A 115054-nucleotide genomic window follows, 5' to 3' on the forward strand; every position below is an offset into this window, starting at 1 on the left:
CAGCTAAGGTCCCCAAATATAGCTAAGTGGGAAACGAAGTGGGAAGGCTAAAACAGTCAGGAGGTTGGCTTAGAAGCAGCCACCTTTAAAGAAAGCGTAATAGCTCACTGATCGAGTCGTCCTGCGCGGAAGATGTAACGGGGCTAAGCTATATACCGAAGCTGCGGATGCGTGCTTTGCACGCATGGTAGGAGAGCGTTCTGTAAGCCTGCGAAGGTGTCTCGGAAGGGATGCTGGAGGTATCAGAAGTGCGAATGCTGACATGAGTAGCGATAAAGGGGGTGAAAGGCCCCCTCGCCGTAAGCCCAAGGTTTCCTACGCAACGTTCATCGGCGTAGGGTGAGTCGGCCCCTAAGGCGAGGCAGAAATGCGTAGCTGATGGGAAGCAGGTCAATATTCCTGCACCATTGTTAGATGCGATGGGGGGACGGATCGCGGAAGGTTGTCCGGGTGTTGGAAGTCCCGGTCGCTGCATTGGAGAAGGCGCTTAGGCAAATCCGGGCGCAGGATTCAAGGGTGTGGCGCGAGCTCCTTAGGGAGCGAAGCAATTGGAAGTGGTTCCAAGAAAAGCCTCTAAGCTTCAGTCTAACGATGACCGTACCGCAAACCGACACAGGTGGGCGAGATGAGTATTCTAAGGCGCTTGAGAGAACTCGGGAGAAGGAACTCGGCAAATTGGTACCGTAACTTCGGGATAAGGTACGCCCTTGTAGCTTGATGCCCCTGCGGGCAAAGGGTGAAGGGGTTGCAATAAACTGGTGGCTGCGACTGTTTAATAAAAACACAGCACTCTGCAAACACGAAAGTGGACGTATAGGGTGTGACGCCTGCCCGGTGCCGGAAGATTAAATGATGGGGTGCAAGCTCTTGATTGAAGTCCCGGTAAACGGCGGCCGTAACTATAACGGTCCTAAGGTAGCGAAATTCCTTGTCGGGTAAGTTCCGACCTGCACGAATGGCGTAACGATGGCCACACTGTCTCCTCCCGAGACTCAGCGAAGTTGAAGTGTTTGTGATGATGCAATCTACCCGCGGCTAGACGGAAAGACCCCATGAACCTTTACTGTAGCTTTGCATTGGACTTTGAACCGATCTGTGTAGGATAGGTGGGAGGCTATGAAACCGGAACGCTAGTTTCGGTGGAGCCGTCCTTGAAATACCACCCTGGTTTGTTTGAGGTTCTAACCTTGGCCCGTGATCCGGGTCGGGGACAGTGCATGGTAGGCAGTTTGACTGGGGCGGTCTCCTCCCAAAGCGTAACGGAGGAGTACGAAGGTACGCTAGGTACGGTCGGAAATCGTGCTGATAGTGCAATGGCATAAGCGTGCTTAACTGCGAGACCGACAAGTCGAGCAGGTGCGAAAGCAGGTCATAGTGATCCGGTGGTTCTGTATGGAAGGGCCATCGCTCAACGGATAAAAGGTACTCTGGGGATAACAGGCTGATACCGCCCAAGAGTTCATATCGACGGCGGTGTTTGGCACCTCGATGTCGGCTCATCTCATCCTGGGGCTGTAGCCGGTCCCAAGGGTATGGCTGTTCGCCATTTAAAGAGGTACGTGAGCTGGGTTTAAAACGTCGTGAGACAGTTTGGTCCCTATCTGCCGTGGGCGTTGGATATTTGAAGGGGGCTGCTCCTAGTACGAGAGGACCGGAGTGGACGAACCTCTGGTGTACCGGTTGTCACGCCAGTGGCATCGCCGGGTAGCTATGTTCGGAAGAGATAACCGCTGAAAGCATCTAAGCGGGAAACTCGCCTTAAGATGAGATATCCCTGGGGACTAGATCCCCTTGAAGGGTCGTTCGAGACCAGGACGTTGATAGGTCAGGTGTGTAAGCGCAGTAATGCGTTCAGCTAACTGATACTAATTGCCCGTAAGGCTTGATCCTATAACAAGTCTGTTTCGCGCTGGATAGCGCGTCGGACGGGTTGGATTCTCGTGTGTGCGATACACACAACTCAAAAAATTACTGCTTCTTCCAAGATTGGTTGTGCTGCGAAGCCAGCGCAACAACCCTCTTTGCCTGATGACCATAGCGAGTCGGTCCCACCCCTTCCCATCCCGAACAGGACCGTGAAACGACTCTACGCCGATGATAGTGCGGATTCCCGTGTGAAAGTAGGTAATCGTCAGGCTCCCTAAGCCGAGAACCCCCGCCCGAAAGGCGGGGGTTTTTGCATTGGAGCGGCGGAAACGCAGGTGAGCGATCCGAGCGCCCAATGTCTCCAAGCCGCTTCGCAGAGTGCTGACCTATGGTCGATCCTGCCAACCCATGCCCATGCCCATGCCCATCCCGGAACGAAACGACGCGATTTGATACGATCGAAGTGTCGTCGTCGGCACGTCCGTGCCGGCATTCGCGTTCGAAGCTGGGCTTGATGGAGAGGGCGGGGCAATGAATATCGGTGACGCGTCACGGGAATCCGGCGTCAGTGCAAAAATGATCCGGTACTACGAACAAGTCGGCCTGCTGGCGCCGAGCAAGCGTAGCGACGCCGGATACCGGATCTACGGTCCGGACGAAGTCCATATCCTGCGCTTCATTCGTCAGGCGCGACGGCTCGGCTTCCTTGTCGAGGATATCCGCAAGCTGCTGATGCTCTGGCAAGACCGCTCCCGAGCGAGCGCCGAAGTGAAGTCGATCGCCCTCGAGCACGTGGCCGAACTCGACAAGCGAATCGCGGAATTGAGCGCCATGCGCAACACGCTGGCCGACCTGGCCGCGCACTGCCATGGTGACGGACGCCCGGAATGCCCGATTTTGGCGCGTTTGGCGGATCCGGTCGGTGAGCCAGATTAGTGCATGCCCTCGAGGCCAAACTGGGCGTCAAGTCAATCTCTATAAAAATCAATGAGTTGGATGTGATGCTTCAAAATCCATTCCGAATAGGAATGGTTTCCATGCAAGTATTTCACTAGCATCTTGGTGCAGCATCGCTATAATTCGGGATAACCCTATACGGGAAATCCCTGAATCTCGATTCGCCAGGGGTCCCCCCTTCCTTGGAGAACGTCATGATCGCCTACATCGTTGAAAAGCTGAGCAACTGGTTCGAATCCGCAGAGCGTGAGCGCCGTGAGGCTTACCTCGCCACGTCGTCGGACATCGTCCAGCTCGAGAGCCGTATCCGCTCGCTCGAAACCAACGGCTACTCGCTGTAATCGGAGTCCCCGTCAGGTGCCGTGTGGCACCGAGCGAAAAGCAAGCCCCGTATTGACGGGGCTTTGTTTTTTTGTGCGTCGGATCTGGTGAAATCGGTGCTGCAGCGCTATGGTATGGACCTGCTTTTGAACCGGAAGAATACGACCATGCGCTTGCGTCTCGATGTGCGTTCCGTTCCCCGTACGCGCCTCGCTCTGGGCGTTGCGGTGCTCGTCCACTGCGTCGCGGCGGGTGCCGCGACCGCATCCAGGCCGCTGATTCTCGACACGCAACACGGCATTCAGGACGGCAAGGGAGGCCTGGTGTTGCAAACCGCGCCGCTGTCGTCCGAGCCGATCGTCGAACCGGCGGGCATGCGAACGCCGGCCGGGCAGACGCCGAATGCGTCGGTTCCGCTGTTCGTCGCGCCGTATATCAATGTCCCCGGCTGGGGAACGTCACCGGCCAATCAGCCACGCCCCACGCCGCGACCGCAGCCCTAACTGCGGCCGGCCCGCTCAGTTGCCGCGTTGCTCGATCTGGCACCGCGCGCCGCTATCCTGCCCGAGTCGTTCCACGAGGTAGGGCAGCGCTTCGTTCATGCTCTGCGCGAGGGTGTAGGGCGGGTTCAGGATGAACATTCCGCTGCCATAGAGGCCCAGTCCGTCCTCAGGCGGGTTCGATACCGTCAACGTCAGGTGCAGCCAGTTGTTCGGCTGCAGACGCTTCAGTTGTTCCGGAAAGCGCTGCGACTCCACTCGCGCGACCTGCGGATACCAGATCGCGTAGCAACCCGTCGCGAAGCGCTTCAGGCATTCCGTGACGCACGTGATGGTCCGCGCATAGTCCTTCTTGTCCTCGTAGGACGGATCGATCAGCACGAGCGCGCGGCGCGGCGCCGGCGGCAGCAATGCCTTGATACCCTCGAAGCCGTCGCCGGCGAAGATCATCGCGCGTCGCCCCGCATCGCGAAAGTTGTGACGCAGCACGTCGATTTCCGTCGTGTGCATTTCGAACAGACGCATCCGGTCCTGCTCGCGCATGGATCGCCAGGCAAGATACGGGGAGCCCGGATAGAACTGCAGCTCGCCGTCGTCGTTCAGCGCGCGCACTTCGTCGATGTAATCGCCCAGCGCTTCAGGCAGGTTCTTGTCGTTCCACAGCGGGCCGATGCCGGTATCGAATTCAGCGGTCTTGGCGGCGTAGCCATCGCGCAGCGAGTACACGCCGGCGCCGGCGTGCGTATCGATGTACCAGTACGACTTGTCCTTCTTGTTCAGGTAGCGCAGCAGCTGGACGACGACGGCGTGCTTGAGCACGTCCGCGTGATTGCCTGCGTGAAAACCGTGACGATAACTGAGCATGGCTGGCTGCCTGGAACGAAAAGATGAAACGATGAAAACGGACGATCGCGCGCGGCTGATGCGCCGGGCGCCGATGGGCCGCGTATTGTACGCGAGTGGCCGTGAGTCGCCTTATTCGTATGCGTCGCCGACTACCTCCTCGATGCGTTGCTTGACCTCCGGCGTCAGCTTTGCGACGACGTCGAGCGCGCGCATGTTGTCGCCGATCTGTTCGAGCCGCGATGCGCCCGTAATCACCGAGCTTACGCGCGGATTAGCGAGCACCCATGCGATGGCGAGCTGGCCGGTGCTGCAGCCGAGTTCGGCCGCGATCTCGCCGAGCCGCTCGACGACTTCGTTGCTGGCCGGATCCGTCAGCCGGTCGCGGAGCCAGTCGTAGCCTTGCAGTTGCGCGCGGCTGTCGGGTGGCACGCCGTTGCGGTACTTGCCGGTGAGCAACCCCGATGCCAGCGGGCTCCAGGTCGTGAGACCCATGCCGTAGTCGTCGTAGAGTCGCGCATATTCCTGTTCGACCCGGGTACGGTGGAACAGGTTGTACTGCGGCTGCTCGACGACCGGCTTGTGCAGATGATGCCGTTCGGCAATTTCGTATGCGGCGCGAATCTCGTCGGCGCTCCATTCGGACGTGCCCCAGTACAGTGCCTTGCCGCGCACGATCATGTCGCTCATCGCCCAGACGGTTTCCTCGATCGGCGTGTTCGGATCCGGGCGATGGCAATAGGCGAGGTCGACGTAGTCGAGCTGCAGCCGATGCAGCGAGCCGTCGATGGCGTTCAGCAGATATTTCCGGTTGAGCGTGTGGTACTGGTTCGGCGCTTCCGCGAGTCCCCAGAAGAACTTCGTCGATACCAGATAGCTGATACGCGGCCAGCCGAGCGACTTCAGGGCCTGCCCCATGATTTCCTCCGACTTTCCGCCCGCGTAGACCTCCGCGTTGTCGAAGAAATTGACGCCGGCATCGCGGGCCGCCGCGAGGCACTCGCGGGCGACCCGCTGGTCGACCTGATTGCCGTACGTGACCCACGAACCGAGCGAAAGTGCGCTGACCTGCAGGCCGGAGCGGCCTAGTCGTCGATAGTGCATGTGAATCTCCCGCGATCCGAAACCGACCTTAAGCTTAGACGTTTTGCGCGCGAACGGCGGGGCCGATCGTGCACAATAGCGGCTGGCCCGCGTGCATGACCGCGCGACGAAAGCGGACGCACGGGCGCGCTTTTTGGATCCGATAACGGAAGGAGACGGACATGGCAGCAGATCTGAGCGGCAAGACCGCAGTCGTCACGGGCGCCGCAAGCGGCATCGGCAAGGAAATCGCGCTCGAACTCGCGAAAGCGGGCGCGGCCGTCGCGATCGCCGACCTGAACCAGGACGGCGCGAACGCGGTTGCCGACGAGATCAACAAGGCAGGCGGCAAGGCAATCGGCGTCGCGATGGACGTGACCAACGAGGACGCGGTCAACAGCGGCATCGACAAGGTGGCCGAAGCGTTCGGCTCGATCGACATCCTCGTGTCGAACGCCGGCATCCAGATCGTCAACCCGATCGAGAACTACTCGTTCTCCGACTGGAAGAAGATGCAGGCGATCCACGTCGACGGCGCGTTCCTGACGACCAAGGCCTCGCTCAAGCACATGTACAAGGACGATCGCGGCGGCGTCGTGATCTACATGGGTTCGGTGCACTCGCACGAAGCGTCGCCGCTGAAGTCGGCGTACGTGACGGCCAAGCACGGCCTGCTTGGCCTGGCACGCGTGCTGGCGAAGGAAGGCGCGAAGCACAACGTGCGCTCGCACGTGGTGTGTCCGGGCTTCGTGCGTACGCCGCTGGTCGACAAGCAGATTCCGGAGCAGGCGAAGGAGTTGGGGATCAGCGAAGAGGACGTGATCAAGAAGGTGATGCTCGGCAACACGGTCGACGGCGTGTTCACGACGGTGCAGGACGTTGCACAGACGGTGCTGTTCCTGTCGGCATTCCCGAGCGCTGCGCTCACCGGCCAGTCGTTCGTCGTCAGCCACGGCTGGTTCATGCAGTAACGCATGCCGACAAGCCGGCCGGCGTAAAAAAACGCGCTCCGGGGAGCGCGTTTTTTATTTCGACAGGGCGGCCCGGTGACGGCGGCCGCCTTTCGATACCGATTTACTTCAGGACAGCTGCGACGGCGTTGGCGACGGCGTCGAGGTTGCGCGTGTTCAGCGCTGCGACGCAGATGCGGCCGGTGCCGACTGCGTAGATGCCAAACTCTTCGCGCAGGCGATCGACTTGCGCCGAGGTCAGGCCCGAATACGAGAACATCCCGCGCTGCGCGTTGATGAAGCTGAAGTCGCGATCGACGCCGCTTGCCTTCAGGCGCTCGACGAGGCCGTTGCGCATCGAGCGGATACGGTCGCGCATTTCGCCGAGTTCCTGCACCCACGAAGCGTGCAGTTCCGGCGATGCCAGCACGGCTGCGACGACTGCGCCACCGTGGGTCGGCGGGTTCGAGTAGTTCGTGCGAATCACGCGCTTCAGTTGCGACAGCACGCGCGTCGCCTCTTCCTTGCTCGACGTGATGATCGACAGCGCGCCGACGCGTTCGCCGTACAGCGAGAACGACTTCGAGAACGACGACGACACGAATGCATTCAGGTCGGCCGCGGCAAACAGACGCACGGCAGCGGCGTCAGCCTCGACGTTCTCGCCGAAGCCCTGATAGGCAATGTCGAGGAACGGCACGAGGTTGCGTGCCTTCACGACGTCGACGACTTGCTGCCATTGCGCTTCGGTCAGGTCCACGCCGGTCGGGTTGTGGCAGCACGCGTGCAGCACGACGATCGTGCCGGCTGCGTAGCCGTTCAGTGCCGACAGCATGCCTTCGAAGTTCACGCCGTTGGTCGCGGCGTCGTAATACGGGTAGGCGACGACTTCGAAGCCGGCCGCTTCGAACAGCGCGCGGTGGTTTTCCCAGCTCGGATCGCTGATCGCGACCTTCGCGTTCGGGTTCACGGTGCGCAGGAAATCGGCGCCGATCTTCAGCGCGCCCGTGCCGCCCAGTGCCTGCGCCGTGACCACGCGGCCTGCGGCGATCAGCGGCGAATCGTTGCCGAGCAGCAGCTTCTGCACGGCTGCATCGTAGGCGGCGATCCCGTCGATCGGCAGGTAGCCGCGCGGCAGACCGGCGTCGACACGTGCCTTCTCCGCTTCGCGCACGGCGCGCAGCAGCGGGATCTTGCCTTCTTCGTTCGTGTACACGCCGACGCCGAGGTTGACCTTGGTCGGACGCGCGTCGGCGTTGAAAGCTTCGTTCAGGCCCAGGATCGGGTCGCGGGGAGCAAGCTGGACAGCGGAGAAGAGCGACATGATGATTCGGCAGTAGTGAAAAGAGGGTCAGGCTTTCAGCCGGCGGGGCGGGCGCAGCGGACCGCGCGCCAACGGCACGGCGCCGGAAAGCGCAGCAGCCTGATATTGTAGCGAATTCACGATGCGCGGGGCGGTGATTGCGCGGCAAATCGCGATTCCGGACGACGGCCGTGCGTCAGTAGCCGTCAGCGGTCCGTCCAGCCGCGAAGCGCTAGAATAGTTTTTTTGCCCTCGCTCCGGCCGCACTCCATGTCCGAACATCACGCCGAAGTCGGCGACGCGCTCGACGAATCGAAATTCGTGACCTTCGAAGGGTCGCCATTCCAGCTGTATCAACCGTATCCGCCCGCAGGCGACCAGCCGACCGCGATCGAAACGCTCGTCGAAGGCGTCGGCGACGGCCTTGCATTCCAGACGTTGCTCGGCGTGACCGGCTCGGGCAAGACCTTCACGATGGCCAACACGATCGCGCGGCTCGGCCGCCCGGCGATCGTGTTCGCGCCGAACAAGACGCTCGCGGCGCAGCTCTACGCGGAATTCCGCGAGTTCTTCCCGCGCAACGCGGTCGAATATTTCGTCTCGTACTACGACTATTACCAGCCGGAAGCGTACGTGCCGCAGCGCGACCTGTTCATCGAGAAGGACTCGTCGATCAACGAGCACATCGAGCAGATGCGGCTGTCGGCGACGAAGAGCCTGATGGAGCGTCGCGACGTGGTGATCGTTGCGACGGTGTCCGCGATCTACGGTATCGGCAACCCGTCCGAGTACCACCAGATGATCCTGACGCTGCGCACGGGCGACAAGCTCGGCCAGCGCGACGTGATCGCGCGGCTGATCGCGATGCAGTACTCGCGCAACGAACAGGACTTCCAGCGCGGCACGTTCCGCGTGCGCGGCGACACGATCGACATCTTCCCGGCCGAACACGCGGAGATGGCCGTGCGCGTCGAGCTGTTCGACGACGAGGTCGAGACGCTGCAACTGTTCGACCCGCTGACCGGGCGCGTGCGGCAGAAGATTCCGCGCTTCACCGTCTATCCGTCGTCGCACTACGTAACGCCGCGCGACACCGTGATGCGCGCGGTCGAGACGATCAAGGACGAATTGCGCGAGCGCCTCGAGTTCTTCCACCGCGACGGCAAGCTCGTCGAGGCGCAGCGCCTCGAACAGCGCACGCGCTTCGACCTCGAGATGCTGCAGGAACTCGGCTTCTGCAAGGGCATCGAGAACTATTCGCGGCATTTCTCGGGCGCGGCGCCCGGCGATCCGCCGCCGACCCTCGTCGACTACCTGCCGCCCGACGCGTTGATGCTGCTCGACGAATCGCACGTGCTGATCGGCCAGTTGAACGGGATGTACAACGGCGACCGCGCGCGCAAGGAGAACCTCGTCAACTACGGCTTCCGGCTGCCGTCCGCACTGGACAACCGGCCGCTCAAGTTCCCGGAGTTCGAGCGCAAGATGCGCCAGGTGGTGTTCGTGTCGGCGACGCCGGCCGACTACGAACAGCGCGTGACGGGGCAGATCGCCGAGCAGGTGGTGCGGCCGACCGGGCTCGTCGATCCGGAAATCGAAGTGCGGCCGGCGAGCTCGCAGGTCGACGACGTGCTGACCGAGATCAACGCGCGCGTGAACGCCGGCGAGCGTGTGCTGATCACGACGCTGACGAAGCGGATGGCCGAGCAGCTCACCGAGTTCCTGGCCGACCACGGCGTCAAGGTGCGCTACCTGCACAGCGACATCGACACGGTGGAGCGGGTCGAGATCATCCGCGACCTGCGGCTCGGCACGTTCGACGTGCTGGTCGGGATCAACCTGCTGCGCGAAGGCCTCGACATTCCCGAAGTGTCGCTCGTCGCGATCCTCGACGCGGACAAGGAAGGCTTCCTGCGCGCCGAGCGCTCGCTGATCCAGACGATCGGCCGGGCGGCCCGCAACGTGAACGGCAAGGCGATTCTGTATGCCGACAACATGACCGAGTCGATGAAGCGCGCGATCGGCGAAACCGAGCGGCGTCGTGCGAAGCAGATCGCGCACAACGAGAAGATGGGGATCACGCCGCGCGGCGTGGTGAAGCGCATCAAGGACATCATCGACGGCGTCTACAACGCCGACGACGCGCGGGCGGAGCTGAAGGAAGCGCAGCAGCGCGCGAAATTCGAGGACATGTCGGAAAAGCAGATCGCGAAGGAAATCAAGCGCCTCGAAAAGCAGATGGCCGATTACGCGAAGAACCTGGAGTTCGAGAAGGCTGCGGCCACCCGCGACCAGCTTGCGCTGCTGCGCGAACGCGTATTTGGCGCGAACGTGGGCGACCACGTCAGCGGCGGCCGGTAAATCTTTCCAAACATCACCGAAGCCTTCCGGTAACGCTGTTGTAAGCCTTATGAGATCAGGGGTTTACGCGGGGCCCCGTTTGTTCCGGAAGCCGTTCAGTGCTAAACTCCACAAGTATTGAGAATAGTTCGCATTAACGTTCTTCGTTGCGTTAGTGTTTTCAGTGCGGCGTCCGGGAGGGCGGCGTGCAGGTCGTCAGACAAATAACAAGGAGTGTCCATGTTGGGTTCTTCGTTCATCCGCACGTCGGTTGCGGTAGCGGCGGCGCTTGCCGCGATGTCGGCCTCGGCGGCCGAATATCCGATCGGCAAGCAGCAGATCCAGGGCGGCATGGAAATCGGCGCGGTGTACCTGCAGCCGATCACGATGGATCCGGAAGGGATGATGCGCAAGGCGTCGGATTCCGACGTCCACCTCGAGGCCGATATCCACGCGGTCAAGAACAACCCGACGGGTTTCGCGGAAGGCGACTGGATGCCGTACCTGCAGGTCACGTACAAGCTGACGAAGCAGGGCGACACGAAGTGGAAGGCCGAAGGCGACCTGATGGCGATGGTGGCGAGCGACGGCCCGCACTATGGCGACAACGTGAAGCTGGCCGGCCCCGGCAAGTACCACCTGACGATGACCGTCAAGCCGCCGATGCAATCGGGCCACATGGCGTTTGGCCGCCACGTCGACAAGGAAACGGGCGTGGGCCCGTGGTTCAAGCCCATCACCCTCGAATACGACTTCCCGTTCGCCGGCATCGGCAAGAAGGGCGGGTACTGATCGGTGGCATCACGGACGGCGCGCCCAGGCGCGCCGTCGGCGTAGAGAACCCAGAATGAAATTTCCCCAGAAAATCGCCGCCGCAGCCGCCGTGCTGTGGCTCGCCGGCGCGGCGCATGCCGCCGATCTGCCGACGTTCAAGCTCGAGATGACGGACGGCAAGCTGAACCCCGCCCGCATCGAAGTGCCGGCAGGCCAGCGCTTCAAGATCGAGATCAAGAATACCGGCAAGGGTGCCGCCGAATTCGAGAGCGTGCAGTTGCGCAAGGAGAAGGTGCTTGCGCCGGGCGCCGATTCGTTCGTGGTCGTCGCCCCGCTGTCGCCGGGCGAATACAAGTTTTTCGACGATTTTCACCAGCAGGCACAGGGCGTGATCGTCGCGAAGTAACGCGTTTTATCTGCGTGCGGACGCACGAGTGCCTTGCCCCGCACGTCAGGAGGATTCAATGGGTCAGATCTTGTTCATCGTCTGGCGGGAGAGCGTCGAAGCGCTGCTCGTCGTCGGCATCCTCTATGCATGGCTGAAGAACGGCGACGACGATGCGCGTCGCGGCCTGCCTTATCTGTGGACCGGTGTCGCGCTCGGCTTGCTGATGGCCGTCGGCCTCGGCGCCGCGCTCGTCGGCTTTACCGAAGTACTGTCCGGCGATGCGCAGGACTATTTCCAGACCGCGATGGTGCTGATCGCGTGCGTGCTGATCGTGCAGATGGTGCTGTGGATGCGCCGGCACGGCCGCACGCTCAAGCGCGACATGGAGCACTCGCTGCAGCAGAGCACGCGCGATTCGAACTGGTGGGGCGTCGGGGTGCTGGTCGCACTCGCGATCGCCCGCGAAGGCAGCGAGACGGTGATCTTCCTGTACGGCCTCGGGTTCGGCCAGTCGGGGCACGTGGACGGCAGCCAGATGCTTGCGGTCGTGATCGGCCTGGGCCTCGCGTTCCTCACGTTCTATTTGCTGCAGCTCGGCGGCAAGTACTTCTCTTGGCGGCATTTCTTCCGCGTGACCGAAATCATGCTGTTGTTCCTGGGCGCGGGCCTGTTCCAGACGGGCGTTGACAAGCTGATCGACAAGGAAATCCTGCCGCTCGGCATTTCGCAGGTGTGGGATACGTCCGGGATCCTCGATGATTCGAGCACGTTCGGCTCGCTCGTCGCCACGCTGACGGGCTACCGCGCACATCCGGCGCTGACCAACCTGATCGCGTATGCGGTGTACTGGGCGGTCGTGTGGCTGCTGATGAAGCGCGCGAGCCGCCGTCCGGCCGTTACCGCGGGCCGCACGGCATGAGCGTTGTCGCCGCAGCCAAGCCGGGCTGGCTCGCGCAGGCCGGCCAGTGGATGCAGCGCCACGGCGCGGTGATCCGCGGCATCCAGTGGGTCGTCGTCGGCGTCTATGCGTTCCTGATCATCGTGCCGGCGGTGTTGCCGCTGCCGGATGATTCCGCGCACCTGTGGAGCAATCTCACGCTGATTGCGCAGTTCGTGTTCTGGGGCATCTGGTGGCCGTTCGTGCTGCTGTCGATGGTGATGCTCGGCCGCGTCTGGTGTGGCGTGCTGTGTCCGGAGGGCGCGCTGACCGAATATGCGAGCAAGTTCGGCCGCGGCCGCGCGATTCCGCGCTGGATGCGGTGGGGCGGCTGGCCGTTCGTCGCGTTCGGGCTCACGACGATCTACGGGCAGATGGTCAGCGTGTACCAGTATCCGCTCGCGGTACTGTTCGTGCTCGGCGGCTCGACCGTCGGCGCGATCGTGATCGGCTTGCTGTATGGCCGCGAGAAGCGCGTATGGTGCAAGTACCTGTGCCCGGTCAACGGCGTGTTCGGGCTGCTGTCGCGGCTCGCGCCGATGCGCTACAAGGTCGACGAGGACGCGTGGCGCCGCTCGTACAAGAACGGCGAACACGGCCATCGCGTGATTCCGATCAACTGCGCGCCGCTCGTGCCGTTGCGCAGCATGAAGGGCGCGGCGTCGTGTCATATGTGCGGCCGCTGCAGCGGGCATCGCGATGCGATCTCGCTGTCGTTGCGCTCGCCGTCCGACGAAGTTGTGAACCTTGGCGCGCAGCAGGCGAATCCGTGGGACACGGCACTGATCCTGTACGGCCTGCTCGGCGTCGCGATCGGCGCGTTCCACTGGACCGTCAGCCCGTGGTTCGTGCAGATCAAGCAGTGGCTCGCGGGCTGGCTGATCGATCGCGACATCACGTGGCCGCTCGAGACCAATGCGCCGTGGTTCCTGCTCACGCATTACCCGGATCGCAACGACGTGTTTTCGTGGCTCGACGGCGGCCTGATCGTCAGCTACATCGTCGGGACGGGGCTCGTGTACGGCACGGCGCTGCTCGTGCTGCTGGCCGGCGCGACGCTGATGCTCGGCCGCTTCGATCGCGTGCGTCTCCATCATCTCGCACAGGCGTTGATCCCGATCGCCGGCGCGGGCGTGTTCCTCGGACTGTCGGCGACGACGCTGTCGCTGCTGCGGGCCGAACACGTGCCGCTCGGCTGGGCGACGGACGTGCGCATCGCGATTCTGATCGGCGCCAATATATGGAGCGCCTGGCTCGCATGGAAAGTGACGGGGCGCTATGCGGCGTGGCCGCGCCGACTGGCTGCATTCGCATGTTTCGCGGCCGGCCTCGCCGTCATCGACAGTGCGTGGTGGCTGATGTTCTGGGGTTTCTGATGCAGCATTGACGGCCTTGCGGCCGTCGCGCGCCGCAGCCGGTGGAGGCGGTTCTGCCACCGGCTCCCGAGTGCTCAACAAACAGCAGGGCGGATGGGCCGCTTGTTTTTCCGCGCTCGGGCCGCCCAAACAAAAAAGCGACACGTCTTTCGACGTGTCGCTTTTTTTCTTCCTTGTGCGAGAACCAAAAAAAGTGGCTTGGCTTGCTGCAACGGCTGCTTGAGTGTGTTTGCACGAAGGGGTCTAGATCTCGCGTGCAAGCCGTTGCGCTGGCTACTGCCCAACACCTCTCAGGGAGGTGGTCCCCACAATACTCTGTCGTTACTTCGTCAGGATCAGCTTGCCGAGCCGCGTGGCGCGCAGCTGATAAGTCTCTCCGTTATGCGCGATGCTGATGTGGCTGTGGCCTTGCAGCAGCGCATCGCTGCTGAGGACCCGGGTGCCTGCATCGCGGCTTGCGGCCGGCTTCGCCGGCGTCGTGACCGCTGCCGTCTTTTGACGGTTGGCGCCTGCGGTGCCGGTCGGGCGGCGCAAGGTCAGCGTGGTCGGGCGCGTGGTGTCGGTCATTCGGTTGATCGGTGACTGTCGATACGATGGAATGAATTCTAAATGATAATTATTCCCATTTACAAAACTCTTTCTTGATCGAAATCGCCAACCTGATAGTCTGAGTCAAAGGGCGGCCCATCGACCGCCCGGCGCGTCAGTGCAGCGGTTCCGGGTCCTTGCGGCCCTGTGCGTATTCGCGGATCAGGCGCACCGTGTCGATGTCCGACGTGCGATACGCTTCCTTGACGATGCCGTGCGTCTGGCGCGCTTCCTCGCTGTCGTCCGTGACGGTCAGCGTGGTGCGGTATTCGAAGCGCAGGAACAGCTCGTGGTCGTCGCGCTCCTCGATCGTCATCGTCAACGAGCCGCCGATTTCGCCGCCCGCTGCGTGGATGTCGTAGCGCACTTGCTGGTTCGGCGTGAACGTCACGCGATCGCGCACGGTCGCATGGCCGTAATGCAGTTCGCGTTCGAGCGTCGTGTCCGTTCGTTCGTGGACGACGCAGCTGTCGAGGCCGATCAGGAACAGCTGCGGCTGTTCGGCGCGCAGCACGAGGCCTTCCCAGAGCTGCTCGCGGGTGAGGGACGGCACGGCCGGATCGTCGGAGTTGATCTGGATCAGATGTTCGAAGTTCAAGGGGACGGGTTCCTTCTGGTGGCGGACAGCCACATGGTTCAAGAAGTCATTGTGACGCAAAACGAGCCGTTTCGCGGCACCTGCGTCCCCGATCGGGCGTCACGCTTCGATGCGTCCCATGCGGCCGGTCTGGTAGTCGACGACGGCTTGCCGGATCTCTTCCTCGGTATTCATCACGAACGGCCCGTAGCGGACGATCGGCTCGTTGAGCGGTACGCCGCCGATCAGCAGCAGGTCGAGCGGCGTGTCGCCGGCTTCGAACGTCGCCGTGTCGCCGTCGTCGCCGTAGACCACCATGTGCCGTGCATCGACAAGCTGCCTGTCGGGCCCGTAGCGGCCCGCGCCATCGAGCGGGTAGGCGAATACGCGATAGCCTGCCGGCACCGGCTGGGAGACCGATGCGCCCGGTTGCAGCGTGAAATGCTGGTAGAGGATCGGGGTGTGCGTCTCGATCGCCGCGCGTACGCCGAATGCCTCGCCGGCGATCACGCGGACGTGCGCGCGACCGTCCGGCGACGTGGCGCTCGGGATGCGGTCGGCCGACATCTCCTGGTAGCGCGGCGCGATCAGCTTGTCGCGCCGCGGCAGGTTCACCCACAGCTGGAAGCCGTGCGAGCGTCCGCCTGCCTGGGCGAACGCCGGGTCCGGCATCTCGCTGTGCACGACGCCGGCGCCGGCGGTCATCCACTGCACGTCGCCGGGCCCGAGCGTGCCGGCATGGCCGGCCGAGTCGCGATGCTGAAAGTGCCCGTCGAGCACGTAGGTCACGGTCTCGAAGCCGCGATGCGGATGGTCGGGTGCGCCCTTGGCTTCGCCGGGCGCGTAGTCGACGGGACCCATTTCGTCGAGCAGCAGGAACGGATCGAAATCCATCAGCAGCCGGGTCGGAAACGGACGGTGAACCACGAAGCCGCCGCCTTCGGTCGTGCGAAGGGCGGGGTAGGTGCGGTCAAGCGAGCGAGCGGTCGTCATGCAGAAGCCCTCGATGTCATCGGAATAGCGTTATTTTTGAAACATAGCGCTATTATATTGGGCGTTTTACGGTCCGATTTGCGGCGGTTCGCAATGGATTGTTCTGAAATTGGAACGATGACATGAACATCGATGCACACAACCTGAATGACCTGATGTACTTTTCGCAGGTCGTCGAGCATGGCGGGTTCTCGGCAGCCGAGCGCGTGCTGGGTATCTCGAAATCGCGCCTGTCGCGGCGCCTGACCGAACTCGAGGCGGCGCTCGGCGTGCGCCTGCTGCAGCGCTCGACGCGCAAGCTCGCGCTGACCGAGGCGGGCGAGCTGTTCTACCAGCACTGCCAGGCGATGCTCGCCGAAGCCCAGGCCGCGATGAACGCCGTGCAGCAACTGCGCGCGTCGCCGCGCGGGTCGGTGCGCGTCAGCGTGCCCGTCACGCTGTCGCAGACGATGCTGTCGCGCATCCTCCCTGAATTCCTGCACCGCTATCCTGAGGTGAAGGTACACATCCGTGTGACGAATCGCGTGATCGACCTGTTCGAGGATTCGATCGACGTCGCGTTGCGCGTGCGCTCGGAGCCGCCGCAGAACGCGAACATCGTCGTGCGGCCGCTGTGGCGTACCGAGCAGATGCTGGTCGGCGCACCGAGCCTGCTGAATCAGAATGCGCCGCCGCTGGTGCCGGACGATCTGGCGCACTTCGAGACGCTCGATACGCCGAGCGTCGACGGGCGGCACGTATTCAACCTGATCGCACCGGACGGCACGCGTCACTTGCACGAGCACGATCCGCGCCTCGTGACGGCCGACCTGATGACGATCCGTGAAGCGGTGCTCGACGGGCTCGGCATCGCGGCGCTGCCCGAGATGATGTACGGCAACGCGCTGCGCGCGGGCCAGCTGTCGCCGGTGATGCCGGGCTGGACGCTGCCGGTGCCGCAGCTCTACGCCGTGTTCGTCTCGCGGCAGGGGATGCCGCCGGCCGTGCGTGCGTTCGTCGACTATCTGGTCGAGAAGCTCGACCATGGCGAATACAAGCAGCCGGGGTGCCCCGAGCGCGAGAAGAAGGAAGCGGCGGCGGCCGATGCTTCGTCCACCTGAATGGAAGATGCGCGTCGTGGCAAATTTGTTTTGTCATTGAAGCGCCGCCTGCAATCGCAAGTTTCAATCGACGAGGCCTTGAATGCGCGAGCGCGCGGGCCTATATTGAAATCCCATTTCGTGAAGGAAGTTCTGAGCGGAATCAGGTGGCCGCATATATTGCGAGCCAGATAGGGCAGAACGCGCAATCCGTGCAGACCACGGTAGTCGCATTTGCGTTGCTCGAGGCGCAACCGATACCGCCGAAGAGCCCGCCGCCCGAAGGCGCCCGCGTGCGCATGAAAAAAGGCCTTCATCTGGCGATGAAGGCCTTTTACTTTGTGCGCTGCCGGCTAGGTGCGGCCGGCGAGGTGCGGCCTGCGAGGCGGCCGGCACACGCACGAAATGCGCGTGCGTTACTTCGCCTTCGCGGCCGGCTCCGTCACGAAGCCGAGTTTCGTCAGGCCGCCGGCCTGCGCATCCGACATCACTTCGGCGACACGCTCATAGGCAACCTTGCGATCGGCACGCAGGTGCAACTCCGGTTGCGGCTGATGCTTTGCCGCTTCCGCAATGTGTGCCTGCAATTGTTCGCGCGTGACCGTCTCGTCGTTCCACAGGAGCGTGCCGTTGCCTTCGATCGCGACGTCGACCGTTTGCGGCTTCTCGTCGACGGGCTGGCTGCTTGCATGCGGCAGGTCGATCTTCACCGCGTGCTGCATCGCCGGGATCGTCACGAGGAAAATGATCAGGAGTACGAGCATGACGTCGACGAGCGGCGTCATGTTGATCTCGCTCATCACGCCATCGTCGTCATCGTCGCTGAAACCGGTGTTCATTGCCATGGTTCACCCCGTCTCAGCTGGCGCGCGTCGCGAGACGCAGGCCGTCGCGGGTCGACGACGACGCGAGGCTCGCGCCCGTCACGAAGTACGCGTGCAGGCCGTGTGCGAAGCGGCGCAGCTTGCTGACGACACCCTTGTTCGCGCGGGTCAGGGCGTTGTAGCCGAGCACCGCGGGAATCGCGACGAACAGGCCGAAGGCCGTCATGATCAGCGATTCGCCGACCGGGCCCGCGACCTGGTCGATCGACGTCTGGCCGGTTGCGCCGATCACGAGCAGCGCATGATAGATGCCCCAGACCGTGCCGAACAGGCCGACAAACGGCGCCGTGCTGCCGATCGACGCGAGAATCGCGAGGCCGGCCTGCATGCGCGAGATGCCTTCGTCCATCGTGTCCTTCAGGCAGCGCGTGACCCAGTCCGACACGTCCATGCGGTCGTGCAGGTGCGGTTGCGTCTGATGGTGGTGATCGGCGGCCTCCTTGCCCGACAGCGCGAGCGCGAGGAACGGGTTGTCGCTCGGCGTCGATGCGGTGAGGCCGAGCTTCTTGATGCCGTCGTCGAAATCGTCGGAATGCCAGAACGCCTGTTCGGCATTCTTCGTGAGACGGTTCAGGCGAATCACGTTCCAGCCCTTGACGATGATCACGATCCACGACAGGACCGACATCACGAGCAGCGTGATCGCGATGGCACGCGTGACGAAATCACCTTGCGCCCAGACGTGCGCGATACCGTAGCTTTGCATTTTCTTGTTTCCTTTGAATCTACCGAATATGACGGGTTAGTCGTCGAGCGTGAAGTTGAAGGGCAGCGTATGGGCGGCGCGGATCGCCTGGCCGTTCTCGATATACGGCGGACAGGTGCTGGCGCGCGTCGCCTCGAGCGCGGCTTCGTCGAGACGCGGGTAGCCGCTGCTCTTCTGCAGCTGGACGCTTTCGATCTTGCCCGTCACGCCGATGATGAAGTGAACATAGGCCGTGCCCGTTTCGCCGCGCCGCTTCGACATCGACGGATAGGTGGGTTTCACGAAGGTGCAGGAGAGCGCCGAGACGTTTTTCGGCGCGCTGACCTGCATCGTCTCGCGCGCCGGGCCGGGTGCTGCAGCCGGCGCAGCAGGCGCCGGTGCGGCGGGGGCCGGTGTCGGAGCGGCGGCGGCCGGCGCGGGCGTCGGCGAGGGTGCCTGCGCGACCGGCTGAGGTGTCGGGATGGCTTTCTGCACCGGCTTGGGCTCGATCTTCGGCTTCACGCGAGGCGTGGGCTTGGGCGGCGTGGGCTGCTGGGCGGCCGACTGGACCGCGACCGGCTGGGCCGCCGGTGTCGGCGGAATGAGCTGCGCGGTGATCGACTGAACCGCGACTTCCTTCGGCGGCAGTGCATTGCGATGGAGCCACACGGCTGTCAGCAGGATCGCGTGTGCGGCAAGCACACCGACCGCGACAGTGATGACTCGGGGATTCATACGTGGAGCAACCGGCAAGACGCCGGCAGGAGCGGATGGCGAAGCCTGCATGTTAGCTTGAAAGAACGACGCCGCACCCGGGGCGCGGCGGGTGAATCGGCATCACTTGCGGAAGATCAGCAGCGAGATGCAAACGGTGGTCACAAATCCGATCAGCAATTCCATGACAGGCTCCTTGGCAGGTAAGCCGCTGGCTCGCGCGGATGGTGGCTTGCTGACGGTCGAAACAAAAAACGCGGCCGGGCCGCATGCGTACGCCCCGCGCCGCTCAGGCGGCCTTGCGGTCGTAGAACGTCACCGGGATCGGGTGAGCGTGGTGCTCGACACCGCACCGGCTCGCGCAGACACCTTGCTCGGCCATGAGGTCGCGTACGGACTCCTCGCACTTGCCGCAGCACGTGGCGACGCCAAGCTCGAACTGGAGTTCATCGAAAGAATTGACGCCCTCGGCGAGGGACGCGCGGATCTTGCGATCGGAAACAGACTTGCACACGCAGACGATCATGATGAGTTGCGATAGCTAACGTTAATGCGAATTATTATCATTAAATTTGCGGACGTTGACAAGCCTGAGGCGGGCTTTTTTTAAGGTCATCGGACCCTTGAAGCGGAAGGTGCGGCGGAAGGGGGAGTACCGGCGGGGCGCCGGCCCGCGTCAGGCGGTCGCGCAGGCGCGCGCGTTCGGCGAGGAAATGGTGACGGATTCGACCGGCGCATCGAGGCCGAGCAGCGTCGACGCGAGCGCGTGCAGCTGCAGGCCGTCGCTGGTCGAGCAGAAGCGGGGCGGCGCGGCACGCGTGCCGGCCGGTGCACGCAGGCCGCGTTCGTCGAGCACGCGCGTGAGCTGGCGGGCGATCGCATCGCTCGTGTCGACAATCGTCAGGCGGTCGCCAACAAGGTCACGGATCGTTTCGGTGAAGAACGGGTAGTGCGTGCAACCGAGCACCAGCGTATCGGCGCCATCGTCGAGCATCGGCTGCAGGTAGCGCGCGAGCAGCGCGCGCAACGCGAGCGAATCGGTGTCGCCGCGTTCGATCGCTTCGACGAGCCCGTGGCCGGGCTGGCAGATGAAGCGGCGGCCGGCGCCGTAGCGGTCGAGCAGCGCCTGGAAGCGCGGGCTGTTCAGGGTCGATTGCGTGGCGAGGACGCCCGCGACGCCGGTCGACGACAGCGCGGCGGCCGGTTTGATGCCCGGCTCGACACCGACGAGCGGTATCGACAGGCGTTCGCGGATGGTCGCGATCGCCCGCGCCGTTGCGGTGTTGCACGCGATGACGAGCGCTTTCGCGCCTTCGCGGGCGAGCCACTCGCCGATCGCCAGCGTGCGCTCCGTAATGAAGGCCTCGTCGCGCGGCCCATACGGCGCATGCTGCGAATCGGCGACGTAGATGAACGACTCGCCGGGCAGGTGCGCGCGCACGGCGCGCAGCACCGACAGGCCGCCGAGCCCCGAGTCGAAGATACCGACGGGGGCGGCGGGGTGGACCCCGGAAGCGGCTGGCTGGTTCGTCATCGTCATGCGGACGGCGTGGTGGCGCTCGTGGCGGTTGCCGCGCTTACTCGGGCGAGCCCATCATCGTTTGCTGGTAGTTCTGCAGGCCGACCTTGCCGATCAGGTCGATCTGCGTTTCCAGCCAGTCGATGTGCTCTTCGGTGTCGTCGAGGATCTTTTCGAAGATCTCGCGCGACACGTAGTCACGCACCGATTCGCAGTAGGCGATGGCTTCCTTGCAGGTGGACTGCGAAATCTGCTCGAGCTTCAGGTCGCACTTCAGGATCTCTTCGGTTTCCTCGCCGACGAGCAGCTTGTGCAGGTCCTGCAGGTTCGGCAGGCCGTCGAGCATGAACACGCGCTCGATCAGCCAGTCGGCGTGCTTCATTTCGCCGATCGATTCGTCGTATTCGTGCTTGCCGAGCTTCTCGAGGCCCCAGTGCTTGTACATGCGCGCATGCAGGAAGTACTGGTTGATCGCCGTGAGTTCATTCTTCAGTTGGGCGTTCAGATATTCGATGACTTTTTTGTCGCCTTGCATGGCTGTTCCTTGTTCAGTGGGGCTTCAGAAACCGAACGATAATCGCTCGAACGAGAAAAGCCAAGCCTCGAAGCCTTGTCGGGCCTGCCTTTTGCGTGTAATGAGAATCAGCCTTGAATAACCGGCCGAGCGCAATAATGAGAATGAGAAGTAAAAAGGCCGGACTTCCGTCCGGCCTTTCGTTCGATCGCGTTTAAGCGGTTGCGACCGGGATCTTGCCGATCTTTGCCTGCCACTCCTTCGGGCCGGTCTGGTGCACCGACGTGCCCGACGAATCGACGGCCACCGTCACCGGCATGTCCTGCACGTCGAACTCGTAGATCGCTTCCATGCCGAGGTCTTCGAAGGCGAGGACCTTCGCGCCGCGGATCGCCTTCGACACGAGGTATGCCGCGCCGCCGACCGCCATCAGGTACGCCGCCTTGTGCTTCTTGATCGCCTCGATCGCGACCGGGCCGCGTTCCGCCTTGCCGACCATCGAGATCAGGCCGGTCTGGGCGAGCATCGTCTCGGTGAACTTGTCCATGCGCGTCGCGGTCGTCGGTCCTGCCGGACCGACGACTTCGTCACGCACCGGGTCGACCGGGCCGACGTAGTAGATCACGCGGTTGGTGAAGTCGACCGGCAGCTTCTCGCCCTTCGCGAGCATGTCGGCGATGCGCTTGTGCGCCGCGTCGCGGCCCGTGAGCATCTTGCCCGACAGCAGCAGCGTCTGGCCCGGGGCCCAGCTCGCGACTTCTTCCGGCGTCAGCGTGTTCAGGTCGACGCGCTTGCTCGTTTCCGTGTTCGGTTCCCACTGGACCTTCGGCCATGCGTCGAGCGACGGTGCCTCGAGCTTCGCCGGGCCCGAGCCGTCGAGCACGAAGTGCGCGTGGCGCGTGGCCGCGCAGTTGGGGATCAGCGCGACCGGCTTCGATGCCGCGTGCGTCGGCGCAGCCATGATCTTCACGTCGAGCACGGTGGCGAGGCCGCCGAGGCCCTGCGCGCCGATGCCCAGCGCGTTGACCTTCTCGTGCAGCTCGACGCGCAGTTCCTCGACCCAGTCCTTCGGGCCGCGCGCGATGACTTCCTGGATGTCGATCGGCTCCATCAGCGATTCCTTCGCCATCAGCATCGCCTTTTCAGCGGTGCCACCGATGCCGATCCCGAGCATGCCCGGCGGGCACCAGCCCGCGCCCATCGTCGGGGCCGTCTTCAGCACCCAGTCGACGATCGAGTCGGACGGGTTCAGCATCACGAACTTCGACTTGTTCTCCGAGCCGCCGCCCTTCGCCGCGACCTGCACGTCGACCTTGTCGCCCGGCACGATCTCGTAGTGGATCACGGCCGGCGTGTTGTCCTTCGTGTTCTTGCGGGCGCCTTCCGGCGGATTGACGATCGACGCGCGCAGCACGTTGTCCGGGTGCGTGTAACCGCGGCGCACGCCTTCGTTGATCATGTCGGTGAGGCCCATCGTCGCGCCGTCCCAGCGCACGTCCATGCCGACCTTCACGAAGATCGTGACGATGCCGGTGTCCTGGCAGATCGGGCGCTTGCCTTCCGCGCACATGCGGCTGTTCGTGAGGATCTGCGCGATCGCGTCCTTCGCGGCCGGGCTCTCTTCGAGCTCGTACGCGCGGCCGAGCGCCTGGATGTAGTCGAGCGGATGGTAGTAGCTGATGTACTGCAGCGAATCCGCGATGCTCTGGATCAGGTCTTCCTGTTTGATGACGGTCATGGCTGAGACTCTGTGGGGACTTGTGGGGAATGCGTGGCGGCGGTTCAGGCCGCAGGTCGGGACGCTGCTGGCGCGTGCGTCTCGTGGAAATGGGCCGGGTGCGTGTGCGTCGTCAGGCGGTCGACCCACGCCATCACGAGCGCCGACACGAGGAACGACACATGGATGATCACCTGCCACATGATCGCGTGCGTCGTGTGCTGGTCCGGGTTGATGAAGGTCTTCAGCAGGTGGATCGACGAAATGCTGATGAGCGCCATCGACAGCTTGACCTTCAGCACGCCCGCGTTCACATGGTCGAGCCATTCGGGCTCGTCGGGATGGCCGTCGATGCCGAGACGCGACACGAACGTTTCATAGCCGCCGACGATCACCATGATCAGCAGGTTCGAGATCATCACGACGTCGATCAGGCCGAGCACCGCGAGCATCACGCTGACTTCGTCGAGCCCGCTCGCATGCGACAGCAGGTGCCAGACTTCCTTCAGGAACAGGAATACGTAGACGGCTTGCGCGACGATCAGGCCCAGATAAAGCGGAACCTGGAGCCAGCGGCTCATGAAGATCAGCGCGGGCAGCGGGCGCAGCGGACGACGGGCGGGGCCGGGCAAATGCGGGGCGGACATGATGGCGGTGCGGGCGCTGTGCGCAGGTATCGGGGGTAATCTCGAAAAGGCGCGCTATTGTAACGCGTCGGCCGGCGGGACTGCAGCGACGCGCCGGTACTGCCGGGGACGGATCAGGCCGTGACCGCCGGCACGCGCTTGCCGCGCAGGCTGGCGAGGCCGATACCGGCGACGACGCACGCGAGTGCGATGCCGTGCGCAAGCGTCGGGCGCTCGCCGAGGAACGCGATGCCATACGCGGCGGCCGCGATCGGCAGCACCGCGCTGAACACGCCGGCGAGACTGCCCGGCACGTGGCGGATCCCCTTCATCCACAGCCAGAACGAGAAGATGCTGGCCGACAGCCCGTACCAGACCACCAGCGCCCAGGTGCCGGCCGGCACGCTCGCGTAATCGAAATGCCACAGCGCCGTCGCGCCGAGCGGCAGCATCAGCAGCAGGCCGAACAGGTGCGTGTACGCACAGATGTCGATCGGCGCGAGCGTCTGCGTGAGGCGGCGCGACAGGATCACGTAGATCGATTCGCAGCACACGGCGCCGAGGATCAGCAGGTTGCCGGTCAGCGAACCGGACGATGCGCCGCCGGCGCCATGTGCGGTACCGTTGGCCAGGTTGATCGTCACGACGCCCGCGATCGCGAGTGCGATCGACACGAGCGCACGGCCGTTCGGTTTTTCACGCAGGATCAACCACGCGAACAGCGCGACGATGGCCGGGATCGTGCTCGTGATCACGCCGGCCGCGACCGCGCTGGTGTGCTGCACGCCGTTGAGCATCAGCAGCGTGAACATGAAGGTGCCGAAGAACGCCTGCAGGAACAGGTTCAACCATTCCGCGCGGCGGACCGCCCGCATCTTCACCGGGCGGAACAGCGGCCACAGCATGGCGATCGCGATCACGAAGCGCAGCGTGGCGAGGATGGCGACCGGAACGAAGACGACGATGGATTTACCGATACCGACGTTGCTGCCGACGAACAGCATCGACAGGATGAGGAAGAGGGCGTAGCGATTCAAGCTGGAATCCGGGAGGCGAGTTCAGTTAGGATTGTAGAGTCGCGGTTGTAACAGCGTAAAGCTGACCGTAAAGCGCTGACCGTAAAGCAAGCGGCGCGGCCCGGTGTGCGAAACGGCGCGGTCGCGTAAGTGACGGGTAAGTTCAGGCGCTTATCGTGGAAACCGCCGGGCCGTACGTCCACCGTCTCGTGACGTGGTGCGGCGCAGCATCGCGCGCAGCCTCCGGGCCGCGCGCGGGTGAGTGGGAGACAGCGGCGCGCAAGCGCCGGCCAAGACGCGCGGCGCGCACGATCGCGCCGCCATGCAGAGGATTCATGTTCACCAAGGGGTAGTCGATGTCTGCGATTGAATCGGTTCTTCACGAAACCCGCCAGTTTGCGCCGCCCGAGGCGCTCGAGAAGGCGGCGACCATTTCCGGCATGCCGGCCTACCAGGCGCTTGCCGCCGAAGCCGAACGCGATTACGAAGGCTTCTGGGCGCGTCTCGCACGCGAGGGCCTCAGCTGGCACAAGCCGTTCACCCAGGTGCTCGACGAGAGCGATGCACCGTTCTACAAGTGGTTCGACGACGGCGAGCTCAACGCGTCGTACAACTGCCTCGACCGCCACGTCGAAGCCGGCAACGGCCAGCGCGTCGCGGTGATCTTCGAGGCCGACGACGGCACCGTCACGCGCGTCACCTATGCTGACCTCCTCGCACGCGTGTCGCGCTTCGCGAATGCGCTGAAGAAACGCGGGATCGCCAAGGGCGATCGCGTCGTCATCTACATGCCGATGTCGGTCGAAGGCATCGTCGCGATGCAGGCCTGCGCGCGCATCGGCGCGACCCACTCGGTCGTGTTCGGCGGCTTCTCCGCGAAATCGCTGAACGAGCGGCTCGTCGACGTGGGCGCCGTCGCGCTCATCACCGCCGACGAACAGGCGCGCGGCGGCAAGACGCTGCCGCTCAAGAGCATCGCCGACGAAGCCATCGCGATGGGCGGCTGCGAAGCCGTCAAGAGCGTGATCGTCTATCGCCGCACCGGCGGCAAGATCGACTGGCACGGCGAGCGCGACCTGTGGATGCACGAACTGTCCGACGCCGAGTCCGACACGTGCGCCCCGGAATGGGTCGGCGCCGAGCATCCGCTGTTCATCCTGTATACGTCGGGCTCGACCGGCAAGCCGAAGGGCGTTCAGCACAGCACGGGCGGCTACCTGTTGTGGGCCGCACAGACGATGAAGTGGACCTTCGACTGGAAACCCGACGACGTGTTCTGGTGCACGGCCGACATCGGCTGGGTCACGGGCCACACGTACATCACGTACGGCCCGCTCGCATGCGGCGGCACGCAGGTGGTGTTCGAGGGCGTGCCGACCTATCCGGACGCCGGCCGCTTCTGGAAGATGATCGGCGACCACAAGGTCACGGTGTTCTACACCGCGCCGACCGCGATCCGTTCGCTGATCAAGGCCGCCGAGGCCGACGACAAGGTCCACCCGAAGAGCTACGACCTGTCGAGCCTGCGCATCATCGGCACGGTCGGCGAGCCGATCAATCCGGAAGCGTGGATGTGGTACCACAAGCACGTCGGCCAAGAGCGTTGCCCGATCGTCGACACGTGGTGGCAGACCGAAACCGGCGGCCACATGATCACGCCGCTGCCGGGCGCGACGCCGACCGTGCCGGGTTCGTGCACGCTGCCGCTGCCGGGCATCATGGCGGCGGTGGTCGACGAGACGGGCCAGGACGTACCGAACGGGCAAGGCGGCATTCTCGTCGTCAAGCGTCCGTGGCCGGCAATGATCCGCACGATCTGGGGTGACCCGGAGCGCTTCAAGAAGAGCTATTACCCCGAGGAACTCGGCGGGCGGCTGTACCTGGCCGGCGACGGCACCGTGCGCGACAAGGACACCGGCTACTTCACGATCATGGGCCGGATCGACGACGTGCTGAACGTGTCGGGCCACCGGCTCGGCACGATGGAGATCGAGTCGGCGCTGGTCTCGCATGAGCTGGTTGCCGAAGCGGCGGTGGTCGGCCGTCCGGACGACACGACGGGCGAGGCGGTGGTCGCGTTCGTGGTGCTGAAGCGTTCGCGCCCGGAAGGCGAAGAGGCTGCGGCACTCGCGAAGTCGTTGCGCGACTGGGTCGGCAAGCAGATCGGGCCGATCGCGAAGCCGAAGGACATCCGTTTCGGCGACAACCTGCCGAAGACGCGCTCGGGCAAGATCATGCGGCGTCTGCTGCGCTCGCTCGCGAAGGGCGAGGCGATCACGCAGGACACGTCCACGCTCGAGAACCCGGCGATCCTCGACCAGCTCACGGAAGTGCGCTGATCGCACCCGTTGCGCGCGTTGCGCGTACGAGCCCCTGCGCGGCAATCCCGATTGCCCGCGCAGGGGCTTTTTGCTAAATAACGGCATGACCGTTTCGTCCCGTCCGGCGCGCGCCGTGCCGCCGCCTGTTCCCGAGCCGCTTGCGCGTGCCCATGCGCGCTATTGGCGCTTCAACGTCGCGCTGATCGCGGTGCTGATGGCGATCGGCTTTACGGTATCGTTCGTCGTGCCGTTCTTCGCGCCCGCGCTCGCGGGCATTCGCTTCGCCGGTTTCAGCCTGCCGTTCTACGTCGGCGCGCAGGGCGCGATTCTCGTGTATCTCGTGCTGATCGTCGTCTACATCGGCCTGATGCAGCGCGCGGATCGCCTGCTGCGCCGCGCGTACGACGACCATGCCGCGCACGTGAGCGATGCGCACCATGCCCGCTGAGCCATGCTGACGCATCGACTGATACGCGCATACGCGCTCTACACGCTCGGCTTTCTCGGTTTCATCGCGTTGCTGTGGCGGATCGAGCGCGCGACCGGCTCCGGTGTGTGGATCGGCTACGTGTTCCTGTTCGTGCCGATCGCCGTGTATGCGGTGATCGGGCTGTTGTCGCGCACGTCCGATCTCGTCGAATACTACGTGGCCGGGCGGCGCGTGCCGTCCGCGTTCAACGGGATGGCGACGGCGGCCGACTGGCTGTCGGCGGCGTCGTTCATCGGTCTCGCCGGCTCGCTTTATGCAACCGGCTACGATGCGCTCGCCTACGTGATGGGCTGGACGGGCGGCTTCTGCCTCGTCGCGTTTTTGCTCGCGCCGTATGTGCGCAAGCTCGCGCGCTATACGATTCCCGATTTTCTCGGCACGCGCTTTTCGAGCACCGCGGTGCGCGCGCTCGCGGCCGGCGCGGCGATCCTGTGCTCGTTCGTCTATCTGGTCGCGCAGATCCAGGGGATCGGGCTGATCGCGACGCGCTTCATCGGTGTCGATTTCGCGATCGGGATCTTCTGCGGGCTCGCCGGCATTCTCGTGTGCTCGTTTCTTGGCGGGATGCGCGCGGTCACGTGGACCCAGGTCGCGCAGTACATCATCCTGATCAGCGCGATCCTGATACCGGTGTCGCTGATCGCGATGAAGAACGGGCTCGGGCCGGTGCCGCAGTTCAATTACGGCAAGCTGATGGAACGCGTGGCGGCGCGCGAGGCGCAGGTGCGCGACGCGGCCGAGGAGCAGCAGGTGCGCGATGCGTATCGGCGGCAGGCCGCGGCTGTCCAGACGCAGCTCGACCGCTTGCCGGCGTCGTATGCGGATGCGCGCCGGCAACTCGTCGACCAGCTTGCCGACCTGCGGCGCCACAACGGCCCGTTGCGCGAGATCAACCAGCGCGAGCGCGAGCTGGCCGATTTTCCGCGTGACCCGACGGCGGCGCGCGTCGCGTGGACGCAGGCGCGCGACGACCTGCTTGCGCGCGCCGAGCCGCCGGTGCCGATGCACGAGCCGTTTCCCGCCGCGAACGACGACGAACGCAAGCCGCGCGAGCGGAATTTCCTCGCGCTGCTGTTGTGCCTGTCGCTCGGTACCGCGAGCCTGCCGCACATCCTGACGCGCTACAACACGACGACGTCGGTGGCGTCCGCGCGCCGCTCGGTCGGGTGGACGCTGTTCTTCATCGCGCTGTTCTACCTGAGCGTGCCGGTGCTCGCGGTGATGATCAAGTACGAGATTCTTGCGAACCTCGTCGGGCGGCCGATCGCTGAACTACCCGCGTGGGTCACGCAGTGGCATCACTTCGAACCCGACCTGATCAGTGTCGTCGAGGTGATTCGCGACGGCATCGTGCACTGGTCGGAAATCCAGATGCAGCCGGACATGGTCGTGCTGGCCGCGCCGGAGATCGCGGGGTTGCCGTATGTCGTGTCGGGGTTGATCGCGGCCGGTGCGCTGGCGGCGGCGTTGTCGACCGCGGACGGGTTGTTGCTGACGATCGCGAATGCGCTGTCGCACGACGTCTATTACTGCATGGTCGCGCCGCATGCGTCGAGCCAGCGGCGCGTGACGATTTCGAAGGTGCTGCTGCTCGGTGTCGCGCTGTTCGCGTCGTATGTCGCGTCGCTCAATACGGGGAAGATCCTGTTTCTGGTGGGGGCGGCGTTTTCACTCGCGGCGTCGAGTTTCTTTCCGGTGCTGGTGCTCGGGGTGTTCTGGAAACGGACGACGACGCGCGGCGCGATCGCCGGGATGGTGACGGGGCTCGCGGTGTGCGTGTATTACATCGTGTCGACGTATCCGTACTTCACGCAGCTCACGGGATTCGCCGGGCGCACGTGGTTCGGGATCGAGCCGATCAGCTCGGGCGTGTTCGGCGTGCCGGCCGGGTTTGCGGTGGCGATTGCGGTGAGCTTGCTCGATCGGCCGCCGGATGAATATACGCGGGCGTTGGTGGATTACATCCGGCATCCGTGAGGGGAAGGGGGCTGTATTGCCTGTTTGAGTCACCGATTTTGGAGTGAGTACCGAGGCTGAACCGTGCCCGCGCGACATCAAGGCTATATGATCGTGGCTTTCCATCGGTACCCATATCTTTCGATGCGAATTTCGATCTTGATCGTTGTGACCGCACTGCTCTTGTCGGCCTGTACAGGTAACACGGGTACGCTACCCGATCGGGCGAAAACCGCCCAGTCCACTGCTGGTGTCGTCACTGGGCAAGATAGCGCGAACTCGTCTCAGGAAACTGCCGACAGCGATCGCACTGCGATGATCGACGGCTTTTTGAAGCGATTGGCAGATGTCGCGGACTCCGGTGCGATGCTTGATGTTGACGCAACGATGCACCGGCTTGGCATTGGCTACCGTTCGGAAACGGGCAGCGGCATTCCGTTACCGCCGGATTGCCATATCGACTGGCACCCCAAGCAACTTGAGCGAACGACTGTTACCGCGGACGAGCAAAGTTGGTACAAGCCCACACGCTACGCTAAGGCTCGTGGGGCATCGCAGGCGACCGCCGTCTATGCTCCGTCGATCAAATATGTCACTAACCACGAGATTCGATGCACGGATCATTATTTGCTGCAGGACAGCACCGAGGCCGTGCTGGAATTTGAAGTACTGCCGCAGTATGCATGCATCACCGAGAGAGATATCTATCACGCTTTGCCTGCTGCGCGGCCGACCGGTGCCGGGTTAGGCATTCCGGTCATGAGCTTGTACGTCGGATATAGAGGGCGCAGTAATGACGATTTCGGCACGATGCTTACCTTCACGTTCTATTCGGATTCGCCGTGCGCGGCAAGTGCCAAAATCCGTCAAGCGCAGGACGACGGCATGCGGTTCCGACGAGCGCTATGGAATCATGCGCTGTGCGTTGCCGAAGAGCAGCATGACTACTGTGTTGCGCACGGAGGCGCCGCGATCAGTCATGCCGATCTGAACGGGATCGATGACTATGTGAAAGCGCATTGCCCGACGATCAACGCGATGTATCTCAAGGAGCCGCGCTCGGGACAAGCTGCGCCGACCGGCAACTTTCCGCGACGGACTTTCAGCAACAACCCTTGCGGGTTCTAGCTGTTTGCCAAAGGGGGGGCGGAGGCTTGCCCATGCCACAAAGTAGTCATGCTCACGCTCTTGAATGATTGCCGCGGCATTGAGGGCATCAGTAGCCGTGCGGCCGAAATTCACGCGCCAGTGATCGGCGACAGCTTTTCGGTCGCGATGAATTGCGCCAGACGGACATGGGCCGACGCGATCGCATGGGCTGGTGCGTTCGTCAATTGCTGACCATGCATCAACAGGATGTGTTCGACAGCGGCGTGACCACTGGCCGGAATTCCGGACGCCCCGGTTTTCTTTCCGGCGATTGCGCACTCGACCACGGCAGCTTCGGCGATACGGAACGGATCAAGGTCCTGACGGCCGACCGTCGTTTCGTGGATGAAGTACGCGATGTAGATCGTCTGGAATACCTTGGCGGTGGCATCAGCGGCTCCGCTGCCGGTCTGCAACGAAGCGAGTGCAAGATGATGTTCCAGTGATTTTTTGGGGCGACGGCCGCTGACACGGGCAGCAGCATGTCCTGAGTCATTGGTGCCTTGCTCGGCGGGGTGAGGATTTCGCGCGGGGCTTCATAGCGATCGTGAGCGCTGGTTCGGCGTATGGCAGTTGTTGGCCGCGAGTAGTTGCTGAGTTGCGCTGCGCACCGCGCCTGTCAGTGAATCGTTGATTGCCCGTGGCATGCCGGGAACGGAATGGAACGCCTCCGCGTGGTGCCGATGTCGCCGGCAATTCGTGACGACAGGGAGGCGCAGCGAAATTCAACAACGCCGGCGAATTTCTGCTTGATGATGGGGTAGAAAGCAAAAAGCCCCGCAGATCATTGATTCTGCGGGGCTTTTCGGTATGTCTGGCGGAGAGAGGGGGATTCGAACCCCCGATAGGCGATTAACCTATACACGCTTTCCAGGCGTGCGACTTAAACCACTCATCCATCTCTCCGGAAGACCGAGAGTATAGCAAACTCTGGCGGCCCCTCGCCAGCCCCTTTCGACGACCCGTCGAAGCCGACCGGAATCCGGCCGCCGCGGCCCGCGTGGCGGGCCTGCGCCCGCGTCAGAAGTCCGTCGTCATCGACAGCCACACCGAACGCGGATCACCCTGCGTCAGATACCCGCCGATCGTCGTCTTGTTGCCGAACAGTTCGGTCGTATGCACACCCTTCCACGGCTCACCGTACACGGCCGTCTCGATGCCACGTGGCCACGAGATTCTGCAGCCATGTTCCGCATCGAACGTTCGCCATTCGGCCGGCAAGCGCGCAGTGCGGCAATCGTGCGATCATTGATCGTCGATTCGAGGCTGGTCTCGCGACTCGCGAACCGACCGGCGCAGGCCCCGTGGCCGAAACGACGCGCATGCCGTCCGCACGCATCCCTTTCTCAACGCCCGCCCGCTCATGACGATCTCCGCACTGCTCGCATTTGCCCTGATCCTGTCCGTCGGCGTGGCGACGCCCGGCCCGACGGTGCTGCTCGCGATGAGCAACGGTTCGCGCTACGGGTTGCGTCACGCGATGGTCGGCATGCTCGGTGCAGTGACGGCCGACGTCGTGCTGGTCGCGCTGGTCGGGTTCGGCCTCGGCGTCATTCTCGAAGCGTCCGAAACCGCGTTCGTGACGCTGAAGCTGCTGGGCGCCGCGTGGCTCGCGTACGTCGGCATCCGGATGCTGACGTCGAGCGGCCGCACGTCTGCCGCGCAGCAACCGGATCTCCCGACGCCCGATCGCCGGACCGCCTTCCTGAAGAGCTTCTTCGTCGCGATGAGCAACCCGAAGTACTACCTGTTCATGTCGGCGCTGCTGCCGCAGTTCGTCGACCGGTCGCGTGCGGTCGCGCCGCAGTACGCGATTCTCGCGGCGGTGATCGTCGCGATCGACGTCATCGGGATGACCGGCTACGCGCTGCTCGGCGTGCATTCGGTGCGCGTCTGGCAAGCGGCCGGGGAGAAGTGGCTGAACCGGGTCAGTGGATCGCTGCTACTGATGCTCGCCGGGTATGTCGCGTTGTATCGGAAGAGCGTGCACTGACGCGCCGATGCATCGGGACAGCGGCACGCCGCGGCCGGCATCGTGCTCGCTTGCGTGTCGAAGAACCTGCTGACGCTGTCCGCGCGATGCGCGATCGGTGCGATGTGCGCGTCATGCTGCCTGCGTGACGTGATAGGCCGACGATCCACATTTCAGCGCGGCACTCGTGCACATCGACTGACGGCGTAATTTCACGATTCGTGATCAGTTGATGTCGCTCATTTCACCCTTGTCGGGCGTGTTCCGCGTGCCTGCCTGCTTACCCGCGGCCGATCGGCGCGGGCACCCGTCGACGGCATCCAGGTCGTCCGGAATCCCCAAAAATCCGATTATTTCATCTTCATTTCGCATTGATCTGACATGTAAGCTTGGATGCGCCGGAATCCCGCGCGGTAGCCGGACGTGGCCGCAGGAGTAGCGTTGCCCGGCCGGCGCATCAGCGCGCTTGATTACAAAATGAATGGAATTTGAAAGAATTCGATCCCTTGACGCAATGCGGCCACGGCATTTATTGTCCGTCTGCCGCCTGTGAGAGAGCACGACGGCAATCGGATGCGCGCCTCGCGCGCACGACAACACGCAGCAAAAGCAAAAAAGGAAACGTGGTAGCCACATGAAGCCGCTATTCGACGACAAGAAATCCGATGCGGTCAGCGATCGTCCTTCCACCCCGTCTTTGTCTCCCGTCGCGGTTCCTGTCGCCACCGTTGCACCGGTCGCACCCGCGCCGGAGAACGTGCGCCTGATCACCGTCGACGAGATCGACCAGCTCGGTGCGACGCAGGGCACGCGAATCGCCGCTTTCTCGCAGCAGATTCTCACGAGTGTGCGCGCGTCGGATGCCGACCAGTTCGGCGACAAGCTCAACGAACTGATCGCGACCGCGAAGGGGCTCGACCCGCGCGGCGCCGACAAGGGCGGGCTGCTCACGCAGGTCACGCGGCTGTTCCGCTCGACCAAGGAGAAGCTGCTGTCGCAATACGAGTCGGTGAGCAAGCGGATGGATACGCTCGTCGTCGAACTCGAGACGCATGCGCAGCGCCAGAAGGCCGGCATCGACGAGCTCGAGCGCATGTACAACGACAACTACGCGCTGCACCAGGAGCTCGCGCAGGCGAAGGCGCACGGCGAAACGGCGCTCGCGGCGCTGCGTGCGCATCTCGCGGCCGGCCAGCAGCCGGCGGACGACGCGTTCGCCGCGCAGCGCCTGCTCGACGTGAAGCGCAAGGTCGACGCGCTCGAAAGCAAGCTCGACGATCTCGACCGCGCGATGCTGATGTCGAAGCAGCTCGCCCCGCAGATCCGGATGGAGCAGGACCAGAAACGCACGCTGACGTCGAAGTTCATGACGATCAAGACCGTGCTGATTCCCGCGTGGACCAACGCGTTCGCGCTCTACCTCGAGCAACTCAGCACGAAGCGCGCAGCGGCGCTCGCGAACGCGACGTACGACGCGGCCGACGAGGCGATCCGCGCGCAAGCCGACCTGAACCGGCAGAACGCGCAGGAAGTCGCGAAGCTCAGCCAGCGCCCGGTGATCTCGACCGACACGTTCGAATACGCGCAACAGCAACTGTTCGGCGCGTTCGACGACATCACGCAGATCATCGCCGACGGCAAGCGCCAGCGCGAGCAGGACGCGCCGCGCCTGCGTCAGCTCGAGCAAGACCTGATCACCCGATTCGCCCCGAAGCACCATTGAGGAACACCGCATGATTACGCTTGAGAAACGCGCGGCGAAGGTCGCGATCGTCCTCGAAAAACGCCAGATCCTGAAGCCGCCCGTCGTGCGCGTCGGCGCGGCGCTCGACATCTCGGGTTCCGCGAAGCCGCTTTACCAGTCGGGCGTGATCCAGGACACGCACGACCGGATCCTCGGCATTGCACTGAAGTTCGACGACAACGGCGAAGTCGACACGTGGACCTTCACCGAAGGCTACGACCGCCTGCCGACCGCGACGCCGGAAAACTACGGCTCGTACATCTCCGATCACGTGCTCGAAGCGCGGATCGACAAGTGGGGCGGCACGCAGTACGCGCCGGTGATGAACGACATCGTCGACTTTTTCTTCCGCGCACCGGAGCCCAAGCGCGAAGAAAAGCGCGGTTTCCTGAGCCGGCTGTTCGGCGGCGGCGAAACCGCTGCGCCGGCCGCGCCCGCACCGGTGAATGGCGATCTGCCCGCCTGGGTGCTGTTCGTCACCGACGGCCAGAACCCGAAGAACGACCGCAAGCGCGTGCGCCAGCTGCTGACCGAGTCGCAGCACTTCCCGCTGTACTGGTCGCTCGTCGGTGTCGGCGATCCGAGCGAATTCGGCTTTCTCGCGGAAGTCGCGGACGAGATGCCGAACGTCGGCTTCCTGCATCTCGAATCGCTCGACGTGAGCGACGAACACATTTACGAACAACTGATCACGCAGGAATTCTGCGACTGGGTGCGCGCGAAGTAAGCGCGGCCCGCACGCCCATTTTCCTGAACTCCCATACCCCAATCATGTTGAAAGACTTCAAGATTCCGCTGTCGCTTACGGTGCTCGCGCTGGTCGCCGCCTATCTGCTCGGCGGGGTGAAGGACATGCTGATCGTCGCGGTCCTGTCGGTACTCGAAATCTCGTTGTCGCTCGACAACGCGGTCGTCAATGCCTCCGTGCTGAAGAACTGGTCGGAGAAGTGGCGCAACCGCTTCATGGTGTTCGGCCTGCCGGTCGCCGTGTTCGGCATGCGGCTCGTGTTCCCGCTGCTGATCGTCGCGGTGATCGGCCACATCGGCCTGTGGGATGCGCTGACGCTCGCGATCGAATCGCCCGCGAAGTACGCGGCGGTGCTGACCTCCGCGCATCACGAGGTGTCGGCGTTCGGCGGCGCGTTCCTGTTGATGGTGTTCTTCAAGTTCATGCTCGACACCGAGAAGGATGAACACTGGATCGGCTTTCTCGAAGGCCCGATGCGCCACCTCGGTCGCATCACGGCGCTGGAAGTGGCGCTGACGCTCGCGATCGTGATCATTGCGTCGTTCTACGTGCCGGCCGCGGAACAGGTGAGCTTCCTGCTCGCGGGCGCGTTCGGCGTGATCGGCTTCGTGATCGCGCACGGCGTGGGCGACCTGGTCGGCGGCGGGGAAACGGGCACGCGCGTGGTGCGGGAAGGCGTCGCGGGTTTCCTGTACCTCGAAGTGCTCGATTCGTCGTTCAGCTTCGACGGCGTGATCGGCGCGTTCGCGCTGTCGAACAACATCTTCCTGATCGCACTCGGCCTCGGCGTCGGCGCGGCCTACATCCGGGAGATGACGCTCGTGCTGCTGAAGAAGGGCACGCTCGCGCAGTACCGCTATCTCGAACACGGCGCCTTCTGGGCGATCGGCGCGCTCGCGACGATCATGTTCCTCGGCGTGAAGTTCGACGTGCCGGAAGTCATCACGGGCCTGATCGGCGCGGCGATGATCGCGGCGGCGGTGTGGTCGTCGATCATCGTGCAACGCCGGGAAGACCGGACTGCGGTGGCCGGCGAGTAACGCAACGCGCACAACATCAACCAGGGGCCGCACGGTGCGGCCCGGTATTGCCGCCGGCACAACGGCGGTTCCAGCAGAAGAGGTTCAGATGATCAATTTGTCGAAAGGCGGTCGCGTCAACCTGTCGAAGGAAGCGCCCGGCACGCAGAAATTCCGCATCGGTCTCGGTTGGGACGCGAACGCGACGGACACGGGCGCGGATTTCGATCTCGACGTGTCGGTGTTCCTGTGCAAGTACGACGCGCAGAGTAATCCGAAGCTGATCTCGGATCAGCACTTCGTGTTCTACAACAGCGAAGTGCGCACGATGGAGCGCAAGGAAACCTTCATCCAGCCGGGCGACGATTTCCCGAAGCGCGGGATGCCTGCATCGAAGTGCCTGGGTGTCGTGCATAGCGGCGACAACCGCACGGGCAGCGGTGACGGCGACGACGAGGTGATCTTCATCGACGTGACGAAGCTCGCGGCCGACGTCGAGGAAATCTCGGTGGTGGTGACGATCGACCAGGCCGAAGCGCGCCGCCAGAACTTCGGGCAGGTTCGCAACAGCTACATCCAGATCGCCGACGAGGTGTCGGGCGCGGTGATCGCGAAGTACGCGCTCGAGGAAGACTTCTCGATGGAGACGTCGGTGCAGGTCGGCAGCTTCTATCGTCGCGACGGCCACTTCATGTTCAAGGCGGTCGGCGCCGGCTACAACCGCGGCCTCGGCGATTTCGTGCGCGCGTACGGCGGCGCGGTCTGACTGGCGGCAGCCCGGCGGGCGCGACTGCGCGGCGCCGGGCAGCAAGCATCGATGACGAATCCGTCCGACGAGCCGAAGCGGCTCGAGTTCGATACGACGCCCGAGCGCACGCCCGGGCGTCTTGCGTTCGACACGCCGCCCGCGGCCGGTGTGCCGGCCGCGCGTGCGCCCGAGCGGCCGGCGCCGCAGGCGCTCGACCTGGGGCCGGCGCCCGGGCAGGCCACGCGCGCGGCGCCTGCCGATGCGCCGGGCCGTGCACTGTTCGGCGGATCGAACCATCCGCAGCTCGAAGCATGCTTTCGGGCCGCGCAGGCCAGCTTCCCGAATCTCTATCCCGATTACGCGCCGCGCATCGAGCGGCACATCCGGCAACTGGTGCCGCTCAAGCTCGCGACCGTCGCGACGATCGGCGACGGGGCGCTGGAGGCGGCCGGCAATCTCGTCGAAGCCGTCGCGGCGACGACGCGCGAATTCAACGAACTCGGCGCGGCCGACATGATGGCCGGGATGCTCGCGCAGGCGACGCGCAAGGCCGGCATGTTCGACCGCTGGTTCGGCGCGGCGTCGGCGCACATCGACTACCGTGCAGCGCTCGGCGCGCTCAAGCAGTCGCTCGGTTTTTTCCCGCGCCGCACCGAGGAACTCGCCGCGAAGGTCCGTCATGCGGAAGAAAACCTCGTGGTGGTGCTCGCGGCGTTGAGCGCGGTGTCGGACGTCGTGCGCGCACCGGATGACGCTGGTATCGAGCGCACGCTGTTCGACCGTCGCAACATTGTCGGGCAGGCCGTCCAGCAGATCCGGATGCAGCCCACGCAACTGCGCGGGCTCGACGAGCGCGTGACCGATCTGCTGTCGCGCGCCGATCACCTGATGAACGTCGTGCTGCCGGCGGCGCTGGCGGCGCGGCCGCAGCGCTGAGCAAACGACACGAACCGCACGAACGCGCGCGCTCCAGTGCGCGCGTTCGCGGCGCGACGCGTACGGCAACACGCCGTTTCGCGTGGACCGGCGCGATTCTGCTATCTTCCGGGGCATCTCACTGCTTCCCCGTCTCTCCATGACCGACCGCATCGTTGCCGCCTTCGATTTCGACGGCACCATCACGACTACCGACAGCTTCCGTCATTTCGTCCGCTACGCGGTCGGCACGCCGCGTTTCGCGTGGGCCGGGCTGCGCGCGCTGCCGTGGATCGTCGCGATGAAGGCGGGGTTGCTGTCGCGCGGCGACGCGAAGGCGAAGTTCGCGGGGTTTGCGTTCGGGCCGATTCGCGAGGACGCGCTCGACGCGCTGGCGCGCCGGTTCGTCGACGGCTATCTGCCGAACCTCGTGCGTCCGGACATGCTCGAGCGGATTCGCGAGCATCAGGCGCGCGGGCACGACGTCGTGCTGGTCAGTGCGTCGCCGTCGCTGTATCTGGAGAAGTGGGCGAAGACGGTCGGCATCGACACGGTGCTCGCGACGCGCCTCGCATTCGAGCGCGGCGTGTTCACCGGACGGCTGAACGGCGAGAACTGCTGGGGGCCGCAGAAGGTCGTGCGCCTGCGCGGCTGGTGGGGGAATCAGCCGCCCGCGAAATTGTTCGCGTACGGCGACAGCCGCGGCGACAAGGAAATGGCCGAACTCGCGAACTGGGCATGGATTCGCGGACACGGCCCGATGCCGGCGATCGGCGAATGATCCGGTGAAGGGCGTCGCGGCCGTGCGCGTTATGCGTCGGCCTGCTGCGCGCCACGCGTTCCGCGATACGGCTGATCGGCACCCCAGCGATTCGCGCGCTTGAACGTGCCGACGTCGTTGAACCGCACGCCGACTTCACGCAGCGCCGCATGCGCGGTTCGCGCGGTCAGCTGGCGGATGTAGAACGGATCGCGCACCACGAAGTGATGGATGGCGTGCGTGCTGCCGAAGTTGAAGCAGAACAGCTGGAACGGCAGCATCCACCACGGATTGAGCACCTGCGTCTGCTGGATCACGTTGCGCGAATCGATGTCGCCGAAGTAATGCATGTTCGAGCTGACGAAGTTGATGCAGAAGCTGCGCACGAAGTTCGGCCCGAGCCACACCACCGCGAGAAAATCGACGACGCGCATCACGCGCTCGACGAGCGCCGGCACGCTCGGGGCATAGCCGAACGCATGCAGCGCGAACAGGCCGGCGTGATAGACGATGAACGCGTGCCACAGCGCGTAGTACGCGTGGCCGATCGGCATGTACGACGACACCTGTTCGACACGCAACTGCGCGCGCTCGGCCGCATCCTGCACCGGCTGCGCGGCGACGTACTGCTTGACCTTGCGGCGCATCGCGTCCGGCCGCAGCACGACGGCAAGCATCCCGTCCGCGATCATCAGCAGCCGCTTCAGGCCCCAGCGCTCGCCGTTGGTGATGCCGAATTCCTCGAGATCCGATTCGCCGCCCGACACCTTGTGGTGATGCAGGTGCATGCGCCGCCGCGTCCACGGGTTGATCGTGCCCGGCCGCGTGAGCCAGCACAGCGCCATCATCAGGTGATAGGCCCATGGCGTCTTCTTGAAGTACATCAGGTGGATCAGGTCGTGCTCGAGTTCGTGGATCAGCGACGTGACGAAGGCGGCAAGCGGCAGCGCGACGTACCACGCGATCGCGCCGCGCGCATACAGCCATGCGATCGCGAGCATCGCGCTCACCGACACGGCCATCACGGTTGCACCGACGACGTTCTGGCGGTCGAGCAGCGGAAAACGCGCGCGAAGCGCATCGCTCGCGGCGTTGACCTCGCGGCGGACGTACGCGACCTTGTCTGCGTCGTTGCGAAAGACGGTTCGTGCGGGTTGGCTCATCGAGCGGAATCCAGGCGAAAGAGTAGGGCGCAATGCCGATGTGACAAGCATAGGCGCGCCCCGGAGCGCACGCGAGGGCCGCCGGTGCCAATGATGGTGTCATTTCGGGCCACCTTGACCGGTGCACCGGCGCCTGGGCCCGCGCCGCGCGGCTGGCGTGTCGTGGGGGTGTCATTGCGGGCCAGCGACGCTACAATCCGTCGAAACCGCTCCGGAGTCCGCCGCATGGCCCTGTCCGTCCCGGATGCCGCACGCCAGTTGAACAAGGCGACGGTATCGTCCGCGTATGCGCTGTTCATGCTGATGCTCGCCGAGGAGCGCGGCATCGAGGTGAGCCGCATTCTCGCCGGCTCGGGCGTCGAGCGCGACCGGCTCGCGCAGCCCGACGCGCGCATCACGCCGCTGCAGCAGGCGGCGATCGTATTCAACCTGCTCGATGCGACGGCCGATCCGTCGATCGCGATCGAGATCGGTCTGCGCAGCAGCCTCACGAAATCCGGGCTGATCGGCTTCGGGCTGATGAGTTGCGCCACGCTCGGCGAGGCGATCGCGCTCGGCATCCGTTACCTGCCGACCCGCGTGCCGTTCTTTTCGGTACGGCTCGCGGAGCTCGACGGAATCGTCGATATCGACGTGCTGGAGGCGTTTCCGCTCGGCCGGCTGCGGCAGTTCGCGATGGAGAACTTCCTGGTCGAGACGGCGATCCTGTTCAATTCGCTGCTCGATCCGGCGCCCGGGCGTACGCTGCAGTCGCGTGCCGAACTGCACTTCGAATGGCCGGAGCCGCCGTGGTTCGAGCGCTATCGCGCGCGGCTGCCGCGCTGTCATTTCGACGCGAGCGCGAACCGCATCCGCTGCGACGCCGCGCTGCTCGACGAGCCGATCGGCACCGCGAACGCGCAGACCGCGCAGATGATCGTCCAGCAGTGCGAGGCCGAACTCGCGCGGCTCGGCTATGCGGAAAGCATCGTCGAGCGCGTGCGCAATCTGCTGATCTGCGGGGAGGCCGGTTATCCGTCGGTCGACGACGTCGCACGCGAACTGCACGTGTCGGCGCGCACGTTGAAGCGCAAGCTCGCGGAGTTCGGCGCGACCTATTCGACGCTGCTCGACGAGATCCGGTTGCGCGACGCGCTCAGGTTGCTCGAGGGCACGCGCCTGCCGGTCGACGAGATCGCGGCGCGGGTCGGCTATACCGACCGCGCGAATTTCACGCGTGCGTTCAAGCGCTGGACCGGCGTTGCGCCGAGCGAGCGGCGCGGGTCGGCGTAGCTCGCGAGGCCCGCTTGATCAATCAATCGATCAAGCGGGCCGCCAGGCGATCAGACGATCGCCACCCAGTTCGCACCGCGACCGCCCGGCACGCGTGCGTGCGGCGTCAGCGTGCCGTCGTCCGGCGCGATCGCATACACCGACACGTATTCCGACTGCTCGCCGCACGCGACGAGCCAGCGTCCCGACGGATCGATCGCGAAGCCGCGCGGCTGCGTTTCGGTGGTCGCCGCGTGCGCGGGTTCGAACGTGCCGTCCGCGTTGCGGCGATAGCAGAGCAACTGGCTCGACGTGCGTTCGCTGACGTACGCGAAGCGCTCGTCGGGCGTCAGGTGGACGTCGGCGGCCCATACGGCAGGCTCGACCGGCGCCGGCGGGCGCGCATGACCTTGCGCGAGGCTGGCGACGGCAGGGTGGCGCACGCTCACGTGCGCATCGCCGAGGCGGCCGCTGTCGGCGTCGCGCGGGAACGTGGCGAGCGTCGCGAGGAATTCGCTGACCACGACGAGCGTGCGGCCGTCGTGCGCGAGGCGCAGGTGACGCGGGCCGAAGCCGGCCGGCACGCGCGTTTCGCCGTGCTCGAGCGCACGCAGGCCGCCGGCATCCTCGACCAGCGCGAACGTGAAGATCCGGTCCGAGCCGAGCGAGCTCACGTACGCGAAGCGATTGTCCGGCGACACGACGACCGCATGCGCGTTCGCGATGCCGTCGGCGACCTGCAGCGGCGCGCCGTCGCCGTCGCGCATGCGCGCGGCGTCGTAAAGGGTCAGCGAACTGCCGCCGTACGACGCGCCGAGCAGCCACCGGCCGCTGCGATCGAGCGACAGGTACGCATGACTGGCGTCGATCGCGGTCGTGCCGATGCGCGCGAGCGCACCGGTCGCGGCCGCGACCCGGAACGCGACGATCGTCGGCTGCTCGCCGCGCGTCGCGACGTAGAGCCGCGCGCGATCGGGCTGCACGGCGATCGGCATCGCGACGTCGCCGGCCGGGTAGCGGGCGAGCGGCGCGAGCGCGCCGTCGGACGTGAGCGAGAACGTGGCGAGGTCGCCGTCGGTGGCATTCGAGACGACGACGGTCAGGCGGTCAGTGTTCGGCATGGCGGAGCATTGCGGTGTTCGTGAAGGGTTCGTCGGCCGGCAGGCCGCTCGGCGGATCGCTGCGCCGGTGCGTGCGCGCGAACAGCGCGGCGACCGCGGCGACGACGGACGCGATCGCGAGCGCATACAGGCCGCCCGTGATCGAACCCGTATGTTGCTTCAGATAGCCGAAGGCCGTCGGCGCGACGAAGCCGCCGAGGTTGCCGATCGAGTTGATCAGCGCGATCACGGCCGCGGCCACGCGGGTGTCGAGGTAGCCCTGCGGAATCGGCCAGAACAGCGACGACGCAGCCTTGAAGCCGAGCGCGGCGAAGCAGATCGACGCGAACGACCAGACCGGGTCATGCGACGTCGACGCGAACAGCCCGCATGCGGCGAGCACGAGCGCGAACGACAGCCAGCGCTGCGGATGCTTCCACTTCGACGACAGCACCGCGAAGCCGTACATCGCGCCGATCGCGATCATCCACGGAATCGTGTTGTACAGGCCGACCTGGAAGTCGGTGAGGCCGCCCATCTTGCGGATGATCGTCGGCAGCCAGAAGGTGGCCGCGTAAATCGTCAGCTGGATCGCGAAATACAGGAAGCAGAACAGCACGATCTGCGGGTCGCGCAGCAGCGTGGCGGCCGACACGTGCACTTTCGAGCGCCCGTCGCGGATTGCGCGCTCTTCGTCGAGCGCGTTCTGCAGCGCCGTGCGTTCTTCCGCGGTGAGCCACGTCGCGTCGCTGATGTGCGATTTCAGCAGCAGCCAGCTCGCGCCGCACAGCGCGACCGAGAACATCCCTTCGATCAGGAACATCCACTGCCAGCCCTGCAGGCCGAAGCCGTGGATCGACAGCAGCGCGCCCGTCACGGGCCCGGACAGCACCGACGCGAACGCGGAGCCGCCGAGGAAGATCGCCATCGCCTTGCCGCGTTCCTGCGGCGGCAGCCATTGCGACAGGTACAGCACGACGCCGGGGAAGAAGCCGGCCTCGGCCGCACCGAGCAGGAAACGCAGCGCGTAGAACGACGTGTCGTTCCACACGAACGCCATCGCGGCCGCGACGATGCCCCAGGTCGCCATGATCCGCGCGAGCCAGAGACGTGCGCCGTAGCGTTGCATCAACAGGTTGGACGGCACTTCGAACAGCGCGTAGCCGACGAAGAACAGGCCGGCGCCGAGCCCGTAGGCGGCCGCGCCGATACCGATCGACGCTTCGAGGTGGCGGTCGACGAAGCCGACGTTCACGCGGTCGATGTAGTTCGCGATGAACATGATCAGCACGAGCGGCAGCACGTGCCACTTCACTTTCGAGACGGCGGACGCGAGCGGGTCGCGTCCGGACAGGGCGGGCGAGGTCAACGGAGTCTCCGGTCGGGCGGCGAACGGGGCGGCAGCCCGCGTTGGCGTCGAGGTGATGGGTTATGTAGTACGTTGTCGTATGACATGGTACGCCGGAGATCGGTTCATGTGGTTGCGGGTTTACCCGGGAATTATCCAAATATTGGGGAGTGTCGTGAAGCCGCTCGGTGGCTTGATCACGTCTGATGACGTATGACATCGGGCGCTGTTATCCGGCCGCTGCCCGGCGGTGCGTCGCCCGTTACGCCATCGACACGACGCTGTTCAGCAGCGTCTTCACGAGCACGGCCTGCCGCGTCGCGCCCGTCTTCGCGAAGATCCCGCGCAGGTGCGCGCGGGCGGTGTTCTTCGTGATGCCGGTCGCGGCGGCCGCCTCGTCGAGCGTCAGGCCGTCGACGAGCAGCAGTGCGATCTCGGTTTCCATCGGCGTCAGCCGGAACAGCCGGTGCAGCATGTCGCGCGACGTCTGCGGCGACGCCGCCGGATCGCGGATGAAGACCGCGACGGCCGGCCGGTGCTGGCGGTCCTCCGCGCCGCGATAGGGCGCGAGCGGGCGCAGCAGCACGTTCAACGGCATCGCGCCGCCGGGGCGCGACAGCGTGGTGGCTTCGATGCGCGCGAGCGCACCCGTGCGGAAATGCTCGAGTGCGGCCTGCAGCGCCTTCTGCAGCCGGCGCTCGTCGAGCGGGCACGACGCATGCAGCCGGTCCTGGCGCAGGCACAGGCCGTCCTGCTGCTCGATCAGCCGCTCGGCGATGCGGTTGTGCTTGATCACGCGACCGTCCTCGTCGACGATCGCGGTGCCGACATCGAGCCGGTCGACGGTGCCCGCGTACAGCGCGCGTTCGGCATCGAGCACGTCGAGCGCCGCGTGCAGTTCGACCGCGCGCTGCAGGTGCGGCAGCAGCGTCGCGACTTGCGCGCGCTCGGCCGGGTCGAACTCGCGGCCGCCGTGCGCGCGGCTCACGAAGAACGCGCATTCGACGCCGCGCTCGCCGCGCAGGTTCGCGCCGAGGATGTAGCGCAGGTCGAGCGGCTGCAGGTACTGCCGGTAGAAATCGTGCGCGCACCAGCGGGTTTCGCCGAACAGCGCATCGGCCGTGAAGACCTGGCCGGCCGGCTGATCGAGAAACGGGCACAGCGCGTAGAACTGTTCGCTGTACGACGGCTCGCCGGGCAGCAGCGGGCCGTGGCTCGACGCGTTGATGATGAGCCCGCGCCGCGTGCCGCCGGGATTGCGCAGCACGAGCGTGGTGAAGCTCGCGTCGAGCCGCACGCGGATCGCTTCGAGAAAGCCCGCCCACGGTGTCGCTTCGGACGGGCCCTGGTAGACGAGCCCAAGCCACGCGCTCAGCTCGCGGGCGCTCCAGGCGGCGTCGTCGAAACCGTCGTGCGCGGCCGTGTCGCCGGGCGCCAGCGCGATCAGCATGCTCGTGTTCTCCTCGATCGGGTAAATGCTCCCGACCCAGCATACCGACCGGCCAGCGGCACGCGTCATCCGAACGGAGTAGACGACGCGGGCCGTGCCCGTACGACGCCGCCGAAGCGGCTGATGCGGCTTAGGTGGCTGATGCGGCTTAGGTGGCTGATGCGGCTGACGCGGCGCGCTCGCGCAGCAAATACGCGACGATCCGGTCCGCCGCGGCTTCCGGCGATTCGGCCACCGTATCGACGCGCAACTCCGGCTGCGCGGGCGGCTCGTACGGCGAGTCGATGCCGGTGAAGTGCTTCAGCTCACCCTTGCGCGCCTTCTTGTACAGGCCCTTCGGATCGCGTTCCTCGGCAACCGCGAGCGGCGTGTCGATGAACACTTCGACGAACTCGTCCGGGCCGACCATCGCACGCGCCATGTCGCGCTCCGCGCGGAACGGCGAGATGAACGACACGAGCGTGATGAGCCCCGCATCGAGCATCAGCCGCGCGACTTCGGCCACGCGCCGGATGTTCTCGACGCGATCGGCCTCGGTGAAGCCGAGATCGCGATTGAGCCCGTGCCGCACGTTGTCGCCGTCGAGCAGGTACGTGTGCTTGCCGAGCGCATGCAGCCGCCGTTCGACGAGGTTCGCGATCGTCGACTTGCCGGCGCCCGACAGGCCGGTCAGCCACACGATGCGGGGCGTCTGCGCCTTCTGCAGCGCACGCGCGTCGCGGTCGACGTCGACGGCCTGCCAGTGCACGTTGTGCGCGCGGCGCAGCGCGAAGTGCAGCATCCCCGCGCCGACCGTGTCGTTGGTGAAGCGGTCGATCACGATGAAGCCGCCGGTATGGCGGTTGCGGTCGTACGGATCGAATGCGACGGGCCGGTCGAAGCTCAGGTTGCACACGCCGATCTCGTTCAGCGCGAGCGTGCGCGCGGCGAGATGCTCGCGCGTGTTCACGTCGATCTTGTGTTTGGGCGTCGCGCAGGTGGCGCTGACGATCTGCGTGCCGAGCTTCACGAGATAAGGGCGGCCCGGCAGCAGCGGTTCGTCGTGCATCCACACGAGCGTCGCCTCGAACTGGTCGGCGACTTCCGGCGGCGCGTCGGCGCGCGCGATCATGTCGCCGCGGCTGATGTCGATTTCGTCGGCGAGCGTGAGCGTCACCGCTTCGCCGGCGCGCGCGACGTCGGCTTCGCCGGCCGGCGTGATCACCGACACGACTCGGCTCTCCTTGCCGGACGGCAGCACGCGCACGCGTTCGCCGACGCGGACTTCGCCGGACGCGATGCTGCCGGCGTACCCGCGGAAGTTCAGGTGCGGGCGATTGACCCATTGCACGGGCAGCCGGAACGGTTCGTCGCGCGTCACGCGCTCGACGAGCGGCAGCGTGTCGAGATGCTGCATCAGCGTCGGACCCGCGTACCACGGCAGCCGTGCGCTCGGCGCGATCACGTTGTCGCCGCGCAGCGCGGACATAGGAATGCTGACGATCTCCTCGAGACCGAGTTCGGCCGCGAACGCGCGATAGTCGGCGTCGATGCGCTCGAACACCGCGCGATCGTAGTCGACCAGGTCCATCTTGTTGATCGCGAGCACGATGCGCTTGATGCCGATCAGCGCGACGAGGTGGCTGTGGCGGCGCGTCTGCGTGAGCACGCCCTTGCGCGCGTCGATCAGGATGACGGCAAGATCGGCGGTCGACGCGCCGGTGATCATGTTGCGCGTGTACTGCTCGTGACCGGGCGTATCGGCGACGATGAACTTGCGCCGCGCGGTCGCGAAGAAGCGGTACGCGACGTCGATCGTGATCCCTTGCTCGCGCTCGGCCGACAGGCCGTCGACGAGCAGCGCGAAATCGAGGTCGCCGCCTTGCGTGCCGACTTTCTTCGAATCGGCTTCGAGCTGGGTCAGCTGGTCGTCGAACAGCATGTTCGATTCGTAGAGCAGGCGGCCGATCAGCGTGCTCTTGCCGTCGTCGACGCTGCCGCACGTGATGAAGCGCAGCAGGTCCTTCGTTTGCGTATCGTCGGCGTGCCTGTCGAGCGTATCGAGCGTATCGGGCGTATCGCGCGGATCGGACGCCGCGTGCGCGAGCGTGTCGGGCGAAGTGAGAACGTGTGCCATCAGAAATATCCCTCCTGTTTTTTCTTTTCCATCGACCCGGCCGAATCGCTGTCGATCAGCCGTCCCTGGCGTTCGGACGTGCGCGTGTCGCGCATCTCCTGCAGGATGTCGTCGAGCGATGTCGCATCGCTGTCGATCGCACCCGTCAGCGGATAGCAGCCGAGCGTGCGAAAGCGCACCTTGCGCATCTGCGGCACTTCGCCGTCACGCAGCGGCAGGCGTGCGTCGTCGACCATGAGCAGCGCGCCGTCGCGTTCGACGACGGGCCGCTCCTTCGCGAAGTAGAGCGGCACGATCGGAATGTCGTGAAGCTGGATGTACTGCCAGATGTCGAGCTCGGTCCAGTTGGAAATCGGGAACACGCGCAGGCTTTCGCCCTTGCGCTTGCGTGCGTTGTACAGCGACCAGAGCTCGGGTCGCTGACGCTTCGGATCCCAGCGGTGCTGCTCCGAGCGCAGCGACACGATGCGTTCCTTCGCGCGCGATTTCTCTTCGTCGCGGCGCGCACCGCCGAACGCGGCGTCGAAGCCGTAGTGATCGAGCGCCTGCTTGAGCCCCTGCGTCTTCCACACGTCGGTGTGCACGGCCGAACCGTGCGTGAACGGATTGATGTCGTTTGCGACGCCGTCGGGGTTCACGTGCACGCGCAGGTCGAGGCCGAGGCGCTCGGCGGTCGCGTCGCGAAACGCGATCATCTCGCGGAACTTCCACGTCGTATCGACGTGCAGCAGCGGAAAGGGCGGCTTGGCCGGGTAGAACGCCTTCATCGCGAGATGCAGCATGACCGAGCTGTCCTTGCCGATCGAATAGAGCATCACCGGGTTTTCGCTTTCGGCGACCACCTCGCGCATGATGTGGATGCTTTCGGCCTCCAGTCGCTCCAAGTGGGTCAACATCGTTCGTCTCCTTGTTTCATGCCGGCGCCGCGCGACATGTGCGGCGTTTCGTGCATGGCACCAAGGTATCGAGCACGGGGGGGGCCGCTCTTCGTCCGGGTGGACTAAACCGGCCCGCGGCGGGGGAGCGGATCTTTCCTTAGTCCACCCGGACGAAGTGGCGCGCGGCGGCGGCGCTTAAGGTGAGCGCTCGACCATCGGCGGAGACGAACATGACGGATGACACACGTGCCACGCAATTGCTGTCGGGCCAGACCTGGGCCGATTTCTGCGACACCCTGAAGCACAGCGGGCAGCAGATCCTGCGCACCGAGGCGCCGGATGATCCGCTCACGCGGGCGGAAGGCTTTCGCTACCTGAGCCGGCTGATGCGCATCGCGCTCGAAATGCACGTCGAGTTCGCGGACGGCGCGTGGCCCGGTTTCTTCTCGCCGTCGCACGAGACCGCGAAGATCGGTGCCGACAATCCCGACAACCTGTACCAGTACGCACGCATCGACGGCCGCTGCGAATACCGCGTGACGGGGCGGCGCGGCACGGTCGCGTACCTGAGCTTCGGCACGCAGAAGGGCGGTTACGAGACCGACGGCAAGATGCTGCAGACGGGCTTTCTCGATGCGAAGCAACTCGAGGTCGCGCCGGACGGCAGCTTCGAGATCGTGCTGAGCGAGACGCCGCGCGCGGGCAACTGGGTGCGCATGGAGCCCGGCACGAACGCATTGCTGGTGCGCCAGACCTTCCTCGACCGGCGCGCGGAGACACCCGCGCAACTGAAGATCGAGCGCATCGGCGCACACGATCGGCCGGCGCCGCTCGATCCGCTCGCGCTGCAAGGCGGCCTCACGCGCGCCGCGCAGTTCGTCGAGCAGACATCGAAGCTGTTTGCGGACTGGGCCGCGAGCTACGGATCGCACGTGAACGCGCTGCCGCCTGCCGACCAGGCGCTGTGCCAGTCGGTCGGCGGCGACCCGAACATCTACTACTACCACTCGTGCTGGTCGCTGGCCGAGGACGAAGCGCTCGTGATCGACGTCGATACGGTGCCGGCCTGTGATTTCTGGAACGTGCAGCTCAACAACTACTGGATGGAGTCGCTGGACTACCGGCACTTCGACATCTGCGTGAACAAGCACGGCGCACGGCTGAATGCCGATGGCGGCGTGACGGTGGTGATCGCCGCGTCGCGGCCGGGCGACGCGAACTGGCTCGATACGGCCGGGCATCGCACGGGCACGATCTGCTGGCGCTGGGTCGGCGCTGCGCAACCGGTGCATCCGCGCACGCGCGTCGTGAAGCTCGCCGCGCTGAAGGAGGCCGCATGAACGCGCCGCTCGACCCGATCCGTACGCAGCTCGATGTCGACGGGCTGATCGCCGAAGCCGTGTCGCGCACGGGCGGGCTCACCGCGTTCGGCGACGGGCCATATCGCGAAGCGCTCGACGTGATGTGCGCCTCGCTGATCGACGAAGCGAAGCTGTCGGCCCGCGGCGCGCAGATGATGCGCGAGAAGCTCGTCGGCCAGCTCGTGAACCGGCTCGTCGTCGAGGATTACTTCCGCCGTCATCCGGAGATCGCCGACATCGCGATCGACGATCCGCTCGTGATCGTCGGCCTGCCGCGCACCGGTACGACGCTGCTGCAGCGGCTGCTCGCCGTCGACGGGCGGTTTCATTCGGCCGCGTGGTGGGAGACGCGCTATCCGGCACCGCTCGCCGGCGAGACGCTCGACGCGCCGACCGTGCGTATCGCGCGCGCGCAGGCCGAAGTCGCGATGATGATCGACTGCATTCCGCAGATCCTGACGATTCATCCGCTCGACGCGATGCTCGCCGACGAAGAATTCATGCTGATGGAGCATTCGTTCGTGTGCGCGATGGATTCGTACGCGAACGTGCCGCGCTACACGGCGTGGCTCGCGCAGCAGGACCTGACGCCGGTCTATACGTACCTGAAGCGGATGCTGCAGTTCCTGCAATGGCAGAAGGCGCGGCGCGGCGTCGCGCCGGCCGGGCGCTGGCTCTTGAAGACGCCGCAGCACCTGCATGCGCTCGACGTGCTGTGCCGCGTGTTTCCGCGTGCGCAGGTCGTGCTCACGCACCGCGATCCGGCGCAGACGATTCCGTCGATGGCGAGCATGGCGCACACGCTGTGGCAGATGTATGCGGACGACCCGGACCCGCTCGCGGTCGGCGCGCAGTGGAACGCGGGGATGGCGCGCGCGATCGGCGCCGCGATGACCGCGCGCGACGCGCTGCCCGCCGAGCGGTTTCTCGACGTGCGTTTCGAGGACACCGTATCGAATCCGCTCGGGGTCGCCGAAGCCGTGTACCGCTTCGCGGGGATGCCGCTCGATGCGGCGCAGCGCGCGGCGATGACGGCCTGGCTGGCGCGCAACGGTCGCGACAAGCGCGCGGCGCACGACTACTCGATCGCGCGCTTCGGCTTCACCGACGCGCAGCTCGCGCACGATTTCGCCGCGTATCGCGCGCGGCACCTGCAGGCGGCCGGCTGACGGCACGCCGCGAGACGAACGATAACCAGGAGACAACCCATGTTGCTGAAGGACAAGATCGTCGTGATTTCAGGGATCGGGCCGGGGCTCGGTGTGAAGCTTGCGGTCGAGGCGGCGCGCGAGGGCGCGCGAGGCGTGGTCGTCGCGGCACGCACGATGGAAAAGCTCGACGATGCGCAAGCCCGGATCCGCGAGCTGGGCGTCGCGTGCGACGTGCTGAAGGTGCGAACCGACATCGCCGAGCGTGCACAATGCCGGCAGCTCGCTACGCAGACGATCGAGCGCTTCGGCCGGATCGACGCGCTCGTGAACAGCGCGTTCGTGCACGGCACGTTTCCGGAACAGGTCGAGGAGGCCGATCTGGACGGCTGGCGCGCGGTGTTCGACATCAACGTGTTCGGGACGATGACGCTCACGCAGGAAATCGTGCCGCACATGAAGCGGCAGAAGCGCGGTGCGATCGTGATGATCAACACGCAGGCGACGCGCAAGCCATTTGCAGGGGAGTCGGGCTACGCTGTATCCAAGGGCGCGCTCGCGGTTGCGGCAAAATACCTGGCGCGCGAACTCGGCGTGCACGGGATCCGCGCGAACAGCATCCACATGGGCTGGATGTGGGGCGTGCCGACCCAGACGTATTTCCGGCAGGCCGCGGCCGAATACGGGATGACGGAAGACGAGATCATCGCGCCGATCGCGTCGAACATCGCGCTCGCGAAGCTGCCGACCGACGACGACTGCGCGCGCGCGGCGCTGTTCCTCGCGTCGGATTACGCAAACGCGGTGACCGGTGCGACGCTCGATGCGAACGGCGGCGATTTCATGCCCTGAGGAGAGGGAGTAACGGATCATGCAGGAACATCATCAAGGGCGGCATTTCTTCGCGTTCAACGGCGACGCGGACGGCCTGTGCGCGCTGCAGCAACTGCGGCTCGCGGAAGGGGCGTCGGGCACGCTCGTGACGGGCGTGAAGCGCGACATCAAGCTGCTCGAGCGGATCGACGCGCGCGCGGGCGATCGCGTGACCGTGCTGGACGTGTCGCACGACCAGAATCGCGACGCGTGCGCACGGCTGCTGCGCGACGGCACGGCGGTCCGCTATTTCGATCATCACTTCGCGGGCGAACTGCCGGGCGATGCGCATTTCGACGCGTATATCGACACGGCGCCCGACGTCTGCACGAGCGCGCTCGTGAACCGCTATCTCGACGGCCGGCACGTGCGCTGGGCGATCGTCGCGGCGTTCGGCGACGAACTGCCGGCGCTCGGCGACGCGCTGGCGCGCGCGCACGGGATCGGCGAAGCCGAACGCCGCACGCTCGCCGAGTTCGGGCTCTATCTGAACTACAACGCCTACGGCGAGTGCGTCGGCGATCTGCATTTCGATCCTGCCGTGCTGGCCGATGCGATGTTGCCGTGCGTCGATCCGCTCGATTTCGTGTGCGGCACGCCGGTGTTCGCCGCGCTGCGCGACGGCTACCGCGACGACATGGCGCTTGCGTGCGCGCTCGCACCGCTGCGTGACGTGCCGGGTGCGACGCTGATCAGGATGCCGGATCAGCCGTGGGCGCGGCGCGCGACGGGCATGCTCGCGAACGAGCGGATGCGCAATGCGCCGCATGCGGCGCTCGCGGTGCTGTCGCCGCGTGCGCAGGGCGGGCTGGTCGTCAGCGTGCGCGTGCCCGACGGCCGGCCGCTCGGTGCCGACGAGTTCTGCCGCGGATTCCCGACCGGCGGCGGACGCAAGCGCGCGGGCGGCATCAACCATCTGCCGGAAACCGAGTTCGACGCGTTCGCCGTGCGTTTCGAAGCGGCATTCCGTCTCGACTGACCCGGGGGCCTGGAACGCGCGCGCCGTGTGCAGCGATGCCACGGCGCGCGCGTCATGCGGCGTGCGGGTTCAACCGGTTGCGTCGGCCAGCACGGCCGGCACGTTGTGGCCGTAGCAACGCTCCTCGACACGCTCGGCGATGCGCCAGCCCCGGGCCGTACGCACGAACCGGTCGACGTACCAGAGCCCTAAAAACATCACCTGCGTGCCGCCGTCCGGCAGCACGACTTCCATCGGATTGAAGCAGATCGTGCGGCCGCGCGCGGTGTCGCCGTCGAGCGTGATCGCGACGTTGCCGACCATGTGCTGGTACTGCGGAAACTGCGGCAGCACGGTGCGCAGCCACGCCTTCACGTCCGGATACGCGCCGGCGATGCCGCCCATCGCGCGATAGTCGATCGCGGCGTCGCGCGTGAACACCGCATCGAGCGCATCGAAGTCGCGCGAGTCGATCGCGCTCGAATACGCGACGATCAGCTCGCGGATGTCGTGATGATCGGAGAGGGTCTGCAAATCGGGCATCGGTCGTGCTCCGTCACGCGCGCTTGCGCCGGCGCGCCGCATGCAGTGCTTCCGCACGCTGCTTCACGTCGCGCGCGCACTGATCGAACCCCTGCTTCACCCAGTCGCCGTGCTCGCGCATGATCGTTTCCGCGTTGAGGCCGAGGAACTGGTCGGTCGTGAAGTAGCGGCAGCGTTCGGCGCCGTCGGCCTCGATGTACTGGTCGCGGCGCGCGGCGTCCTTGTTGTCGTCGGTCGGGCGCTGTTCCCATGACAGCAGGCGTTCGGACTCGCATGCGATGAGGGTCTCGTTGACCGGAATCACGGTGTCGGTGCCCGGGATGCGCACCTGCATGTACACGAAGTCGCCGAGCCGGCCGGTTGTTTCGAGGCCGACGCAGAACGTGTTCCATTCGCCGTAGCGGGGGAAATCGGTCAGCACTTCCCAGACGACGGAAGCGGGCGCGTCGATGTCGACGGTGATCGAGGTGACGAGATTGGCTGGTTTGGTCATGGCGGGTATCGGGTGAAATTGAGGGGAGGGCGGGGCGCGCGGGCGCGCCGTGGTGGCCGGTGCGATGCACGGCGCCCGTCAGCGGCCGGCAGCGTGCCGCGCATCGCAGCGAACCCGACATTGAGCGTAGGCCGGTGCATGCGGGGAAGAATCGTCGGAATGGACTAAGGCGTTTCACCGGGCCGGCGCTTCGGCGAGTGGGCAGCGTCGGCGTCGGTCAGCGACGCCCGGGCGCGCGCCGCATGCGCTTCGGACATCGACATCGCCCGACCCTGCCGCGACAATACGGGTCACTTTTTCGTTTCCTGCCGCGAGGTGCCTGTGCCAGTCGAGTCGTCCGTCGCTCCGGCGATCGTGTGGTTCCGCGACGATCTGCGCGTGACCGATCAGCCCGCGCTGACGCGCGCGGTCGCGTCGGGCCGGCCGCTCGTGTGCGTGCATGTCGACGATACGGGGGCAGGCGCGGGGCGCGCGCTCGGCGGTGCGGCGCGCTGGTGGCTGCACGGGGCGCTTGCCGCACTCGATGCGGCGCTCGCGCGTCATGGCGGCCGCCTGCTGCTGCTGCGCGGCGATGCGCCGCGCGAGATCGAGCGCGTCGTGCACGACACGGGCGCGGAGGCCGTGTACTGGAACCGCCGCTATGCGCAGCCGCAGCGCGATGCAGACGCGGCGTTGAAGGCATCGCTGAAGGCGCGCGGCCTCGACGTCGAGAGCAGCAACGGCAGCCTGTTGAACGAGCCGTGGGAAGTGCTGACGGGCGCGGGCACGCCGTTCCAGGTGTTCACCGCGTACTGGCGCGCGGTGCGGCGCGATCGCACGGTGGCAGCGCCGCTGCCGGAACCCGAGCGGATCGCGTTTCATCCGTGGCCGGCCGCGGTACGCGAACGTGCGCTGGCGCTCGATGCGCTCGCGTTGCGCCCGCACGTGCCGGACTGGGCGGGCGGCCTGCGCGACGCGTGGCCGGCACCCGACGAGGGCGGCGCGCACGCGCGGCTCGACGCGTTCCGGGACGTGTCGCTGGCCGGCTATGCGGACACGCGCGATCGGCCCGACCCGCCCGCGACGAGCCGGTTGTCGCCGTACCTGCGCTTCGGCAACGTGTCGCCGCGCCAGGTGTGGCATGCGGTGCAGGGCGCCGCACAGGCGGGCGGCGCGGCGTGCGCGGCCGGCGCCGAGAAATTCCTGAGCGAGCTTGGTTGGCGCGAATTCAGCCACGTGCTGCTGTACTCCTTCCCGGCGCTCGCGACCGACAACTTCCGCGCGCAGTTCGACGCGATGCCGTGGCGCGACGATCCCGCCGCGCTGCGCGCGTGGCAGCGCGGGCTGACCGGCTATCCGCTCGTCGACGCGGGAATGCGCGAGCTATGGACGACCGGCTGGATGCACAACCGCGTGCGGATGGTCGTCGCGTCGTTCCTCGTCAAGCATCTGCTGATCGACTGGCGCGCCGGCGAGCGCTGGTTTTACGACACGCTCGTCGACGCGGACGCCGCGAACAATCCGGCGAACTGGCAATGGGTGGCGGGCTGCGGTGCCGACGCCGCGCCGTATTTCCGCATCTTCAATCCGGTGACGCAGGGCCGGAAGTTCGACCCCCAGGGCGCCTACGTGCGCCGCTGGGTGCCGGAGCTCGCGGGCCTCGACGCGGCGACGATCCACGCGCCGTGGGAGGCGTCGCCGGAGCAACTCGCGGCGGCCGGCGTGCGGCTCGACGTCGACTATCCGGCGCCGATCGTCGATCACGACGGCGCGCGCCATCGCGCGCTCGATGCATTGGCCACGTTGCCGAAGCGTCACTAGGCGCGCATTGCGCCGCCGATCGGCCTTGTGGGGGGCGGCACGGCTGGCCGGTCACTCGCAGAACGCCGCGTGCTCGAGCAGCGCGAGCGCGACGCCCGAATCGAAGTAGGTCGCGCCGCACCACGCGACGAACGCGAGCACGCCGGCGGCGAGCGCCGTGCGGATCAGGCCCATGCGGCCTTGCCCGGTGCCGGGCGTGCCACACGCGCGTCGTCGATCGGCAGGTGCAGCAGCGCCGCCAGCACGCCGAGCGCGATCGAGCCGATCCACAGCGGCAGGTACGAATGCGTCGCGTCGTACACGAGCGCGCCGAGCCACACGCCGAAGAAGCTGCCAAGCTGGTGGCCGAAGAACACGAAGCCGAACAGCGTCGCGATGTAGCGCACGCCGAACACCTGCGAGAGCACGCCGTTGGTCAGCGGCACCGTGCCGAGCCACGTGAAGCCCATCACCGCCGCGAACACATAGACGCTCGCGGGCGACAGCGGCGCCGCGACGAACACGGCCATCGTCAGCGCGCGCACGAGATACAGCACCGACAGCACGTACTTGCGCCGCAACAGGCCGCCGAGATGGCTGCACGCATAGGTGCCGGCCACGTTGGTCAGCGCGATCAGCGCGAGCGCGACGCTGGCATGGCGCGCCGGCAGGCCGTGATCGAGCAGGTACGCGGGCAGGTGGGTCGCGATGAACGCGAGCTGGAATCCGCATGCGAAGAACCCGGCGTTCAGCAGCCAGAAGCCGCGATGCGCGAACGCTTCGCGCACGGCCGCGCCGATCGACTGGTCGGGGCCGTCCGCATGGCCTGCGGCCTGCGCGGGCCGGTCGCGCACCAGCACGGCGAGCGGCGCGAGCAAGGCCGCGACGAGCGCCAGCGCGACGAACGCATGCTGCCAGCCGATGCCGCCGATCAGCACCTGCGCGACCGGCACCATGCAGAACTGGCCAAGCCCGCCGATCGCACCGGCGACGCCGAGCGCCCAGCCGCGCCGGTCGGGCGGAAACAGCCGGCTCAGCGCGCCGTAGATCGACGCGAAGGCCGACCCCGACAGCGCGATGCCGATCACGAGCCCGGCGCCGACCGTGAACACGCCGGTCGATGCCGCCAGTGCCATCATGACGAGCCCGGCAGCGTACAGCAGCATGCCGGCGACGATCACGCGCACCGACCCGAAGCGGTCCGCGATCATCCCCGTGAACGGCTGCGCGATCCCCCAGATCAGGTTCTGCAGCGCGAGCGCGAGGCCGAACGCTTCGCGCGACCAGCCGTGATCGAGCGTGACGGGGGCGAGAAACAGGCCCTGCACGTGGCGGATGCCGAGCGCTGCGCCCATGATCAGGCCGCCGGCGAGCACCGGCAGCCAGCGGCGCCGGACGTCTTGTTCGATCGGGGTCATGCGTGTCTCCGGATGAAGGCAGGCGGCGCGACGGCCGCGTTCGATCCGATTAGACGACCCGGCGCGGTGTCGCTCAAGCGATCATTCGGTCGGGTTCGCATGCGTGGGAGGAATGCGATGGGGCGGCAGCGGTGCCGGCGTCGCTGCGGTGCCGGCAGGTGGCGTGCATCGGGACGGCGGAGACGGCGGTGGCGCCGGAGCAGGCACGGGTTCGGATCGCTTGCCGGCACGCGATCCGGCCAGCAATGCCGCACCGGCGTCGGCTTCCGGCCCGGCCCGGCGCGCGGAAAATCGCGCCCGGCTTACGGCTGCGTCACGTCGTACACATGCATGGCTGCATCGCACGCCGCGGCTTCCGCGACGATCCAGTCGCGCACGTCGGCGACCTCGCGCCGCGGGGCCGGATCATGCCGGAACAGCCAGTAGCCGTACGCATCCGACAGCGCCTGCGCGTGCGGGCCGAGCACCGCGAGCCGGCCGTCCGCGAGCATCGGCGCGACGAGCGCGAGCCGTCCGAGCGCGACGCCCTGGCCGGCGATCGCGGCCTGGATCACCTGGTCGTACTGGTTGAAGCGCAGCACGCCCTTCGGGCGCGCATCTCCGAGCCCGGCCGCGTGCAGATGCGTGCGCCATTGCAGTTGCGTTTGCGGCGGCCCGTCGAATTCGAGCAGCACGTGATCGGCGATCGCGGCCGCATCGGTGACGGGGCGCGCGGCGAGCGCCGGGTGCGCGACTGGCGCCACGATCTCGTCGAACAGCCGCAGGGCGCCGGCCGGCGCGCGATCGCGCGGGCAGTAGCGGATCCCCAGGTCGATGCCTTCCGCGCGCAAATCGAGTACCTTGTCGTTCGCGGCGACGCGCAAGTCGATGTCGGGCAGGCGTGCCTGCAGGCGCCCGAGTCGCGGCAGCAGCCACAGCGCGGTGACGCCGATGCTTGCGGTGATCGTGACGGGCTGACGCTCGCGCACGGCGGCGAGCGACGCGACGGTGTCCTGCAGGCTGAGCAGTGCCGCATCCGCGGCGCGGAACAGCCGTTCGCCTTCCGGCGTGAACGCGATCTTGCGATAGCCGCGCTGCAGCAGCGCGACGCCGAGATGCGCCTCGAGCGCATGCACCTGGCGGCTGACCGCCGATTGCGTGACGCACAGGTCCTGCGCGGCGAGCGTGATGCTCATGCGGCGGCCGACGGCGACGAAGCCGCGCACGAGGTCCAGCGACGGGAGACGGACGAGCGGCGTTGACATGCGTTTGGCTCATGCGAACGGAGCAGCAAGATTGGTTGAGAACGCGGGGCGCGTCAAGTTCAATGGAGGCTGGCCGACGAGCGCGGGCGCCGGGTCATGCGGGGCGGCACAGGAGACAGGATGACGATTTCGAACGAAGCAGACGGTGCCGTGCAGGACGCACGCCCGACCGAGCGCGCGGCCGGTGCGTTGCCGCCCGAGCCCGTGACGCTCGCCGCGGCCGACGGCTACCCGCTGCGCGGCTACGTGTGGCGGCATCGCGGCGGCGGGGCCGTGCGGCCCGTGACGGTTATCAATTGCGCGACCTCGGTGCGTTGCGACTATTACTTTCGCTTCGCGGCGTGGCTGTTCGCGCAGGGGCGCGACGTGCTCGTCTACGACTATCGCGGGATCGGCGGATCACGCCCCGCGCAGCTCGCGAAGCTGCGCGCGAACTGGCTCGACTGGGGGCGGCTCGATTGCGAGGCCGCGCTGCGCTACGCGCTCGAGGCGTTTCCCGGCCAGCCGCTCGACGTCGTCGCGCACAGCATCGGCGGGTGTGTGCTCGGGCTCGCGGCGTCGAACGCGCACGTGCGTCACGTCGTGACCGTCGGCGCGCAATATGCGTACTGGCGCGACTATCGCGCGGAAGAGCGGCGGCGCATGTGGTGGAAGTGGCACGTCGCGATGCCGGCGCTCGCGGCCGTGTTCGGCTACGTGCCCGCGAAACGGCTCGGCTGGATGGAAGATACGCCGCGCGGCGTCGCGCTGTCGTGGGTGCGGTCGCAGCCGCGCTTCGAGGATACCTACACGCGCGGCTTGCTCGCCGAGAGCGCCGCGAGCCGCGCGGCGTTGCCGGACCGTTTCGCGCGGCTGTCGGCGCCGATGCTCGCGATCGGTCTCGACGACGACGGGTTCGGCACGGTCGATGCGATCGAGCGGCTGGTCGGCTATTACACGGGCAGCGACGTCACGCACCTGCGGATCGCGCCGCGCGATATCGGCGTCGACGCGATCGGCCATTTCGCGTTCTTCCACAGTCGCTTTACCGACACGCTGTGGCCTGTCGCGCTGTACTGGCTGCAGCACGGCGCGCTGCCGGCCGATGCGCCGGGCAGCATTCACGCGCGCCATCCGGCGCAACGTGCGCGGCGGGCGGCAAGCGGCGTGCCGGGCGTCGTCGCGAACGGGTGAGCATGCATGGCCCGTCGCTGAAGAAGGCGACGCAGGTAAGGCAGGTGAAGAAAACATGCACGGTGTCACCGCGCATGACCTCGACCGCACCGCATCGGTCCCCGATCAACGCGATCGGTTAACATCGGACGCTTCGTTCCACTGGCTGTTGCGTGCCGATGTCCATTCCGCCCGATTCCGGTTTCCCTGCCGATACGCCCCGCGCGTGGCGCCTGCGCATGCTCGACGTGCCGCCGGCCGCATCGCGTGCCGGCGTGCAGGTCGCGCGCATCGATTTCGATTGGCACGTGCCGCTCGCGTCGCCCGCGTATGCGGCACTGAGCGACGCCGAACGCGCGCGTGCCGGACGGTATTTCCGGCACGATGACGCGGTGCGCAGCGCCGGCACGCGCGCCGCGCTGCGCGACGTGCTGGGCACGGCGCTCGGCGTTGCGCCGAACCGCATCGCGATCGTCGTCGACGCGTCGGGGCGCCCGTCGCTGGACCCGGCGCATCGCACGTCGCTCGATTTCAACGTGTCGCATGCAGGCGATCACGCGCTGATCGCATGGGCGGCTGCCGTGCGCGTCGGCGTCGATATCGAATGCTGCGACCGGCCGACCGACTGGCGCGCACTGACGAGCGAAGTGTGCGCACCCGCCGAGGCCGCGTATCTCGACAGTTTGCCGCCCGCCGCACGCGCGAACGCGTTCATGCGCGTGTGGTCCGCGAAGGAGGCGCTGCTGAAGGCGCTCGGCACTGGCATCGGCGGCGGGCTGCGTGCGTTCGCGGTGGTGCCGCCGCGCGATGCGGCGACACCGGCGACGACGATCGTCGCGCCGGCTGCGCCGGCCGCCGGCGTGGCCGCGTTCGACGCGGGCTGGCTCGACGCCGCGCCCGGCTACGCGGCGTGCGTCGCGTGGACGCGCTGAACCGGCGTCCGCCCGCGCCAGTTACTCGAGCGGTGCGTCGTTCGGCGCCGCGTAGCGCGCCTTGATCACGTCGCTCATCGGGAAGTCGAACGCGAGCCCCTTCGGCGGCACCGGCTTCATGAACCATTTGTCGTACATCGCGTTGATCTCGCCGCTCTTCATCAGGTGCACGAGCACGCCGTCGACGAGCGCCTTGAACTGCGGGTCGTCCTTGCGCGACATGAAGCCGTACGCTTCCGACGATTGCGGCGTGCCGACGATCGCCCAGTCGGCCGGTTTCGCCGCGAGCTGGCGCACGCCGGCGAGCAGCACGTCGTCCATCATGTAAGCGGCCGCGCGGCCCGATTCGAGCGTGAGGCGTCCTTCGCCGTAGTCCTTCGCGCTGATGATCTGCATGTTCATCTTCTTTTCTTCGTTCATCTTGCGCAGCAGGCGCTCGGACGTCGTGCCCTGATTCGTCACGACCGTCTTGCCGGCGAGATCGGGGAAGTCGTGGATGCCCGAATTCGTGCGCGTGAGCAGGCGCGTGGTCGCGACGAAGAAGGTGGTCGAGAACGCCACCTGAGCATGCCGCGCGGCGAGGTTGGTGGTCACCCCGCATTCGAGATCGACGGTGCCGTTCTGCACCAGCGGGATGCGGTTCTGCGACGTGACCGGGATGAAGCGCACCTGCAGGTCGGACTTGCCGGTGCGTGCCTTCACGGCGGCGATTACACGATCGCACAGGTCCTGCGAGAAACCGATGACCTTGCCGCTCGTGTCGACATAGGAGAACGGCACCGACGTCTCGCGATGGCCGATCGAGATCAGGTTGTTCTGCTGGATCTTCTCGAGCGTGCCGGACAGCGGCTCGGCTGCGACCGACGCGCCGCACGCGAGCGCGCACGCGGCGACGAGCAGGCTGCGGCCGAAAAGGGCGGTCAACCGGGGCGGAATGTTCATGGCGAGTCTCCGTAGGCGGATTGTAGGCAAGTTCGGATTCGTATGTTGCCAAAGACAAAATAATTGCAACATATGTTAAACACGGAGTTCGTCAGGCCGGCCCGGCGGGCCGCGCCGGACATCAGGGAAACTCCCAAGTCGAAATCATGAAAAACGGGGTTGTCTAGACAAGTTCCGGTGGCTAAACTGCAAGCCATCCCGAACTTGTCTAGACAGGATTGCTCACATGATTACGTTGACCCCCGGCCACCTGACCCTCCCGCAACTGCGCAAGATCGCTCGCGAATCCGTGCAGCTCACGCTCGACCCGGCGAGCTTCGCAAAGATCGACGCCGGCTCGAAGGCCGTCGCCGACATCGCAGCGAAAGGCGAGCCGGCATACGGCATCAACACGGGCTTCGGCCGCCTGGCCAGCACGCACATCCCGCACGACCAGCTCGAGCTGCTGCAGAAGAACCTGGTGCTGTCGCACGCCGTCGGCGTGGGCGAGCCGATGGCACGTTCGTCGGTGCGTCTGCTGCTGGCGCTGAAGCTGTCGAGCCTCGGCCGCGGCCACTCGGGCATCCGTCGCGAAGTGATGGATGCGCTGATCACGCTGTTCAACGCCGACGTGCTGCCGCTGATCCCGGTGAAGGGCTCGGTCGGTGCATCGGGCGACCTCGCGCCGCTCGCGCACATGTCGGCCGTGCTGCTCGGCGTCGGTGAAGTGTTCATCCGCGGCGAACGCGCCAGCGCGCTCGACGGTCTGCGTGTCGCGGGCCTCGCGCCGCTGACGCTGCAGGCGAAGGAAGGCCTCGCGCTGCTGAACGGCACGCAGGCATCGACCGCACTGGCACTCGACAACATGTTCGCGATCGAAGACCTGTACCGCACCGCGCTCGTCGCGGGGGCGCTGTCGGTCGACGCGGCAGCCGGCTCGGTGAAGCCGTTCGACGCACGTATCCACGAACTGCGCGGCCATCAAGGCCAGATCGACGCGGCAGCGTCGTACCGCGACCTGCTCGAAGGCTCGCCGATCAACCAGTCGCACCGCGATTGCGACAAGGTGCAGGATCCGTACAGCCTGCGCTGCCAGCCGCAGGTGATGGGCGCGTGTCTGGATCAGATGCGCCATGCAGCCGACGTGCTGCTGATCGAAGCGAACGCCGTGTCGGACAACCCGCTGATCTTCCCGGATACCGGCGAAGTGCTGTCGGGCGGCAACTTCCACGCTGAACCCGTCGCGTTCGCGGCCGACAACCTCGCGCTCGCCGCATCGGAAATCGGCGCACTGGCAGAACGCCGCATCGCGCTGCTGATCGACGCGACGCTGTCGGGCCTGCCCCCGTTCCTCGTGCGGGACGGCGGCGTGAACTCGGGCTTCATGATCGCCCACGTGACGGCTGCCGCACTGGCATCGGAAAACAAGACGCTCGCGCACCCGGCTTCGGTCGACTCGCTGCCGACCTCGGCGAACCAGGAAGACCACGTGTCGATGGCGACGTTCGCCGCGCGCAAGCTCGCCGACATCGCGGACAACACGAAGCACATCCTCGCGATCGAACTGCTGGCCGCCGCTCAAGGCGTCGACCTGCGCGCGCCGTACCACACGAGCCCGAAGCTGGCGCCGGTGATGGAAACGATCCGCGGCAAGGTTGCGCACTACGAACTCGACCACTACTTCGCACCGGACATCGCCGTGATCGCGAAGCTCGTCGGCGAGCGCGCGTTCGCGAAGGTCGCACCGTTCTCGTTCGCATCGGAACAGTAAGCCCATGAGTGCGCCGGTCTACCAGGAGATCAAGGATTTCATCCTGGGCCGCATTCACGCCGGCGAGTGGGCGGAGGGCGATCAGGTGCCATCCGAGAACGAACTGGCCCGCGAGTTCAAGGTCGCGCGCATGACCGTCAACCGCGCGTTGCGCGAGTTGACGGCCGAGCAGGTGCTGACGCGCATGAAGGGCGCCGGCACCTACGTCGCGCGGCCGAAGTACGAGTCGACGCTGGTGGCGATCCGCAGCATTTCGGAGGAGGTCGGCGCGCGCGGGCATGCGTATCACGCCAGCGTGCTCGGCCTCGCGACGATCCGCGCCGACGAGGCGCTCGCCGACGAGATGCAGGTGGCCGTGCGCACGAAGCTGTTTCATTCGCAGGTGTTGCACTTCGAGAACGACGAACCCGTCCAGCTCGAAGAACGGTGGGTAAATCCGGCGGTCGCGCCGGATTATGCCGAGCAGGATTTCACGAATACGACGCCGAACCTGTACCTGATGCGCGCGGCACCGCTGCAGCGCGTCGAGTACCGGATCGAAGCGGCGGCTCCGGCGCCCGAGCGGCGCGAGCAGTTGCGGATGGACGACGTCGAGCCGTGTCTGGTTTTACATCGGCGCACCTGGTCGCAGGGCGTCGTCGCCTCGGTGGCGAATCTGTGGCATCCCGGCAGCCGTTATCGCTTCACCGGGCATTTCTGATTCCTTATTGATCTTCACTTTCCCTCGGGAGCAGTCGTCATGAACCATCCGAAACACATCGATCCCCGTCTCGATCCGACGCGCACGATCCGCGCACCGCGCGGCAGCGAGAAGGTCTGCAAGACCTGGCTGGCCGAAGCGGCCTACCGGATGATCCAGAACAACCTCGACGCGGAAGTCGCCGAGCATCCGCATTCGCTCGTCGTCTACGGCGGCATCGGCCGCGCGGCGCGCAACTGGGAATGCTACGACCAGATCCTCGCGTCGCTGAAGGATCTCGAAGAGAACGAGACGCTGCTGATCCAGTCGGGCAAGCCGGTCGGTGTGTTCCGCACGCACAAGGATGCGCCGCGCGTGCTGCTCGCGAACTCGAACCTCGTGCCGCACTGGGCGAACTGGGATCACTTCCACGAGCTCGACCGCAAGGGCCTGATGATGTACGGTCAGATGACGGCCGGCAGCTGGATCTACATCGGTAGCCAGGGCATCGTGCAGGGCACCTATGAAACGTTCTTCTCGGTCGCGAACCAGCACTTCAACGGCGATCCGTCGGGTCGCTGGATCCTGACGGGCGGCCTGGGCGGCATGGGCGGCGCGCAGCCGCTGGCAGCGACGATGGCCGGCTTCTCGATGATCGCGGTCGAATGCGACGAGACGCGCATCGACTTCCGTCTGAAGACGCGTTATGTCGACAAGAAGGCGACGACGCTCGACGAAGCGCTCGGCATGATCGAGGAAGCGAAGCGCAGCGGCAAGCCGGTGTCGATCGGCCTGCTCGGCAACGCGGCCGACGTGTTCCCGGAACTCGTCAAGCGCGGCATCACGCCGGATTGCGTGACCGACCAGACGAGCGCGCACGACCCGATCAACGGCTACCTGCCGCAAGGCTGGACCGTCGCGCAATGGCGCGAAGCGCAGAAGGTCGATCCGCAGAGCATCGTGAAGGTCGCGAAGCAGTCGATGGCCGTCCAGGTGCAGGCGATGCTGGATCTGCAGGAACGCGGCGCGGCGACGCTCGACTACGGCAACAACATCCGCCAGATGGCGCTGGAAATGGGCGTCGAGAACGCGTTCGACTTCCCCGGTTTCGTGCCGGCGTACATCCGCCCGCTGTTCTGCGAAGGCAAGGGTCCGTTCCGCTGGGTCGCGCTGTCGGGCGATCCGGAAGACATCTACAAGACCGACCAGAAGGTGAAGGAGCTGATCCCCGACGATCCGCACCTGCACAACTGGCTCGACATGGCACGTGAGCGCATCGCGTTCCAGGGCCTGCCGGCACGGATCTGCTGGGTTGGCGTGAAGGATCGCTATCGCCTCGGCCAGGCGTTCAACGAGATGGTGAAGAACGGCGAACTGAAGGCCCCGATCGTGATCGGCCGCGACCACCTCGACACCGGTTCGGTCGCAAGCCCGAACCGCGAGACGGAATCCATGAAGGACGGGTCGGACGCCGTGAGCGACTGGCCGCTGCTGAACGCACTGCTGAACACCGCAGGCGGCGCATCGTGGGTGTCGCTGCACCATGGCGGCGGTGTCGGCATGGGCTTCTCGCAGCACTCGGGCGTCGTGATCGTCGCCGACGGTACCGCCGATGCGCACGAGCGTCTCGGTCGCGTGCTGCTGAACGATCCGGCGACGGGCGTGATGCGCCACGCGGATGCCGGCTACGAACTCGCGCAGCAGACGGCCCGCGAAGCCGGCCTGAAGCTGCCGATGCTCGGCCGCTGAGCATGACGGCGCTCGACCAGGCGCCGGTGAACACGACGATGATCCGCGCGGCGGATCTCGTCGCGTCGCCGTGGAAGAACGGTGGCGGCGTGACGCGCGAAATCGGCGCGTTTCCGCCGGGTGCCGCGCTCGATACGTTCGCATGGCGCGTGAGCGTCGCGGACGTCGGCGCGGCCGGGCCGTTTTCGCGTTTCGACGGCATCGACCGCACGCTCGTGCTGCTGTCCGGCGCGGGCATGACGCTCGCGGAAGCGGGCGGTGCGAAGCACGTGCTCGATGCGCCGCTCGCGCGCGCGGATTTCGCGGGCGAAGTGGCGATCGACGCGACGCTGCATGACGGCGCGACGCGCGACTTCAACCTGATGACGCGCCGTTCGGCTGCGCGCGGGTCGGTCGATGTGTGGCCCGAAGGCACGCACCGCGTCGAGCGCGCCGATACCGTGCTGCTGTTTTGCGCGACCGGCGCGGTCCGCGTCGAGATCGACGGCGCGCACTACGCACTGCAAGAAATGGACACGCTGCAGCTCGACGGGCTGCAGCGTGCGTTTGACGTCGTCGTGAGCGGAGGCGGCGCGCTGCTCGCCGTGTCGCTCGCCGTCGGCGAACGAGACTGAACGCATGAAACCGACTGTCTGGCATCACCTGAGGCTGTGTCCGCACGGCCATCCCGACGAGACGATCGACGACGCGGCGATCGCCGTCGACGAAACCGGCACGATCGCGTGGCTCGGCGCGCTCGCCGCGCTGCCGCACGGTTATGCGCACTGGCAGCGCGAGGACTTGCACGGCGCGTGGGTGACGCCGGGCCTCGTCGACTGCCACACGCACCTCGTGTACGGCGGCACGCGCGCCGACGAGTTCGCGCAGCGCCTCGCGGGCGTCAGCTACGAGGAGATCGCGCGGCAGGGCGGCGGGATCGTGTCGACGGTGCGTGCGACGCGCGCGGCCGACGAGACGACGCTGTTCGTGCAGGCCGCCGCACGCCTGCAGCCGCTGCTCGCCGAAGGCGTGACCGCGCTCGAGATCAAGTCGGGCTACGGGCTCGACCTCGCGAGTGAACGCAAGATGCTGCGCGTCGCGCGCCAGCTCGGCGAGCGCTTCCCGGTCACGGTCTACACCACGTTCCTCGGCGCGCACGCGCTGCCGCCGGAATATGCGGGGCGCGCGGACGAATACATCGACGAAGTGTGCGAACGCATGCTGCCGGCGCTGGCCGACGAAGGGCTCGTCGACGCGGTCGACGTGTTCTGCGAACGCATCGGCTTCTCGCTCGCGCAGACCGAACGCGTATTCGAGGCCGCGACGCGGCGCGGCTTGCCGGTGAAGCTGCACGCGGAACAGCTGTCGAACGCGGGCGGCACGGCACTGGCCGCGCGATACCGCGCGCTGTCCGCCGATCACCTCGAGTTTCTCGACGAAGCCGGCATCGAAGCCATGAAGGCGGCCGGCACGGTCGCCGTGCTGTTGCCCGGTGCGTACTACTTCATCCGCGAAACGCAATTGCCGCCGATCGACCTGCTGCGCAAGCACGGCGTGCCGATCGCGCTCGCGACCGATCACAATCCCGGCACGTCGCCGCTCGAATCGCTGCTGCTGACGATGAACATGGGCTGCACGCTGTTCCGCATGACGGTGCCCGAGGTGCTGCAGGGCGTGACGCGCCATGCGGCCGCGGCGCTCGGCCGCGCGGATCGCCACGGCGCGCTCGAGGCGGGTCGCCAGGCCGACTTCGCGGTCTGGTCGGTCGGCTCGCTGTCGGAGCTCGCTTACTGGATCGGCCGGCCGCTGTGCCAGCAGGTCGTGCGCGGCGGTGCGACCGTGTTTCGCCGAATGAACGGCTAGCCCTGGACGAATCGAGACTGACGATGACCGAAATGACGTTGTTCGCGGACCATGCATACCTGCCCGGTGGCTGGCGCCGCAACGTGCTGCTGCGCTGGGACGCGGCCGGCACGCTGACCGGCGTGACGCCCGACACCGATGCGCCGGCCGGCGTCGCGCGCGCGGCCGGGCCGGTGCTGCCCGGCATGCCGAACCTGCATTCGCACGCGTTCCAGCGCGCGATGGCGGGGCTCACCGAATACCGCGCGAATCCCGCCGACAGCTTCTGGAGCTGGCGCGACCTGATGTACCGCTTCGCGCTGAAGATCACGCCCGACGCGCTCGCGGCGATCGCGCGCTGGCTGTACGTCGAGATGCTCAAGTGCGGCTACACGTCGGTGTGCGAATTCCACTACGTGCACCACACGCAGGACGGCTCGCGCTATCCGCAGATCGCGGAACTCGGCACGCGCGTGATCGACGCGGCGCGCTCGGCCGGCATCGGCATCACGATGCTGCCCGTGTCGTACCAGTTCGCCGGCTTCGGCAACAAGCCGCCGCGTGACGACCAGCGCCGCTTCATCAACACGCCGGACGGGCTGCTCGAACTGCTCGACGCGATGCGTCGCGTCGCGCCCGAGGATGGCGGGCTGCGCTACGGCGTCGCGCCGCACTCGCTGCGCGCGGTGTCCGAGAACGGGTTGCGCGTGCTGCTCGAAGGCTTGCCCGACGACGCGCCGGTGCACATCCATATCGCCGAGCAGACGGCCGAAGTCGACGACTGCGTGCGCGCCTACGGTGCGCGCCCGGTGCAATGGCTGCTCGATCGCTTCGACGTCGATGCGCGCTGGTGTCTCGTGCACGCGACGCACGTCGATGCGGCCGAAACGGCGGCGCTCGCGAAGCGCCGTGCGGTGGCCGGCCTGTGCCTGACGACCGAAGCGAACCTCGGCGACGGTGTGTTCCCGGCCGTCGACTATCTCGCGCAGGGCGGCGTGATCGGCGTCGGTTCCGACAGCCATGCGTCGGTCGACTGGCGCTCGGAACTGCGCCTGCTCGAATACGGGCAGCGGCTCGTGCATCGCGCACGCAACGTGCTGGCGAGCGATACGCAAGCGCATGTCGCCGATCGTCTGTTCGATGCGTCGCTCGCGGGCGGTGCGCAGGCAAGCGGGCGGCGCATCGGTGCGCTGCGCGAAGGCGCGCGCGCTGACTGGCTCGTGCTCGATCCCGATCATCCGGCGATCGCCGAACACGACAGCGCGTCCTGGCTGTCGGGGGCGGTATTCGCCGAGCATGGCGACACGCCGGTGCTCGACGTCTACACGGGCGGCGAGCGCGTCGTGAGCGGCCGTCGCCATCGCGACGAAGCCGTCGCGTATGCCGACTACCGCGCCGCGCTGGCGCAACTGCTGCGCTGAACGTGCAGCATCCGGCGCACGCCGTCCGCGTGCGCCGGCAGACTCTTACGGTGAAGCGACATGACTGAACAACCGGCTGTATTCACGCTGAAGCAGGGCACGCTGCCGCTGCTGATCTCGATTCCGCACGCAGGCACGCATATTCCCGACGACATCGCCGCGACGATGACGCCCGACGCGCGCTTCGTCGACGATTGCGACTGGCATCTCGAGCGGCTGTACGGGTTCGCCGCGACGCTCGGCGCATCGATCCTCGTGCCGTCGCACGCGCGTTACGTCGTCGACCTGAACCGTCCGCCCGACAACGAGAACCTGTACCCGGGGCAGGACACGACCGGGCTCGTGCCGGTCGACACGTTCGACAAGGCGCCGCTGTATCCGGCGAACGCGCAGCCCGGCAACGACGAGATCATGCGCCGTCGCGACCGCTACTGGCGTCCGTATCACGACGCGCTGCAAGGCGAGATCGCGCGCCTGAAGCGCGAGCACGGCCGCGTGCTCGTGTGGGAAGCGCATTCGATCCGCTCGCACGTGCCGCGCTTCTTCGACGGACGCCTGCCGGACTTCAACTTCGGCACGTCGAGCGGCGCGAGCGCGGCGCCCGGCCTGGCCGAGGCGCTGGCCGCGTGCGTGAGCGCACATGGCGGCTATACGGCCGTCGCGAACGGGCGCTTCAAGGGCGGCTACATCACGCGCCAGTATGGCGTGCCCGAGACCGGCGTCGAAGCCGTGCAGCTCGAACTGTCGCAGATCACGTACATGGAAGAGACGCGTCCGTACGCATACGACGAAACGCGCGCCGCGCACATCGTGCCGCTGCTGCAGACGCTCGTCGAAACCGCGCTCGCGCACCGTTGAGCCATCGGCCGTTGCGTGCGGCAGCGCGACGCAGCATCGCGTCGCGCCCCGCCGGCGCAGGCGGCACGCGCCGACGCAGCGCACCAAACGGCATCGACCCGCCTGGTCGATGCCGTTTTTTTTCGTCTGACCGATGCCGGATTCGACACCTGAAAATTTGACGCAATTTTTAGGTGATATAAGCTGAATGTCAGGAAGTCGTCGCGCGCGCACCGGTGCAGACGGCGTCGATCATCGCCGTACCGTGCCGGAATCCGCTGCGAGACACCTTGCCGACGTGTCGCCGCGCGGCATTGCCGCTCCCGTTTGATCGCGACACGTGTCCTGCCTTCATCAGTCAGTCGAGTACGATCGTGAAAGCCGCCAGCCCTTCGATACGCCGGACCCGAAGTCCGTCGGCGGGCGCGCCGCCTCAAGCCGGGCCGATCCGGCCTGCAGATCGCGGCACGCGCACCGCCTCCTCATGCGAGCCTCGCTTCTTCGCTGTGTCCCATTGCGGCCTGCGCCGCTTCAATCTCGTGACCGCGTACGTGTTCAGTGCCGTGCAGTGCGACGGCAGCGCGTCGTTGTTACCCTAGCGTCCCTTCACGCTTGCACTTCGGGCCGCACCGCACGTTGCCGCGCCGATTGCGCGACAGCATCGCGCATGGGCGCGTGCCGCGCGCTCGGCGCGGGTTTCTGTCGTCTTGCGCGTCCGCATGCGCCGCGCGCCTACCGTGGAGGCGACCATGCGCGCGCGCCCGATCGTAGCCGTCACCGCCGATCGCATCATGCGCGGCGCCCATCCGAACCACACGGCAGGCGAGAAGTACCTCGTCGCGCTCGTCGACGGCGCCGGCGCGCTGGCGTTCGTGCTGCCTGCGCTCGGCGCGCGGCAGCCGGTCGAGGCGATCGTCGCGTCGATCGACGGGCTGCTGCTGACCGGCAGCTATTCGAACGTCGAGCCGCATCACTATGGCGGGCCGGCCAGCATGCCCGACACGCTGCACGATCCCGCGCGCGATGCGACGGCGTTGCCGCTGATTCGTGCTGCGATCGACGCGGGCGTGCCCGTGCTCGCGATCTGCCGCGGCATGCAGGAGCTGAACGTCGCCTATGGCGGCACGCTGCATCAGCGGCTGCATGCGAGCCCTGGTTTCGACGATCACCGCGAGCGCACGGGCGACCCGCTCGAGCGGCAGTACGGCCCCGCGCACCGGGTGCAGCTCGCGCCGGGCGGGCTGTTGCAACGCGTGGCGCGCGGCGCGCCCGACGCGATGGTCAATTCGCTGCACGACCAGGGCATCGCGCGGCTCGGTGCGGGGCTCGCGATCGAGGCGAGCGCCCCCGACGGCCTGATCGAGGCCGTCAGCGTGCGCGGCGCGCGCGCGTTCGCGCTCGGCGTGCAGTGGCATCCCGAATGGCGTTTCGCGGAGCAACCGCTGTCGCGCGACATCTTCGCGGCATTCGGCGCGGCGTGCCGCGCGCGCATGACGCATCGCATTCATGCGGCCGGCGGCACCATGCCGTCGCCGGCCGCATCCGACATCGACTGAACGAGGCCGATCATGCAACCCGAACTGAGCGAATTCCTGCGTCAGCACCGCATCACGGAAGTCGAGGCGATCATTCCCGACATGGCCGGCATCGCGCGCGGCAAGATCATCCCGCGCAACAAATTCGAGTCCGGCGAATCGATGCGCCTGCCGCAGGCCGTGATGGTGCAGACCGTCACCGGCGACTATCCGGAAGACGGCACGCTGACCGGCGTGACCGATCCCGACATGGTGTGCGTGCCCGATCCATCGACGATCTGCCTGATTCCGTGGGCCGTCGATCCGACCGCGCAGGTGATTCACGATTGCGTGCACTTCGACGGCTCGCCCGTCGAGATCTCGCCGCGCTACGTGCTGCGCCGCGTGCTGGATTTGTACAAGGCGAAGGGCTGGAGGCCGGTGGTCGCACCCGAGCTCGAGTTCTACCTGGTCGACATGAACGCCGATCCCGATCTGCCCTTGCGTCCGCCGGTCGGGCGCACCGGCCGTGCGGAAACCGGCCGGCAGTCGTACTCGATCGAGGCCGTCAACGAGTTCGACCCGCTGTTCGAGGACATCTACGAATACTGCGAGATGCAGGGCCTCGACATCGAAACGCTGATTCACGAAGTCGGCGCCGCGCAGATGGAAATCAATTTCGTGCACGGCGACGCGCTGTCGCTGGCCGACCAGGTGTTCCTGTTCAAGCGCACGGTGCGCGAGGCCGCGCTGCGCCACAACATGTACGCGACGTTCATGGCCAAGCCGATGGAAAACGAGCCGGGCTCGGCGATGCATATCCACCAGAGCCTGGCCGATGCACACACGGGCCGTAACCTGTTCGCCGACGAAGGCGGTGTCGTGTCGCCGATGTTCCACAGCTATCTCGCCGGGCTGCAGAAGTACACGCCGGCGCTGATGCCGATCTTCGCGCCGTACATCAACTCGTATCGCCGGCTGTCGCGCTTCATGGCCGCGCCGATCAACGTCCAGTGGGGCTACGACAACCGCACGGTCGGCTTTCGCATCCCGCAGTCGGCGCCGGCCGGGCGGCGCATCGAGAACCGGATTCCGGGCGTCGATTGCAATCCGTATCTGGCATTCGCGGCGACGCTCGCCGCCGGCTATCTCGGTCTCACGCAGAACCTCGCACCGACCGAGCCGATCGCGTCGGACGGCTACGACCTGCCGTACCAGTTGCCGCGCAACCTGGAGGAGGGCATTTCGCTGATGGCCGCCTGCACGCCGCTCGCCGGCATTCTCGGCGACAAGTTCGTGAAGGCGTATCTGGCGTTGAAGGATACCGAATACGAAGCGTTCTTCCGCGTGATCAGTTCGTGGGAGCGCCGGCATCTTCTGCTGCACGTGTGAGCGTGCGGCATCGTCTTGCGGAGGAAACATGACCGAACGAAACGAATCCGTCGCCGCGCGGCCGACCGCCGAATACCGCGCGCTCGACGCCGCGCACCACATCCACCCGTTTTCCGACATGGGCGCGCTGAACCGTGCGGGCAGCCGCGTGATCGTGAAGGCCGACGGCGTCTATCTGTGGGACTCGGACGGCAACAAGGTCATCGACGGGATGGCCGGCCTCTGGTGCGTGAACGTCGGCTACGGCTGCAAGGAACTGGCCGACGCCGCGTATCGCCAGCTCCAGGAACTGCCGTTCTACAACACGTTCTTCAAGACGACGCACCCGCCGGTGATCGAGCTGTCGACGATGCTCGCCGAAGTGACGCCCGCCGGCTTCAACCACTTCTTCTATTGCAACAGCGGCTCGGAAGGCAACGACACCGTGCTGCGTCTCGTGCACCAGTACTGGCGCGTGCAGGGCAAGCCGCAGAAGAAATATGTGATCTCGCGCAAGAACGGCTACCACGGCTCGACGATCGCCGGCGCCACGCTCGGCGGGATGGGCTACATGCACGAGCAGATGCCCTCGAAGGTCGAGCACATCGTGCACATCGACCAGCCGTATTTCTTCGGCGAAGCGCAGGCCGGCGAGACGCCGGAAGCATTCGGCCTGGCACGCGCGCAGCAGCTCGAAGCGAAGATTCTCGAACTGGGTGCGGAGAACGTCGCGGCGTTCATCGGCGAGCCGTTCCAGGGAGCGGGCGGCGTGATCTTCCCGCCGTCGACGTACTGGCCGGAAATCCAGCGGATCTGCCGCAAGTACGACATCCTGCTGGTCGCGGACGAAGTGATCGGCGGGTTCGGCCGCACCGGCGAATGGTTCGCCCATCAGCATTTCGGTTTCGAGCCGGACCTGATCACGATGGCCAAGGGCCTGACGTCCGGTTATGTGCCGATGGGTGCAGCGGGCATTCATGAGCGCATCGCGGGCCCGATCATCGACCACGGCGAATTCAATCACGGCCTCACGTACTCGGGCCACCCGGTTGCCGCGGCCGTCGCGGTCGCGAACCTGAAGCTGCTGCGTGACAAAGGGATCGTCGAGCGCGTGAAGCGCGACATCGGTCCGTATTTCCAGCGCCGGCTGCGAGAGGCGCTTGGCGATCATCCGATCGTCGGCGAGATTGCGGGCGTGGGGCTGGTTGCCGGCGTGCAGCTCGCGCGCGATCGCGACCGGCGCGCGCGTTTCGACGCGAGCGTCGATGTCGGCACGATCTGCCGCGACTTTTGCTTCAACGGCAACCTGATCATGCGTGCGACCGGCGACCGGATGCTGCTGTCGCCGCCGCTCGTGATTCGGGAAGGGGAGGTCGACGAGATCGTCGACAAGGCGAAGCGCGCGTTCGACGCGACGGCGGAGCGTGTCGCACGCGCAACGTGAGCGGCTGCGGTGCTTCGATCAGACGTGGTCGAAGCGCTGCTGATCGAATTCGATGATGCGCGCGACGCACTCGGAAATGGACATCGCCCCGGTCTCGACGACGAGATCCGGGGATGCCGGTACCTCGTACGGATCGGAGATGCCGGTGAACTGGCGCGTCTGGCCGGTGATCGCCTTGGCGTACAGACGTTTCGGATCGCGCGCGGAGCAGGTCTCGATGTCGGTCTTCAGATAGATTTCGACGAAGCGCTCGTCGCCGACGATCTTGCGTGCCAGTTGCCGGTCGACTTCATAAGGCGAAATCAGTGCGACCACAACCATGATTCCCTGGTTGTTCAGCAGCTTCGCGATTTCCGCGGTGCGCCGGCAGTTCTCGGCGCGATCGTCGCGCCTGAAGCCGAGATCGGGAGAGACGCCCGAGCGCAGTTCGTCGCCATCGAGGATACAGACAGGAATGTTGTGCGTGCGCAAGTGTGCGGCGATCTCGCGCGAGAGCGTGGACTTGCCGGCGCCACTCAAGCCGGTCAACCACAGGGTGTGTGAATTCGACAATGTCATGGGTAGTTGCGACGGTATGAACCAGCCGCGCAACGCGCGGTCCAGATCCCCGTTCGTCTTGATTGGATTCGGGAGCCGGTGCCGCTCGGCCGGCTGTCATTGTCGGTCGATTCTAGTCAGCCAATACCAGATCAATGTTACGAATTCGTTACTGCATATTACGAGGCGGGCGGAGGTCGCTCGCGAAACATGGAACATGCGAAAGCGACGCGCAAAACGAAAAGGGCCTGCGTCGTGAGACGCAGGCCCTTGAATTCTTTGGTGGGCGGTACTGGGATCGAACCAGTGACCCCTGCCGTGTGAAGGCAGTGCTCTACCGCTGAGCTAACCGCCCAAAGAAGAATCAAATTATGTCAGAGCTTTTGGGGTTCGTAAAGACCTTTCTGCAAATAATTTTCAGGGCCGCGCGAACGCCGGTCAGCCGGCCGTCGACGGCTCGACGAGATCGAGGATCGAGCCGTCGCGCTTGAGCGTCGCGAGCACGATGCTCGAGTTGATCGACATCACGCCGGTGGCGCGGTGCAGCCGATTGATCACGAAGTCGGAGTAGTGGTCGAGGTCGCGCGTGCGCACCGTCAGCACATAGTTCGATCCACCCGTCACGATCTGCGCGGCGATGACTTCGGGCCACTGCTGGATCGCCTCCACGAACCGGTCGTGCCACTCGGGCACGTCCGGGCGCATCGCGACGTGCACCAGCGCCTCGAACGCCACGCCCACCTTCTTCGGTTCGATCGTGCAGCGGTAGCCCGATATGGCGCCGCGTTCCTCGAGCAGCTTCACGCGCCGCAGGCATGCCGACGGCGACAGCGCGACCGCGTTCGACAGGTCCTGATTGCTGATGCGTCCGTCCCGTTCGAGGTGCCGGAGGATCCGCATGTCGGTTCGATCCAGGGTCATTTCGCAGAATCCCGTCAATTTTGAGATGGTGATCGAAGACTCTACTGCAATCGGATGGAATCGTCACCGAAAAGTGAAGCTCATTCTATTTCGTCCTCGATAACATGCGCCCCATGCCTCAATCGCACGGCGTGGCTCGATGTCATGCCGCCGGTTGCACCGTTTTCCACTCCTACCGACATTCCGCCATGTACGAACACATTCCCGCCTATCCGGGCGATCCGATCCTGTCGCTGTTCCAGGCATTCCAGCAGGATGCGCATCCGCACAAGGTCAACCTCAGCATCGGCCTCTACTACGACGACGCGGGTCGCATTCCGGTGCTCGAGAGCACGCGCGTCGCAGCCGAGCGGCTGCGCGAAGCGGGCGCGCCGCACACCTATCTGCCGATGGAAGGGCTCGCTGCGTACCGGCAGGGCGTGCAGCGTCTCGTGTTCGGTGCGGATTGCGCAGCGCTCGCGCAGGGCCGCATCGCTACGCTGCAGACGCTCGGCGGCTCGGGCGCGCTGCGCCTCGGCGCCGAGTTCGTGAAGCGCTATTTCCCCGACAGTGCGATCTGGATCAGCGATCCGACGTGGGACAACCATCGCGTGATCTTCTCCGCGGCCGGGCTCGACGTACACACGTATCCGTACTACGACGAAGCATGCAACGGCCTGCGCGTCGACGCGATGCTCGCGGCGCTCGACGCGCTGCCCGCGCGCAGCATCGTGCTGCTGCAGCCGTGCTGCCACAACCCGACGGGCCTCGACCTGAGCCGCGACGCATGGCGCGCGGTGATCGACGTGCTCGTGCGCCGCGGGCTGATTCCGTTCCTCGACATGGCGTATCAGGGCTTCGGCGATGGCCTCGACGACGATGCCTGGGCCGTGCGCGCGATCGTCGATGCAGGGTTGCCGGCGATCGTCAGCAACTCGTTCTCGAAGAATTTCTCGTTGTACGGCGAGCGCGTCGGCGGGCTGTCGATCGTCTGCGCGAGCACGGGCGAAGCCGCGACGGTGCTGAGCCAGTTGCAGGCCGGCGTGCGCCGCACCTATTCGAGCCCGCCGCTGTTCGGCGCGCAACTCGTGTCGACGGTGCTGAACGACGACGCGCTGCGCGCGCGCTGGGAGGACGAGGTCGCGCAGGTGCGCGCGCGCATCAAGCGCATGCGCGGCGCGCTGAAGGCGCGGCTCGATGCGTGCCTGCCCGCGCCGGCCTTCGACGCGCTCGTCACGCAGCGCGGGATGTTCAGCTATACGGGCATCGCCGCGGCCGACGTGGATCGCCTGCGCATGTCGCACGGCGTCTACCTGCTGCGCTCGGGCCGCATGTGCATCGCGGGGCTGAACGACGCGAACGTCGAGCACGTCGCGAACGCGATCGCCGACGTGCTCGGCGGCGCGACGCGCCAGACGGCCTGAACAACCGGTTTCGAATCGAAGGAGGACACGATGGCAGACAGGATCCCGGTCGACTTGCCGCAGCTCGCGCAGCCGTTCTCGTGGGCGACCCGCGCGGGCGGGCTGATGTTTACCGGCCACGGGCCGGTCGATGCGTCCGGCGCGATCGTCGGCGACACGATGACCGAGCAGGCGCGCATCACGCTCGGCAATCTCGCGAAGGCCGCGGCCGCGGCGGGTGCGACGATGGATGACGTCGCGCAGGTGCTCGTCTACCTGTCCGACGTGAAGGCGATGCCGGAATTCGACGCCGAATACCGGCGCCACTTCCGCGAACCGTACCCGAACCGCACGTGCGTGGGCGTGCAGGGTTTCGCGCATCCGGACATGCGCGTCGAACTCGTCGCATACGTCGCGTTGCCGGCAGCGCGTGACTAGCACGTGTGCCCACGCGTGCCGTTTCGCGCGGATGGCAGTACCCGAAGTCACTGAAAACATCAACAAACGAAAGACAAGGATGGAGACAAGCATGAAGAGCATCAGTCGATTCGCACTACCGACGATGGCGGGCCTGCTCGCCGCGAGCGGCGCGATGGCGCAGAGCAGCGTGACGCTGTACGGGATCGTCGACCAGAGCATCCGCTATACGACGCACGCGGACGCATCGAACGACGCGAGCGTGCAGATGACCAACGGCGCGATCACCAACAGCCGCTGGGGCCTGAAGGGCAGCGAAGCGCTCGGCGGCGGGCTGAAGGCGATCTTCCAGCTCGAGAGCGGCTTCGAGCCGCAGAACGGGCAGCTCGACGGCGCATTGTTCGGCCGCTACGCATATGTCGGCCTCGCAAGCGACTGGGGCACCGTGAAGCTCGGCCGGCAGGCGACCGAAGCGTTCAACCTGTTCGGCGATCTCGATCCGCTGACGGTCGGCAACTACACGGCCAACATGTGGCCGTACTTTCTCACGCAGGGCCGCGCGAACAACGTCGTCAGCTACGACGGCACGTTCGGCGGACTGGACGTCGGCGCGAGCTACGGCTTCGGCGGCGTCGCGGGCAGTCTCGGCGCGAATGCGTACTGGGGCACGCACGTGTCGTACACGCTCGGCGGGCTGATGGTCGGCGCGACGTACCAGCAGGTGCGCGACCTGAATAGCCGTGCGCAGCAGGCGTGGGGCGCGGGCGCCCGCTATGCGTTCGGCGTGGCGACGCTGTATGCGGGCTACCTCGGCGGCATCGACCGCACGGGCATGCTCGACCAGCAATTGCTGAACGCGGCGGGGCGCGACGTGACCTACGGTTCGTTCGTCGACAACCCGCGCCGCGACGCGATCTTCTACACCGGCGCGAGCGTGAAGGTCACGCCCGCGGTATCGGTGACGGGCGTCGCGTATTACGACGACATCCGCAACGTCAACGGCGTCGCGGGCAACGGCGGAAAGCGCTATACGGGCGTGCTCGAAGCCGAGTACGCTCTGTCGAAGGCCACGCAGGTCTATGCGACGCTCGACTACAACCGGGTGAGCGGCGGCGCGTTCACCGAAATGCCCGGACGCGGCAACCAGACGGGCATCGCGGCCGGCCTGCGCCACATGTTCTGAGCACGCGGCGTGCGACGGCCGGTGCGGTCCGGCGCCGGCCCGCGCGCCGTCGAAGTTTCGACCGGACAATCGCTTTCGAACGAGGTCATTCGATGCAACCAGAAGGGCAATTCCAGCACATCGCGGCGCGCGAGCAGGGTCTGCGCCGCACGCTTTCCGCACGGCAGATGGCGATGATCGCGATCGGCGGTGCGATCGGCACGGGTCTCTTTCTCGGCAGCGGGTTCGCGATCGGCTTCGCGGGCCCGAGCGTGCTCGTGAGCTACGCGATCGGCGCGTTCATCTCGCTGCTGCTGATGGGCTGTCTCGCGGAGATGACGGTCGCGCACCCGACCTCCGGGTCGTTCGGTGCGTACGCCGAACATTACGTGAGCCCGTGGGCCGGGTTTCTCGTGCGCTACGCGTACTGGGCGTGCATCGTGCTCGCGGTCGGCACCGAAGTCACCGCGATCGCGCTGTACATGAAGTACTGGTTCCCGGGCGTGCCCGGCTGGCTGTGGATCGTCGGCTTCTCGGCGCTGCTCGTGTTCGTCAATGCACGCAGCGTCGACGTGTTCGGCGCGGTCGAATACGGTTTCTCGGTCGTGAAGATCGCGGCGATCGTCGGCTTCATCGCGCTCGGCGCGTACGTCGTATTCGGCGATCCGGTGCTGGTCGGCACCGGCGCGGCGCGTGCCGGCTTCCATCATTACGTCGATCACGGCGGGTTCTTTCCGAAGGGCCTGTGGGGGATGTGGGTCGCGGTGATCGTGTCGATCTTCAGCTACCTGAGCATCGAGATGATCGCGGTCGCGGCGGGTGAGGCGGAAGACCCCGAGCGCGCGGTCACGCGCGCGTTCCGCTCGACGATCGTGCGGCTCGTGCTGTTCTACCTCGTCACGCTCGCGCTGATGCTCGCGATCGTGCCGTGGACGGCGGCAGGGCGCGACGAGAGCCCGTTCGTGAAGGTGATGGAGGCGATCCACTTGCCGGGCGCGGCCGGGCTGATCAATTTCGTCGTGCTGATCGCGGCGCTGTCCGCGATGAACAGCCAGCTCTACATCACGACGCGGATGATGTTCAGCCTGTCGCGCGCGGGCCATGCGCCGAAGGCGCTCGGCGAAGTGAACGGCCGTGGCGTGCCGTTCGGCGCGTTGATGCTGTCGACGCTCGGCATCGCGCTCGCGACGGTGTTGAGCGTGCTGTATCCGGACGCGTCGTTCACGATCATGATGGCGGTGTCGATGTTCGGCGCGCTGTTCACGTGGATGATGATCTTCGTCACGCACTATTGTTTCCGGCGTCGCCGCGCGGCGCTCGGCCTGCCGGCGCCTGCATTCCGGATGCGCGGCTTTCCGCTGCTGACGCTGCTCGGTGCGGGGCTGATGCTCGCGGTGATGGTGACGACCTACTTCACGGCCGAGTTCCACATGACGCTGATCTTCGGGATTCCGTTCCTGATCGTGCTGTCCGTCGTGTACGCGGTGTGGTATCGGCGCGCGCAGCCGGTGCTGCAACCGGAAGCGAAGTAGCGGCGGGGCGGGTTCAGCCCGCCAGCGCCGGCAGCGCGTCGATCGACGCGCGCACGTAGTCGGCGAAGCGCAGCGCGACCGGTTCGGTGGTGCCGCTGCGCTTCAGTTCGAGCGTGCGCGATTCGAGCGACGCATCCTTCAGCGGCCGGAATGCCAGCCGGTCGCTCTTCACTTGCTGCAGCACGCGCGGCACCAGCGCGATGCCCATCCCGAACTCGATCATCGACAGGATCGTCTGCCACAGCCGCGCCTCGTGACGGATCAGCGGGCTGAATCCCGCGTTCACGCATTGCGCGATGATCAGGTCGTGATAGTGCGGCGCCGCTTCACGCGGAAACAGGATGAACGGCTCCGCGGCCAGCGTGGCGAGCGCGACCTGCCGGCGCCGCGCGAGCGGATGCGCGGCCGGCAGGCAGCACATGAACGGTTCCGCGTAGACGGGCGTCGATTCGACCTCGGGCGGGCAGTGGCCCCAGTGCGCGTAGCCGAGATCGATCTGGCCGCGCTGGATCGCCTGCACCTGGGCCTGCGTGTTCATTTCGCTCAGCACGACCTCGACGCCCGGATAGTCGGCCTCGAAGCGCCGCACCGCATCGGGCAGTCCGCGATACAGCATCGAATGCACGAAGCCGATCCGCAGCCGGCCCGCGAGCCCCGACGCCGAACGCACGGTGAGGCGCTCGGCCTCGGCCGCCTGCAGCAGCAGCCGGCGCGCTTCGCCGAGCAGCACCGCACCCGCATTGGTCAGTGCGACGGTCTTGTTGGTCCGGGAAAAAAGCTGCACGCCGAGCGCTTCCTCGAACTTGCGGATGTCGAAGCTCAGCGCCGGCTGAGAGATGAACAGGCGTTTCGCCGCACGCCCGAAATGCAGCTCCTCGGCGACCGCCACGAAGTAGCGCAATTGCCGCAGTTCCATGCTGTCTCCTCGCCGCCTCGGCATTGATAAGCGCCGTCTATCGTACCGGATAAATCCTGTATTGGACGCTTATCAATCGCGCGCCTACGCTCTGCTGAACGACTGGCATCGGCCGGCCGCGCCGCCACGGCGCGGGCCCCGGCCGACAGCCGGGCCACCATGGAGACGCACGCATGAACGACACCGCTCGCACGCCGGAGGCCGGCGCATCCAATATCCCCGACAGCCGGGGCATCAATTTCTTCACGGCCGATCCGGATCTCGGCGCATTGCTGAAGCTGCATCTCGGCGCCGAACAATACACGGCACTCGAACTCCGACTGCATGCGCTCGGCGCACGCGTGTCGGGCGAGCTCGACGAATGGGCGTCGCGGGCGGACAAGCATCCGCCCGTGCTCGAGTACCGCAACCGGCGTGGCGAAGCCGTGCAGCGGATCGACAAGGATCCCGCCTACGTCGCGCTCGAACGCGTCGCCTATGCGGAGCTCGGGCTCGCGTCGCTGAGCCACCAGCCCGAGGCGGTGGCGCCGCTCGTCAAATACGCGCTGACGTTCCTGTTCGTGCAGGCCGAATTCGGCCTGTGCTGCCCGGTCAGCATGACCGATTCGCTCACGCGCACGCTGCGCCGCTTCGGCGAGCCGGCGCTCGTCGAGCGCTACCTGCCGATGCTCGCGTCGCGCGATTTCGACACGCTGTTCCAGGGCGCGATGTTCATGACCGAGCAGGCGGCCGGCTCCGACGTCGCGCGCATCGCGACGCGTGCGGCGCGCGAAACGGACGCGCAGGGCAACACGCGCTGGCGTCTGTACGGCGACAAGTGGTTCTGTTCGAACGCGGACGCCGATCTCGCGATGGTGCTGGCGCGACCCGACGGCGCGCCGGACGGCATCAAGGGCCTCGCGCTGTTCCTGCTGCCGAAGACGCTGCCGGACGGCACGCGCAACGCATACCGGATCGTGCGGTTGAAGGACAAGCTCGGCAGCCGCTCGATGGCGAGCGGCGAGATCGCGCTCGAAGGTGCGCAGGCGTATCTGATCGGCGAGATCGGCCGCGGCTTTCACCAGATGGCCGACATGATCAACATGTCGCGGCTGTCGAACGGCGTGCGGGCGGCGGGGCTGATGCGGCGCGCGCTGAACGAGTCGCTGCACGTGGCCGCGAATCGCGCCGCGTTCGGCCGCAAGCTGATCGAGATGCCGCTGATGCAGCGCCAGCTGATGAAGATGCTGCTGCCCGCCGAGGCCGCGCGCGCGATGTTCATGCAGATCGCGCTGCTGCTGCCGCAGGCGGATGCGGGTGACGAGCAGGCCGCGCGCTGCGTGCGCATCCTGACGCCGCTGATCAAGTTCCGCGCGTGCCGCGACGCACGCCGCGTGACCGGCGATGCGATGGAGGTGCGTGGCGGTACCGGCTACATCGAGGAGTGGAGCGATGCGCGCCTCGTGCGCGATGCGCATCTCGGCTCGATCTGGGAAGGCACGAGCAACATCGTCGCGCTCGACGTCGCGCGCGCCGCGCAGCGCGAGCATGCGCTCGACGCGCTGCGCACGTTCCTCGGCGACCGGCTCGGCGCGGCGCCGTTGCCCGACGCGAGCCGCGCGGCACTGCGGCGCATTCTGACGCGCGCGTGCGACGCGCTCGCACGGGTCGCGGCGGACGGTGACGATGCGCGCGTGCGGCAGGCCGCGTCGGCGCTGTATTACGCGAGCGCGGCCGTGCTGATGGCATGCGAAGGCGTGCGGCTCGCGCCCGATTACCGGCGCCTCGCGCTCGCGCACCTGATCGTGCGTCACAAGCTGCTGCCGGTCGACCCGCTTGCGCCGGCGTCGCGCGACGACGGACCCGCGGCGTTCGACGCGCTGCTGCGTGGCGCGCCGCTGCCGCTCGACCTGGCGCTCGACCTGCTGCCGGAGGTCGAACGATGAGCGCGACGCGAGGGGCACTGGACGGCCTGAAGGTCGTCGACCTGAGCCGCGTGCTCGGCGGCCCGTACTGCACGCAGGCGCTTGCCGACCACGGCGCGACGGTCGTCAAGATCGAGCCGCCGGACGGCGACGAGACGCGCGGCTGGGGGCCGCCGTTTCTCGGCGACACCGCGTGGTACTTCATGGGCGTGAACCGCAACAAGGAAGGGCTCGCGCTCGACCTGTCCCGCGACGAAGGGCGCGCGATCCTGTGGCGCCTGCTCGAAGAAGCCGACGTGCTCGTCGAGAACTTCAAGCCCGGCACGCTCGCGCGCTGGGGGATGGACTACGCACGCGACCTGCAGCCGTGTTTTCCGCGCCTGATCCACTGTGCGGTGACGGGCTTCGGCGAAGACGGCCCGCTCGGCGGGTTGCCCGGCTACGACGCGGTGATCCAGGCGATGGCCGGGCTGATGAGCGTGAACGGCGAGCGCGACGGCGGCGCGATGCGCATCGGCCTGCCGATCGTCGACATGGTCACGGGGCTCAACGCGCTTGCCGGCATCCTGCTCGCGCTCGCGGAGCGGGAGAAGAGCGGGCAGGGCCAGTCGATCGACATCGCGCTGTACGACTGCGGCGTGTCGCTGCTGCATCCGCACCTGCCGAACTTCTTCGGCTCGGGGCGCGTGCCCGAGCGCAGCGGCAATGCGCACCCCAACATCGCGCCGTACGACAGCTACCGCACGGCTACCGTGCCGATCTTCCTCGCGGTCGGCAACGACCGGCAGTTCGCGCGGCTCGTCGCGCATCTCGGCGTCCCCGCGCTGGCCAGCGACCCGCGCTTCGTCGACAACCGCAGCCGCTGCGCGCACCGCTCGCAGCTGAAGGTCGAGCTCGAGGCTCGGCTCGTGGCGCATCCGTGCGAGCCGCTCGCCCGCGACCTGATGGCAGCGGGCGTGCCGTGCGGGCCGGTGCGCAATGTTGGCGACGTCACGCACGACCCGCATGCGCTGCACCGGAACCTGTTCGTCGAGCTCGGCGCGTATCGCGGCACCGCATCGCCGGTGAAGCTGTCGCGCACGCCGGCAACTTACCGTATGCCGCCGCCCGCGCTCGGCCGCGACACGCGGGCGGTGCTCGATCGCCTCGGCGTCGATCCGGCGCTCCAGCAGCAACTGCTCGACGCCGGCGTGCTGAAGGTCGCACCGGACCCGACGTGACCGGCCGAGGGGGCGGCTGCATGTGAGCGCCCTCGGCGGACGAAACGAAACGCAACACCGCAACACCGCAACACCGCCAGCCGGCGGCGCAATGCCGGCCATCCGGCAACGCGCGCGACAGTCGCGCGGCCGATCACGAACATGGAGACATTGATGAGCCGTCCGCAATCCCCGTCTGCCGCGCAACTGCGGCCCGGCCGTGCCGCCCTCGCGGCATTCGTCGGCACCACGATCGAGTGGTACGACTTCTACATCTACGGCACGGCCGCAGCGCTCGTGTTCGGCAAGGTGTTCTTTTCCAGCACGATGGACCCGGGCGTCGCGACGCTGCTCGCGTTCGTCACGTTCTGGGCCGGCTTCGCCGCGCGGCCGCTCGGCGGGATCGTGTTCGGCCATCTCGGCGATCGCGTCGGCCGCAAGACGGCGCTCGTGATCACGCTGGTGATGATGGGGCTTGCGACGACAGGCATCGGCCTCTTGCCCGGCCACGCGTCGATCGGCGTATGGGCGCCGGTCGGCCTCGTCGTGCTGCGCGTGCTGCAGGGCATCGCGGTCGGCGGCGAGTGGGGCGGCGCGGTGCTGATCGCGAGCGAGAACGCGCCGAAGCATCGCAGCATCCTGTATGCGGCGTTCGCGCAGCAGGGTTCGCCCACCGGCAACCTGCTCGCGACGGCCGCGTTCTTCGCGCTGAGCGCGCTGCCGACGCCGTCGTTCCTGATGTGGGGCTGGCGCATTCCGTTCCTGCTGTCGGCCGTGCTCGTGATCATCGGCATGGTGATCCGGCTGCGCCTCGAGGAATCGGTCGACATGCAGCGCGTGCTCGCGCGCAAGCGCACCGTGAAGCTGCCGCTGCGCGACGTCGTGCGCGACCACTGGCTCGTCGTGCTGCTTGCGGCCGGCACGCTGCCGGTGATCAACGTCACGTATTTCCGCAGCACGTTCGCGCTGTCGTGGGCGACCAAGGAGCTCGGCTATGCGCAGGGCACCTTCCTCGGCATCCTGTCGATCTCGCTCGTCGTGCAGTTCCTGATGCAGCCGATCGGCGCGTGGTTCGTGTCGAAGGTCGACATGCGGCGCGCGATGTGCTGGATCCTGATTCCGGAGATCGTGTTGATGCCGGTGATGTTCCATGCGCTCGCCACGCGTTCGTACTGGGTCGCCGTTGCGGGGATGTGCATCTCGACGATTCCGTCCGCGATGTTCTACGGCGCGGTCGGCGGCGTGCTCGCGCGCGTGTTTCCGGCCAACATCCGCTACACCGGGTTGTCGCTCGCGTACCAGTTGAGCGCGCTCGTCGTCGGCGGCGGCACGCCGGTGCTCGCGCAGGCGATCCTGAACGCGACCGGCAGCATCGTCGGCGTCGCGATCGCGTCGGGGCTCTATGCGCTCGTGTCGCTCGCGTGCATGCTGGCGCTGCTGAATCGCACCGGCTATCGCGCGGACGAACTGTCGACGGCCGAGCGCAGCGACGCGGCCGAATGGGGCACCGAAAGTGTCGGCGCCGACCACCCGGCCGGCGCGGCGACGCCCGAGGATGAGCGCGGCACGTTGAAACCGGCGGGGTAGGCCGGACGGGGTAGCGCAGCGCTCTGCCAAAAAGCGCTTCGCCAAAAGCAAACGGCACCGTGCGATACACGGTGCCGTTTGTTTTTTTACGCGACGCGGCCGGCACGGCCGCCATCGCGATTCAGGGTGCTCAGCCTTCGGTCGGCGGCACGTAGCCGGACGCCTGGTCCGCGCCGTCGCCGAAGAAGTACTTCTCGGTCTGCTTCATCAGGTACTGGCGCGCGCGCGGGTCGGCCATGTTCAGGCGGTTCTCGTTGATCAGCATCGTCTGCTGCTTGAGCCAGCCTTGCCACGCTTCCTTCGACACGCTTTCATAAATACGCTTGCCGAGTTCGCCCGGCAGCGGCGGGAAATCGAGTGCCTCAGCTTCCTTGCCGAGCTTTGCGCATTGGATCATTCGAGCCATCGTGTACTTCTCCTGTAGTCGGTGTCTGGGGGGAGGGCAGTCGTGCCTGCGCTCAGAGCTGTTTCATCAGCACGAGCGACTTGCGCTGCCAGTTATAGAGTTTGCGGCGGTCTTCCGGCAGGTCGTCGACGCTGACCTTGACGAAGCCGCGCTTGAGGAACCAGTGCTCGGTGCGCGTCGTGAGCACGAAGATGTGCGTGAGGCCGCGCGCACGCGCGCGCTGCTCGATGCGCTTGAGCAGGCGTTCGCCATCGCCGGAACCTTGCGCTTCCGGTGCGACCGTCAGGCACGCCATCTCGCCGATCTTTTCCTGCTGGTACGGATACAGCGCCGCACAGCCGAACAGCACGCCATCGTGCTCGATCACCGAGAAGTGGTCGATGTCGCGTTCGATCTGGTGACGGCCGCGCCGCACCAGCGTGCCGTCCGATTCGAGCGGCTCGATCAGCGACAGGATGCCGCCGACGTCGTCCGGCGTCGCTTCGCGCAGGCTCTCGAGGTTCTCGTACGAGATCATCGTGCCGACGCCGTCGTGCAGGAACAGTTCGAGCAGCATGCTGCCGTCGAGCGACTGCGGAATCAGGTGGGCCCGGGTCACGCCGCCGCGGCATGCGCGGATCGAGTGCTTCAGGAAGAACGCGTCGTCGCCCTGGACGTTGCCGGAATCGAGCAGTTCGGCGGCCGCATCCAGCGACATTTCGCGGACCAGCTCGCCTTCGTCGTCGACGATGCCGGGTGCTTCGGTCAGGAAGATGATCTTGTCCGCGCGCAGCGCGATCGCGGCGGCCGATGCGACGTCTTCCATCGACAGGTTGAACGCTTCACCGGTCGGCGAGAAACCGAGCGGCGACAGCAGCACGAGCTTGCGGCTCGAGAGCGAATGACGGATCGATTCGGCGTCGATCTTGCGCACGATGCCCGTGTGCGCGAAATCGACCCCGTCGAGAATCCCCACCGGCCGCGCGGTCACGAAGTTGCCGGACACGACGCTGATGTGCGCGTGCGCCATCGGCGAGTTCGGCAGACCCTGGCTGATCGCGGCCTCGATGTCGAGACGCACTTCGCCGGCCGCTTCCTTCGCGGACTCGAGCGCGCGCGCATCGGTGATGCGCAGCCCGTGCGAAAACTCGGATTCGACACCATGCAGGCTCAACTGCTCCTCGACCTGCGGCCGCGAGCCGTGCACCAGCACGATCTGGATCCCCATCGCCTGCAGCAGCGCGATGTCGGACACGAGCGCGTTCAGCAGCCCCTGCTGTACCACTTCGCCGCCGAACCCCACGACGAACGTGCTGTTGCGGAACTTGTGAATATAGGGCGCGACGGAGCGCATCCAGTCGACGAACTGCGCGTGGCTGGCGGCCGAATCGTCGGCGGCCGGCGACGTCGCGGCGTCGGTCTGGGCGGGAGGGAGGTCGGTTTGGGAATTCATGGGCGGGATTATAATGCGCCCCCATGTCGAATGTTTCTAAAAGTCCCGCGCCGACGCGGGCCAATACGCCGTCGGCCCGGCACCCGGATGGTGCAGCCGATGCGCGCGAGCCGCAGGGCCAGGCGCCGCGCCAGCAGCAGGAAAAGCCGGCGGGCACGCCGGCACACGCGCCGCGCGGCGACGACCGGCGCGGCGATGCGCGCCAGCCGGCCGCCAAGGGTGCGTCCCAGGCCACCGGCGAGCGCGCACCGCGCCGCGAGCGTACGCCGCGCGCCGCAGTCGCACCGAATCCCGTTCCGCCGATCACCTATCCCGAAAGCCTGCCCGTATCGGGCAAGCGCGACGAAATCGCGCGCGCGATCGCCGGTCATCAGGTTGTCATCGTCTGCGGCGAAACGGGGTCGGGCAAGACCACCCAGTTGCCGAAGATCTGTCTCGATCTCGGCCGCGGCCTCGGCGCCGGCGGCACGGGGCTGATCGGCCACACGCAGCCGCGGCGCCTGGCCGCGTCGTCGACCGGCCGGCGGATCGCCGAGGAACTCGGCACGCCGTTCGGCGAAGTGGTCGGCTACAAGGTGCGCTTCACCGACAATCTCGCGCCCGGCGCGTCCGTCAAGCTGATGACGGACGGCATCCTGCTCGCCGAGACGCAGACCGATCCGCTGCTGAAGGCGTACGACACGCTGATCATCGACGAGGCGCACGAGCGCAGCCTGAACATCGACTTCCTGCTCGGCTACCTGAAGGAGATTCTCCCGAGGCGGCCGGACCTGAAGCTGATCGTCACGTCCGCGACGATCGACGCCGACCGCTTCGCGCGCCATTTCGGCACCGACGAGCGCCCGGCGCCCGTGATCGAGGTGAGCGGGCGGCTGTATCCGGTCGAGATGCGTTACCGGCCGGTGGCCGAGGATCGCCCGGCCGTGAAGAACGCCGAAGGCACCGGCGGCCGCGACCGCGTGAAGACCGCGCGCGAGGCCGAACGCGACCTGATGGACGCGATCGTCGACGCGGTCGACGAGCTGTGCCGCGAAGGCTCCGGCGACGTGCTGGTGTTCCTGCCCGGCGAACGCGAGATCCGCGAAGCGGCCGAGGCGCTGCGCAAGCACCACCCGCCGCATACCGAGATCCTGCCGCTGTTCGCGCGGCTGTCGGCGGCCGACCAGGACAAGGTGTTCAAGGCGTCGAACGCGCGCCGGATCGTGCTCGCGACCAACGTGGCGGAAACGTCGCTGACGGTGCCGGGCATCCGCTACGTCGTCGATACCGGCCTCGCGCGCGTGAAGCGCTATTCGTACCGGAACAAGGTCGAGCAGCTGCAGGTCGAGTCGATCTCGCAGGCCGCCGCGAACCAGCGCGCGGGCCGCTGCGGCCGCGTGGCCGACGGCGTGTGCATCCGCCTGTACGAAGAAACCGACTACCAGGCGCGCGCGCGCTTTACCGATCCGGAAATCCTGCGCTCGTCGCTCGCGTCGGTGATCCTGCGGATGAAGTCGCTGCACCTGACGGCGATCGAGTCGTTCCCGTTCCTTGAACCGCCGCCCGGGCGCGCGATCGCGGACGGCTACCAGCTGCTCAACGAACTCGGCGCGGTCGACGACGACAACGCGCTGACGCCGCTCGGCCGCGAGCTCGCGCGGCTGCCGCTCGACCCGCGCGTCGGCCGGATGATTCTCGCCGCGCGCGACCAGCAGTCGCTGCGCGAGGTGCTGATCATCGCGAGCGCGCTGTCCGTGCAGGATCCGCGCGACCGTCCGATCGAGGCGCAGGAGCAGGCCGACCAGGCGCATCGCCGGTTCGCCGACGAGCGCTCCGAATTCCTGCAATGGCTGAAGATCTGGGCCTGGTTCGAAGAGGCCGTCGCGCACAAGAAATCGAATCGCCAGCTCGTCGACGCGTGCCGGCAGAATTTCCTGTCGCACCTGCGGCTGCGCGAATGGCGCGACGTCCATTCGCAACTGCTGACGGTCGTGCGCGAGCATGGCTGGCGGCTGAACGAAGTCGAGGCGACCTACGAACAGGTGCATCTGGCCCTGTTGACTGGCCTGCTCGGCAACCTCGGCATGAAGGCCGACGACGATCCGCATTACCTGGGCGCGCGCGGGATCAAGTTCTACCTGTGGCCGGGCTCCGCGCTCGCGAAGAAGGCCGGCCGCTGGGTGATGGCGGCCGAACTCGTCGAGACGAGCCGGCTGTACGCGCGCTGTCTCGCGAAGATCGAGCCGGAGTGGGTCGAGAAGATCGGCGCGCACCTGCTGAAGAAATCGCTGTCGGAGCCGCACTGGGAGAAGCGTCCCGCGCAGGTCAGCGCGTTCGAGCGCGCGACGCTGTACGGGCTGCCGATCTACCACCGCCGGCGCGTCGCGTTCGGCAAGCAGGATCCGGCACGCGCGCGCGAGCTGTTCATCCGCGGCGCGCTGGTGGAGGGCGAATTCGACACGAAGCTGCCGTTCTTCGCGCACAACCGCAAGCTGCTCGCCGACATCGAGCAGCTCGAGCACAAGTCGCGCCGGCAGGACGTGCTGGTCGACGACGAGTTGATCTACGCGTATTACGATCAGGCGCTTCCGGAGGGCATCCATACGGGCGCCGCGTTCGAGCGCTGGTATCGCGACGAGGTAAAGAAGGGCGGCCAGCCGGACGACAAGCAGCGGCTGCTGTACCTGTCGCGCGACGACCTGATGCGCCACGAGGCGGCCGGCGTGACGACCGAGCTGTTTCCGAAGCGCGCGACGATGGCCGGTGTCGAGATGGCGCTCACGTACCACTTCGAGCCGGGCACGCCGCGCGACGGCGTGACGCTCGCGGTGCCGCTGTACGCGCTGAACCAGGTCGATGCGCGCCGCTGCGAATGGCTCGTGCCGGGGATGCTGAAGGAGAAGGTGCAGCTGCTGCTCAAGTCGCTGCCGCAGAAGCTGCGCCGGCACTGCGTGCCGCTGCCCGAGTACGCGGCCGGGTTCGTCGAGCGGATGGGCCGCGAGCGCTTCGGCGCGGGCGGGCTCGTCGAGGCGCTGATCGCCGACGTGCGTGCGCAGACGCAGGTCGCGATGAAGACGGCCGACTTCAAGCTCGAGACGCTGCCCGCGCACCTGTTCATGAACTTCAAGGTGATCGACGAGCACGGCCGCCAGCTCGCGATGGGTCGCAACCTCGCGCAGCTGCGCCAGGAGCTCGGCGCGCAGGCGCAGCAGCAGTTCCAGAAGATCGCGGCGGCGTCGACGATCTCCCCGAGCGGCGAAACCGACGCGGGCGACGCCCCGGTGTCCGCTGCCGGGCAGGCACCGGCTCCGGCGGCGAAGGGCGGCAGGGCGGGCAAGGGCGCCGCGCCGCAGACGGCCGCGCCGGCGGAAGCGGGCGCGACGGCGCTGTATGAAAACCTGACGACATGGAACTTCGGCAAGCTTCCCGAGCTGCTGGAGATTCGCCGGCGCGGCCAGACGCTGTACGGCTACCCGGCGCTCGTCGATCGCGGCACGCATTGCGACGTCGAGGTGTTCGACTCGCCGGAGGAGGCCGCGCGGATTCACCGGGCCGGCCTGCGGCGCCTGTTCGCGCTGCAACTGAAGGAGCCGATCAAGTTCCTCGAGAAGAACCTGCCGGGGCTGCGCGAGATGGCGATGCAGTACATGTCGCTCGGCACGCAGGACGAACTGCGCGACCAGCTGATCGACACGGCGCTCGACCGCGCATGTCTGCAGGATCCGCTGCCCGACGACGACGCGAGCTTCCATGCGCGCCGCGACGAGGGCCGCAGCCGCCTGAACCTGCTCGCGCAGGAGATCGCGCGGCTCGTCGGGCAGATCCTCGCCGAATACGCGGGGCTTGCGAAGAAGCTCACGCAGGCGAAGCCGTTCGCGCAGGCCCACGCCGATCTCCAGCAGCAGCTTGCGGCGCTGGTCGGCAAGCGCTTCGTGATCGACACGCCTTACGTGCAGCTTGCGCACTTTCCGCGCTACCTGAAGGGCATCGCGCTGCGGATCGACAAGCTGAAGGCCGATCCGGCGCGCGACGCGAAGCAGTCCGTCGACCTGTTGCCGCTCGTCCAGCAGTACCAGCGCGCGGTGTCGCAGCGCGGCGGCGTGGCGGACTCGCGGCTCGCGGAATTCCGCTGGCTGCTCGAGGAACTGCGAATTTCGTTGTTTGCGCAGGAACTGCGCACGCCGATGCCTGTCTCTGTCAAGCGTCTGCACAAGGTCTGGGAGTCGATGCAGCGTTAGTGCAACAGCGGTTTTCCGGACCCGCACCGGCCGCACGGCCGTCGCGGCGTGCGTCGAAGTGGCGCAACGCCGGTTCCCGTCAACCGGCGGGGCCGGTCGAACGTTTTACAATGACAGTTGTTCCACGACGTGAGTCTTCATGCGCACTTTCCTTTCTTTCGGCCGCACGCTCGCGCTGGCCGCCGCCGTACTGGCGCCCGCCGCACACGCGAATAACGTGATCGTCCTCAACTCGGCCGAAGCGACGCTTTCCCTGATCGATCAGCAGACCCGCCAGGTCGTCTCCACGATGCCGACCGGCAAGGAGCCGCACCACCTGATGATCACGCCCGACAATTCGTCGCTGATCGTCGCGAATTCGGTCTCGAACAGCCTGATGTTCCTCGATCCGAAGACGGGCAAGCTGCAGCGCACCGTCGAAGGGATCGACGATCCGTACCAGCTCGGCTTCTCGCCTGACCGCAAGTGGTTCGCGGCGGCGGGGCTGCGCCTCGACCGCGTCGACATCTACAGCTACGACGGCCGCGACCTGCACCTCGCGAAGCGCGTGCCGCTCGAAGTCATGCCGAGCCACCTTGCGTTCACGAAGGACAGCAAGACGCTGCTCGTGTCGCTGCAGGTGTCCGGCGAGATCGCAGCGATTGATCTGCCGACGCAGACGGTCAAGTGGAAGATGAAGGTCGGCAAGGTGCCGGCGGGCCTGTGGCTCACGCCGGACGACAAATACCTGCTGGTCGGGATGACCGGTTCCGATTACGTCGCGGTGGTCGACTGGCGCAACCAGAAGGTCGTCAAGCAGATCGTGACGGGCAAGGGCGCGCACAACTTCCGCTCGCTCGCCGACGGCACGCACGTCGCGGTCACGAACCGGGTCGCGAACACGATCAGCATCATCGACGAGAACACGCTCACCAACGTCGGCGACATCACCGGCCTGCTGCCGGGGCCGGACGACATGGAGCTGGCCGCCGACAAGAAGACGCTGTGGGTGACGTTCCGCTTCGCGAAGAAGGTCGGTATCATCGACTTGCCGTCGCGCAAGCTGGTGCAGACGATCTCCGTCGGCCGCTCGCCGCACGGGATCTACTTCTACGACCGCGCGCCGTGGAAGGCAGCGAACGGCGCGTAACGGGCGGAGATTCGCGATGCTGCATCTGATCGATACCTTTGTCTCGAACATCCAGACGTGGCTGTACGTCGACGTCGTACAGCCGCTCCTCTTCAAGTTCAACCTGATGGACTATGACGAGGACACCTACGACGCACTGTACTGGGTGGTGATCGGCGCGCTGCAGATGGTGCTGATGTTCGCGCTGCTGCGCCCGCTCGAGGCGCTCGCGCCGGTCGAGCGCTGGAAGAACCGTCGCGCGGTGCGCGTCGACGTGATCTATACGGCGATCTCGAAGCTCGGCATCTACACGCTGTTCTTCTTCTTCGCGCTGCAGCCGGTGTTCGACAACTTCCAGGCGTGGCTGCGCCTGCGCGGTGTCGCGAACTTCAACCTCGACTATCTGTGGCCGGGCGTGACCTCGCAGCCGATCGTCGCGTTCGCGATCTACCTCGTCGTGCTCGACTTCGCCGGCTACTGGTATCACCGCTGGCAGCACAAGTTCGGCATCTGGTGGGAGCTGCACGCGGTGCATCACAGCCAGCGCCAGATGTCGCTGTGGTGCGACGACCGCAACCACCTGCTCGACGATGTGCTGCAATCGTGCTTCTTCGCGGCGATTGCGCTCGTGATCGGCGTGACGCCGTCGCAGTTCGTTGTGCTGACTGCGGTCACCAACTTCCTGCAGAGCATCCAGCATACGAATGCGCGGCTGTCGTTCGGCCGGCTGGGCGAGCGCCTGCTCGTGAGCCCGATCTTCCACCGCCGCCACCATGCGGTCGGCTATGGCCACGAAGGCACCAAGTACGGCTGCAACTTCGGCGTGCTGTTCCCGTGGTGGGACATGATGTTCGGCACCGCGTCGTGGAACCGCACGGTCGAGCCGACCGGCATCCGCGAGCAGGTCGAAGGCGTGTCCTACGGCGAAGGCTTCTGGGCGCAGCACGGCCTCGCGTTCGTGCGCATCTTCCGGCGCATCGTTCCCGCGAAGCGCGGCGCGGCATCGGCCTGATCCGGTCAGCTCCCCGTTGAACGACGTTCCCACACGGCCCGCATGTGCTTTGGCGCATGCGGGCCGTGTGGTTTATCCTTTCCCCGTTTTTCTCCGTCAATCCAGGCACCCAAGGCTCGCATGAACGACTTGCTGCGCTCCTTCGTCCGGGCGCTCGTCAGCGCGCTGCACCCGCGCATGCTGTGGCTCACCCTGATGCCCTTCGTCGTGTCGGCGCTGCTGTGGGGCGTCGTGCTGTGGTTTTCGTGGCAGACGCTGATCGACGCCGCGCGCGGCGCGCTCGACGGCTTCATGCTGACGGCCGCGCTGTACCGCGCATTCGACGCGATCGGGATGTCGCAGCTGCATGCGGTCATCGCGCCGTTCGTCGTCGTGTCGCTGGCGATTCCGCTGATCGTGCTCACCGTGCTGCTGCTGATCGCGACGATTTCGATGCCGATCGTGATCAAGCACTTGTCGAACCGGCAGTTCGCCGCGCTCGAGATGAAGCGTGGCGGCACGTTCTTCGGCAGCGGGTTCAATTCGCTCGGCGCGGCGATCGTCGGCGTCGTGCTGCTGGTCGTCACGATCCCGCTGTGGCTGATTCCGCCGTTCTTCGCGCTGCTGCCGCCCGTGATCTGGGGCTGGCTCACCTACCGCGTGATGACCTACGACGCGCTCGCGCAGCACGCGAGCCGCGACGAGCGCCGCGCGCTCATTCGGCAGCATCGCTGGCCGCTGATCGGCATCGGCGTCGCGACCGGGCTGCTCGGCACCGTTCCGACCTTCGTATGGGTATCGTCGGTCTGGATGATGGTGCTGTTCCCGTTCGTCGCGGCGGCCATGATCTGGGTATACGCTTTCATCCTCGTCTTCTCGGCGCTGTGGTTCGGGCACTATTGCCTGCGCGCGCTGGAAGACCTGCGCGCGAGCTCGCGCGCCACCGCAATCGACATGGGGCAGGCATGAGCATCGGCATCATCATCATCGGCGACGAAATCCTTTCGGGCCGCCGGCAGGACAAGCATCTGGCGAAGGTCATCGAGCTGCTCGGCGCGCGCGGCCTCGCGCTCGACTGGGCCGAATACGTCGGCGACGATCCGGCGCGCATCACCGCGACGCTCGCGCGTGCGATCGCATCCGGCGATATCGTGTTCTCGACGGGCGGGATCGGCGCGACGCCGGACGACCACACGCGCCAGTGTGCGGCCGCCGCGCTCGGCGTGGCGCTCGAGCTGCATCCGGAAGCGAAGGCGCTGATCTCGGAGCGCATCCGCGAGACGCACACCGATCCGGCCACGCCGGTCAACTTCGATTCGCCGGAGAACCAGCACCGCTTCAACATGGGCGTGTTCCCGGCGGGCGCGTCGATCATCCCGAACGGGTACAACCGGATTCCCGGCTTCTCGGTCGGCGATCTGCACTTCGTGCCGGGCTTCCCGGTGATGGCGTGGCCGATGATCGAATGGGTGCTCGACACGCAGTACCAGCATCTGCATCACGCGAGCCCGCACGCGGAACGCTCGTTGTACGTGTTCGAACTGCCGGAATCGACGCTCACGCCGCTGATGGAGAAAATCGAGCGCGATTTCCCCGGCGTGCGCGTGTTCAGCCTGCCGAGCGTGGGCGACGCCGAGCGCGGCGGGATCTACGCGCGCCGGCATATCGACCTCGGCGTGAAGGGCGAGCCGGAAGCGGTCGCGGCCGCGTTCGTGAAGCTGCGCGAAGGCGTGCATCTGCTCGGTGGCGACATCGTCGAGCCGGACGCGTCGCGCGCCTGAGCGGCCGGCGATTCGGCCGCACAAACGGCACGGGCCGCGTCACGCGGCCCGTCATCGGGGTGTCATCGCCCGGCTCGACGATGTGGCAGTCGGGCGCGGCGAATGGCAGGCGCGCTCAGGCGCCGATCCACGGCAGTTTCCGGAAGCACCAGCCGTCGACCGTCTTGCGGTGGCCTTCGGCGTCCTTCGCGCCTTCGAAGCCTTCGAGCAGGTCGAGCGCCTTCGTGAAGCCGGCCTGCGCGGAGGCGACCGCGGCGAGCTTCGAGCGCGCGGCGCTGCGGCACAGGAACAGCACGGGCGCATCGGGTGCGATGGCTGCCTTCAGTTCGTTGACGAATTCGGCGTTCGGCACGCCGCCCGGGTAGCGCGTCCATTCGATGTGCAGGTACTGGCCGTCGCCGACGAGCGGGCGGCCGATCCAGTCGAGCTCGGCGCGGGTGCGCACGTCGACGAGGCGGGCCGACGGGTCAAGCTGCAGCAGTTCGAATGCCTCGACCGGCAGCAGCGCGCCGGCATAGTTGAGCGAGCCCTGGGTGCGGCGTTCTTCGGCCTTGGCGTAAAGCTGGTCGAGCGTACTCATGGCAGGAGGTCTCCGTATCGGTCAAACGAGCATTCTAGCGCGCTGCCGCCGTGGGGATGTCCGGGCGCCGTGCGGTGCATGCACCGCCCCCGCGCTCACCAAAAGAGTGCAGAATGGCGCGCATGCACCAGAATGATTCCATCCCGCCGGTGTGCTGCGGCGTTTGCACCATCGCGGTGCTGTCGGTCGGCGAGTGCCGGGGCGTGCAGCCCCGGAATTGCGCAGCCGGGCCCCGCTACGGCGCGGGCCGGCGCGATTCTCGCCGATTCGGCGCAGGGTTGGCATGGAAGCTGCTATATAGAATTCGGTCGACCCGGAGCGCGCTGCGCCAAAGCCAGACTCCGGGCAGCTCGATAAACGAGGCGGTTCCCAGTCCGCCGGAATTGTTCAATCAGGAGAAGAGGTTATGAGTAAAACCGTCGCCGACGTCATGCAGCTCGTGAAGGACGAGGATGTCAAGTTTGTCGATTTCCGCTTCACGGATACGCGCGGCAAGGAACAGCACGTGTCGGTGCCGGTTTCGGCGTTTGACGAAGACAAGTTCGAGAGCGGCCATGCATTCGACGGTTCGTCGATCGCGGGCTGGAAGGGTATCGAGGCGTCGGACATGCTGCTCATGCCGGACCCGAACGCTGCCTTCATCGACCCGTTCTATGAAGAGTCGACCCTGGTGCTGACCTGCGACGTGGTCGAGCCGGCCGACGGCAAGGGCTACGAGCGCGACCCGCGTTCGCTCGCGAAGCGCGCTGAAGCGTACCTGAAGAGCACGGGCATCGGCGACACCGCCTACTTCGGTCCGGAACCGGAATTCTTCATTTTCGACTCGGTCCAGTGGAGCACGGACATGTCGGGTTGCTTCGTGAAGATCAACTCGGAAGAAGCGCCGTGGTCGTCGAGCAAGGAATTCGAAGGCGGCAACACGGGCCACCGTCCGGGCACGAAGGGCGGCTACTTCCCGGTCGCGCCGGTTGACACGTTCCAGGACATGCGTTCGGAAATGTGCCTGCTGCTCGAACAGCTCGGCATCCCGGTCGAAGTGCACCACCACGAAGTGGCGGGCCAGGGCCAGAACGAAATCGGCACGAAGTTCTCGACGCTGGTCGAGCGCGCCGACTGGACGCAATGGTCGAAGTACATCATCCATAACGTCGCGCACTCGTACGGCAAGACGGCGACGTTCATGCCGAAGCCGATCGTCGGCGACAACGGTTCGGGCATGCACGTTCACCAGTCGATCTGGAAGGACGGCCAGAACCTGTTCGCGGGCAACGGCTACGCCGGCCTGTCGGAAATGGCGCTGTTCTACATCGGCGGCATCATCAAGCACGCTCGCGCGCTGAACGCGATCACGAACCCGACGACGAACTCGTACAAGCGTCTGGTCCCGCACTTCGAAGCACCGGTCAAGCTGGCGTACTCGGCACGCAACCGTTCGGCATCGATCCGCATTCCGCACGTGTCGAACCCGAAGGGCCGCCGTATCGAAACGCGCTTCCCGGATCCGATGGCGAACCCGTACCTGCTGTTCTCGGCACTGATGATGGCAGGCCTCGACGGGATCCAGAACAAGATCCATCCGGGCGAAGCCGCGGACAAGAACCTGTACGACCTGCCGCCGGAAGAGGATGCAAAGATCCCGACCGTCTGCGCGGGCCTCGACCAGGCACTGGAAGCGCTCGACAAGGATCGCGAGTTCCTGACCCGTGGCGGCGTGTTCACGGACAGCATGCTCGACGCATACCTCGCGCTGAAGGAGCAGGAGCTGGCGAAGTTCCGCATGACGACGCACCCGATCGAGTTCGAGATGTACTACTCGCTGTAATCGGCGATGGCGCTTCGATTCAGCGCCGTCATGCCGGTTCGTTCCCGTCGCGCGGCCTGCGGCGGGAACCGCGGAGTCTGAAAGGGGACGGCGTCCAGCCGTCCCCTTTTTGTTCCGAGCATTTTCATTTTCCGACCCGGTGAGGCGCGACGACACGCACGATGGCTCTGAAGAATCTGATCAAGGCGAAGACGGGGCAGCCCGAGCGACTGACGGAAGACGAGCGGCTCATGCACTCGGGCCTGCTGGCGGGGCTGGAAGCGCTGCCGACGGTCGTGATCGTGCTCGACCGCAAGACGCTGCGGGTCGTGTTCGCGAATCCGTCCGCGGAGGCGATGCTCGACCTGTCGCGCCGGCAGCTCGCGCAGCGGCCGTGGGGCGAGATTTTTCCGAACGCGGACGAACTCGCGTCGACGATCACCGCGATCGGCGAGGAACGCTTTCACGCGACGCATCTCGACACGGTGCTCGACCGGCCCGGCCACGAGGCGCTGCATGTGCATGCGATCGTCGGCTTCCTCGAGACCGCGCCCGATTTCGTGCTCGTCGAGCTGTTCGAGAACGAACGGCAGTCGCGCACCGATCGCGAGGAGCGCATTCACGACCTGACCGCGGTCAACAAGCAACTGATCCGCAACCTCGCGCACGAGATCAAGAACCCGCTCGGCGGTATTCGCGGCGCCGCCCAGTTGCTCGAATTCGAACTGAGCGAGCGCGAGCGCGGCGAGTTGCGCGAATACACGCAGGTGATCATCAAGGAGTCCGACCGCCTGCAGACGCTCGTCGACCGGTTGCTGGAGCCGCATCGGCATCCGCACATCGTCGGCGACGTGAACATTCATGAAGTGTGCGAACGCGTGCGCGCGGTGATGCTCGCGGAATTTCCGCGCGGGCTCACGATCGAGCGCGACTACGACGTGAGCGTGCCTGACCTGCGCGGCGACAAGGAGCAACTGATCCAGGCGCTGCTGAACATCGTGCGCAATGCTGCGCAGGCGCTGCGCGAGCGGATCGCGCAGGGCGACGCGAAGATCGAGCTGCGCACGCGCGTCGCGCGCAAGGTGACGATCGCGAAGCGCCTGTACAAGCTGGCACTGGACTTGCACGTGGTCGACAACGGGCCCGGCATTCCGGAAGAGATCCGCGACCGGATCTTCTATCCGCTGGTGTCCGGCCGCGACGATGGCAGCGGCCTCGGTCTCACGCTCGCGCAGACCTTCGTGCAGCAGCACGACGGGATGATCGAGGTCGAGAGCCGGCCCGGACGTACCGAGTTTCAGATTCTGCTGCCGCTCGACCATTGAGCGGTAGTGCGATTCACCGGATTCACCAATCTCTGACCGACCTATGAAGCCGATCTGGATAGTAGACGACGACCAATCGATCCGCTGGGTGCTCGAAAAAGCGCTCGCCCGGGACAGCTTCGCGACGAAGAGCTTCGCGAACGTGCGCGATGCGCTGGCCGCACTCGATCACGAGACGCCGCAGGTGCTCGTGTCCGACATCCGGATGCCGGGCGGGTCCGGCCTCGAGTTGCTGCAGGCGATGCACGAGCGCTTGCCGGGTTTGCCCGTCATCATCATGACGGCGTTCTCCGATCTCGACAGCGCCGTCGCGGCGTTCCAGGGCGGCGCGTTCGAATATCTCGCGAAGCCGTTCGACGTCGACAAGGCTGTCGAGCTGATTCGCCGCGCGGTCGAGGAAAGCCTGCGCGGCGGCGCGCCGCAGGACGAGCGCGTGGCCGAGGCGCCCGAGATGCTCGGCCAGGCGCCCGCGATGCAGGACATGTTCCGCGCGATCGGCCGCCTGTCGCATTCGGCTGCGACCGTGCTGATCACGGGCGAATCGGGCACCGGCAAGGAGCTCGTCGCGCGTGCGCTGCACCGTCACAGCCCGCGTGCGAACGGCCCGTTCATCGCGCTGAACACCGCAGCGATTCCGAAGGACCTGCTCGAATCCGAATTGTTCGGCCATGAGCGCGGCGCGTTCACCGGCGCGCAGACGACGCGCCAGGGCCGCTTCGAGCAGGCCGAGAACGGCACGCTGTTCCTCGACGAAATCGGCGACATGCCGTTCGACCTGCAGACGCGCCTGTTGCGCGTGCTGTCGGACGGCCAGTTCTATCGTGTCGGCGGCCACAACCCGCTGCGCGCGAACGTGCGGGTGATCGCCGCGACGCACCAGAATCTCGAGGCGCGCGTGCGTCAGGGGCTGTTCCGCGAGGACCTCTACCACCGGCTCAACGTGATCCGGCTGCGGTTGCCGGCGCTGCGCGAACGCAGCGAGGACATCGCGCTGCTCACGCGCCATTTCCTGCAGAAGAGCGCGCGCGATCTCGGCGTCGAGCCGAAGCGCGTGTCCGACGAGGCGCTCGCGTACCTGACGTCGCTGGCGTTTCCCGGCAACGTGCGGCAGCTCGAGAACCTCGCGAACTGGCTGACCGTGATGGCGCCCGCGCAGACGGTCGAGATCAAGGACTTGCCGCCCGATCTCGTGCCGGCCGGCGCACCGGTGGCCGCAACGGTCGACGGCGCGGATACGCACGGCGGCAGCGCTGCCGGCGACGTGGTGCGCGCGCAGCCGCTACCCGGCGCAGCACCGCTGACGACTGCGCCCGTCGCGGCCGCACCGAACGGCGTACCGGCCGGCTATCCGATCTGGGAGAGCGGCCTGCGTACCGAAGTCGCGCGGCTGTTGCGCGAGAATTCGGGCGGCGTGATGGACGAACTCGCGCGCCGCTTCGAGGCGGCCGTGATCCGCGAGGCGCTCGACTTCACGCGCGGCCGCAAGGTCGAGGCGGCGGAGCGGCTCGGCATCGGTCGCAACACGATCACGCGCAAGATCCAGGAACTCCACCTGGAGCCGTAAGCAGCACACGCGGCATGCGCGGACCTCGCGCATGCCGCGATCGGACATAATCGCGGTTTGCCGTCACGTACGTCTCCGTCATGTCCGATTCCTTCCGCTGGCCCGCCGGGGCCGATCCGTTCCGTTTTCTCGAAGCGCTCGACAGCAAGCGCGCCCGCGCGTGGGTCGACGAGCAGAATGCGCGCACACGCGTCGCGCTGCGCGACGACGATGCGTATCGCGCGCTCGCCGCGCGACTCGCGCAGGCGTATCTGCCGCGCGAACGCCCGGTGATCCCGACTCGCTGGCGCGACTGGGCGTACGACCTGTGGCAGGACGATCTCCATCCCAAAGGACTGTGGCGCCGCGCGCGCTGGGACGACTGGCGCGCCGGCCGGCCCGACTGGGAAACGCTGCTCGACGTCGATGCGCTCGGCGCGCAGGAGGGCGAGTCGTGGGTGTTCGAACAGGACGCGATCCTGTATCCGGACGGCGACCGCGCACTGCTGTCGCTGTCGCCGGGCGGCGCCGACGCAGTCGTCGTGCGCGAGTTCGATCTCGTGCAGCGCCGTTTCGTCGACGGCGGTTTCACGATCGACGAGCCGGGACATCACACGGTCGGCTGGATCGACCGCGATACCGTCTACGTGAGCTGGGATCGCGGCGAAGCGCATGCGACCGCGGCCGGTTACCCGTACGAAGCGCGCCGCTGGGTGCGCGGCACGCCGCTCGCCGACGCGCCCGTGGTGTTTCGCGGCGAACCCGACGACATCAGCGCCGGTGCGGGGTTCGATCCGATCGACGGCCACCATATCGCGTCGCGCAGCGTGGATTTCTTCGATACATATTGGTATTGGCTGACCGACGCGGGCGAGTGGGCGCGCTACGACGTGCCGACGCACGTCGAGATCGGTTTCTGGGAAGGCTGGCTGATGCTGGAGTCGCGGCTCGACTGGGACTGCGGCGGCGTGCGTCACGCGGGCGGCTCGCTGCTCGCGATCCGTGAAGCGGCGTTCCTGGCCGGGTCGCGCGAATTCACGACGCTGTTCGAGCCCCGGCCGTCGACGTCCGCGTGCACGTGGACGCACACGCGCACCATGCTGATCGCGAGCTGGCTCGACGACGTGCACAACCGCACGATGCTGTGGCAGCCGACGCAGCGCGACGACGGTGCGTGGACGTGGGACGCGCGGCCGTTCGACTGGCAGGGCGACGCGCAGATTGATGTCGAGCCGGTCGAGTCGACGCTGAACGACGACGTGTACGTGGACGTCGACACCTACATCGATCCGCCCGAATGCTGGCTCGCCGATCTGGCCGACCAGGCGGCCGATGCGCCGGCGCGCCGCGTGCTGCTCGACCGTCCGCCGGTGCGCTTCGATGCGGCCGGACTCGTCGTGCGCCGCGCGAATGCGCGCTCGCGCGACGGCACGATCGTCCCGTACACGCTGATCGGGCCGCGTGACGCGCTGGATGCGCTCGATGCCCCGGATCGCCCCGACGGCACGCGTCGCGTCGCGCGGCCGTGCCTGCTGTCCGGCTATGGCGGTTTCGCGATTCCGAATCTGCCGGGCTACAGCGATGCATTGGGCATCGCGTGGCTCGAGCGGGGCGGCGTCGCCGCGTTCGCACACATTCGCGGCGGCGGCGAATTCGGGCCGGGCTGGCACGTCGACGCGCAGCGCGAAAACCGCCAGCGTTCGTTCGACGATTTCATCGCGGTAGCCGAGGATCTGATCCGCACCGGCATAACGACGGCCGCGCAGCTCGGGATCGAAGGCGGCAGCAACGGCGGCCTGCTGGTCGGCGCATGCATGGTGCAGCGTCCGGAGCTGTTCGGCGCGGTGCTGTGCCGCGTGCCGCTGCTCGACATGCGGCGTTACCCGAAACTGCACGCGGGTGCCGCGTGGCTCGACGAGTACGGCGATCCGGACGATCCGCGCGAAGGCGCGGCGCTCGCCGCGTATTCGCCGTATCACCGCGTGAGCGAAGGCGTCGTGTATCCGCCGCTGCTGCTCACGACGTCCACGCGCGACGATCGCGTGCATCCCGCGCATGCGCGCAAGATGGCCGCGCGCATGCACGCACTGGGTCACGAACGGGTCTGGTACTGGGAGAACACCGACGGCGGCCACGGCAGCGCCGACGATCTGGAGCGAGCCGAATCCGATGCGGCGGAATTCGGTTTCCTGTGGGCCCATCTCGGGCCCGCGCCCGGGCGCGATTGAGCGCGGGCGCGAGCGGGTAGGGCGCTTAGCCGACGACCGCGACGACGGGCGTGTGGTCGGACGGCTGTTCCCACGTGCGCGGCACGCGGTCGACCTCGCACGACGTGCAGGTTTCGGCGAGCGCCGGCGACAGCAGGATGTGGTCGATGCGCAGCCCCGCGTTGCGGCGGAACGCGAACATCCGGTAGTCCCACCACGTGAAGGTCTTCTCGGGCTGCTCGAAGCGGCGGAACGCATCGACGAAGCCGCGCTCGATCAGCTTCGCGAAGTGTGCGCGCTCCTGCGGCGACACGAGGTTCTGGCCTTCCCATTTCGACGGGTCGTGCACGTCGCGATCTTCAGGGGCGATGTTGAAGTCGCCGAGCAGCGCGAGTTTCGGATAGCGCTGCATCTCGGTGCTCAGCCACGCCTGCAGCGCGTCGAGCCACTGCATCTTGTAGACGAACTTGTCGGAGTCGGGCGCCTGGCCGTTCGGGAAATACGCGGACACGATGCGCACGCCGTCGACCGTCACCGCCACGACCCGCTGCTGCGGGTCCTCGAAACCGGGGATGTTGCGCACGACGTCCGATTCGTCGACGGCGAGCGTGTCGCGCACGAGGATCGCGACGCCGTTGTAGGTCTTCTGACCCGTGAACCAGCTGCGGTAGCCGGCGGCCTCGATGTCGGCGCGCGGGTATTTCTCGTCCGGCAGCTTCAGTTCCTGCAGGCACAGCACGTCGGTTCCGCTTTGTGCGAGCCAGTCGAGCACGTGCTGCTTGCGGACATTGAGCGAATTGACGTTCCAGGTGGCAATTTTCATGAACGGGGGAGGGCGTGCGGGGTGAATGCGAAGGCCGCCATCTTACCGCGAGCGCGGGGCGCGAACGTGCGCGACACGCGATGCGCCGCAGCCGCCACCCGTCGCGACGTCGGCGGCATGTAAAGGAATTGTGACAAAAGTGTTGACGTGAGTACTCCCTCACCCTATAATTTATTTCTCTGACGCGGGGTGGAGCAGTCTGGCAGCTCGTCGGGCTCATAACCCGAAGGTCGTAGGTTCAAATCCTACCCCCGCAACCAAGCACACCAGACGATGTGCAGCGCAAGTGACCGATGCGCGCTTCGTCGACAAGAACCCGGCTCCGTGCCGGGTTTTTTGTTTTCAGCGCGCGAATCTCATTTCGGCGCGCCCGGGCTTCCAGGCAGGAAGCCGTTCTCGAGCAGATAAGTCGTCGTGTTGACGAGCGTGGCCCGCGCGTTCGGCGCACCGGCCAGCACCGCGCACTTGTCCTTGCCGGTATTCACCCGGATCGACTGTTCGGTCGTCGGGTAGTCCACACTCTTCAGATAGAAATGCGGCAGCGACGTCGTGTAGCGTGCATACGGCACGCACGGCCGCTGCAGCGGATCCTTCGACGCGCCGTTGAACGGAAAGTACTCGTCGAACAGGTAAGCCGAGCTCGACAGTCCGCCCCAGTCCGCCGGCACCGCGATGCTGCCGGTCGGCGTCGTGATGCCGGTGGCGACGTCCGTGATGAAGCCTTCGACGGTCGAGCGCCCGTCGCTGCGATCGGCCTGCGTGTGCGTGATCTGCAGCCGGTATGCGCGACCCGGTTTCCACGCGTACGCGATCGAGCACGACGTTCCCGCGCCGCCGTCGGCGCCGCCGCGGCAATGCGCGGACAGCGGCGTCGTACCGGTGCCGAATGCACTGAAGATAACGAGGTTGCTGCCCGGGGTGCGGGGCTGGATGCCGGTGTAGATCGCGTGCCCGCCATGCTCGGACGACAACTCGTTGGCCCAGTAGTAACTGGCGTTGACGTTGCCCGGAACGACTTCGGGCGTGATGTCCCATGCCATGCGGTCGAAACCGCCTTTCGGTGTCGTCGTGGCCGACGCGGCGATGTTGGGATCGGCGTGCGCGTTGAGCATGGTCGACACGGCGAGCAACGCACCGATCGCGGAGCTGAGCTTTTTCATGTTCCTGTTCCCCACTTGGCGAAAAAGAGACCGAGACGAGCGGCGTCGATCGCAGCGCCGCCGCTCGCATACCAATGTGCGGTCACTTGATGACCAATGGATAACCAGTGGTGTCGTTGGGCCGTATGACGCCAGCGCGCGATGCGCGGGCCGTCGTCCGCTGCAGTGCGGTGCGGCGGGCGAGAGCGGGAAATCGGGAACGGGGGGAGCGGGCCGCCCGGGATAGTTATTTTCGTTCCACGGAATAATGCGGCCGCTGCATCGCGCGGTAGTGGCTGACGCGTGCATCCGTGCCCGACCGTTACGTGGCGCGACGACGCGCGTCGTTCAGGCCGCCGCCCACTCGACCGCCGCCTGCGCGTGCAGCGCGGTCGTATCGAACACCGGCAGCGGCGAGTCGTCCGCGCCGATCAGCAGCGTGATTTCCGTGCAGCCGAGAATCACGGCCTGCGCGCCGCGCTTCGCCAGTGCGTCGATGATCGTCACATAGCGCGCGCGCGATTCCGCATCGATCACGCCGTGACACAGCTCGTCGTAGATGATCCGGTGCACGTCGCCGCGGGCGGTTTCGTCAGGTACGAGCACCTCGAGCCCGAATTTATCGCGCAAGCGCTCCGCGTAGAACGGCAATTCCATCGTATAGCGCGTGCCGAGCAGCGCGACGCGCTCGACGCCAGCGGCGCGCAGCGCGGCGCCAGTCGGATCGGCGATGTGCAGGAACGGCAGCGCGACTGCGGCCTCGATCGCGTCGTGCACGCGATGCATCGTGTTGGTCGCCAGCACGATGAGATCGGCGCCGGCCGCTTCGAGCTGGCGCGCCGCATCGGCCATCCGTTCGCCGAGTGCCGGCCAGTCCTGCGTGCGCTGCAGCGCTTCGATCTCGGCGAAATCGACCGTGACCAGCACGCTCTTCGCGTTGTGATGGCCGCCGTGCAGCGCCTTCGAGTGGCGATTGATCATCCGGTAATACTCGGCCGACGATTCCCAGCTCATCCCGCCGATCAGTCCGATCGTCTTCATCCGTCACCTGTGCGTTTCGTATGTCGTGGCAGACGAGTATAGGGGCCGGCTCGTGCGCGCGGCGGTACGATCGGCGCGAAGCGGACCGGTACGGTGCGAGCGGTCGTGGCCGCCGGTCGGAGTCGGGCGGACCGGGCCAGGCCGAGAAGGGCTGTCGGCGGCAGCACGCGACAGTTGAAACCGGCACTGTGTTTTTGTACAGTATCGGCACCGTGAATCCCACCTCCATCCCGCCCGCCGATCCGCTCGCGCCGCCACCCGGCGACGTGCCACCGCGCGTGCGCAAGATCATCCACTGCGATTGCGACTGTTTTTACGCATCGGTGGAGATGCGCGACGACCCGTCGCTGCGCAACCGGCCGCTCGCGGTCGGCGGCCGGCCCGATCAGCGCGGCGTGATCGCGACCTGCAACTACGAGGCGCGGCGTTACGGCGTGCATTCGGCGATGTCGTCGGCGCTTGCGATGCGCAAGTGTCCGGATCTGCTGATCCTGCCGTCCGCGATGGACAAGTACCGCACGGCGTCGCGGCAGATCATGGCGATCTATCGCGACTACACGCACGACGTCGAGCCGTTGTCGCTCGACGAGGCGTACCTCGACGTCAGCGGTTCCGGGCTGTGCCAGGGCAGCGCGACGCTGATTGCGCGGGAGATCCGCCAGCGCGTGTACGACACGGTCGGCGTGACGGTGTCGGCCGGCGTCGGGCCGAACAAGTTCATCGCGAAGATCGCGTCCGACTGGAACAAGCCCGACGGCCTGTTCGTCGTGCGTCCGCACGAAGTCGATGCGTTCGTCGCGGCGCTGCCGGTGCGCAAGCTGCACGGTGTCGGCCAGGTGACGTCAACCCGGCTCGACCGGCTCGGCATCCAGACCTGCGCGCAGTTGCGCGACTGGTCGCTGATCGATCTGCATCGCGAGTTCGGTGCGTTCGGCCGGCGGCTGTACCAGCTTGCACGCGGGATCGACGAGCGGCCGGTGCAGGCCGACCAGGAGCGCAAGTCGGTCAGCGTCGAGACGACCTACGTGACCGACCTGACGACGCTCGAGCAGTGCGCGGACGAGATTCGCCGTCTCGTCGTGCAGCTCGATGCGCGGATCGCGCGCGCAGGGGCGGCACGCTCGATCCGCAAGCTGTACGTGAAGATCCGTTTCGCCGATTTCCAGCGCACGACGGTCGAATGCGTGGCCGACGCGACGAACGCGCAGACGGCCGTCACGCTGCTTGCGAAGGGGCTGCAGCGGCGTGCGCAGGCCGTGCGGCTGCTGGGCGTCGGCGTGCGCATTGATGAAGACACGGCCGAGCGCCACGGGCAGTTCTCGCTGTTCGATGACGAAGCCGACGAGGCCAGCGAAGCCGGCGACGAAACACCGGCCCCATGAAAAAGGCACCGCCGAAGCGGTGCCTTGTTTCGATCCGCCCGGCGAACCGGGCAGGGCGCGCGCTCAGTGTGCGGGCGCGGTCATCCCGTTGTGACGCAGCAGCGCGTCGATTTCCGGCTCGCGGCCGCGGAACGCCTTGAACGAATCCATCGCCGGGCGGCTGCCGCCGACCTCGAGGATTTCGCGGCGATAGCGCGTGCCGGTTTCCGCGTCGAGCACGCTGCCGCTGGCGGCGGCCGCTTCCTCGAACGCGGCGTACGCGTCGGCCGACAGCACTTCGGCCCACTTGTAGCTGTAGTAGCCGGCCGCATAGCCGCCCGCGAAGATGTGGCTGAACGTGTTCGGCCAGCGCGAGAACGCCGCCTGCGGGATCACGTGGTAGCGCTCGTTGATCTCGCGCGCGAACGCGTTCACGCCGGTCGCGCCCGCCGGATCGAAGTCGACGTGCAGCAGCATGTCGAACATCGAGAACACGATCTGGCGCAGCGTGCCGAGCCCGCTCTGGAAGTTTTTCGCGGCGATCATCTTGTCGAACAGCGCGCGCGGCAGCGAGGCGCCCGTGTCGATGTGCGACGACATCGACGACAGCACGTCCCATTCCCAGCAGAAGTTTTCCATGAACTGCGACGGCAACTCGACCGCGTCCCATTCGACGCCGTTGATGCCCGACACGCCGAGCTCGTCGACGCGCGTGAGCATGTGATGCAGCCCGTGGCCGAATTCATGGAACAGCGTGATGACTTCGTCGTGCGTGAAGCACGCGGGCTTGCCGCCGACCGGCGCCGAGAAGTTGCAGGTCAGGTACGCGACCGGCGTCTGCACGGCGCTGCCGCGCTTCGCGCGTGCTCGTGCGTCGTCCATCCACGCACCGCCGCGCTTGCCTTCGCGTGCGTACAGGTCGAGATAGAACTGCGCGACGAGCGAGCCGTCACGGTTCTCGACGCGGAAAAAGCGCACGTCCTTGTGCCATACCGGCGTGTCGTCCGGTTTGATCCGCACGCCGAACAGCGTTTCGGTGACGTTGAACAGACCCTTCAGTACGGCCGGTTCCGGGAAGTACTGCTTGACCTCGTTTTCCGAGAACGCGTAGCGCTGCTGGCGCAGCCGTTCGGCCGCGAACGCGACGTCCCACGGCGCGAGTTCGGTCAGCCCGAGTTCCTTCGCGGCGAACGCGCGCAGCTCGTCCCAGTCCTTGTCCGCATGCGGACGCGCGCGCGTTGCCAGATCCTCGAGGAACGCAACCACCTGCTGCGGCGATTCGGCCATTTTCGGCGCGAGCGACACTTCGGCGAAGTTGCGGTAGCCGAGCATCTGCGCTTCTTCGCGGCGCAGCTTCAGCTCATCGGCGACGATCGCCGTGTTGTCCCACTCGGTCTTGCCGCCGCCGTACTGCGGCCCGAGCTCCGACGCACGGGTCGCATACGCGCGGTACAGCGTCTCGCGCATCGCGCGGTTCTCGGCGTACTGCAGCACCGGGAAGTAGGACGGGAAGTGCAGCGTGAATTTCCAGCCTTCCTTGCCTTCCTTCTGCGCGGCTTCACGCGCGGCTTCGATCGCGTCGCCCGGCAGGCCGGCCAGCTCGGCCTCGTCCTGCGCGAAATACGCGTATGCGTTGGTTGCGTCGAGCACGTGATCGGAGAACGCCTTCGACAGCGCGGCCTGCTGTTCCTGCAATTCGGCGAAGCGCGGCTTCTGGTCTTCGGGCAGCTCGGCGCCCGACAGGCGGAAATCGCGCAATGCGTTGTCGAGGATCTTCTTGCGCTCGCCGGACAGCGTCGCATATTCGGCGCTCGCGGCGATCGCCTTGTACTTCTCGTACAGCGCGAGGTTCTGGCCGACGCTCGACCAGAATTCGGTCACACGCGGCAGGTTCTCGCCGTAGGCGGCGCGCAGCTCCGGCGTATCGGCGACTGCGTTCAGGTGGCCGATGATGCCCCATGCGCGTCCGAGCGGCTCCGTCGCCTGCTCGACCGTTTCGACGATATCGGCCCAGGTCGCCGGCGTCGCGGGCGCGCTCGCGGTGTCGACCGCGCGGTTGGCGGCATCGAGCAGCGCGTCGAGTGCGGGCGTCACGTGTTCCGGGCGAATCTCGCCGAAGCGGGGCAGGCCGGAGAAATCGAGGAGCGGATTGGTGTTGGCGCTGGCGGACATTAAGACTCCCTGTCTGTTGCCGGATGAACCGGGGTGAAAAGGGTGAGGCGCGATACGGCGGCGCCCGATACCGACATTATTGGGGCGCATCGTGCGCTTTCCAATCGTTAGTTTCTAACGACGCGATTGGGAGCGGGCCGATGGCGGGCGCGGAAGGGTCGGATACGGGCCGCGAATGCGGCGTCATGACGCGGCCGCGACGGCGGCCGGCAGGAGGCCGGCGCACGAATGCGCGCCGGCTGGGCGGGGCAGGACGATCAGGCGGCCGCGGCGGCGCGCTCGGCGGCTTCGATCGTGTTGATCAGCAGCATCGTGATGGTCATCGGGCCGACGCCGCCCGGCACCGGCGTGATGTGGCCTGCGACTTCCTTCACGCCGGCGAAGTCGACGTCGCCGCACAGCTTGCCCGCGTCGTCGCGGTTCATGCCGACGTCGATCACCGTCGCGCCCGGCTTCACCATGTCGGCCGTCAGGATGTTGCGCTTGCCGACCGCGGCAACCACGATGTCGGCCTGGCGCGTGTGCGCGGCGAGGTCGCGCGTCTTGCTATGGCAGATCGTCACGGTCGCGCCGGCTTCGAGCAGCAGCATCGCCATCGGCTTGCCGACGATGTTCGAGCGGCCGATCACGACCGCGTTCGCGCCCTGCAGCGCGATGCCGTGCGCTTCGAACATCTTCATCACGCCGTACGGCGTGCACGGGCGGAACAGCGGCTTGCCGGTCATCAGCGCGCCGGCATTCGCGACGTGGAAACCGTCGACGTCCTTCTCCGGTGCGATCGCCTCGATCACCTTGTGGCTGTCGATATGCGCAGGCAGCGGCAGTTGGACCAGGATGCCGTGGATCTTCGGATCGCGGTTCAGCGCATCGATGCGCGCGAGCAGGTCGGCTTCCGACAGCGTCTCCGGGTACGTGTCCTTGTGCGAGAAGAAGCCGTTGTCCTCGCACGCCTTGATCTTGTTGCGCACGTAGACTTCGCTCGCCGGATTGGCGCCGACGAGGACGACCGCGAGGCCGGGCTGGTGGCCGCGGGCGGTCAGGGCGGCGGCGCGTTCGGCGGCCTGCGCGCGCAAGGTCTTCGATAGGGCGTTGCCGTCGATGAGGAGGGCTGTCATGGTGGTGGTCCTGCCGGGAAGTTGGAATGCGGGCGTGCGGCGCGCGAAACGCCGCAGCAAAGCACGCAATTATACCGTTCGCTTGCCGTCGCCCGACAGCGAAGACAAGGAAAGCGTCATGGCGGTGGTGCGAGACGTGCCGCGAAGAAAGCGGGGAAGCACCGCGCGAGTGGGCCGCATCGCGCGGCGCGGTGGTGCGGCCGGCCGGGCAGGCGCCCCGCGGCCGCGAGCAACGTTCAGGCCTGCTTCTTGGACAGCGCGAGGCGCAGCAGATCGGCGACCGTGTTGACGTTGAGCTTTTCCATGATGTTCGCGCGGTGCGCTTCGACCGTCTTGATGCTGATCCCGAGATCGTCGGCGATCTGCTTGTTCAGGCGGCCCGCGATGATGCGCTCGAGCACCTGCTGTTCGCGTGCGGTCAGCTTCGACAGGCGTTCGCTGGCGGCGCGTTGTTCCTGGACGCTCTTGCTTTCGCTTCGGGCCTTGTCGAGCATCCGCTCGACGAGCTTGCGCAGCTCGGCCTCGTCGAACGGTTTCTCGATAAAGTCCATCGCACCCTTTTTCATCGTCGACACCGCCATCGGCACGTCGCCGTGGCCCGTGACGAAGATGATCGGCAGCGCGGCGTTGTCGGCGATCAGGCGCTCCTGCAGTTCGAGGCCGCTCATGCCCGACATCCGCACGTCGAGGATCAGGCATGCGATCTGGCCGGCCTGCTGCGCCGGCTGATAGGCATCGAGAAACTGCTCGGCGCTCGAGAAGCATTGCACGCGATAGCCGTTCGCCTCCAGCAGCCAGCGCAGCGAGTCCCGTACGGCTTCGTCGTCGTCGACGACGAAGACAGTTTCCTGAGTGGTGGTGACAGGGCTATTCATAGTTCTCCCGTAACGGTATGTGATGCCGATGCCTCGCGCCCCCCTTGGCCGAGATCAGCGGGTTCCCCAATGGGCAAGCTGCAGTGGAATGTCGCGCCGGAAATGCGGCCGTCCGGTTCGACATTGTTGACCACCCACAGACGCCCCCGATGCGATTCGATGATCGAACGGCAGATGTTCAGCCCCATGCCCATGCCATCGGACTTGGTGCTGTAAAACGGTTCGAACAGGCGTTCGGCTGTCGCTTCGTCGACACCCGGGCCCTGGTCGATCACGCGGATGTCGACGAACCCCGCATCGATGTCGGCGACGACGCGGATCATCCCGTCCGCCGACGCCGGCTTCACGTCGGCCATCGCTTCGGCCGCGTTCTTCATCAGGTTCATCAGCACCTGCTCGATCAGCACGGGGTCGACATAAATAATAGGCATTCTTGCGAGGATTTCCGTGACGATCCGGATCCTGCGCTTCCTGGCCTCGATTTCGGCGAGCCCGACCGCGTCGGCGACGATGTCCGCGACGCGCGCCGGCTGGCGCTTCGGCTCGCTGCGCTTCACGAATTCGCGGATCCGCTTGACGATCATCCCCGCGCGCAGCGCCTGCTGCGCGGTCTTCTCCAGCGCGGGCTGCAAGGTTTCGGGCGTGCCGCGGCCGCTCTTCACGAGCGCGAGCGTGCCCGAGCAGTAGTTGTTGATCGCGGCGAGCGGCTGGTTCAGTTCGTGCGCAATCGACGACGCCATTTCGCCCATCGTCATCAATCGGCTCGTGAACTGCAGCTTCTCTTCCTGCTGGTGCGCGAGTTCCTGCGCCTTCTTGCGGGTCGTGATGTCGGTCGCGATCTGCATCTGCGCGAGGTGGCCGTCCACCCACTGGATGTACTGGCGGCGCACCTCGAACCACTTCTGGATGCTCTCGACATACACCTCCTGCGCGTCGGCCGTGCTGCTCGTCAGCGCAGCCGCCGGCAGGCCCGCGAACGCGTCGACCATGTCGATCGAGTCCGACGACGCCTGAGCGCGGTCGAAACCGCCGCCCGACAGTTCGAGGTGACCGTCCGGGCGGATCCCGAACAGGTGGCGGTAGTAGCGGTTCGCGAACAGCAGCTCGGCTTCGTCGGCAGCGAGCACCGACACCGCGGCGTCGAGGCTTTCGAGCACGGTCGTGAAGCGCTCGTGCGCGGCCGCGAGTTCCTCGCGCGCACGCTTCGGCTCGGTGATGTCGGTCATCGACGACATCCAGCCCGTCTGGCGGCCCGAGCTGTCGATCAGCGGCGACACGTACAGGCGTGCATGGAACAGCGTGCCGTTCTTGCGCCGCACGCGCAGCTCGAAGCCCGAGCTGGGCGCCTTGCCGCGCAGCGTCATGTCGAGCTGGCGCTGCATTTCCGGATACGCGTCGCGCGGCCAGTACGGGAACGGCGCGACCTTGCCGACGAGGTCGGTTTCGTCCCAGCCCGTCATCCGGCAGAACGCGGGGTTCACGTGCGTGATGCGGCCGTGCATGTCGAGCACGCGCATGCCGATCAGCACCGAGTTTTCCATCGCGCGGCGGAAGAAGGCTTCCGCGTAAAGCGCCTGCTGTGCCTCGAAGCGCTGGCGCGTGTGCTTCCACAGGCTCCAGAGGCTCCACAGCACGAAGCACGACAGACCGGCGACGAGCCACACGAGCGTGTTGTTGGTCAGGTTCGTGAGCTGCGGGAACGCGTACACGCGCACGGTCAGCCCCTGGCCGGGCGGGTCGAGCGGCAGGTCGTAATGGGAGTCGCGCGGCAGGCGCGGGCGCGTCGATGTCGACGATAGTTCGCGGTTGTTCGAGTCGGTGATCGAGATCTTGTACTTCGACGACAGCTCTTGCGGGATGTCGTGCTTCAGGATCCCCTCGACCGAGAACACGGCGGCGATCGAGCCGAGATATTCGCGGTCGCCGCGCATCACGGGCGTCTGCAGCGTGATGTAGCCGTTGCCGAAGTCGTCGTAGATCAGCGGCGAATAGGCCTGGCGGCGCGTGCTGCGCGCTTCGTCGTACGCGCCGCGCACGGCGTCCTGCATCTGTGCGTCGCCGGGCTTCGCGAGCCGCTGGCCGAGTAGCGGCGGGTGCACGGTCGGCCAGCGCTGCACGCCGGGCGACGTATACCAGTTCAGGTAGAGGATTTCCGGATGCGTCTGCATCACGTCCGCGACGGCCATCTGGAACGCGTTCTGGTCGAGGCGGCCGGCGGCGAGATCACGCGACAGCGCTTGCAGTTGTTCCTGTGCGCCCGTCATCGACAGGCGGATCTGCTGCTGCGCCCACGCGACGTTACGGAACAGGGTGTCTTCCTGCTGTTGCTGCTCACGGCGATTGAGGCTCCACAGGATGAGGCTCATCACCACGAGGAACACGAGGATCGACAGCAGCGGGGTCAGCAAATAGGAATTGGACCACCACGGTCCGTGGTGCCAGCGGGACGGCTGCGACTCCGCCGGCGGGCCCGACGGTCGCGCCGAGCGTGCGAAAAGCCGATCGGTCAACATGGCAGGATTGTAGCGCAGCGCAATACATGGAAAACCTATACCGGATATGTTGAACGGAAACGGATTTGTCCGAATGGCGCGTGCCGGAGACGCCCGAAACAAGGGTGCAGCGCAGCAATATTCCGCATTACGAGAAAAGATCTCATAATTCGAAAATTTTGTTGCCCGAGCCGTACACGCTCATTACAATCCGTCGGAGCTTGCCCGCAGCCGGCCGCGTCGCGTCGTCTGCATCAGAGCGATCCTCACATTCCAGGACCCAGGAGACGAGAATGTCCGCTGTACCGAACGAAGTGATGAAGTATGTCGCCGCAGAACGTGACGACGACCCGCAAGAAACCGTTGAATGGCTCGAGTCGCTCGACGGTGTAATCTCCTCCGTGGGCACCGGTCGTGCGCATTACCTGATTGAAAAGCAGATCGAATTCGCCCGCATGCACGGCGAACACCTGCCGTTCTCCGCCAATACCCCCTACATCAACACGATTCCGGTCGCAGGTCAGGCGAAGATCCCGGGCGACCAGGACGTCGAGCACCGCATCCGTTCGTACACGCGCTGGAACGCGCTGGCGATGGTGCTGCGCGCAGGCAAGGACACGAACGTCGGCGGCCACATCGCGTCGTTCGCGTCGGCCGCGACGCTCTACGACGTCGGCTACAACCACTTCTGGCACGCAGCGTCCGACCAGCACGGCGGTGACCTCGTGTTCGTGCAGGGCCACTCGTCGCCGGGCGTGTATTCCCGCGCGTTCCTGCTCGGCCGCCTGAAGGAAGAGCAGCTCGACAACTTCCGTCAGGAAGTCGACGGCAAGGGCATTTCGTCGTACCCGCACCCGTGGCTGATGCCGGATTTCTGGCAGTTCCCGACCGTGTCGATGGGTCTCGGCCCGATCATGGCGATCTACCAGGCACGTTTCATGAAGTACCTGGAGTCGCGCGGCATCGCGAAGACGGAAGGCCGCAAGGTCTGGGCGTTCCTCGGCGACGGCGAGACGGACGAGCCGGAATCGCTTGGCGCGATCGGCATGGCCAGCCGCGAGAAGCTCGACAACCTCGTGTTCGTGATCAACTGCAACCTGCAGCGTCTCGACGGTCCGGTGCGCGGCAACGGCAAGATCATCCAGGAACTGGAATCGGAATTCCGCGGTGCCGGCTGGAACGTGATCAAGGTCATCTGGGGCAGCCGCTGGGATGCGCTGCTCGCCCGCGACAAGTCGGGCGCGCTGATGCGCCGCATGATGGAAGCCGTCGACGGCGAATACCAGACGTACAAGTCGGAGTCGGGCGCGTTCGTTCGCGAACACTTCTTCAATACGCCTGAACTGAAGGCGCTGGTCGCCGACTGGTCCGACGACGACATCTGGGCGCTGAACCGTGGCGGCCACGATCCGCACAAGATCTACGCTGCATTCCACGAAGCGACCCACACGAAGGGCGCGCCGACCGTCATCCTCGCGAAGACCATCAAGGGCTACGGGATGGGCGAGTCGGGCCAGGCGATGAACATCACGCACCAGCAGAAGAAGCTGCCGGTCGAGCAACTGAAGAAGTTCCGTGACCAGTTCCGTCTGCCGATCACCGACGAGCAGATCGCCGACGTGCCGTACCTGAAGTTCGAGGAAGGTTCGAAGGAACTCGAATACATGCGCCAGAAGCGCATGGACCTCGGCGGCTACCTGCCGCATCGCCGCGAGAAGGCGACGTCGCTGCCGGTGCCGGCGCTCGACGCGTTCGAGCCGCTGCTGAAGGGCACGGGCGAAGGCCGCGAGATCTCGACGACGATGGCGTTCGTGCGGATCCTGAACATCCTGCTGAAGGACAAGGCACTCGGCAAGCGCGTCGTGCCGATCGTCCCGGACGAATCGCGTACGTTCGGCATGGAAGGCCTGTTCCGCCAGATCGGTATCTGGAACCAGGAAGGCCAGAAGTACGTGCCGGAAGATTCCGACCAGCTGATGTT

At 66.4% G+C, this 115054-nt stretch carries 99 protein-coding genes, 3 tRNA genes, 2 rRNA genes and 1 pseudogene (1 of these 105 cut by a window edge); 61 read left to right on the forward strand and 44 right to left on the reverse strand.

The features are described from left to right. From BX604_RS33175 to BX604_RS33195, 5 genes are all read left to right on the forward strand, one after another. Nucleotides 1–1890 (forward strand): 23S ribosomal RNA (locus BX604_RS33175); the annotation flags it as partial. 134 nt (nt 1891–2024) lie between these two features. Next, nucleotides 2025–2137: ribosomal RNA gene (gene rrf, locus BX604_RS33180) — 5S ribosomal RNA — on the forward strand. A 260-nt stretch (nt 2138–2397) separates the two neighbouring features. Beyond that, the gene (cueR, locus tag BX604_RS33185) at nt 2398–2802 is read left to right on the forward strand and encodes a Cu(I)-responsive transcriptional regulator (protein WP_098555255.1); all 405 of its coding nucleotides are present in this window, start codon (nt 2398–2400) and stop codon (nt 2800–2802) included. Nucleotides 2803–3017: 215 nt separating this feature from the next. Beyond that, entirely contained in the window at nt 3018–3164 is a 147-nt protein-coding gene (locus tag BX604_RS33190) for a DUF3563 family protein (RefSeq protein ID WP_006478295.1), read from the forward strand. 114 nt (nt 3165–3278) lie between these two features. Then, nucleotides 3279–3647: a hypothetical protein gene (locus BX604_RS33195; protein WP_098556522.1), complete on the forward strand. Its 369-nt coding sequence runs from the start codon at nt 3279–3281 to the stop codon at nt 3645–3647. A gap of 15 nt (nt 3648–3662) precedes the next feature. Here the strand turns inward: BX604_RS33195 and BX604_RS33200 are convergent, their stop codons facing one another. Together BX604_RS33200 and BX604_RS33205 are read right to left on the reverse strand one after the other, a co-directional pair. Further along, nucleotides 3663–4508 (reverse strand): 23S rRNA (adenine(2030)-N(6))-methyltransferase RlmJ, encoded by an 846-nt coding sequence (locus tag BX604_RS33200; protein ID WP_098555257.1) that lies wholly within the window; start codon nt 4506–4508, stop codon nt 3663–3665. 111 nt (nt 4509–4619) lie between these two features. Continuing rightward, complete coding sequence (locus BX604_RS33205; protein ID WP_098555260.1) at nt 4620–5591, reverse strand: potassium channel beta subunit family protein; 972 nt, start codon at nt 5589–5591, stop codon at nt 4620–4622. Between the two features lie 161 nt (nt 5592–5752). On the opposite strand from BX604_RS33205, the gene BX604_RS33210 reads away from it, so the two are divergent. Continuing rightward, nucleotides 5753–6541 (forward strand): 3-hydroxybutyrate dehydrogenase, encoded by a 789-nt coding sequence (locus BX604_RS33210; RefSeq protein WP_098555262.1) that lies wholly within the window; start codon nt 5753–5755, stop codon nt 6539–6541. 103 nt (nt 6542–6644) lie between these two features. Here BX604_RS33210 and BX604_RS33215 read toward each other — a convergent pair whose 3' ends face one another. Then, on the reverse strand, nt 6645–7844 hold the full coding sequence (locus tag BX604_RS33215) for an amino acid aminotransferase (protein ID WP_098555265.1): 1200 nt from the start codon (nt 7842–7844) through the stop codon (nt 6645–6647). A gap of 249 nt (nt 7845–8093) precedes the next feature. Here BX604_RS33215 and uvrB point away from each other — a divergent pair, with 249 nt between their 5' ends. The 5 genes from uvrB (at nt 8094) to BX604_RS33240 (ending at nt 13638) form a co-directional block, all read left to right on the forward strand. Beyond that, a complete protein-coding gene (uvrB, locus tag BX604_RS33220; protein WP_098555268.1) occupies nt 8094–10184 on the forward strand; it encodes an excinuclease ABC subunit UvrB in 2091 nt (696 codons plus the stop codon). A gap of 219 nt (nt 10185–10403) precedes the next feature. Then, nucleotides 10404–10955: an iron transporter gene (locus BX604_RS33225; RefSeq protein WP_096508973.1), complete on the forward strand. Its 552-nt coding sequence runs from the start codon at nt 10404–10406 to the stop codon at nt 10953–10955. Nucleotides 10956–11010: 55 nt separating this feature from the next. Continuing rightward, nucleotides 11011–11343, forward strand: a complete 333-nt coding sequence (locus tag BX604_RS33230) for a cupredoxin domain-containing protein (protein WP_098555270.1) — start codon at nt 11011–11013, stop codon at nt 11341–11343. 58 nt (nt 11344–11401) lie between these two features. Beyond that, a complete protein-coding gene (locus BX604_RS33235; protein ID WP_098555273.1) occupies nt 11402–12244 on the forward strand; it encodes an FTR1 family iron permease in 843 nt (280 codons plus the stop codon). Then, a complete protein-coding gene (locus tag BX604_RS33240) occupies nt 12241–13638 on the forward strand; it encodes a 4Fe-4S binding protein (RefSeq protein WP_098556524.1) in 1398 nt (465 codons plus the stop codon). The genes BX604_RS33235 and BX604_RS33240 overlap by 4 nt, the downstream gene beginning before the upstream one ends. A gap of 321 nt (nt 13639–13959) precedes the next feature. Here BX604_RS33240 and hemP read toward each other — a convergent pair whose 3' ends face one another. The 3 genes from hemP to BX604_RS33260 form a co-directional block, all read right to left on the reverse strand. Then, nucleotides 13960–14205 carry a hemin uptake protein HemP gene (hemP, locus tag BX604_RS33250; protein ID WP_098555278.1) on the reverse strand — a complete coding sequence of 82 codons (246 nt, stop codon included), beginning with the start codon at nt 14203–14205 and terminating at the stop codon, nt 13960–13962. Nucleotides 14206–14341: 136 nt separating this feature from the next. After that, on the reverse strand, nt 14342–14824 hold the full coding sequence (locus BX604_RS33255) for an SRPBCC family protein (RefSeq protein WP_098555281.1): 483 nt from the start codon (nt 14822–14824) through the stop codon (nt 14342–14344). Nucleotides 14825–14923: 99 nt separating this feature from the next. After that, nucleotides 14924–15796, reverse strand: a complete 873-nt coding sequence (locus tag BX604_RS33260) for a pirin family protein (RefSeq protein ID WP_098555284.1) — start codon at nt 15794–15796, stop codon at nt 14924–14926. Nucleotides 15797–15918: 122 nt separating this feature from the next. On the opposite strand from BX604_RS33260, the gene BX604_RS33265 reads away from it, so the two are divergent. Then, on the forward strand, nt 15919–16896 hold the full coding sequence (locus BX604_RS33265; protein WP_098555287.1) for a LysR family transcriptional regulator: 978 nt from the start codon (nt 15919–15921) through the stop codon (nt 16894–16896). A gap of 395 nt (nt 16897–17291) precedes the next feature. Here BX604_RS33265 and BX604_RS33270 read toward each other — a convergent pair whose 3' ends face one another. The 9 genes from BX604_RS33270 to BX604_RS33310 all read right to left on the reverse strand — a co-directional run bounded on the left by BX604_RS33270 (nt 17292) and on the right by BX604_RS33310 (nt 24571). Then, complete coding sequence (locus tag BX604_RS33270; protein WP_098555289.1) at nt 17292–17720, reverse strand: ExbD/TolR family protein; 429 nt, start codon at nt 17718–17720, stop codon at nt 17292–17294. 13 nt (nt 17721–17733) lie between these two features. Next, nucleotides 17734–18465, reverse strand: coding sequence for a MotA/TolQ/ExbB proton channel family protein (locus tag BX604_RS33275; protein ID WP_098555292.1), 732 nt, complete (start codon nt 18463–18465; stop codon nt 17734–17736). A gap of 36 nt (nt 18466–18501) precedes the next feature. After that, nucleotides 18502–19230 carry an energy transducer TonB gene (locus BX604_RS33280; protein WP_098555294.1) on the reverse strand — a complete coding sequence of 243 codons (729 nt, stop codon included), beginning with the start codon at nt 19228–19230 and terminating at the stop codon, nt 18502–18504. A gap of 217 nt (nt 19231–19447) precedes the next feature. After that, nucleotides 19448–19684, reverse strand: coding sequence for a (2Fe-2S)-binding protein (locus tag BX604_RS33285; RefSeq protein ID WP_006482749.1), 237 nt, complete (start codon nt 19682–19684; stop codon nt 19448–19450). A 150-nt stretch (nt 19685–19834) separates the two neighbouring features. Next, a complete protein-coding gene (murI, locus tag BX604_RS33290) occupies nt 19835–20698 on the reverse strand; it encodes a glutamate racemase (protein WP_373562452.1) in 864 nt (287 codons plus the stop codon). A 37-nt stretch (nt 20699–20735) separates the two neighbouring features. Then, nucleotides 20736–21212 carry a bacterioferritin gene (gene bfr / locus BX604_RS33295; RefSeq protein ID WP_011352652.1) on the reverse strand — a complete coding sequence of 159 codons (477 nt, stop codon included), beginning with the start codon at nt 21210–21212 and terminating at the stop codon, nt 20736–20738. A 193-nt stretch (nt 21213–21405) separates the two neighbouring features. Next, on the reverse strand, nt 21406–22929 hold the full coding sequence (locus tag BX604_RS33300) for a fumarate hydratase (RefSeq protein WP_098555296.1): 1524 nt from the start codon (nt 22927–22929) through the stop codon (nt 21406–21408). A gap of 44 nt (nt 22930–22973) precedes the next feature. Next, the gene (locus BX604_RS33305) at nt 22974–23555 is read right to left on the reverse strand and encodes a TIGR00645 family protein (protein ID WP_098555299.1); all 582 of its coding nucleotides are present in this window, start codon (nt 23553–23555) and stop codon (nt 22974–22976) included. A gap of 113 nt (nt 23556–23668) precedes the next feature. Beyond that, nucleotides 23669–24571 (reverse strand): DMT family transporter, encoded by a 903-nt coding sequence (locus BX604_RS33310; RefSeq protein ID WP_098555302.1) that lies wholly within the window; start codon nt 24569–24571, stop codon nt 23669–23671. Between the two features lie 335 nt (nt 24572–24906). Here BX604_RS33310 and acs point away from each other — a divergent pair, with 335 nt between their 5' ends. From acs to BX604_RS33335, 4 genes are all read left to right on the forward strand, one after another. Further along, a complete protein-coding gene (gene acs, locus BX604_RS33320) occupies nt 24907–26889 on the forward strand; it encodes an acetate--CoA ligase (protein WP_098555304.1) in 1983 nt (660 codons plus the stop codon). 85 nt (nt 26890–26974) lie between these two features. Beyond that, nucleotides 26975–27319: a DUF4212 domain-containing protein gene (locus BX604_RS33325; RefSeq protein WP_098555307.1), complete on the forward strand. Its 345-nt coding sequence runs from the start codon at nt 26975–26977 to the stop codon at nt 27317–27319. Between the two features lie 3 nt (nt 27320–27322). Continuing rightward, on the forward strand, nt 27323–29338 hold the full coding sequence (locus BX604_RS33330; RefSeq protein WP_098555310.1) for a sodium:solute symporter family protein: 2016 nt from the start codon (nt 27323–27325) through the stop codon (nt 29336–29338). A gap of 123 nt (nt 29339–29461) precedes the next feature. Further along, a complete protein-coding gene (locus BX604_RS33335) occupies nt 29462–30445 on the forward strand; it encodes a hypothetical protein (protein ID WP_143748164.1) in 984 nt (327 codons plus the stop codon). A gap of 110 nt (nt 30446–30555) precedes the next feature. On the opposite strand, the gene BX604_RS33340 is transcribed toward BX604_RS33335, so the two are convergent. From BX604_RS33340 to BX604_RS39840, 3 genes are all read right to left on the reverse strand, one after another. Continuing rightward, nucleotides 30556–30882: a hypothetical protein gene (locus BX604_RS33340; RefSeq protein ID WP_098555316.1), complete on the reverse strand. Its 327-nt coding sequence runs from the start codon at nt 30880–30882 to the stop codon at nt 30556–30558. A 399-nt stretch (nt 30883–31281) separates the two neighbouring features. Then, nucleotides 31282–31372, reverse strand: a tRNA-Ser gene (locus BX604_RS33345). A gap of 114 nt (nt 31373–31486) precedes the next feature. Beyond that, complete coding sequence (locus BX604_RS39840) at nt 31487–31612, reverse strand: hypothetical protein (protein WP_257146497.1); 126 nt, start codon at nt 31610–31612, stop codon at nt 31487–31489. A 217-nt stretch (nt 31613–31829) separates the two neighbouring features. Between BX604_RS39840 and BX604_RS33355 the strand changes: the two genes are divergently transcribed. The 7 genes from BX604_RS33355 (at nt 31830) to BX604_RS33385 (ending at nt 38393) form a co-directional block, all read left to right on the forward strand. Next, nucleotides 31830–32459: a LysE family translocator gene (locus BX604_RS33355; protein ID WP_098555322.1), complete on the forward strand. Its 630-nt coding sequence runs from the start codon at nt 31830–31832 to the stop codon at nt 32457–32459. A 613-nt stretch (nt 32460–33072) separates the two neighbouring features. Beyond that, nucleotides 33073–34161 (forward strand): toxic anion resistance protein, encoded by a 1089-nt coding sequence (locus BX604_RS33360; protein WP_098555325.1) that lies wholly within the window; start codon nt 33073–33075, stop codon nt 34159–34161. A 10-nt stretch (nt 34162–34171) separates the two neighbouring features. After that, entirely contained in the window at nt 34172–34909 is a 738-nt protein-coding gene (locus tag BX604_RS33365) for a VWA domain-containing protein (protein ID WP_098555327.1), read from the forward strand. 44 nt (nt 34910–34953) lie between these two features. Continuing rightward, on the forward strand, nt 34954–35970 hold the full coding sequence (locus BX604_RS33370; RefSeq protein WP_098555330.1) for a DUF475 domain-containing protein: 1017 nt from the start codon (nt 34954–34956) through the stop codon (nt 35968–35970). Between the two features lie 88 nt (nt 35971–36058). Next, nucleotides 36059–36715, forward strand: a complete 657-nt coding sequence (locus BX604_RS33375) for a TerD family protein (RefSeq protein WP_098555332.1) — start codon at nt 36059–36061, stop codon at nt 36713–36715. A gap of 51 nt (nt 36716–36766) precedes the next feature. Beyond that, on the forward strand, nt 36767–37633 hold the full coding sequence (locus BX604_RS33380; RefSeq protein ID WP_098555335.1) for a hypothetical protein: 867 nt from the start codon (nt 36767–36769) through the stop codon (nt 37631–37633). 139 nt (nt 37634–37772) lie between these two features. Beyond that, entirely contained in the window at nt 37773–38393 is a 621-nt protein-coding gene (locus BX604_RS33385; RefSeq protein ID WP_098555338.1) for an HAD family hydrolase, read from the forward strand. A gap of 29 nt (nt 38394–38422) precedes the next feature. Here BX604_RS33385 and BX604_RS33390 read toward each other — a convergent pair whose 3' ends face one another. Beyond that, the gene (locus tag BX604_RS33390) at nt 38423–39535 is read right to left on the reverse strand and encodes a fatty acid desaturase (RefSeq protein ID WP_098555340.1); all 1113 of its coding nucleotides are present in this window, start codon (nt 39533–39535) and stop codon (nt 38423–38425) included. 225 nt (nt 39536–39760) lie between these two features. On the opposite strand from BX604_RS33390, the gene BX604_RS33395 reads away from it, so the two are divergent. Beyond that, nucleotides 39761–40807 carry an AraC family transcriptional regulator gene (locus BX604_RS33395; protein ID WP_098555343.1) on the forward strand — a complete coding sequence of 349 codons (1047 nt, stop codon included), beginning with the start codon at nt 39761–39763 and terminating at the stop codon, nt 40805–40807. A gap of 50 nt (nt 40808–40857) precedes the next feature. Here BX604_RS33395 and BX604_RS33400 read toward each other — a convergent pair whose 3' ends face one another. The 5 genes from BX604_RS33400 to cysD all read right to left on the reverse strand — a co-directional run bounded on the left by BX604_RS33400 (nt 40858) and on the right by cysD (nt 47765). Then, entirely contained in the window at nt 40858–41907 is a 1050-nt protein-coding gene (locus BX604_RS33400) for a lactonase family protein (RefSeq protein ID WP_098555346.1), read from the reverse strand. Continuing rightward, nucleotides 41894–43255, reverse strand: a complete 1362-nt coding sequence (locus BX604_RS33405; protein WP_098555347.1) for an MFS transporter — start codon at nt 43253–43255, stop codon at nt 41894–41896. Before BX604_RS33405 ends, BX604_RS33400 begins: the two co-directional genes overlap by 14 nt. 241 nt (nt 43256–43496) lie before the next feature. Further along, on the reverse strand, nt 43497–44684 hold the full coding sequence (locus tag BX604_RS33415; protein WP_098555350.1) for a helix-turn-helix transcriptional regulator: 1188 nt from the start codon (nt 44682–44684) through the stop codon (nt 43497–43499). 148 nt (nt 44685–44832) lie between these two features. Further along, entirely contained in the window at nt 44833–46800 is a 1968-nt protein-coding gene (cysN, locus tag BX604_RS33420; protein WP_098555352.1) for a sulfate adenylyltransferase subunit CysN, read from the reverse strand. Beyond that, on the reverse strand, nt 46800–47765 hold the full coding sequence (gene cysD / locus BX604_RS33425) for a sulfate adenylyltransferase subunit CysD (protein WP_257146505.1): 966 nt from the start codon (nt 47763–47765) through the stop codon (nt 46800–46802). The genes cysN and cysD overlap by 1 nt, the downstream gene beginning before the upstream one ends. A gap of 143 nt (nt 47766–47908) precedes the next feature. Between cysD and BX604_RS33430 the strand changes: the two genes are divergently transcribed. Genes BX604_RS33430 through BX604_RS33445 form a run of 4 tightly spaced genes read left to right on the forward strand, consistent with a single transcriptional unit; the run spans nt 47909 to nt 52039 of the window. Then, nucleotides 47909–49018, forward strand: a complete 1110-nt coding sequence (locus BX604_RS33430) for a DUF1214 domain-containing protein (RefSeq protein ID WP_098555356.1) — start codon at nt 47909–47911, stop codon at nt 49016–49018. Continuing rightward, the gene (locus tag BX604_RS33435; protein ID WP_098555359.1) at nt 49015–50208 is read left to right on the forward strand and encodes a sulfotransferase family protein; all 1194 of its coding nucleotides are present in this window, start codon (nt 49015–49017) and stop codon (nt 50206–50208) included. The genes BX604_RS33430 and BX604_RS33435 overlap by 4 nt, the downstream gene beginning before the upstream one ends. A gap of 39 nt (nt 50209–50247) precedes the next feature. Next, complete coding sequence (locus BX604_RS33440) at nt 50248–51039, forward strand: SDR family oxidoreductase (protein ID WP_098555361.1); 792 nt, start codon at nt 50248–50250, stop codon at nt 51037–51039. A 19-nt stretch (nt 51040–51058) separates the two neighbouring features. Then, the gene (locus BX604_RS33445; protein WP_098555364.1) at nt 51059–52039 is read left to right on the forward strand and encodes an acetyltransferase; all 981 of its coding nucleotides are present in this window, start codon (nt 51059–51061) and stop codon (nt 52037–52039) included. Nucleotides 52040–52108: 69 nt separating this feature from the next. Here BX604_RS33445 and BX604_RS33450 read toward each other — a convergent pair whose 3' ends face one another. Together BX604_RS33450 and BX604_RS33455 are read right to left on the reverse strand one after the other, a co-directional pair. Then, entirely contained in the window at nt 52109–52561 is a 453-nt protein-coding gene (locus BX604_RS33450; protein WP_098556530.1) for a nuclear transport factor 2 family protein, read from the reverse strand. A 13-nt stretch (nt 52562–52574) separates the two neighbouring features. Then, nucleotides 52575–53054, reverse strand: coding sequence for an SRPBCC domain-containing protein (locus BX604_RS33455; RefSeq protein ID WP_098555367.1), 480 nt, complete (start codon nt 53052–53054; stop codon nt 52575–52577). A 321-nt stretch (nt 53055–53375) separates the two neighbouring features. On the opposite strand from BX604_RS33455, the gene BX604_RS33460 reads away from it, so the two are divergent. Continuing rightward, nucleotides 53376–54854: a cryptochrome/photolyase family protein gene (locus BX604_RS33460; protein WP_098555369.1), complete on the forward strand. Its 1479-nt coding sequence runs from the start codon at nt 53376–53378 to the stop codon at nt 54852–54854. Nucleotides 54855–54905: 51 nt separating this feature from the next. Here the strand turns inward: BX604_RS33460 and BX604_RS39845 are convergent, their stop codons facing one another. From BX604_RS39845 to BX604_RS33470, 3 genes are all read right to left on the reverse strand, one after another. Continuing rightward, nucleotides 54906–55028 (reverse strand): hypothetical protein, encoded by a 123-nt coding sequence (locus BX604_RS39845; protein ID WP_257146498.1) that lies wholly within the window; start codon nt 55026–55028, stop codon nt 54906–54908. Further along, nucleotides 55019–56251, reverse strand: a complete 1233-nt coding sequence (locus BX604_RS33465; RefSeq protein WP_098555372.1) for an MFS transporter — start codon at nt 56249–56251, stop codon at nt 55019–55021. Before BX604_RS33465 ends, BX604_RS39845 begins: the two co-directional genes overlap by 10 nt. Nucleotides 56252–56553: 302 nt before the next feature. Next, complete coding sequence (locus tag BX604_RS33470) at nt 56554–57495, reverse strand: LysR substrate-binding domain-containing protein (protein ID WP_098555375.1); 942 nt, start codon at nt 57493–57495, stop codon at nt 56554–56556. A gap of 120 nt (nt 57496–57615) precedes the next feature. Here BX604_RS33470 and BX604_RS33475 point away from each other — a divergent pair, with 120 nt between their 5' ends. Continuing rightward, nucleotides 57616–58668, forward strand: a complete 1053-nt coding sequence (locus tag BX604_RS33475) for an alpha/beta hydrolase family protein (RefSeq protein WP_098555387.1) — start codon at nt 57616–57618, stop codon at nt 58666–58668. 158 nt (nt 58669–58826) lie between these two features. Continuing rightward, entirely contained in the window at nt 58827–59579 is a 753-nt protein-coding gene (locus BX604_RS33480; RefSeq protein WP_098555401.1) for a 4'-phosphopantetheinyl transferase family protein, read from the forward strand. Between the two features lie 21 nt (nt 59580–59600). Here BX604_RS33480 and BX604_RS33485 read toward each other — a convergent pair whose 3' ends face one another. Beyond that, a complete protein-coding gene (locus BX604_RS33485; protein ID WP_098555404.1) occupies nt 59601–60521 on the reverse strand; it encodes a glutamate/aspartate ABC transporter substrate-binding protein in 921 nt (306 codons plus the stop codon). A gap of 226 nt (nt 60522–60747) precedes the next feature. Here BX604_RS33485 and hutH point away from each other — a divergent pair, with 226 nt between their 5' ends. The 10 genes from hutH (at nt 60748) to BX604_RS33540 (ending at nt 73107) form a co-directional block, all read left to right on the forward strand. Then, a complete protein-coding gene (gene hutH, locus BX604_RS33490) occupies nt 60748–62271 on the forward strand; it encodes a histidine ammonia-lyase (protein ID WP_098555406.1) in 1524 nt (507 codons plus the stop codon). A gap of 4 nt (nt 62272–62275) precedes the next feature. After that, nucleotides 62276–62971: a histidine utilization repressor gene (gene hutC, locus BX604_RS33495; protein WP_098555410.1), complete on the forward strand. Its 696-nt coding sequence runs from the start codon at nt 62276–62278 to the stop codon at nt 62969–62971. 39 nt (nt 62972–63010) lie between these two features. Beyond that, nucleotides 63011–64699 (forward strand): urocanate hydratase, encoded by a 1689-nt coding sequence (hutU, locus tag BX604_RS33500; protein ID WP_098555412.1) that lies wholly within the window; start codon nt 63011–63013, stop codon nt 64697–64699. A 2-nt stretch (nt 64700–64701) separates the two neighbouring features. Then, nucleotides 64702–65313 (forward strand): HutD/Ves family protein, encoded by a 612-nt coding sequence (locus tag BX604_RS33505; protein WP_098555414.1) that lies wholly within the window; start codon nt 64702–64704, stop codon nt 65311–65313. Nucleotides 65314–65317: 4 nt separating this feature from the next. After that, complete coding sequence (gene hutI / locus BX604_RS33510) at nt 65318–66541, forward strand: imidazolonepropionase (RefSeq protein WP_098555415.1); 1224 nt, start codon at nt 65318–65320, stop codon at nt 66539–66541. 23 nt (nt 66542–66564) lie between these two features. After that, nucleotides 66565–67941 carry a formimidoylglutamate deiminase gene (locus BX604_RS33515; protein ID WP_098555416.1) on the forward strand — a complete coding sequence of 459 codons (1377 nt, stop codon included), beginning with the start codon at nt 66565–66567 and terminating at the stop codon, nt 67939–67941. A gap of 60 nt (nt 67942–68001) precedes the next feature. Then, nucleotides 68002–68799 (forward strand): N-formylglutamate deformylase, encoded by a 798-nt coding sequence (gene hutG / locus BX604_RS33520; RefSeq protein WP_098555417.1) that lies wholly within the window; start codon nt 68002–68004, stop codon nt 68797–68799. A gap of 728 nt (nt 68800–69527) precedes the next feature. After that, nucleotides 69528–70334 carry a gamma-glutamyl-gamma-aminobutyrate hydrolase family protein gene (locus BX604_RS33530; RefSeq protein WP_098556532.1) on the forward strand — a complete coding sequence of 269 codons (807 nt, stop codon included), beginning with the start codon at nt 69528–69530 and terminating at the stop codon, nt 70332–70334. A gap of 12 nt (nt 70335–70346) precedes the next feature. Next, a complete protein-coding gene (locus BX604_RS33535) occupies nt 70347–71684 on the forward strand; it encodes a glutamine synthetase family protein (protein WP_098555418.1) in 1338 nt (445 codons plus the stop codon). A 28-nt stretch (nt 71685–71712) separates the two neighbouring features. Continuing rightward, nucleotides 71713–73107, forward strand: coding sequence for an aspartate aminotransferase family protein (locus BX604_RS33540; RefSeq protein WP_098555419.1), 1395 nt, complete (start codon nt 71713–71715; stop codon nt 73105–73107). Nucleotides 73108–73125: 18 nt separating this feature from the next. Here the strand turns inward: BX604_RS33540 and cysC are convergent, their stop codons facing one another. The 3 genes from cysC to BX604_RS33555 form a co-directional block, all read right to left on the reverse strand. After that, complete coding sequence (cysC, locus tag BX604_RS33545; RefSeq protein WP_098555420.1) at nt 73126–73665, reverse strand: adenylyl-sulfate kinase; 540 nt, start codon at nt 73663–73665, stop codon at nt 73126–73128. A 259-nt stretch (nt 73666–73924) separates the two neighbouring features. Beyond that, a tRNA-Val gene (locus BX604_RS33550) sits at nt 73925–73999 on the reverse strand. An 83-nt stretch (nt 74000–74082) separates the two neighbouring features. Next, nucleotides 74083–74565, reverse strand: coding sequence for an Lrp/AsnC family transcriptional regulator (locus BX604_RS33555; RefSeq protein WP_098555423.1), 483 nt, complete (start codon nt 74563–74565; stop codon nt 74083–74085). Between the two features lie 188 nt (nt 74566–74753). Between BX604_RS33555 and BX604_RS33560 the strand changes: the two genes are divergently transcribed. From BX604_RS33560 to BX604_RS33575, 4 genes are all read left to right on the forward strand, one after another. Next, entirely contained in the window at nt 74754–75968 is a 1215-nt protein-coding gene (locus BX604_RS33560) for an amino acid aminotransferase (RefSeq protein ID WP_098555426.1), read from the forward strand. 30 nt (nt 75969–75998) lie between these two features. Continuing rightward, the gene (locus BX604_RS33565; protein WP_098555429.1) at nt 75999–76385 is read left to right on the forward strand and encodes a RidA family protein; all 387 of its coding nucleotides are present in this window, start codon (nt 75999–76001) and stop codon (nt 76383–76385) included. A 91-nt stretch (nt 76386–76476) separates the two neighbouring features. After that, the gene (locus BX604_RS33570; protein ID WP_373562453.1) at nt 76477–77547 is read left to right on the forward strand and encodes a porin; all 1071 of its coding nucleotides are present in this window, start codon (nt 76477–76479) and stop codon (nt 77545–77547) included. 92 nt (nt 77548–77639) lie between these two features. Beyond that, entirely contained in the window at nt 77640–79058 is a 1419-nt protein-coding gene (locus BX604_RS33575) for an amino acid permease (protein WP_098555434.1), read from the forward strand. 13 nt (nt 79059–79071) lie between these two features. Here BX604_RS33575 and BX604_RS33580 read toward each other — a convergent pair whose 3' ends face one another. Beyond that, nucleotides 79072–79974: a LysR family transcriptional regulator gene (locus tag BX604_RS33580; protein WP_098555437.1), complete on the reverse strand. Its 903-nt coding sequence runs from the start codon at nt 79972–79974 to the stop codon at nt 79072–79074. Between the two features lie 173 nt (nt 79975–80147). Here BX604_RS33580 and BX604_RS33585 point away from each other — a divergent pair, with 173 nt between their 5' ends. The 3 genes from BX604_RS33585 to BX604_RS33595 all read left to right on the forward strand — a co-directional run bounded on the left by BX604_RS33585 (nt 80148) and on the right by BX604_RS33595 (nt 84664). Continuing rightward, nucleotides 80148–81899: an acyl-CoA dehydrogenase family protein gene (locus BX604_RS33585; RefSeq protein WP_098555439.1), complete on the forward strand. Its 1752-nt coding sequence runs from the start codon at nt 80148–80150 to the stop codon at nt 81897–81899. Then, nucleotides 81896–83098, forward strand: a complete 1203-nt coding sequence (locus BX604_RS33590) for a CaiB/BaiF CoA transferase family protein (RefSeq protein WP_098555442.1) — start codon at nt 81896–81898, stop codon at nt 83096–83098. Before BX604_RS33585 ends, BX604_RS33590 begins: the two co-directional genes overlap by 4 nt. A 153-nt stretch (nt 83099–83251) precedes the next feature. Further along, nucleotides 83252–84664: an MFS transporter gene (locus tag BX604_RS33595; protein ID WP_098555445.1), complete on the forward strand. Its 1413-nt coding sequence runs from the start codon at nt 83252–83254 to the stop codon at nt 84662–84664. Nucleotides 84665–84794: 130 nt separating this feature from the next. Here the strand turns inward: BX604_RS33595 and BX604_RS33600 are convergent, their stop codons facing one another. Together BX604_RS33600 and argA are read right to left on the reverse strand one after the other, a co-directional pair. After that, nucleotides 84795–85070, reverse strand: coding sequence for an oxidative damage protection protein (locus tag BX604_RS33600; RefSeq protein WP_096508624.1), 276 nt, complete (start codon nt 85068–85070; stop codon nt 84795–84797). 52 nt (nt 85071–85122) lie between these two features. Next, entirely contained in the window at nt 85123–86502 is a 1380-nt protein-coding gene (gene argA, locus BX604_RS33605) for an amino-acid N-acetyltransferase (protein WP_098555448.1), read from the reverse strand. A 23-nt stretch (nt 86503–86525) separates the two neighbouring features. On the opposite strand from argA, the gene hrpA reads away from it, so the two are divergent. The 5 genes from hrpA to BX604_RS33630 all read left to right on the forward strand — a co-directional run bounded on the left by hrpA (nt 86526) and on the right by BX604_RS33630 (nt 94599). Then, nucleotides 86526–90719, forward strand: a complete 4194-nt coding sequence (gene hrpA / locus BX604_RS33610; protein WP_098555451.1) for an ATP-dependent RNA helicase HrpA — start codon at nt 86526–86528, stop codon at nt 90717–90719. 139 nt (nt 90720–90858) lie between these two features. Continuing rightward, complete coding sequence (locus BX604_RS33615) at nt 90859–91848, forward strand: YVTN family beta-propeller repeat protein (RefSeq protein ID WP_098555453.1); 990 nt, start codon at nt 90859–90861, stop codon at nt 91846–91848. A 16-nt stretch (nt 91849–91864) separates the two neighbouring features. Then, the gene (locus tag BX604_RS33620) at nt 91865–92839 is read left to right on the forward strand and encodes a sterol desaturase family protein (protein WP_098555456.1); all 975 of its coding nucleotides are present in this window, start codon (nt 91865–91867) and stop codon (nt 92837–92839) included. Between the two features lie 120 nt (nt 92840–92959). Then, complete coding sequence (locus BX604_RS33625; RefSeq protein ID WP_098555458.1) at nt 92960–93787, forward strand: EI24 domain-containing protein; 828 nt, start codon at nt 92960–92962, stop codon at nt 93785–93787. Further along, on the forward strand, nt 93784–94599 hold the full coding sequence (locus BX604_RS33630) for a competence/damage-inducible protein A (RefSeq protein WP_098555461.1): 816 nt from the start codon (nt 93784–93786) through the stop codon (nt 94597–94599). Before BX604_RS33625 ends, BX604_RS33630 begins: the two co-directional genes overlap by 4 nt. A 115-nt stretch (nt 94600–94714) precedes the next feature. On the opposite strand, the gene BX604_RS33635 is transcribed toward BX604_RS33630, so the two are convergent. Next, nucleotides 94715–95179 carry a rhodanese-like domain-containing protein gene (locus tag BX604_RS33635; protein WP_098555464.1) on the reverse strand — a complete coding sequence of 155 codons (465 nt, stop codon included), beginning with the start codon at nt 95177–95179 and terminating at the stop codon, nt 94715–94717. A gap of 406 nt (nt 95180–95585) precedes the next feature. Between BX604_RS33635 and glnA the strand changes: the two genes are divergently transcribed. From glnA to BX604_RS33655, 4 genes are all read left to right on the forward strand, one after another. After that, entirely contained in the window at nt 95586–97001 is a 1416-nt protein-coding gene (gene glnA / locus BX604_RS33640; RefSeq protein ID WP_098555466.1) for a type I glutamate--ammonia ligase, read from the forward strand. Between the two features lie 161 nt (nt 97002–97162). Continuing rightward, complete coding sequence (gene glnL, locus BX604_RS33645; RefSeq protein ID WP_175689043.1) at nt 97163–98305, forward strand: nitrogen regulation protein NR(II); 1143 nt, start codon at nt 97163–97165, stop codon at nt 98303–98305. Between the two features lie 43 nt (nt 98306–98348). Beyond that, complete coding sequence (gene ntrC / locus BX604_RS33650) at nt 98349–99869, forward strand: nitrogen regulation protein NR(I) (protein ID WP_098555469.1); 1521 nt, start codon at nt 98349–98351, stop codon at nt 99867–99869. An 80-nt stretch (nt 99870–99949) separates the two neighbouring features. Then, nucleotides 99950–102076: a prolyl oligopeptidase family serine peptidase gene (locus BX604_RS33655; RefSeq protein ID WP_098555471.1), complete on the forward strand. Its 2127-nt coding sequence runs from the start codon at nt 99950–99952 to the stop codon at nt 102074–102076. Between the two features lie 25 nt (nt 102077–102101). Here the strand turns inward: BX604_RS33655 and xth are convergent, their stop codons facing one another. Further along, entirely contained in the window at nt 102102–102878 is a 777-nt protein-coding gene (gene xth / locus BX604_RS33660; RefSeq protein WP_098555474.1) for an exodeoxyribonuclease III, read from the reverse strand. Nucleotides 102879–103061: 183 nt separating this feature from the next. Between xth and BX604_RS33665 the strand changes: the two genes are divergently transcribed. Further along, nucleotides 103062–103138 (forward strand) — tRNA-Met (locus BX604_RS33665). A 96-nt stretch (nt 103139–103234) separates the two neighbouring features. Here BX604_RS33665 and BX604_RS33670 read toward each other — a convergent pair. Then, nucleotides 103235–104038 (reverse strand): DUF3472 domain-containing protein, encoded by an 804-nt coding sequence (locus tag BX604_RS33670; RefSeq protein ID WP_098555477.1) that lies wholly within the window; start codon nt 104036–104038, stop codon nt 103235–103237. A gap of 327 nt (nt 104039–104365) precedes the next feature. Further along, nucleotides 104366–105058: an aspartate/glutamate racemase family protein gene (locus BX604_RS33675; protein WP_098555480.1), complete on the reverse strand. Its 693-nt coding sequence runs from the start codon at nt 105056–105058 to the stop codon at nt 104366–104368. Between the two features lie 188 nt (nt 105059–105246). Between BX604_RS33675 and dinB the strand changes: the two genes are divergently transcribed. Beyond that, nucleotides 105247–106440: a DNA polymerase IV gene (gene dinB / locus BX604_RS33680; protein WP_098555483.1), complete on the forward strand. Its 1194-nt coding sequence runs from the start codon at nt 105247–105249 to the stop codon at nt 106438–106440. Nucleotides 106441–106503: 63 nt separating this feature from the next. Here the strand turns inward: dinB and BX604_RS33685 are convergent, their stop codons facing one another. The 4 genes from BX604_RS33685 to fixL all read right to left on the reverse strand — a co-directional run bounded on the left by BX604_RS33685 (nt 106504) and on the right by fixL (nt 113094). Then, entirely contained in the window at nt 106504–108591 is a 2088-nt protein-coding gene (locus BX604_RS33685; RefSeq protein WP_098555486.1) for a M3 family metallopeptidase, read from the reverse strand. A 257-nt stretch (nt 108592–108848) separates the two neighbouring features. Next, complete coding sequence (gene folD / locus BX604_RS33690; protein WP_098555489.1) at nt 108849–109706, reverse strand: bifunctional methylenetetrahydrofolate dehydrogenase/methenyltetrahydrofolate cyclohydrolase FolD; 858 nt, start codon at nt 109704–109706, stop codon at nt 108849–108851. Between the two features lie 236 nt (nt 109707–109942). Further along, entirely contained in the window at nt 109943–110581 is a 639-nt protein-coding gene (fixJ, locus tag BX604_RS33695; RefSeq protein WP_006493245.1) for an oxygen response regulator transcription factor FixJ, read from the reverse strand. Beyond that, entirely contained in the window at nt 110578–113094 is a 2517-nt protein-coding gene (gene fixL, locus BX604_RS33700; protein ID WP_098555492.1) for an oxygen sensor histidine kinase FixL, read from the reverse strand. Before fixL ends, fixJ begins: the two co-directional genes overlap by 4 nt. Between fixL and BX604_RS39965 the strand changes: the two are divergent. Both BX604_RS39965 and aceE read left to right on the forward strand, forming a co-directional pair. Further along, nucleotides 113014–113231 (forward strand): annotated as a pseudogene (locus BX604_RS39965) (hypothetical protein); the annotation flags it as partial. The gene fixL and the pseudogene BX604_RS39965 sit on opposite strands and share 81 nt — an antisense overlap. 135 nt (nt 113232–113366) lie before the next feature. After that, a protein-coding gene (aceE, locus tag BX604_RS33710) for a pyruvate dehydrogenase (acetyl-transferring), homodimeric type (protein ID WP_098556537.1) crosses the window boundary here: on the forward strand, nt 113367–115054 show its 5' portion. The gene runs 1009 nt beyond the window's last position; only the first 1688 of its 2697 coding nucleotides appear in the window; the start codon lies at nt 113367–113369; its stop codon lies beyond the right edge, outside the window.

Origin of the sequence: Burkholderia sp. JKS000303, assembly GCF_002563755.1 — a bacterium.
Classification (GTDB): domain Bacteria; phylum Pseudomonadota; class Gammaproteobacteria; order Burkholderiales; family Burkholderiaceae; genus Burkholderia; species Burkholderia anthina_B.

What these genes read in the sequence shown, in the direction of transcription:
- folD (WP_098555489.1), bottom strand. Translation starts at nt 109,706, where the DNA reads ATGACAGCCCTCCTCATCGACGGCAACGCCCTATCGAAGACCTTGCGC.
- xth (WP_098555474.1), bottom strand. Translation starts at nt 102,878, where the DNA reads ATGAAAATTGCCACCTGGAACGTCAATTCGCTCAATGTCCGCAAGCAG.
- BX604_RS33300 (WP_098555296.1), bottom strand. Translation starts at nt 22,929, where the DNA reads ATGACCGTCATCAAACAGGAAGACCTGATCCAGAGCATCGCGGATTCG.
- BX604_RS33355 (WP_098555322.1), top strand. Translation starts at nt 31,830, where the DNA reads ATGACGATCTCCGCACTGCTCGCATTTGCCCTGATCCTGTCCGTCGGC.
- BX604_RS33580 (WP_098555437.1), bottom strand. Translation starts at nt 79,974, where the DNA reads ATGGAACTGCGGCAATTGCGCTACTTCGTGGCGGTCGCCGAGGAGCTG.
- glnA (WP_098555466.1), top strand. Translation starts at nt 95,586, where the DNA reads ATGAGTAAAACCGTCGCCGACGTCATGCAGCTCGTGAAGGACGAGGAT.
- BX604_RS33215 (WP_098555265.1), bottom strand. Translation starts at nt 7,844, where the DNA reads ATGTCGCTCTTCTCCGCTGTCCAGCTTGCTCCCCGCGACCCGATCCTG.
- BX604_RS33400 (WP_098555346.1), bottom strand. Translation starts at nt 41,907, where the DNA reads ATGCCGAACACTGACCGCCTGACCGTCGTCGTCTCGAATGCCACCGAC.
- BX604_RS33330 (WP_098555310.1), top strand. Translation starts at nt 27,323, where the DNA reads ATGCTGACGCATCGACTGATACGCGCATACGCGCTCTACACGCTCGGC.
- hutU (WP_098555412.1), top strand. Translation starts at nt 63,011, where the DNA reads ATGAACCATCCGAAACACATCGATCCCCGTCTCGATCCGACGCGCACG.
- hemP (WP_098555278.1), bottom strand. Translation starts at nt 14,205, where the DNA reads ATGACCGACACCACGCGCCCGACCACGCTGACCTTGCGCCGCCCGACC.
- BX604_RS33530 (WP_098556532.1), top strand. Translation starts at nt 69,528, where the DNA reads ATGCGCGCGCGCCCGATCGTAGCCGTCACCGCCGATCGCATCATGCGC.
- BX604_RS33335 (WP_143748164.1), top strand. Translation starts at nt 29,462, where the DNA reads ATGCGAATTTCGATCTTGATCGTTGTGACCGCACTGCTCTTGTCGGCC.
- BX604_RS33200 (WP_098555257.1), bottom strand. Translation starts at nt 4,508, where the DNA reads ATGCTCAGTTATCGTCACGGTTTTCACGCAGGCAATCACGCGGACGTG.
- fixL (WP_098555492.1), bottom strand. Translation starts at nt 113,094, where the DNA reads ATGTTGACCGATCGGCTTTTCGCACGCTCGGCGCGACCGTCGGGCCCG.
- acs (WP_098555304.1), top strand. Translation starts at nt 24,907, where the DNA reads ATGTCTGCGATTGAATCGGTTCTTCACGAAACCCGCCAGTTTGCGCCG.
- murI (WP_373562452.1), bottom strand. Translation starts at nt 20,698, where the DNA reads ATGACGATGACGAACCAGCCAGCCGCTTCCGGGGTCCACCCCGCCGCC.
- BX604_RS33455 (WP_098555367.1), bottom strand. Translation starts at nt 53,054, where the DNA reads ATGACCAAACCAGCCAATCTCGTCACCTCGATCACCGTCGACATCGAC.
- BX604_RS33380 (WP_098555335.1), top strand. Translation starts at nt 36,767, where the DNA reads ATGACGAATCCGTCCGACGAGCCGAAGCGGCTCGAGTTCGATACGACG.
- BX604_RS33685 (WP_098555486.1), bottom strand. Translation starts at nt 108,591, where the DNA reads ATGTCCGCCAGCGCCAACACCAATCCGCTCCTCGATTTCTCCGGCCTG.
- BX604_RS39845 (WP_257146498.1), bottom strand. Translation starts at nt 55,028, where the DNA reads ATGGGCCTGATCCGCACGGCGCTCGCCGCCGGCGTGCTCGCGTTCGTC.
- hrpA (WP_098555451.1), top strand. Translation starts at nt 86,526, where the DNA reads ATGTCGAATGTTTCTAAAAGTCCCGCGCCGACGCGGGCCAATACGCCG.
- BX604_RS33615 (WP_098555453.1), top strand. Translation starts at nt 90,859, where the DNA reads ATGCGCACTTTCCTTTCTTTCGGCCGCACGCTCGCGCTGGCCGCCGCC.
- hutC (WP_098555410.1), top strand. Translation starts at nt 62,276, where the DNA reads ATGAGTGCGCCGGTCTACCAGGAGATCAAGGATTTCATCCTGGGCCGC.
- BX604_RS33670 (WP_098555477.1), bottom strand. Translation starts at nt 104,038, where the DNA reads ATGAAAAAGCTCAGCTCCGCGATCGGTGCGTTGCTCGCCGTGTCGACC.
- BX604_RS33305 (WP_098555299.1), bottom strand. Translation starts at nt 23,555, where the DNA reads ATGTCCGCCCCGCATTTGCCCGGCCCCGCCCGTCGTCCGCTGCGCCCG.
- cysN (WP_098555352.1), bottom strand. Translation starts at nt 46,800, where the DNA reads ATGGCACACGTTCTCACTTCGCCCGACACGCTCGCGCACGCGGCGTCC.
- BX604_RS33505 (WP_098555414.1), top strand. Translation starts at nt 64,702, where the DNA reads ATGACGGCGCTCGACCAGGCGCCGGTGAACACGACGATGATCCGCGCG.
- BX604_RS33575 (WP_098555434.1), top strand. Translation starts at nt 77,640, where the DNA reads ATGCAACCAGAAGGGCAATTCCAGCACATCGCGGCGCGCGAGCAGGGT.
- BX604_RS33655 (WP_098555471.1), top strand. Translation starts at nt 99,950, where the DNA reads ATGTCCGATTCCTTCCGCTGGCCCGCCGGGGCCGATCCGTTCCGTTTT.
- cueR (WP_098555255.1), top strand. Translation starts at nt 2,398, where the DNA reads ATGAATATCGGTGACGCGTCACGGGAATCCGGCGTCAGTGCAAAAATG.
- BX604_RS33625 (WP_098555458.1), top strand. Translation starts at nt 92,960, where the DNA reads ATGAACGACTTGCTGCGCTCCTTCGTCCGGGCGCTCGTCAGCGCGCTG.
- BX604_RS33535 (WP_098555418.1), top strand. Translation starts at nt 70,347, where the DNA reads ATGCAACCCGAACTGAGCGAATTCCTGCGTCAGCACCGCATCACGGAA.
- ntrC (WP_098555469.1), top strand. Translation starts at nt 98,349, where the DNA reads ATGAAGCCGATCTGGATAGTAGACGACGACCAATCGATCCGCTGGGTG.
- BX604_RS33595 (WP_098555445.1), top strand. Translation starts at nt 83,252, where the DNA reads ATGAGCCGTCCGCAATCCCCGTCTGCCGCGCAACTGCGGCCCGGCCGT.
- BX604_RS33415 (WP_098555350.1), bottom strand. Translation starts at nt 44,684, where the DNA reads ATGCTGATCGCGCTGGCGCCCGGCGACACGGCCGCGCACGACGGTTTC.
- uvrB (WP_098555268.1), top strand. Translation starts at nt 8,094, where the DNA reads ATGTCCGAACATCACGCCGAAGTCGGCGACGCGCTCGACGAATCGAAA.
- BX604_RS33195 (WP_098556522.1), top strand. Translation starts at nt 3,279, where the DNA reads ATGGACCTGCTTTTGAACCGGAAGAATACGACCATGCGCTTGCGTCTC.
- BX604_RS33570 (WP_373562453.1), top strand. Translation starts at nt 76,477, where the DNA reads ATGAAGAGCATCAGTCGATTCGCACTACCGACGATGGCGGGCCTGCTC.
- BX604_RS33475 (WP_098555387.1), top strand. Translation starts at nt 57,616, where the DNA reads ATGACGATTTCGAACGAAGCAGACGGTGCCGTGCAGGACGCACGCCCG.
- hutG (WP_098555417.1), top strand. Translation starts at nt 68,002, where the DNA reads ATGACTGAACAACCGGCTGTATTCACGCTGAAGCAGGGCACGCTGCCG.
- BX604_RS33440 (WP_098555361.1), top strand. Translation starts at nt 50,248, where the DNA reads ATGTTGCTGAAGGACAAGATCGTCGTGATTTCAGGGATCGGGCCGGGG.
- BX604_RS33590 (WP_098555442.1), top strand. Translation starts at nt 81,896, where the DNA reads ATGAGCGCGACGCGAGGGGCACTGGACGGCCTGAAGGTCGTCGACCTG.
- hutI (WP_098555415.1), top strand. Translation starts at nt 65,318, where the DNA reads ATGAAACCGACTGTCTGGCATCACCTGAGGCTGTGTCCGCACGGCCAT.
- BX604_RS33515 (WP_098555416.1), top strand. Translation starts at nt 66,565, where the DNA reads ATGACCGAAATGACGTTGTTCGCGGACCATGCATACCTGCCCGGTGGC.
- BX604_RS33600 (WP_096508624.1), bottom strand. Translation starts at nt 85,070, where the DNA reads ATGGCTCGAATGATCCAATGCGCAAAGCTCGGCAAGGAAGCTGAGGCA.
- BX604_RS33620 (WP_098555456.1), top strand. Translation starts at nt 91,865, where the DNA reads ATGCTGCATCTGATCGATACCTTTGTCTCGAACATCCAGACGTGGCTG.
- BX604_RS33560 (WP_098555426.1), top strand. Translation starts at nt 74,754, where the DNA reads ATGTACGAACACATTCCCGCCTATCCGGGCGATCCGATCCTGTCGCTG.
- BX604_RS33435 (WP_098555359.1), top strand. Translation starts at nt 49,015, where the DNA reads ATGAACGCGCCGCTCGACCCGATCCGTACGCAGCTCGATGTCGACGGG.
- BX604_RS33210 (WP_098555262.1), top strand. Translation starts at nt 5,753, where the DNA reads ATGGCAGCAGATCTGAGCGGCAAGACCGCAGTCGTCACGGGCGCCGCA.
- BX604_RS33370 (WP_098555330.1), top strand. Translation starts at nt 34,954, where the DNA reads ATGTTGAAAGACTTCAAGATTCCGCTGTCGCTTACGGTGCTCGCGCTG.
- BX604_RS33485 (WP_098555404.1), bottom strand. Translation starts at nt 60,521, where the DNA reads ATGAACATTCCGCCCCGGTTGACCGCCCTTTTCGGCCGCAGCCTGCTC.
- BX604_RS33225 (WP_096508973.1), top strand. Translation starts at nt 10,404, where the DNA reads ATGTTGGGTTCTTCGTTCATCCGCACGTCGGTTGCGGTAGCGGCGGCG.
- BX604_RS33205 (WP_098555260.1), bottom strand. Translation starts at nt 5,591, where the DNA reads ATGCACTATCGACGACTAGGCCGCTCCGGCCTGCAGGTCAGCGCACTT.
- BX604_RS33445 (WP_098555364.1), top strand. Translation starts at nt 51,059, where the DNA reads ATGCAGGAACATCATCAAGGGCGGCATTTCTTCGCGTTCAACGGCGAC.
- BX604_RS33585 (WP_098555439.1), top strand. Translation starts at nt 80,148, where the DNA reads ATGAACGACACCGCTCGCACGCCGGAGGCCGGCGCATCCAATATCCCC.
- BX604_RS33230 (WP_098555270.1), top strand. Translation starts at nt 11,011, where the DNA reads ATGAAATTTCCCCAGAAAATCGCCGCCGCAGCCGCCGTGCTGTGGCTC.
- BX604_RS33280 (WP_098555294.1), bottom strand. Translation starts at nt 19,230, where the DNA reads ATGCAGGCTTCGCCATCCGCTCCTGCCGGCGTCTTGCCGGTTGCTCCA.
- glnL (WP_175689043.1), top strand. Translation starts at nt 97,163, where the DNA reads ATGGCTCTGAAGAATCTGATCAAGGCGAAGACGGGGCAGCCCGAGCGA.
- BX604_RS33260 (WP_098555284.1), bottom strand. Translation starts at nt 15,796, where the DNA reads ATGACGACCGCTCGCTCGCTTGACCGCACCTACCCCGCCCTTCGCACG.
- BX604_RS33395 (WP_098555343.1), top strand. Translation starts at nt 39,761, where the DNA reads ATGGCCCTGTCCGTCCCGGATGCCGCACGCCAGTTGAACAAGGCGACG.
- BX604_RS33385 (WP_098555338.1), top strand. Translation starts at nt 37,773, where the DNA reads ATGACCGACCGCATCGTTGCCGCCTTCGATTTCGACGGCACCATCACG.
- BX604_RS33390 (WP_098555340.1), bottom strand. Translation starts at nt 39,535, where the DNA reads ATGAGCCAACCCGCACGAACCGTCTTTCGCAACGACGCAGACAAGGTC.
- bfr (WP_011352652.1), bottom strand. Translation starts at nt 21,212, where the DNA reads ATGCAAGGCGACAAAAAAGTCATCGAATATCTGAACGCCCAACTGAAG.
- BX604_RS33240 (WP_098556524.1), top strand. Translation starts at nt 12,241, where the DNA reads ATGAGCGTTGTCGCCGCAGCCAAGCCGGGCTGGCTCGCGCAGGCCGGC.
- BX604_RS33360 (WP_098555325.1), top strand. Translation starts at nt 33,073, where the DNA reads ATGAAGCCGCTATTCGACGACAAGAAATCCGATGCGGTCAGCGATCGT.
- BX604_RS33190 (WP_006478295.1), top strand. Translation starts at nt 3,018, where the DNA reads ATGATCGCCTACATCGTTGAAAAGCTGAGCAACTGGTTCGAATCCGCA.
- BX604_RS33450 (WP_098556530.1), bottom strand. Translation starts at nt 52,561, where the DNA reads ATGCCCGATTTGCAGACCCTCTCCGATCATCACGACATCCGCGAGCTG.
- BX604_RS33430 (WP_098555356.1), top strand. Translation starts at nt 47,909, where the DNA reads ATGACGGATGACACACGTGCCACGCAATTGCTGTCGGGCCAGACCTGG.
- BX604_RS33265 (WP_098555287.1), top strand. Translation starts at nt 15,919, where the DNA reads ATGAACATCGATGCACACAACCTGAATGACCTGATGTACTTTTCGCAG.
- BX604_RS33270 (WP_098555289.1), bottom strand. Translation starts at nt 17,720, where the DNA reads ATGGCAATGAACACCGGTTTCAGCGACGATGACGACGATGGCGTGATG.
- BX604_RS33325 (WP_098555307.1), top strand. Translation starts at nt 26,975, where the DNA reads ATGACCGTTTCGTCCCGTCCGGCGCGCGCCGTGCCGCCGCCTGTTCCC.
- BX604_RS33275 (WP_098555292.1), bottom strand. Translation starts at nt 18,465, where the DNA reads ATGCAAAGCTACGGTATCGCGCACGTCTGGGCGCAAGGTGATTTCGTC.
- BX604_RS33285 (WP_006482749.1), bottom strand. Translation starts at nt 19,684, where the DNA reads ATGATCGTCTGCGTGTGCAAGTCTGTTTCCGATCGCAAGATCCGCGCG.
- BX604_RS33540 (WP_098555419.1), top strand. Translation starts at nt 71,713, where the DNA reads ATGACCGAACGAAACGAATCCGTCGCCGCGCGGCCGACCGCCGAATAC.
- BX604_RS33365 (WP_098555327.1), top strand. Translation starts at nt 34,172, where the DNA reads ATGATTACGCTTGAGAAACGCGCGGCGAAGGTCGCGATCGTCCTCGAA.
- BX604_RS33235 (WP_098555273.1), top strand. Translation starts at nt 11,402, where the DNA reads ATGGGTCAGATCTTGTTCATCGTCTGGCGGGAGAGCGTCGAAGCGCTG.
- BX604_RS33630 (WP_098555461.1), top strand. Translation starts at nt 93,784, where the DNA reads ATGAGCATCGGCATCATCATCATCGGCGACGAAATCCTTTCGGGCCGC.
- fixJ (WP_006493245.1), bottom strand. Translation starts at nt 110,581, where the DNA reads ATGAATAGCCCTGTCACCACCACTCAGGAAACTGTCTTCGTCGTCGAC.
- hutH (WP_098555406.1), top strand. Translation starts at nt 60,748, where the DNA reads ATGATTACGTTGACCCCCGGCCACCTGACCCTCCCGCAACTGCGCAAG.
- BX604_RS33480 (WP_098555401.1), top strand. Translation starts at nt 58,827, where the DNA reads ATGTCCATTCCGCCCGATTCCGGTTTCCCTGCCGATACGCCCCGCGCG.
- BX604_RS33465 (WP_098555372.1), bottom strand. Translation starts at nt 56,251, where the DNA reads ATGACCCCGATCGAACAAGACGTCCGGCGCCGCTGGCTGCCGGTGCTC.
- BX604_RS33470 (WP_098555375.1), bottom strand. Translation starts at nt 57,495, where the DNA reads ATGTCAACGCCGCTCGTCCGTCTCCCGTCGCTGGACCTCGTGCGCGGC.
- argA (WP_098555448.1), bottom strand. Translation starts at nt 86,502, where the DNA reads ATGAATTCCCAAACCGACCTCCCTCCCGCCCAGACCGACGCCGCGACG.
- BX604_RS33675 (WP_098555480.1), bottom strand. Translation starts at nt 105,058, where the DNA reads ATGAAGACGATCGGACTGATCGGCGGGATGAGCTGGGAATCGTCGGCC.
- BX604_RS33635 (WP_098555464.1), bottom strand. Translation starts at nt 95,179, where the DNA reads ATGAGTACGCTCGACCAGCTTTACGCCAAGGCCGAAGAACGCCGCACC.
- BX604_RS33555 (WP_098555423.1), bottom strand. Translation starts at nt 74,565, where the DNA reads ATGACCCTGGATCGAACCGACATGCGGATCCTCCGGCACCTCGAACGG.
- BX604_RS33375 (WP_098555332.1), top strand. Translation starts at nt 36,059, where the DNA reads ATGATCAATTTGTCGAAAGGCGGTCGCGTCAACCTGTCGAAGGAAGCG.
- cysC (WP_098555420.1), bottom strand. Translation starts at nt 73,665, where the DNA reads ATGACATTGTCGAATTCACACACCCTGTGGTTGACCGGCTTGAGTGGC.
- BX604_RS33565 (WP_098555429.1), top strand. Translation starts at nt 75,999, where the DNA reads ATGGCAGACAGGATCCCGGTCGACTTGCCGCAGCTCGCGCAGCCGTTC.